This window comes from Novosphingobium sp., from assembly GCF_030696665.1.
Classification (GTDB): Bacteria; Pseudomonadota; Alphaproteobacteria; order Sphingomonadales; family Sphingomonadaceae; genus Novosphingobium.
In genome coordinates this window covers 56,481-159,112 of record NZ_JAUYRV010000014.1, presented here as the reverse complement: position 1 = coordinate 159,112, position 102,632 = coordinate 56,481, and the positions used below count along the sequence as shown (strand labels likewise).

The 102,632-nt window shown below is 62.9% G+C and carries 111 protein-coding genes (1 of these 111 only partly in view); 50 read left to right on the top strand and 61 right to left on the bottom strand.

Annotation, left to right across the window (positions count from 1 at the left end; genetic code table 11):
• The 5 genes from Q8R81_RS03720 to Q8R81_RS03700 all read right to left on the bottom strand — a co-directional run.
• A partial coding sequence (locus Q8R81_RS03720; protein WP_305616094.1) for an acyl-CoA dehydrogenase family protein occupies positions 1 to 479 on the bottom strand: 479 nt, incomplete at its 3' end.
• A complete protein-coding gene (locus tag Q8R81_RS03715; protein ID WP_305616093.1) occupies positions 476 to 1,690 on the bottom strand; it encodes an acetyl-CoA C-acetyltransferase in 1,215 nt (404 codons plus the stop codon). The genes Q8R81_RS03720 and Q8R81_RS03715, both read right to left, overlap by 4 nt.
• Positions 1,687 to 2,919, bottom strand: coding sequence for a CoA transferase (locus tag Q8R81_RS03710; protein ID WP_305616092.1), 1,233 nt, complete (start codon positions 2,917 to 2,919; stop codon positions 1,687 to 1,689). The genes Q8R81_RS03715 and Q8R81_RS03710 overlap by 4 nt, the downstream gene beginning before the upstream one ends.
• Before the next feature lie 138 nt (positions 2,920 to 3,057).
• On the bottom strand, positions 3,058 to 4,242 hold the full coding sequence (locus Q8R81_RS03705) for an acyl-CoA dehydrogenase family protein (protein WP_305616091.1): 1,185 nt from the start codon (positions 4,240 to 4,242) through the stop codon (positions 3,058 to 3,060).
• Between the two features lie 12 nt (positions 4,243 to 4,254).
• On the bottom strand, positions 4,255 to 5,172 hold the full coding sequence (locus tag Q8R81_RS03700) for an SDR family NAD(P)-dependent oxidoreductase (RefSeq protein ID WP_305616090.1): 918 nt from the start codon (positions 5,170 to 5,172) through the stop codon (positions 4,255 to 4,257).
• A 173-nt stretch (positions 5,173 to 5,345) separates the two neighbouring features.
• On the opposite strand from Q8R81_RS03700, the gene ndk reads away from it, so the two are divergent.
• The 3 genes from ndk to Q8R81_RS03685 all read left to right on the top strand — a co-directional run bounded on the left by ndk (position 5,346) and on the right by Q8R81_RS03685 (position 8,690).
• A complete protein-coding gene (gene ndk, locus Q8R81_RS03695; protein ID WP_305616089.1) occupies positions 5,346 to 5,768 on the top strand; it encodes a nucleoside-diphosphate kinase in 423 nt (140 codons plus the stop codon).
• Positions 5,769 to 6,007: 239 nt separating this feature from the next.
• A complete protein-coding gene (locus Q8R81_RS03690; RefSeq protein ID WP_305616088.1) occupies positions 6,008 to 8,347 on the top strand; it encodes a TonB-dependent receptor in 2,340 nt (779 codons plus the stop codon).
• Positions 8,348 to 8,432: 85 nt separating this feature from the next.
• Complete coding sequence (locus Q8R81_RS03685; RefSeq protein ID WP_305616087.1) at positions 8,433 to 8,690, top strand: hypothetical protein; 258 nt, start codon at positions 8,433 to 8,435, stop codon at positions 8,688 to 8,690.
• 40 nt (positions 8,691 to 8,730) lie between these two features.
• Here the strand turns inward: Q8R81_RS03685 and Q8R81_RS03680 are convergent, their stop codons facing one another.
• From Q8R81_RS03680 to purM, 3 genes are read right to left on the bottom strand one after another with little or no spacing between them, the layout of a single operon-like run.
• Positions 8,731 to 9,867 (bottom strand): MFS transporter, encoded by a 1,137-nt coding sequence (locus tag Q8R81_RS03680; RefSeq protein WP_305616086.1) that lies wholly within the window; start codon positions 9,865 to 9,867, stop codon positions 8,731 to 8,733.
• A 6-nt stretch (positions 9,868 to 9,873) separates the two neighbouring features.
• A complete protein-coding gene (gene purN, locus Q8R81_RS03675) occupies positions 9,874 to 10,815 on the bottom strand; it encodes a phosphoribosylglycinamide formyltransferase (RefSeq protein ID WP_305616085.1) in 942 nt (313 codons plus the stop codon).
• Positions 10,808 to 11,914, bottom strand: a complete 1,107-nt coding sequence (purM, locus tag Q8R81_RS03670) for a phosphoribosylformylglycinamidine cyclo-ligase (RefSeq protein WP_305616084.1) — start codon at positions 11,912 to 11,914, stop codon at positions 10,808 to 10,810. The genes purN and purM overlap by 8 nt, the downstream gene beginning before the upstream one ends.
• Before the next feature lie 133 nt (positions 11,915 to 12,047).
• Here purM and Q8R81_RS03665 point away from each other — a divergent pair, with 133 nt between their 5' ends.
• The 4 genes from Q8R81_RS03665 to Q8R81_RS03650 are packed head-to-tail and all read left to right on the top strand — an operon-like array spanning position 12,048 to position 15,080.
• Positions 12,048 to 13,316, top strand: a complete 1,269-nt coding sequence (locus Q8R81_RS03665; protein WP_305616083.1) for a heavy-metal-associated domain-containing protein — start codon at positions 12,048 to 12,050, stop codon at positions 13,314 to 13,316.
• Between the two features lie 34 nt (positions 13,317 to 13,350).
• A complete protein-coding gene (locus Q8R81_RS03660) occupies positions 13,351 to 13,965 on the top strand; it encodes a DnaA ATPase domain-containing protein (RefSeq protein WP_305616082.1) in 615 nt (204 codons plus the stop codon).
• A 27-nt stretch (positions 13,966 to 13,992) separates the two neighbouring features.
• Positions 13,993 to 14,712, top strand: a complete 720-nt coding sequence (epsC, locus tag Q8R81_RS03655; protein WP_305616081.1) for a serine O-acetyltransferase EpsC — start codon at positions 13,993 to 13,995, stop codon at positions 14,710 to 14,712.
• 32 nt (positions 14,713 to 14,744) lie between these two features.
• Positions 14,745 to 15,080 (top strand): DUF2794 domain-containing protein, encoded by a 336-nt coding sequence (locus Q8R81_RS03650; protein WP_305616104.1) that lies wholly within the window; start codon positions 14,745 to 14,747, stop codon positions 15,078 to 15,080.
• Between the two features lie 8 nt (positions 15,081 to 15,088).
• Here Q8R81_RS03650 and Q8R81_RS03645 read toward each other — a convergent pair whose 3' ends face one another.
• From Q8R81_RS03645 to pyrE, 9 genes are all read right to left on the bottom strand, one after another.
• On the bottom strand, positions 15,089 to 15,493 hold the full coding sequence (locus Q8R81_RS03645; protein ID WP_305616080.1) for a PaaI family thioesterase: 405 nt from the start codon (positions 15,491 to 15,493) through the stop codon (positions 15,089 to 15,091).
• A complete protein-coding gene (locus Q8R81_RS03640) occupies positions 15,490 to 16,026 on the bottom strand; it encodes a PaaI family thioesterase (protein WP_305616079.1) in 537 nt (178 codons plus the stop codon). The genes Q8R81_RS03645 and Q8R81_RS03640 overlap by 4 nt, the downstream gene beginning before the upstream one ends.
• 68 nt (positions 16,027 to 16,094) lie before the next feature.
• A complete protein-coding gene (ruvX, locus tag Q8R81_RS03635) occupies positions 16,095 to 16,562 on the bottom strand; it encodes a Holliday junction resolvase RuvX (RefSeq protein WP_305616078.1) in 468 nt (155 codons plus the stop codon).
• Complete coding sequence (locus Q8R81_RS03630) at positions 16,559 to 17,680, bottom strand: DUF3089 domain-containing protein (protein ID WP_305616077.1); 1,122 nt, start codon at positions 17,678 to 17,680, stop codon at positions 16,559 to 16,561. The genes ruvX and Q8R81_RS03630 overlap by 4 nt, the downstream gene beginning before the upstream one ends.
• A gap of 19 nt (positions 17,681 to 17,699) precedes the next feature.
• Positions 17,700 to 18,761, bottom strand: a complete 1,062-nt coding sequence (locus tag Q8R81_RS03625; protein WP_305616076.1) for an AI-2E family transporter — start codon at positions 18,759 to 18,761, stop codon at positions 17,700 to 17,702.
• 5 nt (positions 18,762 to 18,766) lie between these two features.
• Positions 18,767 to 19,726 carry a signal peptidase I gene (gene lepB / locus Q8R81_RS03620; RefSeq protein ID WP_371135302.1) on the bottom strand — a complete coding sequence of 320 codons (960 nt, stop codon included), beginning with the start codon at positions 19,724 to 19,726 and terminating at the stop codon, positions 18,767 to 18,769.
• On the bottom strand, positions 19,723 to 20,142 hold the full coding sequence (gene acpS, locus Q8R81_RS03615; RefSeq protein ID WP_305616075.1) for a holo-ACP synthase: 420 nt from the start codon (positions 20,140 to 20,142) through the stop codon (positions 19,723 to 19,725). Before acpS ends, lepB begins: the two co-directional genes overlap by 4 nt.
• A 10-nt stretch (positions 20,143 to 20,152) precedes the next feature.
• Positions 20,153 to 20,896 (bottom strand): pyridoxine 5'-phosphate synthase, encoded by a 744-nt coding sequence (locus Q8R81_RS03610; RefSeq protein WP_305616074.1) that lies wholly within the window; start codon positions 20,894 to 20,896, stop codon positions 20,153 to 20,155.
• Complete coding sequence (gene pyrE, locus Q8R81_RS03605; RefSeq protein WP_305616073.1) at positions 20,893 to 21,477, bottom strand: orotate phosphoribosyltransferase; 585 nt, start codon at positions 21,475 to 21,477, stop codon at positions 20,893 to 20,895. Before pyrE ends, Q8R81_RS03610 begins: the two co-directional genes overlap by 4 nt.
• Before the next feature lie 269 nt (positions 21,478 to 21,746).
• On the opposite strand from pyrE, the gene coxB reads away from it, so the two are divergent.
• From coxB to Q8R81_RS03530, 15 genes are all read left to right on the top strand, one after another.
• Positions 21,747 to 22,781, top strand: a complete 1,035-nt coding sequence (coxB, locus tag Q8R81_RS03600) for a cytochrome c oxidase subunit II (protein ID WP_305616072.1) — start codon at positions 21,747 to 21,749, stop codon at positions 22,779 to 22,781.
• 29 nt (positions 22,782 to 22,810) lie between these two features.
• Positions 22,811 to 24,502, top strand: coding sequence for a cytochrome c oxidase subunit I (gene ctaD / locus Q8R81_RS03595; protein WP_305616071.1), 1,692 nt, complete (start codon positions 22,811 to 22,813; stop codon positions 24,500 to 24,502).
• 156 nt (positions 24,503 to 24,658) lie between these two features.
• Positions 24,659 to 25,585, top strand: coding sequence for a heme o synthase (locus Q8R81_RS03590; protein ID WP_305616070.1), 927 nt, complete (start codon positions 24,659 to 24,661; stop codon positions 25,583 to 25,585).
• Positions 25,585 to 25,770: a hypothetical protein gene (locus Q8R81_RS03585; RefSeq protein ID WP_305616069.1), complete on the top strand. Its 186-nt coding sequence runs from the start codon at positions 25,585 to 25,587 to the stop codon at positions 25,768 to 25,770. Before Q8R81_RS03590 ends, Q8R81_RS03585 begins: the two co-directional genes overlap by 1 nt.
• Position 25,771: 1 nt before the next feature.
• Positions 25,772 to 26,401 (top strand): cytochrome c oxidase assembly protein, encoded by a 630-nt coding sequence (locus Q8R81_RS03580; protein WP_305616068.1) that lies wholly within the window; start codon positions 25,772 to 25,774, stop codon positions 26,399 to 26,401.
• Between the two features lie 80 nt (positions 26,402 to 26,481).
• Positions 26,482 to 27,303 (top strand): cytochrome c oxidase subunit 3, encoded by an 822-nt coding sequence (locus Q8R81_RS03575; RefSeq protein WP_305616102.1) that lies wholly within the window; start codon positions 26,482 to 26,484, stop codon positions 27,301 to 27,303.
• A complete protein-coding gene (locus tag Q8R81_RS03570) occupies positions 27,303 to 27,674 on the top strand; it encodes a DUF983 domain-containing protein (RefSeq protein ID WP_305616067.1) in 372 nt (123 codons plus the stop codon). Before Q8R81_RS03575 ends, Q8R81_RS03570 begins: the two co-directional genes overlap by 1 nt.
• Complete coding sequence (locus tag Q8R81_RS03565; RefSeq protein ID WP_305616101.1) at positions 27,674 to 28,285, top strand: SURF1 family protein; 612 nt, start codon at positions 27,674 to 27,676, stop codon at positions 28,283 to 28,285. The genes Q8R81_RS03570 and Q8R81_RS03565 overlap by 1 nt, the downstream gene beginning before the upstream one ends.
• Before the next feature lie 82 nt (positions 28,286 to 28,367).
• A complete protein-coding gene (gene thrC, locus Q8R81_RS03560) occupies positions 28,368 to 29,774 on the top strand; it encodes a threonine synthase (protein ID WP_305616066.1) in 1,407 nt (468 codons plus the stop codon).
• Positions 29,767 to 30,651 (top strand): class I SAM-dependent methyltransferase, encoded by an 885-nt coding sequence (locus Q8R81_RS03555; RefSeq protein WP_305616065.1) that lies wholly within the window; start codon positions 29,767 to 29,769, stop codon positions 30,649 to 30,651. Before thrC ends, Q8R81_RS03555 begins: the two co-directional genes overlap by 8 nt.
• Positions 30,652 to 30,704: 53 nt before the next feature.
• Entirely contained in the window at positions 30,705 to 31,091 is a 387-nt protein-coding gene (locus Q8R81_RS03550) for a dihydroneopterin aldolase (protein WP_305616100.1), read from the top strand.
• A 2-nt stretch (positions 31,092 to 31,093) separates the two neighbouring features.
• Complete coding sequence (locus tag Q8R81_RS03545; protein WP_305616064.1) at positions 31,094 to 31,849, top strand: SDR family oxidoreductase; 756 nt, start codon at positions 31,094 to 31,096, stop codon at positions 31,847 to 31,849.
• Positions 31,846 to 32,850: a GTP 3',8-cyclase MoaA gene (moaA, locus tag Q8R81_RS03540; RefSeq protein WP_305616063.1), complete on the top strand. Its 1,005-nt coding sequence runs from the start codon at positions 31,846 to 31,848 to the stop codon at positions 32,848 to 32,850. Before Q8R81_RS03545 ends, moaA begins: the two co-directional genes overlap by 4 nt.
• A 4-nt stretch (positions 32,851 to 32,854) precedes the next feature.
• Positions 32,855 to 33,091, top strand: a complete 237-nt coding sequence (locus Q8R81_RS03535) for a MoaD/ThiS family protein (protein ID WP_305616062.1) — start codon at positions 32,855 to 32,857, stop codon at positions 33,089 to 33,091.
• A 1-nt stretch (position 33,092) separates the two neighbouring features.
• A complete protein-coding gene (locus Q8R81_RS03530; protein WP_305616061.1) occupies positions 33,093 to 33,536 on the top strand; it encodes a molybdenum cofactor biosynthesis protein MoaE in 444 nt (147 codons plus the stop codon).
• On the opposite strand, the gene Q8R81_RS03525 is transcribed toward Q8R81_RS03530, so the two are convergent.
• Positions 33,533 to 34,063 carry a hypothetical protein gene (locus Q8R81_RS03525; RefSeq protein WP_305616060.1) on the bottom strand — a complete coding sequence of 177 codons (531 nt, stop codon included), beginning with the start codon at positions 34,061 to 34,063 and terminating at the stop codon, positions 33,533 to 33,535. The two genes, Q8R81_RS03530 and Q8R81_RS03525, sit on opposite strands and share 4 nt — an antisense overlap.
• A 248-nt stretch (positions 34,064 to 34,311) precedes the next feature.
• Between Q8R81_RS03525 and rplU the strand changes: the two genes are divergently transcribed.
• The 3 genes from rplU to Q8R81_RS03510 all read left to right on the top strand — a co-directional run bounded on the left by rplU (position 34,312) and on the right by Q8R81_RS03510 (position 35,711).
• Positions 34,312 to 34,608, top strand: coding sequence for a 50S ribosomal protein L21 (gene rplU / locus Q8R81_RS03520; RefSeq protein ID WP_305616059.1), 297 nt, complete (start codon positions 34,312 to 34,314; stop codon positions 34,606 to 34,608).
• Between the two features lie 28 nt (positions 34,609 to 34,636).
• Entirely contained in the window at positions 34,637 to 34,906 is a 270-nt protein-coding gene (rpmA, locus tag Q8R81_RS03515; RefSeq protein ID WP_305616058.1) for a 50S ribosomal protein L27, read from the top strand.
• A 235-nt stretch (positions 34,907 to 35,141) separates the two neighbouring features.
• Entirely contained in the window at positions 35,142 to 35,711 is a 570-nt protein-coding gene (locus Q8R81_RS03510; protein ID WP_305616057.1) for a GNAT family N-acetyltransferase, read from the top strand.
• A 38-nt stretch (positions 35,712 to 35,749) separates the two neighbouring features.
• Here the strand turns inward: Q8R81_RS03510 and Q8R81_RS03505 are convergent, their stop codons facing one another.
• Complete coding sequence (locus Q8R81_RS03505; RefSeq protein WP_305616099.1) at positions 35,750 to 36,634, bottom strand: metal-dependent hydrolase; 885 nt, start codon at positions 36,632 to 36,634, stop codon at positions 35,750 to 35,752.
• Positions 36,635 to 36,671: 37 nt separating this feature from the next.
• On the opposite strand from Q8R81_RS03505, the gene Q8R81_RS03500 reads away from it, so the two are divergent.
• Positions 36,672 to 37,259: a TetR/AcrR family transcriptional regulator gene (locus Q8R81_RS03500; RefSeq protein WP_305616056.1), complete on the top strand. Its 588-nt coding sequence runs from the start codon at positions 36,672 to 36,674 to the stop codon at positions 37,257 to 37,259.
• Here Q8R81_RS03500 and Q8R81_RS03495 read toward each other — a convergent pair.
• Positions 37,243 to 37,977 carry a folate-binding protein YgfZ gene (locus Q8R81_RS03495; protein WP_305616055.1) on the bottom strand — a complete coding sequence of 245 codons (735 nt, stop codon included), beginning with the start codon at positions 37,975 to 37,977 and terminating at the stop codon, positions 37,243 to 37,245. The two genes, Q8R81_RS03500 and Q8R81_RS03495, sit on opposite strands and share 17 nt — an antisense overlap.
• Before the next feature lie 39 nt (positions 37,978 to 38,016).
• Here Q8R81_RS03495 and pyrC point away from each other — a divergent pair, with 39 nt between their 5' ends.
• Positions 38,017 to 39,054: a dihydroorotase gene (pyrC, locus tag Q8R81_RS03490; protein ID WP_305616054.1), complete on the top strand. Its 1,038-nt coding sequence runs from the start codon at positions 38,017 to 38,019 to the stop codon at positions 39,052 to 39,054.
• Here the strand turns inward: pyrC and rarD are convergent.
• Positions 39,051 to 39,941 (bottom strand): EamA family transporter RarD, encoded by an 891-nt coding sequence (gene rarD, locus Q8R81_RS03485; RefSeq protein WP_305616053.1) that lies wholly within the window; start codon positions 39,939 to 39,941, stop codon positions 39,051 to 39,053. The genes pyrC and rarD overlap by 4 nt on opposite strands.
• Before the next feature lie 208 nt (positions 39,942 to 40,149).
• Here rarD and Q8R81_RS03480 point away from each other — a divergent pair, with 208 nt between their 5' ends.
• Positions 40,150 to 40,623 carry a glycine zipper 2TM domain-containing protein gene (locus tag Q8R81_RS03480; protein WP_305616052.1) on the top strand — a complete coding sequence of 158 codons (474 nt, stop codon included), beginning with the start codon at positions 40,150 to 40,152 and terminating at the stop codon, positions 40,621 to 40,623.
• Between the two features lie 106 nt (positions 40,624 to 40,729).
• Positions 40,730 to 40,951, top strand: coding sequence for a hypothetical protein (locus Q8R81_RS03475; RefSeq protein WP_305616051.1), 222 nt, complete (start codon positions 40,730 to 40,732; stop codon positions 40,949 to 40,951).
• Positions 40,952 to 40,955: 4 nt separating this feature from the next.
• Here the strand turns inward: Q8R81_RS03475 and astD are convergent, their stop codons facing one another.
• Together astD and Q8R81_RS03465 are read right to left on the bottom strand one after the other, a co-directional pair.
• Positions 40,956 to 42,371, bottom strand: coding sequence for a succinylglutamate-semialdehyde dehydrogenase (gene astD, locus Q8R81_RS03470; RefSeq protein ID WP_305616050.1), 1,416 nt, complete (start codon positions 42,369 to 42,371; stop codon positions 40,956 to 40,958).
• Between the two features lie 127 nt (positions 42,372 to 42,498).
• Complete coding sequence (locus Q8R81_RS03465) at positions 42,499 to 43,908, bottom strand: protein adenylyltransferase SelO (RefSeq protein ID WP_305616049.1); 1,410 nt, start codon at positions 43,906 to 43,908, stop codon at positions 42,499 to 42,501.
• 74 nt (positions 43,909 to 43,982) lie between these two features.
• Between Q8R81_RS03465 and Q8R81_RS03460 the strand changes: the two genes are divergently transcribed.
• The 5 genes from Q8R81_RS03460 to Q8R81_RS03440 all read left to right on the top strand — a co-directional run bounded on the left by Q8R81_RS03460 (position 43,983) and on the right by Q8R81_RS03440 (position 49,672).
• Positions 43,983 to 44,837 (top strand): alpha/beta fold hydrolase, encoded by an 855-nt coding sequence (locus tag Q8R81_RS03460; RefSeq protein ID WP_305616048.1) that lies wholly within the window; start codon positions 43,983 to 43,985, stop codon positions 44,835 to 44,837.
• A complete protein-coding gene (locus Q8R81_RS03455; RefSeq protein WP_305616047.1) occupies positions 44,834 to 46,006 on the top strand; it encodes a glycosyltransferase in 1,173 nt (390 codons plus the stop codon). The genes Q8R81_RS03460 and Q8R81_RS03455 overlap by 4 nt, the downstream gene beginning before the upstream one ends.
• Positions 46,007 to 46,140: 134 nt before the next feature.
• Positions 46,141 to 46,914 carry a tetratricopeptide repeat protein gene (locus Q8R81_RS03450; protein WP_305616046.1) on the top strand — a complete coding sequence of 258 codons (774 nt, stop codon included), beginning with the start codon at positions 46,141 to 46,143 and terminating at the stop codon, positions 46,912 to 46,914.
• A 22-nt stretch (positions 46,915 to 46,936) separates the two neighbouring features.
• A complete protein-coding gene (locus tag Q8R81_RS03445) occupies positions 46,937 to 48,295 on the top strand; it encodes a PQQ-like beta-propeller repeat protein (protein ID WP_305616045.1) in 1,359 nt (452 codons plus the stop codon).
• A 42-nt stretch (positions 48,296 to 48,337) separates the two neighbouring features.
• Positions 48,338 to 49,672 carry an isoprenylcysteine carboxylmethyltransferase family protein gene (locus tag Q8R81_RS03440; protein ID WP_305616044.1) on the top strand — a complete coding sequence of 445 codons (1,335 nt, stop codon included), beginning with the start codon at positions 48,338 to 48,340 and terminating at the stop codon, positions 49,670 to 49,672.
• Between the two features lie 3 nt (positions 49,673 to 49,675).
• On the opposite strand, the gene Q8R81_RS03435 is transcribed toward Q8R81_RS03440, so the two are convergent.
• The 3 genes from Q8R81_RS03435 to Q8R81_RS03425 all read right to left on the bottom strand — a co-directional run bounded on the left by Q8R81_RS03435 (position 49,676) and on the right by Q8R81_RS03425 (position 52,190).
• Positions 49,676 to 49,975, bottom strand: a complete 300-nt coding sequence (locus Q8R81_RS03435) for a putative quinol monooxygenase (protein WP_305616043.1) — start codon at positions 49,973 to 49,975, stop codon at positions 49,676 to 49,678.
• Positions 49,975 to 51,348: a glutamate--cysteine ligase gene (locus Q8R81_RS03430; protein ID WP_305616042.1), complete on the bottom strand. Its 1,374-nt coding sequence runs from the start codon at positions 51,346 to 51,348 to the stop codon at positions 49,975 to 49,977. Before Q8R81_RS03430 ends, Q8R81_RS03435 begins: the two co-directional genes overlap by 1 nt.
• Positions 51,349 to 51,440: 92 nt before the next feature.
• Positions 51,441 to 52,190 carry a 16S rRNA (uracil(1498)-N(3))-methyltransferase gene (locus Q8R81_RS03425; protein ID WP_305616041.1) on the bottom strand — a complete coding sequence of 250 codons (750 nt, stop codon included), beginning with the start codon at positions 52,188 to 52,190 and terminating at the stop codon, positions 51,441 to 51,443.
• A 47-nt stretch (positions 52,191 to 52,237) separates the two neighbouring features.
• Between Q8R81_RS03425 and ubiA the strand changes: the two genes are divergently transcribed.
• Positions 52,238 to 53,152 carry a 4-hydroxybenzoate octaprenyltransferase gene (ubiA, locus tag Q8R81_RS03420; protein WP_305616040.1) on the top strand — a complete coding sequence of 305 codons (915 nt, stop codon included), beginning with the start codon at positions 52,238 to 52,240 and terminating at the stop codon, positions 53,150 to 53,152.
• Here the strand turns inward: ubiA and Q8R81_RS03415 are convergent.
• On the bottom strand, positions 53,131 to 53,976 hold the full coding sequence (locus tag Q8R81_RS03415) for an arylamine N-acetyltransferase (RefSeq protein ID WP_305616039.1): 846 nt from the start codon (positions 53,974 to 53,976) through the stop codon (positions 53,131 to 53,133). The two genes, ubiA and Q8R81_RS03415, sit on opposite strands and share 22 nt — an antisense overlap.
• A 126-nt stretch (positions 53,977 to 54,102) precedes the next feature.
• Between Q8R81_RS03415 and soxR the strand changes: the two genes are divergently transcribed.
• A complete protein-coding gene (gene soxR / locus Q8R81_RS03410) occupies positions 54,103 to 54,543 on the top strand; it encodes a redox-sensitive transcriptional activator SoxR (protein WP_305616038.1) in 441 nt (146 codons plus the stop codon).
• Here the strand turns inward: soxR and smc are convergent.
• From smc to Q8R81_RS03390, 4 genes are all read right to left on the bottom strand, one after another.
• Positions 54,540 to 57,980: a chromosome segregation protein SMC gene (gene smc, locus Q8R81_RS03405; protein ID WP_305616037.1), complete on the bottom strand. Its 3,441-nt coding sequence runs from the start codon at positions 57,978 to 57,980 to the stop codon at positions 54,540 to 54,542. The two genes, soxR and smc, sit on opposite strands and share 4 nt — an antisense overlap.
• 28 nt (positions 57,981 to 58,008) lie before the next feature.
• Positions 58,009 to 58,758 carry a thioredoxin domain-containing protein gene (locus Q8R81_RS03400; RefSeq protein ID WP_305616036.1) on the bottom strand — a complete coding sequence of 250 codons (750 nt, stop codon included), beginning with the start codon at positions 58,756 to 58,758 and terminating at the stop codon, positions 58,009 to 58,011.
• Between the two features lie 205 nt (positions 58,759 to 58,963).
• Positions 58,964 to 59,668 (bottom strand): thioredoxin domain-containing protein, encoded by a 705-nt coding sequence (locus tag Q8R81_RS03395; protein WP_305616035.1) that lies wholly within the window; start codon positions 59,666 to 59,668, stop codon positions 58,964 to 58,966.
• Complete coding sequence (locus Q8R81_RS03390; RefSeq protein WP_305616034.1) at positions 59,665 to 60,243, bottom strand: DUF721 domain-containing protein; 579 nt, start codon at positions 60,241 to 60,243, stop codon at positions 59,665 to 59,667. Before Q8R81_RS03390 ends, Q8R81_RS03395 begins: the two co-directional genes overlap by 4 nt.
• 29 nt (positions 60,244 to 60,272) lie before the next feature.
• Here Q8R81_RS03390 and Q8R81_RS03385 point away from each other — a divergent pair, with 29 nt between their 5' ends.
• From Q8R81_RS03385 to Q8R81_RS03370, 4 genes are read left to right on the top strand one after another with little or no spacing between them, the layout of a single operon-like run.
• Positions 60,273 to 61,337 carry an A/G-specific adenine glycosylase gene (locus tag Q8R81_RS03385; protein WP_305616033.1) on the top strand — a complete coding sequence of 355 codons (1,065 nt, stop codon included), beginning with the start codon at positions 60,273 to 60,275 and terminating at the stop codon, positions 61,335 to 61,337.
• A 2-nt stretch (positions 61,338 to 61,339) separates the two neighbouring features.
• Entirely contained in the window at positions 61,340 to 62,635 is a 1,296-nt protein-coding gene (locus Q8R81_RS03380; RefSeq protein ID WP_305616032.1) for a serine hydrolase, read from the top strand.
• On the top strand, positions 62,635 to 63,516 hold the full coding sequence (gene nudC / locus Q8R81_RS03375; protein WP_305616031.1) for an NAD(+) diphosphatase: 882 nt from the start codon (positions 62,635 to 62,637) through the stop codon (positions 63,514 to 63,516). Before Q8R81_RS03380 ends, nudC begins: the two co-directional genes overlap by 1 nt.
• Complete coding sequence (locus Q8R81_RS03370) at positions 63,513 to 64,205, top strand: DsbA family oxidoreductase (protein WP_305616030.1); 693 nt, start codon at positions 63,513 to 63,515, stop codon at positions 64,203 to 64,205. The genes nudC and Q8R81_RS03370 overlap by 4 nt, the downstream gene beginning before the upstream one ends.
• Here Q8R81_RS03370 and Q8R81_RS03365 read toward each other — a convergent pair.
• Both Q8R81_RS03365 and mgtE read right to left on the bottom strand, forming a co-directional pair.
• Positions 64,202 to 64,609 (bottom strand): DUF1489 domain-containing protein, encoded by a 408-nt coding sequence (locus tag Q8R81_RS03365; protein WP_305616098.1) that lies wholly within the window; start codon positions 64,607 to 64,609, stop codon positions 64,202 to 64,204. The two genes, Q8R81_RS03370 and Q8R81_RS03365, sit on opposite strands and share 4 nt — an antisense overlap.
• Before the next feature lie 83 nt (positions 64,610 to 64,692).
• A complete protein-coding gene (gene mgtE, locus Q8R81_RS03360; RefSeq protein WP_305616029.1) occupies positions 64,693 to 66,159 on the bottom strand; it encodes a magnesium transporter in 1,467 nt (488 codons plus the stop codon).
• A gap of 111 nt (positions 66,160 to 66,270) precedes the next feature.
• Here mgtE and Q8R81_RS03355 point away from each other — a divergent pair, with 111 nt between their 5' ends.
• On the top strand, positions 66,271 to 66,726 hold the full coding sequence (locus Q8R81_RS03355; protein WP_305616028.1) for a peptidylprolyl isomerase: 456 nt from the start codon (positions 66,271 to 66,273) through the stop codon (positions 66,724 to 66,726).
• Positions 66,727 to 66,796: 70 nt separating this feature from the next.
• Positions 66,797 to 67,114 (top strand): hypothetical protein, encoded by a 318-nt coding sequence (locus tag Q8R81_RS03350; protein WP_305616027.1) that lies wholly within the window; start codon positions 66,797 to 66,799, stop codon positions 67,112 to 67,114.
• Positions 67,115 to 67,215: 101 nt separating this feature from the next.
• Here the strand turns inward: Q8R81_RS03350 and gltX are convergent, their stop codons facing one another.
• From gltX to Q8R81_RS03335, 3 genes are all read right to left on the bottom strand, one after another.
• Complete coding sequence (gene gltX, locus Q8R81_RS03345) at positions 67,216 to 68,544, bottom strand: glutamate--tRNA ligase (protein WP_305616026.1); 1,329 nt, start codon at positions 68,542 to 68,544, stop codon at positions 67,216 to 67,218.
• Between the two features lie 26 nt (positions 68,545 to 68,570).
• Positions 68,571 to 69,017 carry a hypothetical protein gene (locus tag Q8R81_RS03340; protein ID WP_305616025.1) on the bottom strand — a complete coding sequence of 149 codons (447 nt, stop codon included), beginning with the start codon at positions 69,015 to 69,017 and terminating at the stop codon, positions 68,571 to 68,573.
• A gap of 78 nt (positions 69,018 to 69,095) precedes the next feature.
• On the bottom strand, positions 69,096 to 70,763 hold the full coding sequence (locus Q8R81_RS03335) for an NAD+ synthase (protein ID WP_305616024.1): 1,668 nt from the start codon (positions 70,761 to 70,763) through the stop codon (positions 69,096 to 69,098).
• 101 nt (positions 70,764 to 70,864) lie between these two features.
• On the opposite strand from Q8R81_RS03335, the gene Q8R81_RS03330 reads away from it, so the two are divergent.
• Positions 70,865 to 71,800, top strand: coding sequence for a ribose-phosphate pyrophosphokinase (locus Q8R81_RS03330; protein ID WP_305616023.1), 936 nt, complete (start codon positions 70,865 to 70,867; stop codon positions 71,798 to 71,800).
• Here the strand turns inward: Q8R81_RS03330 and Q8R81_RS03325 are convergent.
• Both Q8R81_RS03325 and Q8R81_RS03320 read right to left on the bottom strand, forming a co-directional pair.
• Positions 71,797 to 72,144, bottom strand: coding sequence for a hypothetical protein (locus Q8R81_RS03325; RefSeq protein ID WP_305616022.1), 348 nt, complete (start codon positions 72,142 to 72,144; stop codon positions 71,797 to 71,799). The two genes, Q8R81_RS03330 and Q8R81_RS03325, sit on opposite strands and share 4 nt — an antisense overlap.
• Before the next feature lie 41 nt (positions 72,145 to 72,185).
• On the bottom strand, positions 72,186 to 73,145 hold the full coding sequence (locus Q8R81_RS03320) for a helix-turn-helix domain-containing protein (RefSeq protein WP_305616021.1): 960 nt from the start codon (positions 73,143 to 73,145) through the stop codon (positions 72,186 to 72,188).
• A gap of 166 nt (positions 73,146 to 73,311) precedes the next feature.
• Here Q8R81_RS03320 and Q8R81_RS03315 point away from each other — a divergent pair, with 166 nt between their 5' ends.
• A complete protein-coding gene (locus Q8R81_RS03315; protein ID WP_305616020.1) occupies positions 73,312 to 74,091 on the top strand; it encodes an inositol monophosphatase family protein in 780 nt (259 codons plus the stop codon).
• Between the two features lie 40 nt (positions 74,092 to 74,131).
• Here the strand turns inward: Q8R81_RS03315 and Q8R81_RS03310 are convergent, their stop codons facing one another.
• The 11 genes from Q8R81_RS03310 to Q8R81_RS03260 all read right to left on the bottom strand — a co-directional run bounded on the left by Q8R81_RS03310 (position 74,132) and on the right by Q8R81_RS03260 (position 82,599).
• Positions 74,132 to 75,013 (bottom strand): LysR substrate-binding domain-containing protein, encoded by an 882-nt coding sequence (locus Q8R81_RS03310; protein WP_305616019.1) that lies wholly within the window; start codon positions 75,011 to 75,013, stop codon positions 74,132 to 74,134.
• A 9-nt stretch (positions 75,014 to 75,022) separates the two neighbouring features.
• Positions 75,023 to 75,964, bottom strand: coding sequence for a transporter associated domain-containing protein (locus Q8R81_RS03305; protein WP_305616018.1), 942 nt, complete (start codon positions 75,962 to 75,964; stop codon positions 75,023 to 75,025).
• Positions 75,965 to 75,984: 20 nt separating this feature from the next.
• Positions 75,985 to 76,488, bottom strand: coding sequence for an rRNA maturation RNase YbeY (gene ybeY / locus Q8R81_RS03300; protein WP_305616017.1), 504 nt, complete (start codon positions 76,486 to 76,488; stop codon positions 75,985 to 75,987).
• Complete coding sequence (locus Q8R81_RS03295) at positions 76,485 to 77,546, bottom strand: PhoH family protein (protein WP_305616016.1); 1,062 nt, start codon at positions 77,544 to 77,546, stop codon at positions 76,485 to 76,487. Before Q8R81_RS03295 ends, ybeY begins: the two co-directional genes overlap by 4 nt.
• A gap of 100 nt (positions 77,547 to 77,646) precedes the next feature.
• On the bottom strand, positions 77,647 to 78,984 hold the full coding sequence (gene miaB, locus Q8R81_RS03290) for a tRNA (N6-isopentenyl adenosine(37)-C2)-methylthiotransferase MiaB (RefSeq protein WP_305616015.1): 1,338 nt from the start codon (positions 78,982 to 78,984) through the stop codon (positions 77,647 to 77,649).
• 34 nt (positions 78,985 to 79,018) lie between these two features.
• Positions 79,019 to 79,720: a 1-acyl-sn-glycerol-3-phosphate acyltransferase gene (locus Q8R81_RS03285; protein WP_305616014.1), complete on the bottom strand. Its 702-nt coding sequence runs from the start codon at positions 79,718 to 79,720 to the stop codon at positions 79,019 to 79,021.
• Between the two features lie 55 nt (positions 79,721 to 79,775).
• A complete protein-coding gene (locus Q8R81_RS03280; protein WP_305616013.1) occupies positions 79,776 to 80,198 on the bottom strand; it encodes a Fur family transcriptional regulator in 423 nt (140 codons plus the stop codon).
• Between the two features lie 98 nt (positions 80,199 to 80,296).
• Positions 80,297 to 80,740: a MucR family transcriptional regulator gene (locus tag Q8R81_RS03275; RefSeq protein ID WP_305616012.1), complete on the bottom strand. Its 444-nt coding sequence runs from the start codon at positions 80,738 to 80,740 to the stop codon at positions 80,297 to 80,299.
• Positions 80,741 to 80,905: 165 nt separating this feature from the next.
• A complete protein-coding gene (locus Q8R81_RS03270; protein ID WP_305616011.1) occupies positions 80,906 to 81,379 on the bottom strand; it encodes a GNAT family N-acetyltransferase in 474 nt (157 codons plus the stop codon).
• 20 nt (positions 81,380 to 81,399) lie between these two features.
• Complete coding sequence (tsaB, locus tag Q8R81_RS03265; protein ID WP_305616010.1) at positions 81,400 to 82,020, bottom strand: tRNA (adenosine(37)-N6)-threonylcarbamoyltransferase complex dimerization subunit type 1 TsaB; 621 nt, start codon at positions 82,018 to 82,020, stop codon at positions 81,400 to 81,402.
• Positions 82,021 to 82,599 carry a NifU family protein gene (locus Q8R81_RS03260; RefSeq protein ID WP_305616009.1) on the bottom strand — a complete coding sequence of 193 codons (579 nt, stop codon included), beginning with the start codon at positions 82,597 to 82,599 and terminating at the stop codon, positions 82,021 to 82,023.
• A 145-nt stretch (positions 82,600 to 82,744) separates the two neighbouring features.
• Here Q8R81_RS03260 and Q8R81_RS03255 point away from each other — a divergent pair, with 145 nt between their 5' ends.
• Both Q8R81_RS03255 and Q8R81_RS03250 read left to right on the top strand, forming a co-directional pair.
• A complete protein-coding gene (locus tag Q8R81_RS03255; protein ID WP_305616008.1) occupies positions 82,745 to 83,347 on the top strand; it encodes an FKBP-type peptidyl-prolyl cis-trans isomerase in 603 nt (200 codons plus the stop codon).
• Positions 83,348 to 83,395: 48 nt separating this feature from the next.
• Complete coding sequence (locus Q8R81_RS03250; RefSeq protein WP_305616007.1) at positions 83,396 to 86,290, top strand: pitrilysin family protein; 2,895 nt, start codon at positions 83,396 to 83,398, stop codon at positions 86,288 to 86,290.
• A 6-nt stretch (positions 86,291 to 86,296) separates the two neighbouring features.
• On the opposite strand, the gene Q8R81_RS03245 is transcribed toward Q8R81_RS03250, so the two are convergent.
• The 3 genes from Q8R81_RS03245 to Q8R81_RS03235 are packed head-to-tail and all read right to left on the bottom strand — an operon-like array spanning position 86,297 to position 89,489.
• The gene (locus tag Q8R81_RS03245) at positions 86,297 to 86,956 is read right to left on the bottom strand and encodes a TadE/TadG family type IV pilus assembly protein (protein ID WP_305616006.1); all 660 of its coding nucleotides are present in this window, start codon (positions 86,954 to 86,956) and stop codon (positions 86,297 to 86,299) included.
• Positions 86,953 to 87,549 (bottom strand): TadE/TadG family type IV pilus assembly protein, encoded by a 597-nt coding sequence (locus tag Q8R81_RS03240; protein ID WP_305616005.1) that lies wholly within the window; start codon positions 87,547 to 87,549, stop codon positions 86,953 to 86,955. Before Q8R81_RS03240 ends, Q8R81_RS03245 begins: the two co-directional genes overlap by 4 nt.
• Positions 87,546 to 89,489 carry a Tad domain-containing protein gene (locus Q8R81_RS03235; RefSeq protein ID WP_305616004.1) on the bottom strand — a complete coding sequence of 648 codons (1,944 nt, stop codon included), beginning with the start codon at positions 89,487 to 89,489 and terminating at the stop codon, positions 87,546 to 87,548. The genes Q8R81_RS03240 and Q8R81_RS03235 overlap by 4 nt, the downstream gene beginning before the upstream one ends.
• A 188-nt stretch (positions 89,490 to 89,677) precedes the next feature.
• Here Q8R81_RS03235 and Q8R81_RS03230 point away from each other — a divergent pair, with 188 nt between their 5' ends.
• The gene (locus Q8R81_RS03230) at positions 89,678 to 91,051 is read left to right on the top strand and encodes a class II 3-deoxy-7-phosphoheptulonate synthase (protein ID WP_305616003.1); all 1,374 of its coding nucleotides are present in this window, start codon (positions 89,678 to 89,680) and stop codon (positions 91,049 to 91,051) included.
• 120 nt (positions 91,052 to 91,171) lie between these two features.
• On the opposite strand, the gene Q8R81_RS03225 is transcribed toward Q8R81_RS03230, so the two are convergent.
• From Q8R81_RS03225 to Q8R81_RS03200, 6 genes are all read right to left on the bottom strand, one after another.
• Positions 91,172 to 91,555: a reverse transcriptase-like protein gene (locus Q8R81_RS03225; protein ID WP_305616002.1), complete on the bottom strand. Its 384-nt coding sequence runs from the start codon at positions 91,553 to 91,555 to the stop codon at positions 91,172 to 91,174.
• Positions 91,556 to 91,567: 12 nt separating this feature from the next.
• Positions 91,568 to 92,641 carry a phosphotransferase family protein gene (locus tag Q8R81_RS03220; RefSeq protein WP_305616001.1) on the bottom strand — a complete coding sequence of 358 codons (1,074 nt, stop codon included), beginning with the start codon at positions 92,639 to 92,641 and terminating at the stop codon, positions 91,568 to 91,570.
• The gene (locus tag Q8R81_RS03215; RefSeq protein ID WP_305616000.1) at positions 92,638 to 93,726 is read right to left on the bottom strand and encodes a Zn-dependent alcohol dehydrogenase; all 1,089 of its coding nucleotides are present in this window, start codon (positions 93,724 to 93,726) and stop codon (positions 92,638 to 92,640) included. Before Q8R81_RS03215 ends, Q8R81_RS03220 begins: the two co-directional genes overlap by 4 nt.
• Positions 93,727 to 93,846: 120 nt before the next feature.
• A complete protein-coding gene (locus Q8R81_RS03210) occupies positions 93,847 to 95,139 on the bottom strand; it encodes an acyl-CoA dehydrogenase family protein (protein WP_305615999.1) in 1,293 nt (430 codons plus the stop codon).
• An 83-nt stretch (positions 95,140 to 95,222) separates the two neighbouring features.
• Positions 95,223 to 96,650: an MFS transporter gene (locus Q8R81_RS03205; RefSeq protein WP_305615998.1), complete on the bottom strand. Its 1,428-nt coding sequence runs from the start codon at positions 96,648 to 96,650 to the stop codon at positions 95,223 to 95,225.
• On the bottom strand, positions 96,647 to 97,495 hold the full coding sequence (locus tag Q8R81_RS03200) for an SDR family NAD(P)-dependent oxidoreductase (RefSeq protein ID WP_305615997.1): 849 nt from the start codon (positions 97,493 to 97,495) through the stop codon (positions 96,647 to 96,649). Before Q8R81_RS03200 ends, Q8R81_RS03205 begins: the two co-directional genes overlap by 4 nt.
• 194 nt (positions 97,496 to 97,689) lie before the next feature.
• Between Q8R81_RS03200 and Q8R81_RS03195 the strand changes: the two genes are divergently transcribed.
• From Q8R81_RS03195 to Q8R81_RS03185, 3 genes are all read left to right on the top strand, one after another.
• The gene (locus Q8R81_RS03195) at positions 97,690 to 98,850 is read left to right on the top strand and encodes an acyl-CoA dehydrogenase family protein (protein ID WP_305615996.1); all 1,161 of its coding nucleotides are present in this window, start codon (positions 97,690 to 97,692) and stop codon (positions 98,848 to 98,850) included.
• Positions 98,851 to 98,853: 3 nt separating this feature from the next.
• Positions 98,854 to 99,993: an acyl-CoA dehydrogenase family protein gene (locus tag Q8R81_RS03190; protein WP_305615995.1), complete on the top strand. Its 1,140-nt coding sequence runs from the start codon at positions 98,854 to 98,856 to the stop codon at positions 99,991 to 99,993.
• A gap of 133 nt (positions 99,994 to 100,126) precedes the next feature.
• Positions 100,127 to 100,930, top strand: coding sequence for an SDR family oxidoreductase (locus Q8R81_RS03185; RefSeq protein ID WP_305615994.1), 804 nt, complete (start codon positions 100,127 to 100,129; stop codon positions 100,928 to 100,930).
• A gap of 167 nt (positions 100,931 to 101,097) precedes the next feature.
• On the opposite strand, the gene gmk is transcribed toward Q8R81_RS03185, so the two are convergent.
• The 3 genes in view from gmk to Q8R81_RS03170 are tightly spaced (at most 56 nt apart) and all read right to left on the bottom strand, a layout consistent with a single transcriptional unit that may run on beyond the window.
• Complete coding sequence (gene gmk / locus Q8R81_RS03180) at positions 101,098 to 101,763, bottom strand: guanylate kinase (RefSeq protein WP_305615993.1); 666 nt, start codon at positions 101,761 to 101,763, stop codon at positions 101,098 to 101,100.
• A gap of 56 nt (positions 101,764 to 101,819) precedes the next feature.
• The gene (locus Q8R81_RS03175) at positions 101,820 to 102,212 is read right to left on the bottom strand and encodes a hypothetical protein (protein ID WP_305615992.1); all 393 of its coding nucleotides are present in this window, start codon (positions 102,210 to 102,212) and stop codon (positions 101,820 to 101,822) included.
• A 34-nt stretch (positions 102,213 to 102,246) separates the two neighbouring features.
• Positions 102,247 to 102,632, bottom strand: the 3' portion of a protein-coding gene (locus Q8R81_RS03170; RefSeq protein WP_305616097.1) for an SspB family protein. Its footprint extends 112 nt past the window's final position; the window shows 386 of its 498 coding nt (coding positions 113-498); the start codon falls outside the window, past its right edge; its stop codon occupies positions 102,247 to 102,249.

The window sequence follows — 102,632 nt, the reverse complement described above, 5'->3', positions numbered from 1 at the left end:
CGGCTGGTCCAGATCTTCTGGCCATTGACCACGTACTCGTCGCCCTCGCGCCGGGCAAAAGTGCGAAGGCTGGTCGTGTCGGTCCCGCTGGTCGGCTCGGTCACGCCAAAGGCCTGCAACCGCAGTTCCCCGCTGGCGATCTTGGGCAGATAGGCCTGCTTTTGCTCCTCGGACCCATGTCGCAGGATCGTGCCCATCGTGTACATCTGCGCATGGCACGCGCCGCCATTGCCGCCCTCGGCCTGCACGGTCTCAAGGATCGCCGCCGCCGCGCTAAGGCCAAGGCCGGACCCGCCGTATTCATCAGGAATCAGCACCGAAAGATATCCCGCTTCGGTCAGGGCATTCACGAAGTCGGTCGGATATTCGCGGGCCGCGTCCAGCTTGCGCCAGTACTCGCCGGGAAACTGCGCGCACAATTTGCGAACGCCTTCACGGATTTCGCCGTGGTCCTCGCTGTCGTAGGGGGAGAGGATCACCGCGCCGCCTCGAACACCGCCGCAATCCCCTGACCGCCGCCAATGCACATCGTCTCCAGCCCATAGCGCCCCCCGCGCCGCTGCAATTCGCGCGTCCGGTTGGCCAGATTGCGCCCGCCGGTCGCGCCGAGGGGATGGCCCAGCGAGATGCCCGAGCCGTTGACGTTGAGCATGGCGTGGCGGCTGTCATCGTCCGACCAGCCCCAGCCTTTCAGGCAAGCCAGAACCTGCGGCGCAAAGGCTTCATTCAGTTCGATCAGGTCGATGTCAGACCACGATAAGCCATTGCGCGCAAACAGCCGCTCGGTGGCAGGCACCGGGCCATACCCCATCCGCGAAGGATCACAGCCCGCCGCCGCCCACGAATGGAACCACGCAATCGGCTCCAGCCCCAGTTCCTCCAGCTTGTCCTCCGCCACGACCAGACATGCCGCCCCTGCATCGTTCTGCTGGCTGGCATTGCCCGCCGTCACAACGCCGCCTTCCAGCGCGCGCAACTTGCCCAGCGATTCCGCCGTAGCGTCCGCGCGATACCCCTCGTCATGTGCGAAGATCACCGGATCGCCCTTCTTCTGCGGCACCGGCACTGCCACCAGTTCATCCTGGAACAGCCCGCCCGCCCAAGCCGCCGCTGCCCGCTGGTGGCTGCGCGCAGCATAAGCATCGCAAGCCTCACGGCTGATGCCGAAGTCCTTGGCCAGATTCTCCGCCGTCTCGATCATCCCGCTGATCACGCCATAGCGCTCCACCGGCTGGCTCATCACGCGCCCCCGCGTCAGCCGGTCATGCAGCGTCAGCGATCCTGCGCGCACACCCTTGCGCACGTCGGTGGTATAGTGCTCCACGTTGGACATGGACTCCACGCCGCCCGCCACCACCACGTCGGAAACCCCGGTCTGCACCATCATCGCCGCATTGACGATCGCTTGCAGCCCTGATCCGCAGCGCCGGTCCAACTGATAGCCCGGCACCGCTTCGGGCAGCCCTGCCAGCAACCATGACCAGTGCGCGATGCACGGCGCTTCGCCATTCCCATACCCTTGCGCAAACACCACATCGTCCACCCGCGCCGGATCGATCTTGGTGCGCTCCATCAGCGCTTTCAGAACCACCGCGCCCAGTTCGCCAGCGGTCAGCGAGGACAGCGCCCCGCCAAACTTGCCAACGGCAGTGCGGATAGGGGCAACGATGGCGGCTCTACGCAGGGTCATGTCTTGTCCTTGTCAGAAGTGGCAACCACGCCCCGGTCGATCAGCGCGGCAATTTGGCCTGATGAAAGCCCCAGCCGCTCCGCCAGCACTTCCTCGCTGTCCTGACCTAGGTAGGGCGCAGGCATCGGGTCACCGGCTTCACGATCTGGGATGTTGGCAAAGCTGCGTGGCGCGGGATAGGCAAAGCCGCTCGGGTTGGCGGGGGAAGGGCCGAACAGCGGATTGTTGGCCACCAGTTCAGGATCGCGCGCCATCTCGTGCATGGTGCGATAATGCTCAAACGTGGCCCCGGCCTTGGTCAGCCGCGCGGCAAGGTCGGCATAGTCAAACCGCTCTGCTGCCTGCTGGAACAGGGCGAACAGCCGGTGGCGGTGGACGAAGCGGTGGTGATCGCTGGCGAGGAAGCTGACGCCCAGCTCCGCCTCCAGTCCCGCCACCGCCTCGTCCAGCCCAAAGGCCTCAACTGTCGCCTTCCACTGCTTGGGCGTCAGCGCGGCAACCATGAAGCGCTTGCCATCACGGCTGCGGAAATCGCGCCCGAATGCGCCCCAGATGGCATTGCCGATCCGCTCCCGGTCATCCCCGCGATAGAGCATTTCCGCCGCAGCCCCGGCGTTGAACGCCGTGCCTATCGCCACATCGCCCAGCGGCACGCGCAACTCGCTGCCTTCGCCAGTTGCATCGCGGTGGCGCAGCCCGGCCAGCAGGGCAAAGGCGCAATAGGCCCCGGTGATGAAATCCCACGCAGGCAGAACCTGGTTCACCGGACGCGCATCGTTCGCATCCCACTCTTCCGGCCCGGTCATCAGCGGATAGCCTGCAGCAGCGTTGACCGTAAAGTCCATCGCCTGCCGCCCGTCATGCCAACCCATGATCCGCACCGAAACCAGATCGGGCCGCCCCGCCGCGATCCGGTCATGCGCCATGAAGCTTTCCGCCGGCAGGTTGGTGATGACCTGCCCGGTCTGCTGCGCCAACCGAACCGCCAGTTCGCGCCCCTCAGTGGTCTGCAGATCCAGCGCCACGCTCTTCTTCGCGCGGTTGAGGTTCTCCCACGAAAGCGACCGCCCCTCGCGCGTCATCATGTAGCGCCGGTAGTCCAGCCCGCCGCGCCGGTCGTCAACGCGGATCACTTCTGCGCCCATTTGTGCGCAATAGAGGCCCGCCGTGGGGGAGGCCACGAACGAGGAAACCTCGACAATCGAAAGGCCGGAGAGGAGATTATACACGGCAGTTCCTCCCCATATCGGGGAGGGGGACCGCCGGAACGGTGGTGGTGGGGGCTATCAACCCGGCACTGCGCCTGTGGAGAGCCCCCTCCACCACGCCGCTACGCGTCGCGGTCCCCCTCCCCGGTTCGGGGAGGATCACCAAACCGCCCCTTCGCTGCTGAATTCGCGCAGCAGGCTCTTGGCGATCTGCAATTGCATGATCTGGCTGGTGCCCTCGTAAATGCGCAGGATGCGCGCATCGCGGAAGAAGCGCTCCGCCGGATATTCGGCAAGGTAACCCGCCCCGCCAAACACCTGCACGCACCGATCCACCACGCGCCCGCAGGCTTCGGACGAGAACAGCTTTGCCGACGCCGCCTTGCGCTGGATATTCTCGCCCCGGTCCGCGCGGGCGCAGGCGTCGGCGATCATGCATTCGGCGGCATAGAGTTCGGCCTCGCTGTCGGCCAGCATCGCCTGGATCAGCTGGAAGTTCGCAATCGGCTCGCCAAACGCCTTGCGCTCGGTGGCATAGCGGATTGCGGTGTCGAGCGCGCGCCGCCCCATGCCCACGCCCATGCCCGCCACCGAAAGCCGCCCGTTATCAAGGCTCTGCATCGCAATCTGAAAGCCCCGGCCTTCTTCGCCCCCGACCAGCGCTGAACCCGGCACATGCACGTCGTCCATGATGACATCGGCAATGTGCGCGCCTGCTTGCCCCATCTTCTTGTCCGGCTTGCCGATAGTGATGCCCGGCGTGGTCATGTCGACGATGAAGGCGGATACATGCGCGTTCTTGGCCAGCGCTTCCTTTGATGTGCGCGCCATGATCAGCCCGATCTTCGCACTGGGGCTGTTGGTGATGTACCGTTTCGTCCCGTTCAGCCGGTATCCGTTGCCATCACGCACCGCCATCGTCTGCATCGCCGCACTGTCAGACCCTGATCCCGGCTCGGTCAGGCCAAAACACGCAATCTCGCCGCTGGCGATGCGTGGCAGCCATTCGGCCTTCTGCTCTGCCGTGCCGAAATTCTTGATCGCGGTGCCGGTCATGCCGATGTTTATAGACATGGTCGAACGGTACGCCGGTGCAGCAAAGCTCAACTGCTTCACCGTCTCGATATATTGGCTGACATTCATGCCCGCCCCGCCAAACTCCTCGGGGATGGTAATGCCGAACAGCCCCATCTCGCGCATCTCGCCCAAGATGTCGTCAGGAATGCGGTCCTGCGCGATCACGTCCTCCTCAGCCGGAATCAGCCGCTCACGCACATAGCGGCGCAGTTGTTCGATAAACTGGTCAAAGATTTCGGCGTCCATACCGGGATTGACAGTGCTCATATGGATAAATCCTCAGACCGGATCATAGGGGAAAACGTGCGCCGAAACTTCGTCCGCGCGCGCAAAAGCAGGTTTGAATGCCGGGATCAGTTCCTCGGCAATCGCGGCAGGCGTCCACCCCTCCAGCTTGACCATCGAGCGCACCGGGCGCGGCTTGCTGAAAAGCAGGATCTCGTTCTTCCGCACCGAAAACACCTGATTGGTGACCTCGCTTGAAAGATCCGACGCCAGATAGGCCACCAGCGGCGCAATCTTGTCGGCGCTCATCGTTTGCAGCCGCTCCACCCGCTGCTTCTGCTCGGGCGTTTCCGCCGGGATCGAGGCGGTCATGCGGCTCCACGCAAAGGGTGCCACGCAGTTTGACCGCACACCCCAGCGCGCCATATCCAGCGCGATGGATTGCGACATCGCCACCAGCCCCAGCTTGGCCGCCGAATAGTTCGCCTGCCCCACATTGCCGATCAGCCCGCTGGTTGACGTAAAATGGATGAAGCTGCCCGATGATTGCTCACGAAAATAGGGCGTCGCCGCCTTCGACACGTTGAACGCGCCGGTCAGGTTCACGTCGATCACCTGGGTCCAGTCTTCGTAAGACATCTTGTGCCAGATCGTATCGCGCAGGATTCCGGCGTTGTTCACCACCGCATCGATCCGGCCAAAGCGCTGGACGGCGTCTTCCACGATGGTCGCCGCGCCCAATGGATCGGCCACGCTGGCAAGGTTGGCCCAAGCCCTGCCGCCCGCCGCCACAATGTCATCCACCGTGGTCTGTGCAGGGCCAGCGTCCCCGCCATCGCCCGCTTGCGCCACGCCGGGATCGTTGACCACCACCGCTGCACCTTCACGCGCACACAGCAACGCAATCTCGCGCCCGATCCCGCGCCCTGCGCCGGTCACAGCAACGACTTTGCCTTCAAGCACGCCAGCCATCCGAATCTCCGCTTGCCTCTTTCGGCGGATGTTAAGCGCGCGATTAAAAAGCTTCAACTGCTACGACGCATTTTTCTGGAAAACGCCGATTGCTGCGCCGCACCTTGCGGTTTCCGGCAAACCGGGCTAGGGGCGCGCCCATCGAATTCGCAACGTTTCGCAAGGAAATTCTCATGGCGGTTACCCGCACTTTCTCGATCATCAAGCCTGATGCCACGCGCCGCAACCTGACCGGTGCGGTCACCAAGATGCTGGAAGAAGCTGGCCTGCGCGTCGTCGCTTCCAAGCGCATCCATATGAGCCGCGAACAGGCCGAAGGCTTCTACGCCGTTCACCGCGAACGTCCGTTCTTTGGCGAACTGGTCGAATTCATGATCTCCGGTCCGGTGGTCGTGCAGGTTCTCGAAGGTGAGAACGCGATGCAGCGCAACCGTGACATCATGGGCGCCACCAACCCTGCCAATGCTGAACCCGGCACGATCCGCAAGGAACTGGCTGAATCGATCGAAGCAAACTCGGTCCACGGTTCGGATTCGGATGAGAACGCGGCCATCGAAATCGCCTACTTCTTCAAGCCCGAAGAAATCGTCGGCTGATCCTTTCCGATCAGGTTGACCGTCAAAAGGGCCGGGGCAGCAATGCTCCGGCCCTTTTCGTGCCGGTAGGCCGTAAAGCTGTCATTTGGTAGAATGTTGCGTCATTGCAACGCTTCATTGCGAAACGGATGTTATCACCTATAGCCATAATTGTAGGTGCTACTTACAAATGTTATAGCACAGGCAGTCCCGAAATTCGGACGTATGGAACCGTGAATGTTCCACAGGGAGGATACCTGATGCTTACTCACCGCGCTTCCGCGCGCTTGCTTGCGCGCACCAGCATTGTTGCTGCCGCCGCTTTCGCCATTGCCCAGCCCGCCTTCGCGCAGGACGCCGCTCAGCAGGCCGCTGACGAAGGCGTCGGCACCGAAATCATCGTGACCGCGCAAAAGCGTGCGCAGTCGCTTTCGGACGTTTCGCTTTCGGTTTCCGCCGTCGGCACAGAAGCGCTGGCTGCCAACAACACCGTCACGCTTGAAGGCCTTCAGGCACTGGTCCCGTCGATCAGCTTCGGCAACGATTTCAACTTTGCCAAGCTGTTCATTCGCGGCATCGGCCTCTCCAGCTCGCTGCCCGGCGTCGATCCTTCGGTCGCGCTTCATGTCGATGGCGTCGTGGTCAGCCTCGCTCAGGCCCAGCTTGGCTCGATGTTCGATCTTGAACGCGTTGAAGTGCTGCGCGGCCCGCAGGGCACGCTTTATGGCCGCAATGCCACCGGCGGCGCAGTCAACCTCATCACCGCCAAGCCCAGCGATACGCTCGAAGGCTATGTCCGCCAGACGCTTGGTGGCGATGCCCTGCTGATCCAGACCGATGCTGCCATCGGCGGCCCGATTGCCGAAGGCGTGCGTGGCCGTCTGGCCGTGCAGCGCATCAAGCGCGATGGCTTCGGCGTCAACGAATTCACCGGCAACGAGATCGACAACCTGAACCAGTGGTCGGGCCGTGCGCACCTTGAATTCCTGCCTTCGGATTCGGTGAACATCCTGCTGACCGGCGAATATCACCGTGAAGACGATCGCTCGCTGGCCATCAAGTTCCGCGAAGTGTCGTTCCCCGGCGTTCTGAACGACACTGTTGCTGCCAACGACGGTCTCAGCGCGCTGGGCCAGCGCCTGAATGCGGACGGTTCACAAGCCCGCTTCGCCACCAATCCGCGCAACATCGCCACGAACTTTGATCCGATCAATGATCGTGAACAGTGGGCGCTGACCGGTGCGATCACCGTGGACGCCAGCGATGCAATCACGCTCAAGTCGCTGACCAGCTATCGCAGCTTCGACGCGATCTTCTTCCACGATTTCGATATGTCGACCTACCTCGGCTATCCGCTGGCGCAGACCAATGCCCTGCGCAGCAGCGCCAATCACTGGCAGCCGGTGTTCCAGCACCAGTTCAGCCAGGAATTGCAGGCGAACGTCGATACCGACAAGTTCCACGGCGTGTTCGGCCTGTTCTATCTGGACGAACAGATCGAGGTGGAAAACCACATCGGCCTTGATGTGCTGACCAACACCGATCCGTTCCGCGTGCAGTTCGATGGCCGCTTGGATGTGAAGACCTGGGCCGCCTTCGCCAACATGACCTATGACCTGTCCGATAAGTTCTCGGTCAAGGCTGGCGCGCGCTACAGCTGGGAAGAGCGTCGCCTGCGCAATCAGGCGGGCCTCGGTTCGGCTGCGCTAAACCGTCTGGTTCTCGATCCGCTTCAGTGGGATGCAACCAAGTCGTGGGACGATTTCTCGCCCTCACTCGGCTTTGAATTCCGCCCGAACGACGATCTGATGCTCTACGGCAACTGGTCGCGCGGCTTCAAGAGCGGCACCGCTGAAATCGGCTCCACCCGCAAGCTTTCGGCCACGCAAGCCTCGCCGTTCGTCGATCCGGAAAAGGTCGAAGCCTTCGAAGTGGGCAGCAAGTATTCCGCAGGTGCGCTCAGCGCGAACCTCGCGGTGTTCTTCCAGCGCCTGAAGAATGGTCAGTTCTCGCTGACCCGCGCGATCCCCACGCCGCCGTTCTTCACCAGCACGCTGACCAACGCGGCCGTTTCGGAAGCCTATGGTGCCGAATTTGACGTGCTGTGGCGTCCGTCGCGTGAATTCACCGTCAATGCATCGGTCGGATACCTGCATTCGGAATTCACCAAGTTCTCTGCTTCCGATCCGCTCGATCCGCGCCTGTTTGCGCCCGGTGCCGTGGAATCGCAGCTGATCAAGGACTTGTCGGGCAATGCCACGCGCATGAGCCCCAAGTGGAGCCTCAACCTCAACCCGACCTACAGCGTGGGCATGAACAACGGCGGCGAAGTGCAGTTCGGCAGCAACTTCTCCTACCGCTCCAAGCAGTTCCACACTGAATTCAACGATGATCGCATGGCGCAGGATGGCTACATCCAGCTCGATGCCAACATCCGCTACAAGCACTCGGACGGCCACTTCTCGGCCAATGCATGGGTCCGCAACATCACCAACGAACTGGTCTATGCGGGCAGCTTCGCGGTTTCCACCAGCCGTGCCATCGGTGGCACGCTGATGCCGCCGCGCACGTATGGCATTACGCTGGGCTACGATTTCTGATCCACCCCGTCTTGGGGAACTCCTACGGGCCGCCGGTTCACTCCGGCGGCCCTTTTTGTTATGGCTGGGGGCAAGGGAGATTCGGATGCAAGGAATGGGTCAGGCAGGCGGCGGGGACGATTGCCCCTTTGCGTTCAATTTCGATGCGGCCACGTTCAAGGTGGGCGATGTCGTCAGCTATCGCGTGACCGGCAATCCGATGTTCGAAGACATGCCCTTCGCAGGCGAACTGGTTGAAGTGCATGATGATTTCGTGGTGATTGCTGGCGATGCCAGTGATCCGTCGGTGCGTTATCGCGGCTCGCGCGAAAGCCGCCCGCAGGTCGATTCCAGCCAGATCTGACGATGCTTTCCGAAGTGCACCTAGATGCACCTAACTGCACCTAGGCGGCGGTTGCCTGCCTGTACCACTGCGCAAGACCCCACCAGATCGCCCCAATCGCGGCCAGTGCGAGGAGGATGGGAACGGTATAGCCGAACCCCAGGTGGAGGATCGTGGCGGCGACCAATGCGGCGGTCGAACAGCCAAGATCCCACCCGCCCTCGGTCGCCATGTTGAACCGCAGCGTACACTGGGAACGCTGCGCCATCGCGTAGAGCGGGGAGAGCATGGCGGTGGCGAGCATCGGCGCGACGAGCGCGCCGAGTGCCGTGGCAACGAGCGCGGGGAGCGGCGTTGCCCACGCCAAGGCTTTGATTCCTATGACGATTGCGCCGAGGCCATAGGCTAGCGTCAATGAGTGCGCAGCGCGTCCGCCGTCGATCAGGCGGCCGATCAGCAGGCTGCCTGCCGCCGCGCCGACTCCCGCCAGTGCCAGCGCACCGCCGAAATTTTCGAAGCTTTGCCCGAGGGTTACGAACAGGGCGAGGTTCCACACGACGTTGGCGCAGCCCGATTGCAGCCCTTCGGCGAAGTAGATGCGGCGCCCGAAGCGGACGATGTCCGGGTCTGCGCGCGATTCCGGGTTGATCGTGGGGTTAGGCGCGCCGAGCAGGGGAGTGCCTGCAAGCATCTGAAACACTGCGATAATTGCGAATCCCGCCAGCGGCCCGACCCACGACAACAAGACCCCACCGATGACGGGGGCAACGATGCCGACCGTGGCGGTCGTCGCCTGCTGGATCGAAACCTGCCGCCCCATCGCGGCATTGTCTCCGGCGGCGGAGACATAGGCGTGGTAGCCGGTCCAGTAGAGCACGCTGCCAAGGCCAGTGACGAGGATATAGGCCATCAGCATCGGCCCCAAGCCACTGACAAAAGGCAACATTATATACGAGGCGGCGCGGATCACCACGCCCAGCAGCAGGACGCTACGCAGCCCGTAGCGGTGGGCGAGGGGCAGGACGGCGGCGCGCAGGGCGAAGCGGGAGAGCAGCACGAGCGCGAAACTCGCCAGCGCGAAGGAGGGGCTAAGCCCTTGTTTCACAAGGAAGCCGACCACGAACAGCCCGCCGCTCGCCTCTACAAACGATTGCAGTCCGGCATGAGCATAGATGCGGCGGATCGTGGTGAGCGCCATGCTGCGTTAAAAGTCCATCATTGCGGAAAGGCGGCGCGGGGCGACAGCGGCCCAACTGCGGCGGAGCCAGTCTGCGGCGTGGTCCCAATCGACGTCCGGACGGTTGAGAATCAAGCCTGCCCAACCACTTGCACCGTAATAGGCGGGGCGGAACCACGTGTCCTCATCCTGTTCGATCAGCGCGGTCAGTTCGTCCTGCCCGCTGGTTTTTACCAGCAGTGCGATGTGCGGGGTGCCGTGGTGCTGATCGTTGAAATAGGCGAAATATTTGCCGCCCACCCGCCATCCAGCAGCGCCGTGGCTTTCGCGCTCCTCCACTTGCGGAAGGGCAGCGGTGAGGGCGCGGACCTTCTCGAGCAGCCAGTCAGCGCTGGATTCGCGCGCGACGAAGGCGGCGAGGGTGCGTGAATAGAGCTGGTGTTCGGCAAACAGGACGCGGGCGGCGAGGGTGTCGCCGGTATCGCCGGGGATGATTGCCACCGGCGTCTGACCGAGGACCGGGCCGTCATCGAGTTCGGCGGTGACGAGGTGGACTGTGCAGCCGCCGTGCGAATCGCCCGCCTCAATCGCGCGGTCGTGCGTGTGCAAGCCTTTGTATTTGGGCAGCAATGAGGGGTGGATGTTGAGCATCCGGCCTTCCCAACGGCCTACGAATTCTGGGCTGAGGATGCGCATGTAGCCCGCCAGCGCGATATACCGCGCGCCTGCCGAAAGGACTTCCGCTTCCATCATCGCATCATGTTCGGCGCGGGGGATGCCCTTGTGGGGCAGGGCGAAGGTGGGCACGCCCTCTGCCTCGGCCAGTTTCAGGCCTGAGGCTTCGGGGTTGTTGGAAAGGACGAGGACGATTTCGTAGGGGCAGTCTGCCGCGCGCGACGCGTAGAGCAGCGCGGCCATGTTGGTGCCGCTGCCGGAGATGAAGACGGCGACGGGGGTGCGATCAGCCAAGGTGAACGGCTTCCCATGCCTCGCGCGCGGACCATGTTTCGGCGCTGCCGGTAACGGTGCAGCCCTTTTCGCCGGTCACGATTTCACCAACGCGATAAACCGTTTCGCCTGCTGCGGTGAGGTCGGCGGCCAGCGAATCGGCTTCTGCGGCTTCGACTGCGAGGATCATGCCGATGCCGCAGTTGAAAGTGCGGGCCATTTCGGCAGGCTCGATATTGCCCTGCGCCTGGAGGAAGGACATCAACCGGCTCTGTTCCCAGCTATCGGCATCGATGCGCGCGTGGAGGCCCTGTGGCAGGACGCGGGGCACGTTTTCGAGCAAGCCGCCGCCGGTGATGTGGGCGAGCGCATTGATGCGGCCAGAGCGGATGAAGGGCAGCAGGGTCTTCACATAGATGCGAGTCGGTTCAATCAGATAGTCGATCAGCAGGCGTTCGTTGTCGAACAGCGCGGGGCGATCCAGCTTCCAGCCCTTGTCTGCAGCGAGGCGGCGGACGAGGGAGTATCCGTTGGAATGGACGCCCGAGGAGGCGAGGCCGAGCAGGACGTTGCCAGCTGCCACGCGATCACCGGTCAGTTGTTCGCCGCGTTCCACCGCGCCGACGCAGAAGCCAGCGAGGTCATAATCGCCATCGGCATACATGCCCGGCATTTCTGCGGTTTCGCCCCCGATGAGGGCGCAACCGGCGATGCGGCAGCCATCGGCGATGCCCGCGACAACGCGCTCCGCCACGCCGTTATCAAGGCGGCCTGTGGCGAAATAATCGAGGAAGAACAGGGGTTCGGCACCCTGCACGATCAGATCGTTGACGCACATGGCGACCAGATCAATGCCGATCTGGTCATGCCGGTCATGGTCGATGGCCAGCTTTACCTTGGTGCCCACGCCATCGTTGCCCGCGACCAGCAGCGGGTCTTTGTAGCCAGCTGCCTTCAGATCGAAAAAGCCGCCGAAGCCGCCAAGTTCCGCATCCGCGCCGGGGCGGGCGGTGGATTTGGCCAGCGGGCCAATGGCCTTTACCAGCGCGTTGCCCGCGGCGATGTTCACGCCGGCCTGGGCGTAGCTGTAGCTCTGCGGCTTTTTATCCTGTTCGCTCATGGGAGGCGCGCCTAGCGCTTTCTTGCTTGGATTTCCACTTGCCTTTGGGCAAAAGCGGACCCGCAAACACCGGAATTCGAATTCCGGGCACATTTTCGGCCAGTATCGCGGCCCAACGAAGTTCGGAGTTGTCTTGGTCGCCCTGCGCCTGCCTTTGGAAAATGTGAAGAACCGCAAGGTCTTGGGCCTTGGTCTTGCCGTGCTGTTGGCAGCGGGCGGGGCGATTCTGGTTGCTCAGATCGAAGGGGATCGCGGCATTCCGCCGATTGCCAGCAACGGCGATTTCGAGATTCGCGGGATCGAGGTGAACGCCACCGGCGACAATCCCGAAGACGCGCGGGCCAAGGGCTGGCGCGAGGCGCAGCGCAAGGCGTGGGAAAAGCTGTGGGAATCGAACGGCAGCGGCGGGGCCGCGCCGGGGCTGGACGATGGCACCATCGAATCGATGGTATCTGCCGTGGTGGTGGAGCGTGAGCAGGTTGGGCCGCGCCGCTACATCGCCACATTGGGCGTGATTTTTGACCGCGCGCGCATGGGTGAGCGGCTGGGGATGACCGGGGCGCGGGCGCGGTCTGCGCCGCTGCTTGTGATCCCGGTGCTCTATCAGGGCGGCGTGGCGACAGTGTTCGAGACGCGCACGCCGTGGCAAAAGGCCTGGGCGGATTATCGCACGGGTAACAGCGCGATTGATTATGTCCGCCCGATTGGCGCAGGGTCGGATTCGCTGCTGCTGACGGCTGGGCAACTGGACCGGCGCAGCCGCAACTGGTGGCGCATGATTCTGGACGAATTCGGCGCGTCTGACGTAATCATGCCGATTGCGCGGCTGGAGCGCGAGTATCCCGGTGGGCCAGTGCGGGGCACATTTACCGCGCGCTATGGCCCGGACAACCGGTTCCTCGGCAGCTTTACGCTGAACGCAAGGAACGAGGCCGAAGTGCCCAAGATGCTGGAGCAGGCGATTGGCCAGCTCGACAAGATCTTTTCGCAGGCGTTGGCAAATGGCGTGCTTAAGCCCGATCCGACCTTGAACATGGTCACGCAGATCGATCAGGCGCTGATCGACCAGACGATGCAGAAGCTGGGACCGGCCCCGGTGACGATGCAGGCTGAACCGGTGGGGGATGAACCGGGCGAGGCGACCGCCACGCCGACCGCTGCTGCAACCAGCACGTTTACGGTCCAGTTCGCAACCGAGGATGCGGCGGCGGTTGATGCCGGGATGTCTGCGATACGCAGCGTGGCGGGCGTCAAGAGCGCTGCTTCGACCTCAATCGCGATTGGCGGCACATCGGTGATGCGCGTGACCTATTCGGGCGAGATGGATGCGCTGGCAGCCGCGCTGCGGGCACAGGGCTGGCGCGTGACGGTGGGCGCGGGCGCGCTTTCGATCCGCAAGTAACGCTTATCCCTGAATTCAGCGTATAAGCGGCCAGATGTCGACGCAGATTGCCCTTCCGTTGGTGACGGCGCGCGGTTCTGAAACCGTGGTCATGGGACCAAGCCTTGTGCCGGTGATCGAGGCTTTGCAGGCGGCGGAAAGCTGGCCATTTCGCACTGCGATTCTGGCCGGGCCGCCGCGTTCGGGCAAAAGCCTGCTGGCGCGCTGGTTTGCTGAGAGCGGGGCGGGCGAGGTGGTGGACGGTGCCGATGCGCTGCCCGAAGACGAGGTGTTCCATCGCTGGAACCGCGCGCAGGCCGATGGAAAGCCGCTATTGCTGGTGGCGAATCGCGCTCCGGGAGAATGGAAGGTGGCGCTGCCCGATCTGGCATCGCGGCTGGGCGCGGCGCTGCTGATTGAAATTGCGCCGCCGGACGATGAACTGGTTGCCGGGCTGGTGGCGGAACTTTCCGCGCGGCGGGGGCTTGTGCTGGGGGAACAGGTGCTGAGCTATCTCCTGCCACGGCTGGAGCGGAGCCATGCGGAAATCGAGTTGCTGATTGAAACTCTTGACCGGCTCTCTCTTGAGCGTAAAGCACCCGTCACCATATCGCTGGTTCGTGATGCTTTGGCTGAGCGGACAGGAGAATTTCAGCCGCGCTTGCTTTAGCGCTGCTTTAGAGAGAGAATCAGGGGCATGTTCAACGGCCTGATCGCTTACATGGATTCGATCCGCTCGCGCGATCCTGCGCCGCGATCGCGTTGGGAAATCCTGCTTTACCCGGGGCTGTGGGCCGTGGGTTTCCACCGCGTGGCGCACTGGCTGTTTGAAGCGCGGCTGTTCTTCCTGGCGCGCGCGGTGAATCACCTCTCGCGCTTTCTGACGGCGATCGACATTCATCCCGGCGCGAAGATCGGCAAGCACCTGTTTATCGACCACGGCTTTACCGTGATTGGTGAGACGGCCGAAATTGGCGATAATGTGACGATTTACCAGTGCGTTACGCTGGGCGGGACCAATCCGGCCAATGGCGTTCCCGGCAAGCGCCACCCGACGTTGAGCGATAATGCCATCATCGGATCGGGCGCGCAGATCCTTGGGCCGATCACGGTGGGGCCGCGCGCGCGCGTGGGCGCCAATGCGGTGGTGACCGACGATGTGCCCGAAGGCGCGACGATGGTGGGCCTGAAAGCGCGGTCCACGCTGGTTCCGGCCGAGACGTGGCTCAAGGAATTCATCCCCTATGGCACGCCCTGCAAGGAGCCTTGCGAGCCGAACGGCGGAAGCCGGGTTGACGATCTGGAGGCCGAAGTTGCGGCTTTGAAGACTCAGGTTGCGGCATTGATCGCGGCGCAGGGTGGCGGTGAAACGCCAGCACCGACGCCGACCAGTGTTGGCGGGAGGACGCGCCGCTGAGCGGGACTGGCCCTGAGGTCGGTGCGCCCGGCATTGTAGTGCCCTTTCCGAATGTGCGCGCCGCCCAGCAGGTCGGGTTCGAACGGCTGGAACTGCTGAAAATACTCGACATCTATGGCCGCATGGTCGCCGCCGGGTTCTGGCGCGATTATGCGATGGATTTTGGCAAGGATGCGGCGGTGTTTGCCGCGTTCAAGCGCACGGCTGAGCGGCCTTCGGCGCGGATCGAGAAACGGCCTGCGTTGCGTGGCAAACAGGGCATGTGGGCTTTGTTTGGCGAGGCGGGGCAAGTGCTCAAGCGCGGGCACGATCTGGCAGGCGTGCTTTCGCCGCTGGAGCGCCGGTTGATGAAAGTGGTGGAGGATTAGCCCTCGGCTCAAACCTTTGGTTTGAGCAGGAAGTTCATCCAGCAGCTGGCGAGGGGTTTGTCACGGTCTGTCTGCCATGCTTCGGCGCGGACGTTGGCGATGCGGCGGCCTGCGCGGATGACCTGGCCGCGCGCAAAGGTTTCCACCGTGACACCGCCGCGCAGGTATTCCACCGAGATGTTGACGGGTTTGATGCGGACGCGTGAGTCCTCTTCACCGAGTTCGGCATGCAGCGCCATAATCGCGGCGATTTCGAGCAGTCCGGCGATGGCACCGCCGTGGAGATAGCCGGGGCGGCCCATCGCGCGATCCGAGAAGTCCATGACCAGCAACGGGCTGCCATCGAGCAGCCCTTCGATTCGCATGCCCATCGCGCGGGCATAGGGGGGTAGACGATCGGTTAGCTGCGTCATGCCTCCGTTCCTGATGTCGGGGACGGCCTTGATGTTGGGCTTTCTGGCGCGCGTGCCCAGCCTTCGGCCTCCACCTGAATGAAGATGCCGGCAGCGTGGGCCACAGGATCGGCAATGTCGCCATCGTGAGCGATCCCGCGCACGAAGGCCATCGACTGCTTGAGCTGGTAGCATTCGGCCCATGCGACGATGGCCTTGCCGGGAGTGGCGGCGCGCACGTAATCGACGCGCAGATCGAGCGTTACTTGCGGGCGGAAGGCGCCGCGCAGTGCCCAGACCGACATCGACGTGGCATTGTCGAGCAGGCTGATGATCGGACCGGACGCCAGCACTCCGGTTTCGGGATCGCCAACCAGATCCTCACGCCAAGGGAGGCCGAGTTCGACCCAATTGCTGCCGTGATCGCGGTAGTGCATGCCGATAAAGCCGGTGTGGCCGTGCTTCATCATGAACTTGCCAAAGCGCGAGGGATCGAACGCCATGTCTGGCGGGATCGAGGGACGCCCTCCGCTGCTTTCCGGTGTGCTGTTCATGGCCTATCCCTGCCGCAGCCTTGCTGGATTGACAAGCATCTTAAGCGAACAGTTAAGGTGCGCGGCGTCTAGAATGCACTTCCGACCAGCGCATCAATCGCGCCTTGCAGGATCAGCGCGGCAGCATGCGAATCGATGCGGGTGGCGCGTTTGGCGCGGCTGAAGTCCTGTTCGATCATCGCGCGTTCGGCGGCCTGCGTGGTCCAGCGTTCGTCCCACAGCAGGATCGGCAGGCCAAGGTCTTCAAGATTGCGGGCGATGGCGCGCGCACCCTGCGAGCGGGGGCTTTCAGACCCGTCCATGTTGATCGGCAGGCCGATGACGAGGCCTTTTACATCCCGTTCGGCGATGAGCGCGGCCAGCTTGGCCTTGTCGGCCATGAATTTGCCGCGCTGGAGTGTCTTGCCCGCCGTGGCAAAGCGCCATCCGCGATCACACAGCGCGATGCCGATGGTCTTGGTGCCGGTATCGAGGCCCATCAGCGCCCCGCCTTCCGGCAAAAGATCGCGCAGCGAAAGGGCGGACTGGGTGATCATTGACCGCCGTTTGCGTTGGCCCATGTGGCAACGCGGCGGTCCACATCGGCGCGCAGGTTGGCCCAGAACAGCGGAATGTCATAGATGTGGTAGTTGTTGCCCGGCAGCACGTGCGGCCCAAGCTCGGGCGGATCGCCGATCAGCAGGATGCCAGTGGCCGGATCGCAGCGGGCGGGCACTGCGCCGACGACCAGTTCGCCGCTCTTGAGATCTTCGCTGGGCTTCAACGTGCCGAGATTGGCACTGGCGGGGGCTGCGGGCGCGGACCCACCGTTCAGCGGATTGGTGCAGAGCACGGGGCGCGTGTCCTTGGCCTTTCCATCAAGCGCGGGGCGGGTGCGGTAGGCCTGGAGGACGAGTTCGAAATCAGCGGGTTCGGCAAAGCTCGACCAGCTCATCACGCAGCCGGTAAGGGTGGGGCCAGTGCAGGCGGGCAGGCCCATTGCGGGCAGATCGTGCTCCACCGAGATCGGCCAGCCTACCGCATAGGCGGCGACCACGCGCGCGGCGAGGGGCGTGCCTGCCACGCGGTCCTTGAGCAGATGGATCAGGTGCAAGCTGCCCTGGCTGTGCCCGCCCAAGACGATGGGGGTATCTGCCGGGATCGCAGCGACGAAGCTGTCAAACGCCTGCCGCACATCGAGATAGGCCAAATCGAGCGCCAACTGCCCTTCGGCTTTTTCGGTCAGGAAAGCGCCGAACGCGGCTTGGCGATAGCGCGGTGCCCAGACCTGCGCTTGCCCGTTGAAGGCGGTGGCCATGCCGTGCAGAAAATAGCTGGCACGGCGGTTTGTGTCGGTATCGTCAAGCGGGCCGTTCCATGCCTTGCGCGCAAGATAGCTGGTTGGGTGGATGAAGAACACGGCCGCCGGGCCGGTTCCCTTCTTCACACCTGCCGGTGCCCACTGCGAAGGGTCGGCCGCACCAATGCCGGGACGTGAGAGCCACATCTTGTTCCCGGCGTAGGCATCAACGGGCAGCGGATCGAGCCGGACATAGTCTGAACGCGGGACGAAAGCGAAACGGCTCAACTCAGTTGACCAGATACGCAGGGCAAACAGCGCCGCGATTACCAGCACGGCGAGAATGGCGATCATGTAGAGGAATTTGCGGGCCATCGGTTTCTCGTCAGGTTGGTCAAATAGAGGCGCGGTGGGCGTCGTTCTTTTCTGCCTGTCGTTCGAGCGCAATCTTGATCATCGCGACGATCGGATCAGCAAGCATCAGCCCGAGAATACCGAACAGCAGCCCGAACACCAACTGTGCGCCAAGCACCAGCGCCGGTGCAAGATCAACGGTGCGCCGCGCCACCATCGGGACGATGATATTGCCATCGACCGTTTGCACGGTGACATAGACGGCAATGCAGAACAGCCCGGTTTCGGTGCCGACGGAAAAACCGACGAGGATCATCAGCAGGCCCGAGATCGGCGCGCCGATATTGGGCAGGAAGGCCAGCAATCCGGTGAGCAGGCCAAGCAGCGCTGCCATTGGCACGCCCCACCATGCCAGCAGCGCCCATGTGGCCACGCCTTCGACGATCATGCCGAGCAGTCGCCCGAACAGCAGCATGCGCAGCGCCTTGCCCATGCGCTGGGCGGTGCCTTCCCAGCGATCGCGGCTGTCTTCGGGCAGCATCCAGCCCACGCCACGCCGGTAAAGATCGGGTTCCAGGACGAAGTAGATCGACAGGATGAAAATGAGGAATCCGGTGGTGAAGCCGCCGAAAATGCCACCCAACGCGCGCGTGACCTGACCGACGCTGCCGAGCACCTGCGAGGCGATCTGCTGCAGGTTGACGTCCTGCATGGTAATGCCGTGACGCTGTGCCAGTGCAGTAAGGCGGACGAGCTGGGCTTCGATCACGGTCGGCAATTGCGCTGCCTGCGCCGCAATCTGGCCCCCTGCGAAAATCACCAGCCAGACAAGAAACGCAAAGACCGCGACCAGCACCACGGTGATCCGCAGGCCCCTTGGCATCCACGGCGCGAATCGGCGGATGAGGCGCTGCCCGCCATCAATCATTGCGGCAAGGACGATGCCGCCAATGATCACCATGATCGGCTGTGCCAGCATCACCGCCAGCGCGAAAAGCGAAGCTATGCCGATCCACACCGTGGCCTTCTTCGCCTCGCGGCGGACCATGTCATCCTTGATGTCGGTTGGCCCGGCGGTTCTGGCCGGGGTCTGATCCTGCATCTGGTTCAGCGCTCCCCTGGTGCCATATCCGTCACCGGTGCCGGAGCAGCAGGCTGGCCGATTGCAACTGGGCGACGGATTTCAGGCCGCAGTCTGGTCCACGCACGGGCATCGCGCAAGGAGGACCACCATGTCAGCGGGTTGAGCGATTCGCTGCCGTCGAGCGAGAACGTGACGAATTCCGCACGCCCGCCGACGTTGGCGAGCGGGACTGGACCGCCAAGGCCGCGCTCTTCCACGGTCGCGCGGCTGTCTGCCGAATGATCGCGATTGTCGCCCATCAGGAAGACGTGGCCTGCCGGAACCAAGGTTTCGGGGTAATTGTCCAGCATCTGGTCCGTATGGTCGATCACCAGATAGCTTGCGCCATTGGGCAAGGTTTCGCGGAAGGCGGGCAGTTCATAAACCTCGCGCCCATTGGCCAGCCGCGTGCGGTAGCGTTCGAACATGTCGTAGCACGGAGCACCATCGCACGAGAGCAGCGGGTCGGCGGGGATCTGCACCGGCGGCTCGGCCTGCTGCGGCACGAGCTTGCCGTTGAGGATGATCTGGCCGTGGATCACTGTGATACGATCCCCGGGCAGGGCGACCACGCGCTTGATATAATCCTCGTCACGATCCGGCGGCACGGCGATGACAATGTCGCCATATTCTGGCGTGTTTGCAAAGACGCGCTTGTCCCCGCGCGGCAGCACGTGGAACGAAGCCGACACCCACGACCAGCCGTAGGGATACTTCGACACGATCAGGCGGTCGCCCACCAGCAGGTTGGGCATCATCGAAATCGATGGGATATAGAACGGCTTGGCGATCAGGCTGTGAAACACCACTACGGCCAGCAGCATGAGCGCGAGACCGCGAATTTCAGCCCACCAATCCACACCACCCTCAGGTGGCGGGGGTGGGGAGAGCGGTTCGGGCGGCAACTGTTCGGATGCCGGGTGTTCGGACGGATGGTCGGTCAAGCGGCTGGCGTTCCGGAAAGGGGGCGGGCCTCGATAACCACAAAGGCTTGCGCCCAAGGATGATCGTCGGTCAATGTCAGGTGGATTGCAGCTTCGTATCCGGCTGGCGTGATCGCGGCAAGCCGTGCGGCCGCGCCGCCGGTGAGCGCCAGTGTGGGCGCGCCGGAGCGGGCATTGACCACGCCGATGTCCTTCATGAACACACCTGCCTTGAACCCGGTGCCAACCGCCTTCGAGAAGGCTTCCTTGGCGGCGAAGCGCTTCGCCAGTGTTCCGGCCATTGTATAGGGGCGGCGCGCGGCCTTGGCCTTTTCCACATCGGTGAACACGCGGTTGAGGAAACGCTCTCCAAAGCGGTCGAGCGAGTTCTGGATGCGGTCAATATTGCAGAGGTCCGAGCCGATGGAGAGGATCACGGCGCGCGCCTCACCGCGCTTCGTCCATCAGATCGCGCATCCGCCGCACTGCGCTTTCCAGCCCGGTAAAGATCGCCTCACCGATCAGGTAGTGGCCGATGTTCAGCTCTGCGAGCTGGGGAATGGCGGCGATTGGCTGGACGTTTTCATATGTCAGGCCGTGGCCTGCGTGGGGTTCAATGCCGTTACGCGCGGCGAGCGCCGCCATATCGGCAATCCGACGCAGTTCGATGGCGCGCTGTTCTCCAGTCGCGTGGGCATATTCGCCAGTGTGCAGTTCGACCACCGGCACGCGAAGCTGCATCGCGGCCTCGATCTGCCGCGCTTCAGGGGCGATGAACAGGCTGACGCGAATGCCGGCATCGGCCAGCCGCGCGACGATGGGGGCGAGTCGGTTGTGCTGGCCAGCGGCGTCCAGACCGCCTTCGGTGGTGCGCTCCTCTCGCCGTTCGGGCACGATGCATGCGGCATGCGGCATGTGGCGCAGCGCAATTTCCAGCATCTCGTCGGTTGCGGCCATCTCGAGATTGAGCGGAAGATTGGTCGCGGCCTGGATGCGGGCGAGGTCTTCATCGCGGATATGGCGGCGGTCCTCGCGCAAGTGAGCGGTGATTCCGTCACCACCGACCGCAGCAACGATCTGCGCCGCGCGCACCGGATCGGGATGATCCCCGCCGCGTGCGTTGCGGATCGTGGCAACGTGATCGATGTTGACGCCCAAGCGCAGGCGTCCCGGCGATAGCACTGAGGTCACGGCTTTGCCCGACTGCCGGGCTTTACCGCTTCGGTTGCGGCAAGTTCGGGCGGCAGTTCATCTGGCGCATATGTCGGGAAGTTGAGCGCGATCAGCGGGAAGAACGGCACGCCGAGATCTACGCTTCCGGCTGAACGATCAACCAGTGCGGCGGCAGCGATGACTTCACCGCCTGCGGCCTCGATCGCCTTGATCGCTTCGCGGCTGGACAGGCCGGTGGTGACGACATCTTCTACCATCAGCACTTTGTCGCCGGGATTCAACGCAAAACCACGACGCAATTCGAACGTGCCGGTGGGGCGTTCGACGAACATCGCTTCTACGCCCAGCGCGCGGCCCATTTCGTGGCCGATGATCACGCCGCCCATTGCGGGCGAGATGACCTTCTGGATCTGCTGGCGCAATTCACGCGGGATTTTCTGAGCGGTGGCCGCAGCAAGGCGCGAGGCGCGCATCGGGTCCATCAATACGCGCGCGCACTGCAGGTAATGGGCGCTGTGGCGGCCGGACGAGAGCAGGAAGTGCCCTTCGAGCAAGGCCTGGCTGGCGCGGAATTCGGAAAGGATGTCGTCTTCGAGCATCGTGTCTGCCTGCAAAGGTCGGTCTATGGCCCGCAAATGGCCCTTGCCTGCGCGGTGGGCAACCCTTTTCGACGAAGTTGCAGCAGCGCGCTGCCGCATTGCCCGAATGGCCGTGGCGTAAGGGTGAAAAATATGCGCTGTGCGGCTTGAGGCTTGGGGCAACCGCGCGTATAGGCCGGGACGATCGAGGGACTTAGAGGAAGCGCGCAAGTGCTTCCTTGATGCAGCGCAGCAGGCGCGCAAACAGGGAAAAAGCGGAAACTTTGACGATGAGTCTTGCCGATACCGCCCGCACAGCGGGCAAAGCTCTCCGGACATTTGGCCGGACCCTTGGCGTTGCTTTTGCGCTGACTTTCGGGACAGCCGCAATGGCTGCTGCGCCTGCGGCACCTGTTGCTGTAGCGCCCGTGGCAGCCGATTCGACTGCCGCTGCGCAAACGGCTCCGGTCGATGCCGGCTCCTACACGCCGATGGCGCCGACGCCCGGCAAGGGCATGCCCGTCGACAAGGGCTGGACCTTTCAGGATCAGTATTCGCCCACTGGCGAAGAAGCCTTGTTCATGCATGACGTGATCCTGATGCCGGTGATCGTCGCCATTTCGGTTCTGGTGCTGATCCTGCTGGTGGTGGTTGCCGCCAAGTTCAACAAGCGCGCCAATCCGGTCGCTTCGAAGACCAGCCACAATACGCTGATCGAAGTGGTCTGGACGCTGGTGCCTGTGCTGATCCTGGTGGTCATCGCGGTGCCTTCGATCCGCCTGCTGGCCCACCAGTATGACCCCGCGCCCAAGGGTGCGGTTACGGTCAAGGTGACCGGGTATCAGTGGTACTGGGGTTACACCTATCCGGACAATGGCGGGTTCGAAGTGATCTCGAACATGCTGCCCGATGAAGAAGCGCTCAAGCGTGGTGAACCGGCGCAGCTGGCCGTGGACAACCGCATGGTCGTTCCTGCTGGTGAGCCGATCCGTATTCAGACCATCGGCTCCGATGTGATCCACGCGTTTGCCGTGCCTTCGCTGTGGTTCAAGCTTGACGCTGTGCCGGGCCGCATCAACGAGAAGGTGCTGATGATCAAGGAGCCGGGCGTTTACTACGGCCAGTGCTCCGAACTGTGCGGCGCGCGCCACGGCTACATGCCGATCGCGGTTGAAGCTCTGCCGCGCGACAAATTCGAGGCGTGGGTGAAGACCCAGCCGGGTGGCACTGTGGGGCCGGCTGAAGCAGCCGCTCCTGCCGTGGTGCCCGCCGCCGCTCCCGCCGAAGCCCCGGCTGCTGACGCTTCCACAGCGCCTGCTGCCTGACGCGAAATTATCGACAAGGTTTGACCGAGATGGCCACCATTCCCGCAAACGAAGGCTTCGATGCGCATGATCATGCGCACGACCACGATCATGACCACAAGCCGGCGTTCTTCGCCCGCTGGTTCATGTCCACCAACCACAAGGACATCGGTACGCTGTATCTGATCTTTGCGATTTTCGCAGGGATCATCGGCGGTGCCGTTTCCGGCATGATGCGTGCCGAACTGGCGCACCCGGGCATCCAGTATCTCGGCTATTTCGCCGAACTGCTGGGCACGGCGACGCCGACCTTCGACCAGCAACTCCACCTGTGGAACGTGCTGATCACCGCACACGGCCTGATCATGGTGTTCTTCATGGTCATGCCAGCGATCATCGGCGGCTTTGGCAACTGGTTCGTTCCGCTCATGATCGGCGCGCCTGACATGGCCTTCCCGCGCATGAACAACGTGTCGTTCTGGCTGACCTTTGTCGGCTTCCTGTCGCTGATGTTCTCGGCATTCATGCCGGGTGGCACGGGGCAGGGCGCAGGCACTGGCTGGACGGTCTATGCACCGCTTTCCACGTCCGGTTCGGTTGGTCCTGCGGTCGATTTCGCGATCTTCTCGCTGCACCTTTCGGGCGCGGGTACGATCCTGGGTGCGATCAACTTCATCACCACCATCCTGAACATGCGCGCGCCGGGGATGACCCTGCACAAGATGCCGCTGTTCGTGTGGTCGGTGCTGGTCACAGCCTTCCTTCTGCTGCTGGCGCTGCCGGTTCTGGCTGCTGCCATCACCATGCTGCTGACCGATCGCAACTTCGGCACGACCTTCTTCGATCCGGCTGGCGGCGGTGATCCCGTTCTTTACCAGCACCTGTTCTGGTTCTTCGGTCACCCCGAAGTGTACATCATGATTCTGCCGGGCTTCGGCATCATCAGCCAGATCATCTCGACCTTCTCGAAGAAGCCGGTATTCGGCTACCTCGGCATGGCCTACGCGATGGTCGCCATCGGCGTGGTCGGGTTCATCGTGTGGGCGCACCACATGTACACCACCGGTCTCGACGTGAACACGAAGATGTATTTCACCGCCGCAACCATGGTGATCGCCGTGCCGACCGGCATCAAGATCTTCTCGTGGATCGCGACGATGTGGGGTGGCAGCATCGAGTTCAAGTCGCCGATGATCTGGGCGATCGGTTTCATCTTCCTGTTTACCGTGGGCGGCGTCACCGGCGTGGTGCTGGCGAATGGCGGCGTGGACGACAACCTGCACGACACCTACTACGTCGTTGCTCACTTCCACTACGTGCTGTCGCTTGGCGCGGTGACTTCGCTCTTCGCAGGGTTCTTCTATTGGTTCCCGAAGATGAGCGGCCGGATGCATTCCGAGTTCCTCAGCCACCTGCAGTTCGTGATTTTCTTCATCGGCGTGAACCTGATCTTCTTCCCGATGCATTTCCTGGGCGTTCAAGGCATGCCGCGCCGCTATCCTGATTACGCGGTGGCATATTCGTACTGGAACGAGATCGCTTCTTACGGCTACGTCGTCATGGCAGGCTCAATGGTGATCTTCTTCGTCAACATCGCCTACGCATTCCTTGCCGGTAAGAAGGCCGAAGGCAACTATTGGGGCGAAGGTGCGACGACGCTGGAGTGGACGCTGTCCTCGCCGCCGCCGTTCCACCAGTTCGAAACGCTTCCGGTGATCGACGACGCGGCTCACGCACACTGAGCCAATTGTCGGCCAAAGGACGGAAAATTGAAAAGGCCTCCGGAGCAATCCGGGGGCCTTTTCCGTGGGCCGAGGACTAGCACCTTTGGTCATGACAACACCTCGTCCCGTTTCGCTTTCCTTGGACGTCACCTGCGCGTATAGGCCCGGCCAACCATGAAATCTGCAACGCCCGCCACCCCGACCGTCGCCCTGCCAGCTGAGTGGCGCGATTTCTTTGCGCTGACCAAGCCGCGCGTGATGACGCTGGTGATTTTCAGCGGCTTGTGCGGCCTGTTGGCGGCGCCTGCCACGATTCATCCGGTGATTGCCTTTACTGCGATCCTGTGCATTGCCGTGGGTGCGGGAGGGGCGGCGGCGCTCAACATGTGGTGGGAAGCCGACCTCGACGCCGGAATGAAGCGCACGGCGACGCGGCCGCTGCCATCTGGCCGCATGGACCCCACATCGGCGCGTGACTTCGGCATTGCGCTTTCGGCAGGTTCCGTCGGTGTGATGGGCCTTGGCGTGAACTGGCTCGCCGCTGGGATCCTCGCGTTCTCGATCTTCTACTACGCATGGATCTACACCGTCTGGCTCAAGCCACGCACGCCTCAGAACATCGTGATCGGCGGCGGAGCTGGCGCATTTCCGCCGCTGATCGGCTGGGTGGCGGTGACGGGTGACATCACGCTGATGCCGGTCCTGTTGTTCGCGATCATCTTTATGTGGACACCCCCGCACTTCTGGGCACTCGCCCTGTTTGTGCAGACTGATTACGCAAAAGTGGGCATTCCGATGATGCCGGTGATTGCAGGTGAAAAGTCTACGCGGCGGCAGATTCTGATTTACGCGGTCCTGCTGCTGCCGGTCACACTTGCACCTTGGTTCATTGGCGGAACTGGCTGGGTCTACGGCCTTTCGGCGCTACTGCTCGGTTTGGTCTTCGTAGCGCTCTCGGCGAAAGTCGGGCTGCGCGACACCGGGCCGGATGACAAAATGCTGCCTGAAAAGCGGCTGTTTGGATATTCGATCCTCTATCTTTTCGTGCTTTTCGGCATGCTGGCGTTTGACCGGCTCGCCACGGTGCAAGGCTGGCAATGATGAACGATCCCCATAAATTCCAGACACCGCAGCCAGAGCATCTCTCAAAGGAGCAGTCCGACCTTTATCGCGCGCGCCAGCGTGGACGGAACAAGGTGCTCGGGCTGGTGCTGGGATCACTGGCGGTGCTGTTTTTCGCAATTTCGATCGTCAAGATCGCAGCGCAGGTGAACGGAGCGAACTGACATGGCCGCGAGCGTTGTTCCCAATGTCCAAAAGAACCGCAAGGTCGGCATGCTTGCCGCTGGTGGCGCGTTGGCGATGCTTGGGCTTGGGTATGCCTCAGTCCCTCTTTATCAGTTGTTCTGTCAGGTAACCGGCTATGGCGGCACCACGCAACGCGCCGATGCCGCTGCTGCGGCAGGGGTCAAGGTTGCGGGTAAATCCGTAACGATCCGTTTCGATGCAAATGTGGCCCGAGACATGCCTTGGCAATTCAAGCCGATGCAGGTCAAACAGGACGTGCGCGTCGGCCAGCGTCAGATGGCGCGGTACGAGGCACGAAACCTCTCGGACCAGACGGTGACAGGCACGGCGATCTTCAATGTTTCGCCCGAGCAGGCAGGCAAGTATTTCAACAAGATCCAGTGCTTCTGCTTCACGGAACAGACGCTGCAGCCTGGGCAGCAGATCCCGATGCCGGTGATCTACTATGTCGATCCGGCGATTCTTGATGATCCTTCGGCGAAGAACATCGAAGAGATCACGTTGAGCTATACCTTCAACGAAACACACGAGAGCGTGGCCGCGCGCCAACGCAAGCCTGTTTCGCAACCGATGGAAAAGCCTCTGGACCCGGCGCAAACCCGGCGATAAAGGCCAAGATGAACTGTGTGCCGGGCGTGATGCCGGGCATGGCATAGATGACCAGACCTGACTGGGGGATTTCGACGATCATGGCCGGCGCTAAGAACCACGATTATCACATTCTGCCGCCCGACATCTGGCCGTTCGTCGGTGCGATGTCTGCGCTGACAATGGCCGTTGGCGGCGTCTTCTGGATGCACGAAATGGCAGGCGGCACTGCGGTGTTTTCGCTTGGCCTGCTGGGCGTGATCATCACGTTCTTCTCGTGGTTCGGCAAGGTTATCAAGGAAGCCCATGCGGGTGACCACACCCCGGTGGTGCAGCTTCACCAGCGGTACGGCATGATTCTGTTCATCGCTTCGGAAGTGATGTTCTTCGTCGGCTGGTTCTGGGCATTCTTTGACTTTTCGCTGTTCCCTTCGGAACTGGCTGAGGTCGTGGCCGGTCAGTGGCCGCCAAAGGCAATCGAAGCGGTCATGGACCCGTTCGACCTGCCGCTGCTCAACACGCTGATCCTGCTGTGCTCGGGCACCACGCTCACCTGGGCGCACCATGCGCTGATCCACGGTGACCGTGACGGCCTGAAGAAGGGCCTGTGGGCAACGATCCTGCTTGGCGCAGTGTTCTCGGCCATTCAGGCCTATGAATATGCCGCTGCGCCGTTTGCGTTCGGCACCAACACCTTCGGTTCGTCGTTCTACATGGCAACCGGTTTCCACGGGTTCCACGTGATCATCGGCACGATCTTCCTGATCGTGTGCCTGATCCGCACCTACAAGGGCCATTTCACCCCGCGCCAGCACTTCGGCTTCGAAGCGGCGGCTTGGTACTGGCACTTCGTTGACGTGGTGTGGCTGTTCCTGTTCATCGCCATCTACGTTTGGGGAAGCTGGGGCTATCCCACTCACTGATGCGGAACGGCGATAGCCAAGATACGAAAGGGCAGTCCGGGCTTACCGCGACTGCCCTTTTCGGTTTGTGCCCTCGCTGCGGGGCCAAAGGCGCATGGGCTGGACTGGGCGCGTTTGCGGAACGGTGCGGGGCGTGCAGGCTTGAGCTTGCACGGCACGAGCCACGCGGCCGGGGGATGTATCTGGTGGTCCTGCCAGTAACGGTGCTGCTGGTGCTGGCGGCGTTGAAGCTGGACGAGGTGGTGCAACTGCCGGTCTGGGCGTTGATTGCACTTTGGGGTGCGGTGGTGCCGTCGGTAGTGACCGTGGCATTGCGCTTTGCCAAGGCGGCAGCGCTGATGGCGCGACTCGATAAGGAAGGCCTGATTTGATGCGCCGCGTGCCGATTGTTTCGACCGTTGTTGTGTTAGCTGCTGTGGCGACGATGATCGCGCTGGGTGTTTGGCAATTGCAGCGGATGGATGAGAAGCAGACGATGCTGTCGCGTTATGCAGTGGCGATGGCAGACGGCTCGGCTGTGGCGTTTCCGGGCGCTGACACAGCGGCAGTCGAACGGGCGCTGTTTCACCGGTCTGAAGTGGATTGCCAGTCGATCTCCGGTCCGTGGAATTCCATCGCCGGGCGCAATGCGGCGGATGAGACTGGATATGTTCACCTTGCCAATTGCCAGATCGATGGTGGGCGCATGGCGCCAGTGCAGGTTGGATGGACCAAGGGGCCGGATCATCCACAATGGGCAGGAGGCCGGGTTTCCGGGCTGATTGCTCCCTATACCGACGGTGCCGCTCGGTTGATTGCCGATCCGCCTGTGGCGGGCTTTGCCGCCAGCGCGCGGCCCGATCCGGCTGACGTGCCCAACAACCATCTCGCCTATGCGGTGCAGTGGTTCTTCTTCGCACTGGTGGCGCTGGTGATTTATGGGCTGGCGCTGCGCAAGCGGTGGCGGGAGCGGGCAGACCCAGACCAACCCCGCTCACCCTGAGCGGGTGCGAGGGCGAGACGCATGAACACAGCCACCCAGAATCCTTGCCACAATCGCCCATCGTCGCTAACCGCGCAAACCCATGAAGTACGTCAGCACACGGGGGCAGGCACCCTCGCTCGATTTTCAGGGCGTCACGCTCGCAGGCCTTGCCTCGGACGGGGGGCTTTATGTGCCCGAGACGTGGCCGCAGTTCAGCGCCGACGAGATCGCGGCGATGGCTGGGCTGCCCTATGCCAAGCTGGCGCAGACGATCATGCAGCCTTTCGTGGGCACTTGCCTGACGCCGGAACGGCTTCTGGAGCTGTGCGAGCAGGCCTATGGCCGCTTTGCTCACGCCGGGGTCACTCCGCTGAAGCAATTGGATGAGACGCAGTGGGTGCTGGAGCTGTTTCACGGCCCTACGCTGGCTTTCAAGGACGTAGCGTTGCAACTGCTCGGGCTGCTGTTCGAGGAGTTTCTGGCGAAAGGTGACGATCACCTGACCATCGTCGGTGCGACGTCGGGCGATACCGGATCGGCCGCTATCGATGCCGTGGCAGGCCGGGCCAAGGTCGACATTTTCATGATCCACCCGCATGGGCGCGTGTCCGATGTGCAGCGCCGGCAGATGACGACAGTGATCGCGCCCAACGTCCACAACATCGCCATCGATGGCAGCTTTGACGATGCGCAGGCGATGGTGAAGCGCATGTTCAACGATGCGGCGATGACCGGCCGTTTCGGTATTGCGGCGGTCAATTCGATCAACTGGGCGCGCCTGATGGCGCAGGTGGTCTATTACTTCTACGCCGCGCTGCAACTGGGCGCGCCGCAGCGCAAGGTGGCGTTCGCTGTGCCGACTGGGAACTTCGGTGACGTGTTCGCGGGCTATGTCGCGGCGAAGATGGGCTTGCCGATCGAGCGGCTGATCGTGGCGACCAACGTCAACGACATCCTGCATCGTGCGCTGTCGACCGGTGACTATTCGGCGAGCACTGTCACGGCAACGGCTGCGCCCTCGATGGACATTCAGGTGTCTTCGAACTTCGAGCGACTGCTGTTCGACGGCTGCGGGCGTGATGGAACGGCGCTGTCCCAGCAGATGAAGCACTTCGAAGCGACCAAGGCGATGCAGCTGACCAATGCGCAGCGCGAATCGGCAGCCGCGCTGTTCAGTTCTGCGCGCGCCGATGCGGGCGATATGGCCAATGCCATGCGCTGGGCCTTTGAGGAATGCGGCGAAGTGCTCGATCCGCACACGGCCATTGGCCTTCACGCCGCGCGCGTGGCGCAGGGCATTCCGGCGGGCGTGCCGATTGTGACGCTGGCGACCGCGCATCCGGCCAAGTTCGTCGATGCGGTGGAGCGGGCGACGGGTCTGCGTCCCGGCCTGCCTGCGCGCGTGGGCGATCTGTTCGAACGCGAAGAGCGCTGCGACCGCTTGCCGGGCGAGTACGATGCCGTTGCTGCCTACGTGGCCGAGCGCGCGACTCCTAAACATGGCTGAGCTGGACCTCCAGCCCAAGCTGATGGTGGGCGAGGGCTGGGCGGACTTCGCGCTGCTCGATTCCGGCCACGGTCGGAAGCTGGAGCAATATGGCCGTCACCGCTTTGTCCGCCCGGAGCCGCAGGCGATGTGGACGCCCCGGCTGACGGACTGGCGCGCAGACGCCGAGTTCGTGCCGGGGTCTGATGAGGACGGCGGCGGGCGCTGGATGTTCGATGCCCCCGTGCCGCGCGATGGCTGGGAACTGGGCTGGAACGATGTGCGCTTTACGGCCTCTTGCACGCCGTTCCGCCACCTGGGGTTCTTCCCCGACATGGCCCCGGTGTGGGACTGGATGGGGGAGCGCCTCGACGGGAAAGCAGAAGCGCAGACGCTGAACCTGTTCGGCTACACCGGCGTCGGCACGCTGGCGCTTTCGCAGTACGGCCCTGTAACCCACGTCGATGCTTCGAAGAAGTCGGTCGCGCAGGCCCGGTCCAATGCCCAGCTTTCGGGCATGACCGAGCGCCCGGTGCGCTGGATGGTGGATGACGCGGCGAAATTCACTGCCCGCGAAGTGCGGCGGAGCAAGCGCTACGACGGTATAATCCTCGATCCGCCCAAGTTCGGGCGCGGGCCGGATGGCGAGGTTTGGCGGCTTGAGGAAAGCCTGCCGGGGCTGGTGGCCGATTGCGCGAAGTTGCTTGATGCAGACAGCCGCTTCCTGTTCCTCACGGTCTATGCGGTGCGCATGTCTTCACTCGCCATCGCGGGGCTTCTGGCCGAGGCGCTGAAGGACTTGGGCGGCACCATTGAGCATGGCGATCTGGCGATTCGCGAACAGGGTGAGGGCGGTCGCCTGCTCCCCACCGCGATCTTCGCACGCTGGAAAAACTGAAACCCCAAGGCTGCGATGGACTCGCCCACGCGCCGATGCCAAAGATCCTGCCCATGACCGACAGCCTGATCCTCGAAGTCGCCAATCTCGAAACGCTTGTGCTCACCGGGATCTACTCGGAAGAGACCGGTCGGCCGCAGCCGTTGCGCATTACCATGCGTGTGGGGCTGAAGCAGCAGGCGCGCTACACTGCCGATTGCCCGCTTTCCGCCAGCAAGAACTACATGGACCTCAAATTTGCGGCGACCGACGGTTTGCCCAAGGGGGTGCATTTCAAGCTGATCGAAGCCGTGGCAGATCACATCATCGAAACGCTGATGTTGCAGGATGATCGGATCAAGTGGGTGGAAGTGAAGATCGTGAAGCTGGCGATCAGCGAGAATGGCGAGGAAATCGGCATCACCCTGAAGCGCGAACGGCCGAGCGGGGCCTTGGTTTGACAGTGCGCCCGCTTGCGCTGGTAACCGGCGGCTGGCGGCGTATTGGCGGGGCGATTGCGCGCAAGCTGGCCAGTGCAGGCTGGGATCTGGCATTGCACGCGCATCGTCCCGAGACATTCGATGGGGAGTTCAAGGCCCAACTGGAATGGCTGGGCGCGGCAGTTTCTCCACTGTCCGGCGATCTTGAAGATCCGGCCTATCCGCCGCAACTACTGGCAGATGTAACCGCAGCAGCGGGGCGTTCACCCGACCTTCTGGTCAACTGTGCGTCGCTGTTTCACGATGATCGGGTCGATACAATCACGTCGGCCGAGTTGGAGCAGCATTTCCGCGTTAACGTGTTTGCGCCGCTGCTGTTGACCCGCGCCTTTGCCGAGGCATTGGGGGAACGTGAAGGTTCTGTCGTCAATATCCTCGATCAGCGCGTCATAAACCCGGTGCCGGACCAGATCAGCTACACGATATCCAAACAGGCGTTGCATGCGGCGGTCCGCACCTTGTCGCGTGCGATGGCTCCCAGGGTTCGCGTAAACGGTGTTGCACCCGGCCTGATCCTGCCGACCGCCGATTATGACGCTGAACAATGGCGGCGGCTGGAGGGCATGATGCCTTTGCAGCGACTGCCCGGCGCGGACGAAATCGCCGATGCCGTGCATTATCTGGCAACGGCGCGTTCGGTGACCGGCCAGACTTTATTCGTCGATGCAGGCGCAAGCCTTGAATCTTACCCGCGAGACTTCGTATATATGGGCAAGTGAACGCTTCTGCGCCCCTGATTGACAGATTCGCCCGCCGAATCACGTACCTTCGTTTGTCGGTGACGGATCGCTGCGATCTGCGCTGTGCCTATTGCATGCCCGAGCGCATGGAGTTTCTGCCCAAGGCCGAAGTCCTGACGCTGGAGGAAATGCACCGCCTGTCGCTGCATTTCATCGCGCGCGGTGTGCGCAAAATCCGCCTTACCGGTGGCGAGCCGCTGGTGCGGCGTGACATGATCGAGCTGGTGCGTGCGCTTGGCCGCAAGCTGGGGGATGGGCTGGACGAGTTGACGCTGACCACCAACGGCACGCGCCTTTCCGAATTTGCCGATGATCTGGCCGCAGCGGGCGTGAAGCGCATCAACGTATCGCTCGACACGCTGGATCGCGCAGGCTTTGCCAAGCTTTCGCGCCGGGACATGCTGCCGCAAGTGCTGGAAGGCATTGCAGCGGCGAAGGCTGCCGGGCTGAAGGTCAAGATCAATGCCGTGGCGCTCAAGGACATCAACGAGGCGGAATTGCCTTCGCTGATCGCATGGGCGCACGCGGCCGGGCACGACATGACGCTGATCGAGGTCATGCCCTTGGGCGAGGTTGAGGGTGACCGGTTTGACCATTATCTGCCGCTTGATGCCGTGCGCCGCGATCTGGAGCAGCGCTGGACGCTGACGACCAGCAACGCAACTTCTGGTGGGCCGGCGCGCTATGTCGACATCGCCGAAACCGGTGGGCGGCTGGGCTTTATCACCCCATTGACTGGCAACTTCTGTGAAGGCTGCAACCGCGTTCGGGTGACCGCCACGGGCCAGCTATACATGTGCCTTGGCGGTGAAGGCCGCGTGGATTTGCGCGCGGCGCTGCGCTCTGAAGATCCCGACGGTGCGCTGTCTGAATGCTTTGCCCGCGCGATGGGCGAAAAGCAGGAACGCCACAGCTTCGTGATCGACAAGCCGGGCGGTGCGCCTGCCGTTTCGCGCCATATGTCTACCACGGGCGGCTGATCTGATGGCAAAGCTGGTGTTCATGGGGCGGCTGGAAGATGCGGCCGGGACAGGCGAGATGTCTGTTGCGCCAGGACCGATTGAAATGATTCTCGCCGCGCTTGATCCAGCCTTGGCAGTGCAATTGCTGGGCGAGAAAGTGCGCATGGCGCTCAACGGCGCACTGCTGACCGATATGGGCGGTGTGGTGCTGGCCGAGGGCGATGAACTGGCGTTCCTGCCACCTGTCAGTGGAGGCTAGGGTGCCAGACGTCAGGTTGGCGCTGGAGGCTTTTGATCCCGCAGCGGAAATTGCCGCATTCACTGCGCGCTATCCCAATGCGGGCGGTATCGTCACGTTTCTTGGCCAGGTGCGCGATTCGGGTGGCGTGGAAGCGCTGGAATTGCAGCACTATGCACCGATGACGCTACCCGGCATGGAAGAGCTTGCGCGGGTCACACAGGTGCGCTGGCCGGTGGAGGGTCTGCTGATCCTGCACCGCAGCGGTGTGATGGTTCCGGGCGATGCCATTGTGCTGGTCTGTGCTGCTGCGCGCCATCGCCGCGATGCTTTTGCGGCGGCGGACTTTGCGATGGACCATCTCAAGAGCGAATCGTGGTTCTGGAAGCGTGAGAAGACTGCCAAGGGCTGGCGCTGGATTGAGCCGCGCCCTGAGGACCGCGAAGATCTATCGCGCTGGGGCTAGGCCCCGAGCCGACCACGCAGCGAATCGATTATCAGCGTTTCGCCCTGTACCAGAGCGTCCACCTTTGTGCGCGCGGCCACTACAGCCTTTAGGTCTGCATCCGAGCCATCGACGGCGCGGTTGCTGGCGTCGGCTTCAAGCCGGTCAAGATCGGCCAGCGGCATGGCAGCCAGCGACCGGGCAGTTTCCAGTCCTGCCAGCGCCACCGATGCGACCGACCAGCTTTCGGTGCCCTTGGCTGATCCTGCTGCGGCATTGATCGTACGCGTGGCGGCGGCTCGCCGCGATTCAAACGTTGCGTGGGCGGCGTCAGCGCTGGCGAGCAAGGCGGCAAGCCGCTCGGGCAGGCCGTCGCTTATGACTGCTGGCGGCGGCGGTGCCGGGCGGGAGGCTTGCGCGGCACGGTAGGCATCCTCGGCAGGGCGGCGTGCGAGCGAGGGGAAATCGCTGCGCTCGGCACAACCGGCAACCAATAAAGCGGGGGCCAGCGTGGCCATTGCAACGATGCGGGAATTGCGCTTGATCATGCCCGCGCCATAGCATGCCCGGCACCAGTCGCCAGCGTTTGCATGCTCAAGTGCAGTGATACGCCTGATTTCAGGCAAGATCGCATTGACAGACCCGGCGTGTTTGACTATCCGCGCCCTTCTTTCCGGGGCCCTGCATACAGCGGGGAAACGGCATTTTGCCCGTTGTCAGCGATTCGCAGGCGTTGGGTGCCTCATTTGGAATCGCCTCGGGCAACCGCAGGCTTTTGGAACGGATACACAGAACGATGTTCGCAATCGTGCGCACGGGCGGCAAACAGTATCGGGTCGCCGCCGGAGACAAGATCGCAGTCGAAAAGCTGGCTGGCGAAGCTGGCGACACGATCACGCTGGGTGAAGTCCTGCTCGCCGGCGAGGGTGATTCGCTTGCTGATGCTGCTTCGATCACTGTTTCGGCAGAAATCATCGCCCAGGCGAAGTCGGAAAAGGTGATCGTTTTCAAGAAGCGTCGCCGTCACAACTATCGCCGCAAGAACGGTCACCGCCAGCAGCTTACCCTGCTGCGCATCGTGTCGGTCGCCTGAGCGCAAACGGAATTCGGAGTAATCTGATATGGCACATAAGAAAGCAGGCGGCTCTTCGCGCAACGGTCGCGACTCAGCAGGCCGCCGCCTTGGCGTAAAGAAGTTCGGCGGTCAGGAAGTGATCGGCGGCAACATCATCATCCGTCAGCGCGGAACCCGCGTGTACCCGGGCGCCAATGTCGGCATGGGCAAGGATCACACCCTGTTCGCGCTGACCGAAGGCCGCGTCCGTTTTCACGGCGGAAAGCTCGATCGCAAGTATGTGTCGGTCGACATTATGGCTGAAGCAGCAGAATAACCGGATGGTCGTTCAAAGGGCCATCCTGATGGGGTGGCCCCGCCAGCTTCTTGGAGCTGGCCGATAGGGGGAGAGGGCCACGCTCATCTCCCTCTTTTCACGTCTCCCTCGGACGCAAACCGCGCTTCCTCGCAATCGGACGTATTCACTGTCCGATCCAGCGCAGGGCGCAATACCTTTGTCACGGCAAGTGTTTAGCTGCGCGTGACAGAGGCGCCGAGAACGGAGACTTTGTATGTTCATTCGCAGCGAACGGCTGTTCCTGCGGCCCGGCTGGCCGGAGGATTGGGCTGAACTTCACGCCCTGATCGATGACGAGGCGGTCGTGCGCAATCTTGCGCACGCGCCGTGGCCCTATGGACCGGACGACGCGAAGAGCTTTGCCGCGTTACCGCAGGCAGGCCGCTACCCGCATTTCTTTGTCACGCTGCCCGGTGCGCACGGTTCGCGCCTGATCGGCTGCGTTGGTCTGGCGCAGTATGGTCAGGAAACCGAACTCGGCTACTGGCTGGGGCAGCGGTACTGGGGACTGGGCTACGCAACCGAGGCTGCCCGCGCCGTACTCAGCTTAGCGCGTTCGCTCGGCCACAGCCGTGTGACCGCGACACCGTTTGCCGACAATGCGGGTTCTGCGCGCGTACTTGCCAAGGCCGGGTTTCGGCTCACCGGGGAAGTCCGCAAAATCCGCAGTCCCGCGCGCAGCGAACCTGTGGCCGCGCCAGTCCATGCCGTCGATCTGGCAGCGCCGCTTGATTGTGATGGACCAGAAGACGGCGGCTTTGCGTCCATGCGACGCGCGGCTTGAACCACAAAAAAGGGCTCCCGGCGGGGAGCCCTTTGTTTTTACCGCGGCATCACTGCATCTGGAAATTCGCTGTCAGCCTTGGCGATCAACGCCCGGTCATCATGCTGCCACGGATGAAAGCCGGGCATGAAGTAGCTGAGCCACGCCGGAAGGATCCGGCGGATCACGCCGGGCTTCCATAGCAAGTAGGCGGCCAGCTTCCATTTCCACTTCGCGCCGGTCAGGCCATCCTGTTCCAACAGATCAAGCGTATCTTCCACGCGGTGCGTGAGGAAGTTCTTGGTCACAATGACCATCATCAGGCTCTTGACCTTCCAGCGTTTCCACCGGCTCCAGTTGCGCGTGGCGTGAACCCACGTGTCATAGGCGACGCCCTTGTGCTCGATCTCCTCGATCGCGTGCCACCGCCACATATCCGCCGGTTCCTGCTCCGCACCTGCAAAATGGGCCGGATTGGCAAGGAATTCGTGCGCCATCATCGCGGTGTAGTGTTCCAGCGCCATCGTGGCAGCAAGGTTCAGGATCACCGGGCGATCCTTGGTCAGCGCCAGCATTTCCTCAACGCGCTTGTCGATGCGGGCGATGTCGTAACCTGCATTCTCTGCCGCGCGGTTGAAAGCAACATGCTCGCGCGTGTGGTTGATTTCCTGCCGGATGAAGGCGCGGATTTCAGCCTCAAGCTTGGGGGGCACGCCTTCACGGTGCGCCTTCACTGCTTCGATGAAGAAGGCCTCCCCGCGCGGGAAAGTGGCGGACAGCGCGTTGTGCCACGCGGTTGCGATGGGATCATTGTTCAGCCACCAGCGCCCCGCCGGTTCGTTGCGGCCAAAGCGACGGTCGCGTATCGTGATCGTCAGATCGTCGGGGGTGGGCGCAGCCTTGCCGGTTGAGGCGCTGCGCTCTAGTGCGATGGTTGGGGTCATGGCAGTCATGAGCCGGAATTTAGGCATGCTTACACCAATGTCAATAAGAAAGCGTCTCCCGCCCGAGGAAAGCCGCATGGCGGCGCTTGAGGCCGCGCGCGGATTGCTGGTCGAAACAGGTCCGCAGGCCGTGACGCTCAAGGCCGTGGCCGGACGAATCGGGCGCACCCATGCCAATTTGCTGCACCACTTCGGCTCGGCAGCGGGCCTGCAAAAGGCGCTGGCAAAACATCTGGCCGAAACAATCTGCGCCACTATCCGCGAGGCGGTGATCGCCAGCCGCTCGGGCATCGGCTCACCACGCGATGTCGTGGACCTGACGTTCGACGCGTTCGACAAGGAAGGCGCCGGTGCGCTGGCCTCGTGGATGCTGCTGTCGGGGAACGAGGATGCGCTCGATCCTATCGTTGATACGATCCACGATCTGGTGATTGATCTGGACGAATATCACTCGGATACGCAGCGCAGCACCACCTTGGCGCTGACCTTGATGGCGCTGGGCGATGCGCTGATGGGCGGACCGCTGACGCAAGCGCTTGAACTGCCACGTGATGCGGCGCGTGATCGGGCCGAACAGATGCTGGTCGAAGGGATCGTGCAGGCGCAGGTCAATCAGCAGCCGTAAGCGACATCCATGACGGGGCGAGGGCAGGTGCAATGTCTTCGATCCGGCGGTGGTCCACGGCGAGGTCAAGGTCAGGGTAAGTGGCGCGCTGCCGCGCCGGGTCTGATGCGGCCAGCGGCACCACCACCAGCCTGCGGTTCACCTTCTGCCGCCAGTTCATCCGCGCGGTGTTTTCCTGCCCCACGTAGCAGCCCTTGGTGAAGCTTACGCCGTTCAGGTCAACCGCGTTGCACTCCAGCCAGAGCACTTCGCTATTGCCAAGTTCGGCCTGCCCCTCGGTCACGCCAAGCGATAGGCGGTGCGCGCGCCACGCATCGTCCACTGGCGAATCGCTTTGTGAGATGGGCGCAATCCAGCGCTGGCCGAGTGCAGCAAGGCGGGGATCGTTTGCGCCGCCGTCACCGGGGTGATCCTGCCAGAACACGCCCAACGCTTCGACGCGTTCAATCCCGATCTTCCGGCGCAAGCGATAGAGCGTGAGCCGCTTTGCCAGAGCATCGGCCTGCGCGGCTTCACAATCGAGTAGTAGCCCGTCGGTGCCATCCGGCCAGACGAGGAAATCGAACATCACCTTGCCCTGAGCGGTGAGCAGCGCGGTCCAAACCGGTAGCGCGCCCTTCACGTCATTGGTGACGAGGCCTTGGAGAAAGCCGGCGACGTCCTCGGCCGGCTCCAGCGGGGCGAGGCGAACAAGGGCGCGTTCAAATAGACGGGTCATGACTGGTAGATAGGCACCACCATCGCTAAGGGGAAGGCCATGACGATCAAGACTCTGACCATTCGCCGCCCCGATGACTGGCACACCCATCTGCGCGACCGTGATGTGCTGGCAGGCGTTGTGCCGTATACCGCGCGGCAGTTTGGGCGCGCCATCGTCATGCCCAATCTTGCTCCGCCGATGACCGATGTGGCAGGCGTCGCCGCTTATCGCGACCGCATTTTGGCCGCCCTCCCGCAGGGCAGCGATTTTACCCCGCTGATGACGCTCTATCTAACCGATTCCACCGACATCGCCGAAGTCGAGCGTGGCTTTGCCGAAGGCGTGTTCGTTGCGGCAAAGCTCTATCCCGCGCACGCCACCACCGGATCGGCCCACGGCGTGACCGACATCCGCACGATCTATCCGGTGCTTGAAGCGATGCAGCGCATCGGAATGCCGCTGCTGATCCACGGCGAAGTGACCGACAGCCATGTCGACATCTTCGACCGTGAGGCCGTGTTCATCGAGCGTACTCTGACAAGGCTGGTGGCTGACATGCCCGACCTTCGGATCGTGTTCGAACACATCACCACCGAGGAAGCCGCGCAGTTTGTTGAAAGCGCCGGGCCGAACATTGCGGCCACGGTCACGCCGCAGCACCTCCACATCAATCGCAACGCCATGCTGGTTGGCGGCATCCGCCCCCACGCGTTCTGCCTGCCGGTGGCCAAGCGTGAGAAGCACCGCCTTGCCTTGCGCAAGCTGGCGACGTCAGGCTGCACTCGCGTGTTCCTTGGCACCGACACCGCGCCGCATGCCAAGCATCTGAAGGAAACCGCCTGCGGCTGTGCCGGAATCTTCAACGCGCCCTTTGCGCTGGAAAGTTACGTCACGGTGTTCGATGAAGAGGGCGCGCTCGACCGGTTCGAAGCCTTCGCCTCGCTCAACGGTCCGGCGTTCTATCGCATGCCGGTGAACGAAGGCACGATCACGCTGGAAAAGGCCCCGGTGCACGTGCCCGAGGTGCTGGACTGCAACGGTACGATGATCGTGCCGTTCCACGCTGGCGAAACGCTCGTCTGGCGGCTGACCTAACGCGCGGCGCTCGCCTGCTTGCCCATATCCCAGCTGTAGAGCGCAATCGCCGCCCATATTACGGCAAACGAGGCGAGCCGCGTGGTATCCAGCGATTCGCCAAACACCGTCAGCCCCAGCGTGAAGCTGATTGTCGGCGCGATGAACTGGACGAAGCCCAGCGTCGACAGCGGCAGGCTGCGCGCCGCAACGGCAAACAGCAGCAACGGCACCGCCGTGGCCAGCCCGGACGCGATGATCAGCGGCGTGGTCCACCCGCCAAGCGCAAGGCTGCTCCCGCCCGGCGAACCGGCTGCCAGCGTTACGATGGCGATTGCGGGCAGCAACAGGACAGTCGTTTCGATGGTCAGGCCCGGCACCGCGCCGACCGGCGCCTGTTTGCGCACAAAGCCGTAGAAAGCGAACGTGAACGCCAGGCTCAACGCCACCGCCAGTGTGTCGACCGCGCCTGCCAGCAGCAGTGCGATGCCCACCCCGGCGAGCATGACCGCACCCCACTGCACCCGGCTCAGCCGTTCACCGAGGAAAACCGTGCCAAGCAGCACGTTGATCAGCGGGTTGATGTAATAGCCAAGGCTTGTCGCCAGCACATGGCCACTGTTGATCGCAATGACATAAATCAGCCAGTTGGACCCGATCAGCAGCGCGCTGAGTGCCATCAGGCCAAGCGCTTGCCGATTAGCAAACGCTGCACGAAGTTCGGGAAACTGGCCGCGAGACATCACGATTGCGATACACACCGGCAACGTGAACACCACCCGCCAGCCCACCAGTTCCAATGGCGGCACCGCATGCAGCGCCTTGAAATAAAGTGGCAGCAGGCCCCAGCAGATATAGGCGCATACCGCCGCAACAAGGCCGCGCCGGAAAGTCTCACGTGAAGTCATGTCCGCTGCCCTGCCAGCAATGGCAGCCCGGGCCAAGTGCCTATTCACGCTGCATTTCATCGCCGAATTTCATCGCTTTGTCGCAAACCGCAAATCTGACACGCTGGTTGCGTTCCGTTCAGGTTCGGGAGCGTAAACCTGAACCATCAAGAAGAACGGGACCAGCCAGAGACTGACGGCTGCTCTCCAAGAACTGGAGGAGAAGACCATGTTCAATATCAAGAACACCGCACTGGGTCTTGTTGCAGCCATGACCGCCGCCTCAACCCTTGCCATCGCGGTTCCGGCATCGGCAGCGGCCCTGCCGCAGACACGCATCGAAACGTCGGCCAATGTCGATCTGGGCACGCAGTGGAACGGCTGGGATAACCGCCGCCGCGACGACCGCCGTGGCTGGAACGATCGCCGTGGCTGGAATGATCGCGGCTGGGACAATCGCCGCTACAACCAGCGCAGCAATTGGAACGGCAACCGCAGTTCATGGCGTGGCAATGATGGCCGCTACTATTGCCGTCGCAATGATGGCACCACCGGTCTCGTAATCGGCGGCGTGGCAGGCGCACTGGTCGGCCGCGAAGTGGCTGGCCGTGGCGGTGACCGCACGCTTGGCGCAGTGCTTGGCGCTGCCGGGGGCGCACTGCTTGGCCGCGAAGTTGATCGTGGCGGTGGCCGCTGCCGCTAACGGAGTACGCCCACCCTTCGGGTCGCACTGAAAGGTCGGGTTGGGGAGCGCTCCGCACATGCGGGGCGCTCCCTTTTTCTTAACCCGGCGGCGCTAAACCGCCGGAATGCGCATCGCTGCCACTCTCGCTCTGTGTCTCGTCCTTGCCGCCTGTGGTTCGCCGCAGGTGGAGCAAGACGGCGCACCGCTCGATCCAGTGATGGCAGAGGCGTTGCAAGGGCAGTTGATGGTCGACCCGGACCTCAGCCAGCAGAACATGCGCAATCTGGCAATCACGCCGGGCGGGCCGATCGACCCGGCGCTACCGCTGCCTGATCCGGCGAATTAACAGCTTAATCGCTGCGCAGCCCCACGCCGATGCTCGCACGCGGTTGGTCCATCTCGCTCGACGCGACGGGATAAGCGCAGTAGTCCGCAGCATAATAGGCGCTGGGCCGGTGATTGCCTGAAAGCCCCACTCCGCCGAATGGCGCGGCTGAGGATGCCCCGTTGGTTGGCCGGTTCCAGTTGACCACGCCTGCGCGGATATTCGCCCAGAACCGGTTGTAATCCTGCGGATCTCCGCCGATCAGTGAAGCCGACAGGCCAAAGCGGGTGGCGTTGGCCTCGGCAATTGCTTCATCGAAGTCATTCACCCTCACCACTTGCAGCAGCGGGCCAAACAGTTCCACGTCCGGCCGCTCGGCCACGGCGGTCACATCGATGATCGCGGGCGAAAGGAACGGCAGATCGTCCTTCAGCCGCACCATGTGCTTGATCGGACGGCCGCCCGATGACAGCAGGTAGACGAAGCTTTCGGTCAGGCCATCGGCGGTGCGGTTGTCGATAACAGGCCCCATGAAGGGCGACGGTTCATCGAACGGTGCGCCCACGATGATGCGGTCGGCCAGCCGTTTCACTTCGCCGATGATCTCGTCATACATCGAAGCCTTGACGATCAGCCGCCGCGCCGCAGTGCAACGCTGCCCCGCGCTGGTGAAGGCCGATTGCACGATCAGCGTTGCCGCGTCCTGAATCTTGGGCGTATCCCACACTACGATAGGATTGTTGCCGCCCATCTCCAGCGCAACCATCTTGCCCGGGTTCGATGCCAACTTGCGGTTGATCGCAATGCCGGCATGTGCCGATCCGGTGAACAGCACGCCATCGATGCCATCGTGCGCTACCAGCGCCTGCCCCTCAGCCGGGCCGCCGATCAGAACCTGCACGATTGCGGCGGAAATGCCCGCGCGGTGGAAGCACTGCGCCAGCATCTCGCCCGTGGCAGGCGTTTTTTCCGAAGGCTTGAAGATCACCACGTTCCCGGCGATCAGCGCGGGCACGATGTGGCCATTGGGCAGGTGTGCGGGGAAGTTGTACGGCCCCAGCACGGCCATCACGCCATGCGGCTTGTGCCGCAGCGCCGCCGTGCCCTGCAGCGCCGAATCCAGTTTCCGCTGCGATGTGCGGTCAGCATAGGCGCGGACCGAAATCTCGACCTTGCCGACCACGCTTTCAACTTCGGCGCGCGCTTCCCACAGGGGCTTGCCCGTTTCGCGTGCGATCATCGTGGCAAGCTTGTCGGCATCCTTGCGCACTTCGTTGGCAAAGCGGCGCACCAGTTCGATGCGCGTGGCCAGCGGTTGCGCTGCCCACGCCGGCCAAGCGCGTCGTGCGCGGGCGACCACGTCTTCGACATCGCCCACCTTGCCGCGCCACACTTCGGCGCCGGTGGCAGGTTCATAGGATACGATTTCGGCAGTTGCCACGAATAATGCCTGCTCTTCCAAAGTGTTCTAGCGAACAGTGGGTTCCGGTTCCCGGTCCGTACCGTAACGCCCCAGACGTTACTGATTAAACAATATTCATGCTCGGAACCACCCTTGGTGGATGATTTCAGCGGATCGCGTGGCCCATCGGTGTCGGTCGCCGCCCCATTGCCTCACCCATGCGCCGCAAGGCTGCCACTTTGGCATTGAGCGCAGACCAGTCATCGCGCTCGGCAATGGGTTGCCAGATGGCCTCGACTTCATCGATCAGCATGGACTGCGGCGCTGCGTCGGACCAGTAGGGATGGCTACTGTCCAGCGCCGTGTACGGGGCCAAGGCATCCCGCAATTCAGCACTTTCCGCCGTATCGGCAAATGGTCCGCGCCCGCCGCGATGGGCAAAGAAAAACGCATCCGGCCCGGTCCCTTGTGCCACCATTACGTTCTCGCAAGCACCGATCAGCGCCGTGTCCTCATCCAGGCCGCGTGGCTCCACACCCAGCCGCCACAGCCATCGCCGCGTCATCGCTTGGCTGTAAAGCTCGGGATAGCGGTTGAGCGCTTCAATCAGCGGTGCGGCTTCCACCAAAGACCGCAGCGCCACCGCCAATTGCCCGCAGTTCCAATGGATCGCCTCTGGCTGGCGGCCATAGGCGTAAAGGCCGGAATGGTCGAAGTAGGCAGCGGTAAAGCCCGGCTCCCACTTCGGCAGCCAGCGCCACGGGCCATAGTCGAAGCTTTCGCCGGTCACGTTCATGTTGTCGGAATTCAGCACGCCGTGGACAAAGCCCGCCACCATATAGCTGGCGGCCATATCGGCCATGCGCTCCACCACCTGGTTGAAGAACCGGACGGCAGGGTGCGGCGCATCAGCAAATGCTGCGCCGGGGAAGTTGGCCAAGCAATAGGCGACCAGTTGCGCCATCTCGTCTTCAAGCTGCAAAGCGCCAAGCCGCTGGAACGTGCCGATGCGAATGTGTCCGTGGCTCAGCCTCACCAGCACGGCAGAGCGCGTCGGCGAAGGTTCATCCCCGCGATAGAGTGATTCGCCCGTCTCGATGACCGAAAGCGTGCGGCTGGTGTTCACCCCCAGCGCCTCAAGCATCTCGGTTGCCAATATCTCACGCATCGCGCCTTTCAACGTCAGCCGCCCGTCGCCCGCGCGGCTCCACGGTGTCTGCCCGGAACCCTTCGTGCCAAGGTCCATCAGCCGATCGTTCGCATCCAGCATCTGCGCAAAGGTAAACCCGCGCCCGTCGCCAAGATCCGGGTTGTAGGTGCGGAACTGGTGTCCGTGATAGCGCAGCGCCATCGGTCCCGGCATATTGTCCGGCAGCGGTTCAAAGCGTCCGAAGTGGCGCAGCCAATCCTCGTCGCTCAAACTGGCCAGCCCGATGTCGTGCGCGGCACGATCATTGCGCCAGCGCAGCCGGGTTTCGGGGAAGTCCGCTGCCTGCACGGGATCGCCGATCCAGTCGGCCAGCGCCATGATGCGGGGGGAGGGGCGATAGATCGCGTCTTGCGGGAGCGCTGGCATCCGGCAATAGTGGGCATGCAATGGCCTGCCCGCAAGCAGGCTCCACCCGATTTCATGCGGAATATCGATTGATCATGGCAGATTACGAAGATCGCTACTGGACCAGCAGCGACGGATTGCGCCTGCATTTCCGCTATTACGATGGTGATTCCGCCCGCCCGCCGGTGCTCTGTCTGCCGGGTTTGACCCGCAACGCCCGCGATTTTGAGGATCTGGCAGCGTCGCTGGCCGGTCAATGGCGCGTGCTTTGCCCTGAAATGCGCGGCCGTGGCGATAGCGATTATGCCAAAGACCCGATGACCTACACCCCGCTGCAATATCTGCAGGATGTAGAAGCGCTGCTGGCGCAGGAAGGGATCGACCGTTTCGTATCCATCGGCACATCGCTTGGCGGATTGCTGACGATGCTGCTGGCAGTTTCCAACCCGCAGCGGATCGCCGCCGCCGTGCTCAACGATATCGGTCCCGAAGTCTCGGCAGCCGGGCTTGAACGTATTCGGGGCTATGTCGGGCAGGGGCGCAATTTTGAAACATGGATGCACGCTGCCCGCGCGCTTCAGGAAAGCAGTGGCGACGTCTACCCCGATTGGGACATCACGCAGTGGTTGCATTATGCCAAGCGCATCATGGTGCTTGGCACCGGCGGGCGCATCGCCTTCGATTATGACATGAAGATCGCCGAACCGTTCGAAGCTCCTGAAGGCGCAACGCCACAAGTCGATATGTGGCCGCTGTTCGATGCGCTTGCCACCCGCCCGCTGCTGGTCCTGCGCGGCGAAACGTCCGATATCCTGACCCCGGAAGCCGCAGCCAAGATGGCCACCCGTCCCGGCGTGGAACTGGTTACCCTGCCGCGCATCGGCCATGCCCCCACGCTTGACGAACCCGAAAGCATCGCGGCGATCGGACGCTTGCTCAGCCGGGTATGAACGCTGCAACAAAGCGCCCGCTGAAACTCCTTCACCTGCATTCCACGTTTGATGCAGGGGGCAAGGAGCGCCGCGTCGTCGCGCTGATGAACCGCTGGGCCAAAGCGCCCTTTGGCAAAAACCTCGAACACCATGTGGTTTCTGCCGTGCCCTCGGCGATGGGCGCGCAAAGCCTGATCGACAAGCGCGTAAAGGCATTCTTCCCGTTCGGGTTTCCGCCGCTCGCGGGCAAGCTGCGCATCGGAAGGCTCCAGCGCCTGGCCCGCGCGATGCAGGGCTTTGATCTGATCCTGACATACAATTGGGGTGCGATGGATGCGGCGATGGCCCACGCCGTATTCGCGCCATCGATGGGGCTGCCGCCACTGGTCCACCACGAAGACGGCTTCAACGCTGATGAAGCAGGCGGCCTGAAGCGCCATCGCAACTGGTATCGCATGATTGCCCTGTCGCGGGCGAGTGGCCTGATGGTGCCCTCGCGCCAGCTTGAGGACATTGCGCTGAACGTCTGGCGGCAACCGCGCGGGCGGGTGCAGCGCATCGCCAATGGCATCGATACCGCGCTCTATGGGAAGAAGCCACGGCCCGATGTGTTGCCGCGTCTGGTCAAGCGTCCGGGTGAAAAGTGGCTCGGCACACTGGCGGGCCTGCGCGCGGTCAAGAACCTGCCCCGCATGGTCCGCGCGGTGCGGGATCTACCGCCGGAATGGCACCTCGTCATCCTTGGCGAGGGCCCTGAACGTGAGGCGATTCTAGCAGAAGCAATGCGGCTGGACCTAGCTCACCGGGTTCACCTGCCCGGCCATGTTGCCGATCCATCCGCAGTCATCGGCCTGTTCGACCTCTTCGCGCTGTCCTCCGACAGCGAACAGGCCCCGCTTTCGGTGATAGAGGCGATGGCTTCCGGCCTTGCCGTCGCCAGCCCTGCCGTGGGCGATGTGGCAGAGATGGTCGCAGAGGAAAACCGCCCGTTTATAAGCGCTCCGGGAGATGAGCAGGCTTTCGCCAGCGCCATCGCCAGCCTTGCCGCAGCCGATGCGCTGCGCCAGCGCATCGGCAAGGCCAACCGCACCCGCGCAGCCGCCGAATTTGACGAAGCGGTAATGGCAAAGCGATATGTCGAAGCCTATGCAACGGCACTCGGGCGCAGCAGTTTCGACCAGGGCTAGGTGTCGTGCGCTTCAGCAAGCGTTCACGCGCCGGGCATAAACTAGCAATTCGGTTGAAAAGGCGGTCCCATCCGCTAAACACCCCGCCAGACAAACGCTAGCAATGTTCCACTATATTCCCTGAAAGCGCTGCCTTGGCTCTCCGTCCTGACCGTAACCAAACCCGTTCCGAACAACTGGCTGAGCGTTCTGGCGCTCAGGGCGATGCATTCCTGCGCGAAGTGGACGATGCTCTGCGTGAGGATCAAGTCCTCACGGCTTTCCAGCGTTATGGCAAGCCGGTTGGTGCCGCGATCATCGCCGGGCTGCTCGGGCTGGGTGGCTGGCTCTGGTATGAAAACCACCAGAACACCGTCGCCGGTGAACAAGGCGAAGTGCTGACGCAAGCGCTTGATAAGCTGGAAGTCCGCAATCTCAAGGCAGCCAGCGAAGACGTCGCCCCCATCGCCAGCGAAGGCACCGATGGTTTCCGCGCCTCAGCCATGATGCTGCAGGCCGGCGTGCTGTCGGAACAGGGCAAGGCGGATGAAGCCGCCAAGGCGTTTGCCGCCATCGCTGCCGATGCGCAGATGCCGCAGGCCTACCGCGATCTCGCCACGATCCGCGAAGTGTCGCTCACATTTGACAAGATTGGCGCAGACAAGGTCGTCGAACGGCTGAAGCCGCTGGCCGTGCCGGGCAACGCATGGTTTGGCAGTGCAGGCGAACTCGTCGGCATTGCCTACATGAAGCAGGGCAAGAACGATCTGGCGGGCACCATGTTCGCGCAGATCGCCAAGGATGAAACCGTGCCCGACAGCCTGCGCCGCCGCACACGCCAGATGGCGGGCCTGCTGGGCGTCGATGCGGTCGAGGATCCGGGTGCCGCCAAGGTAATCCAGCGCGCGTCTGTGCCTGCGGCCAACTGATATTTTTGAGGATGCATTGCCAATGAAGCCCGAAACTACCTTCCGCCCCAGCTTCCGGCGCGCATCGCTTTCCAGCGTGCTGGTCCTTGCGCTTGCGCTGGGCGGATGCGGCATCTTTGGCGGCAAGGACAAGGCCAAGACTACGCCGACCGTGGGCCAGCGCGAACCGATTCTGTCGAAGATCGAAGCTGGGACCAAGGTCGATGAATCCATCGGGCTGCTCACCGTCGTTCTCCCCGCGCCCGCTGTGAACACCGAATTTGCGCAGGGCGGCGGCAATGCCAGCAAGTCCTATGGTCACGCCGCGATTGCCGAAGCTCCGGCAAAGGCCTGGTCGGTCAGCATTCGCGGATCGTCCGCCACGCAGCGCCTCGCCGCTTCGCCGGTGATCGGCGGGGGCAAGCTTTATGCGATGGACACCGATGGCATGGTCCACGCGTTTGATGCCATTAGCGGCGCACGCGCTTGGCAAACTTCGGTCCGCGCCGACAAGGGTAGCACAAGCTCCACCTTCGGCGGCGGCGCGTCATTCGATGATGGCGTGCTCTATGTCACCAACGGCGTGGGCGAAGTCGCCTCGCTTGATGCCGCCACCGGCGCCATCAAGTGGCGCGTAAAGCCCGCTGGTCCCTTGCGCGGTTCACCCACCGTCGCCTTCGGGCAGGTCATGGTGATGACGCAGGACAACCAGATCGTCACGCTGAACGCGTCTGACGGGGCGGTCCTGTGGAACGCCAACGCATCGGTGGGGCAGACCAACGTGTTCGGCGTGGCTTCTCCGGCAGCGGGACAAGGCACTATCGTTGCAGGATATTCCTCGGGCGAACTGGTTGCTTATCGCTATGAAAACGGACGCGAACTGTGGGCCGATGCCCTTGCGCGCACCAGCATTGCCACTTCGGTTTCCACGCTGACTGACATCGACGCCGATCCGATCATCGAAAACGGCCGCGTCTATGCACTCGGGCAGGGCGGACGCATGGCCGCCTATGAACTGGTCACCGGTCAGCGCATCTGGGAACTGAACCTTGCCGGCATTTCTACCCCCGCCATCGCGGGCGACTGGATCTTTGCACTGACCGACGAAGCCAAATTGCTGTGCATTGCCAAGTCCAACGGCAAAGTCCGCTGGATGACGCAGCTTCAACGCTTCAAGAACGAGAAAAAGAAGAAGAATCCGATCCTGTGGACCGGTCCGATCCTTGCGGGCAACCGCCTCTGGGTCGCCAATTCGCGCGGCGAAGTGATGACAGCCTCGGTCACCGATGGCACGGCCAGCAGGTTCACCGAACTCGGTTCGGGTGTCACGCTCGCTCCCGTGGTCGCCAACCAGACGCTGTATATTCTGGATGACGGCGGAAAGATCACCGCGTTCCGTTGATCGCAAACGCTTTCCTAACTGTTGACGCATAAGGGTACGCGCATGACCGCGCGTCCCTCACTTCCGCAATCTGACGTCTCCGCAGGCGTCGGCCTCGCGGGCCTTGCAGGCCTGTTCTTCTGGATCATGGTCTGTCGCTCTTGGCCGCAGATCGTCGATGCGTTCGGTCTCAACGCCCCGCATGAAGTGATGGACGGCCCCGGCGCAGCGATGATGGCGCTGGTCTTTTCCGGCACCGGCATGGTCGGCTGGTCCCTGCTGGTAGACAAGGTCCACTTGCGCGCCAGCACCGGGATCGATTGGAGCGCCCCGCGCCCGATCCGCGAAATTCTCGATATCTCGATCACCAAGATCGCAGGCCTGTGGGCCACATGGGCGGTCATCGGCTTCGCCTATTGCCTCGGTCGCTGGTACTGGCGCGGGCAATATGTCTTCGCGATGGACGTGCTGGAAACCATCGTCCCAGTGCTGTTCCTCGGCGCGATACCCTATGTCCTGTGGCTCGATCGCGTGCTGGTAAACCCGCGCGATGCCTCATGGCACTTCGGCGCGATGCTCATTGGCCGCGAGTCGTGGGACGCAGCCGAAGTGAAGCGCCACGCCCTGTCATGGCTCGTCAAAGGCTTCTTCTGCGCCTTCATGATCTCGATAGTCCCCGGCGGCTTCGGCGCAGTCGTGCGGTTTGACTGGAGCCACGCTTTCCACGATCCGGTAGAGTTCGCCACGCTGCTGATCGAGACCATGTTCATGATCGACGTGCAGATCGCGATGGTCGGCTATCTTGTCACCATGAAGCCGCTCGACGCGCAGATCCGCACCGCCAACCCGCACCTTGCGGCATGGGTCGCAGCGCTGATCTGCTACCCTCCGTTCATCCTGATGGGCGGCGGCGGCGTGCTGGACTACCACCACAACGGCGCGGAATGGCCGGTCTGGTTGGCCGGGCAAGACGTGTTGCTGTGGATATGGGCCATCGCGCTGGTGTTCCTGACGGCCTGCTATGCATGGGCCACGGTCGCCTTCGGCCTGCGGTTCTCGAACCTCACCTATCGCGGCGTGCTGACCAACGGCCCCTACCGCTTCACGCGCCACCCGGCCTACCTGTCGAAGAACGCCTATTGGTGGCTGGCGGGCCTGCCGTTCCTCACCACCAGTGGCTCGTGGGTCGATGCCATCCGCAACACCGCGCTCCTCGCCATCGTCAGCGGCGTCTACTACTGGCGCGCCCGCACGGAAGAAAAGCATCTCCTCGCCGAAGATGCCAAGTACCGCGAATATCACGCCTGGATGGCAGAGCATGGCCCGATCACGCGCACCTTGCGCAAACTCACCCGCGCGCTCACGCCAAAATCACCGGCGGTCCAACCCGCCGAGTAGGCGTCAGACCTCGACGCCCTCGTCGCTCTCGAACACGCGAATTTGGCGGTCGAACAACCCAAGCCCGGCGCGCTCCTCTGCCCACACTTTCATGTGCGCAGCCTTGAAATGCGCCTCAAGCGCTGCCTTGTCGCGCCACTTTTCGGCAACGTGGATAAGTTCCGGGTCAAGCACATCCTGCCCATAGGCATATTCGATGCACCCATACTCGGCCACGGTTGCCGCGATCACCTTTGCCATCATTGGCCGGATCGCCTCGATGTTCTCAACCGGAACGCGGAACGTGCCCATCACAATGATCATCAGAAGCTCTTCTCGCCGTAAATCTGCGAAAGATCGCCGCCCCACGCACCGTGATAGAGGTCAAGCAGCCGCTCGGCAGGCGTTTTCCCCGTCGCCACGATTTCGTCCAACGGCTGGAGATAGCCCGTCTCGTTGTCGCCCGCCTCGTTCAGCATGGCCCGCGCGGAAAGCCCGCTGCGCGAAATCGCCAGCACTTCGGCGGCTACATCGCGCAGCTTTCCGCCGCCCGGCAGCGATGCATCCAGCCCCAGCTTGGGCACTTCGGCGCGCAGCTTCTCGCGCCCGTCCATGTCCCAGTCCTTGACCAGATCCCACGCCGCATCCAGCGCCGTCTGATCATAGAGCAGGCCCACCCACAGCGCAGGCAGCGCACAAATCCTGTTCCACGGCCCACCATCGGCCCCGCGCATTTCAAGGAAAGACTTCAGCCGCACTTCCGGGAACGCGGTCGAAAGGTGGTCCACCCAGTCCGAAGCCGTCGGCTTCTCACCCGGCAGCACCGACAGCTTGCCATCAAGGAAATCGCGGAACGAAAGCCCCGAGGCGTCGATATACTTGCCATCGCGGAACACGAAATACATCGGCACGTCGAGCATGTAGTCGACATAGCGCTCGTACCCGAACCCTTCGTCGAACACGAACGACAGCATCCCCGTGCGCGCCGGATCTGTGTCGGTCCAGATGTGGCTGCGATACGAAAGGAACCCGTTGGGCTTGCCTTCCAGAAACGGAGAATTGGCAAACAGCGCGGTCGCCAGCGGCTGCAAGGCCAGACTGGTGCGGAACTTCTTCACCATGTCGGCCTCGCTCGAATAGTCGAGGTTGACCTGAATGGTGCAGGTCCGCAGCATCATGTCCAGGCCCATCGATCCCACGCGCGGCATGTGCCGCAACATGATCTCGTACCGGCCCTTGGGCATGATCGGCAGCTCTGCGCGCGTCTTGTCGGGCCAGAGGCCCAGCCCAAGGTAGGCCAGCCCCTGCTTGTCACCGATGGACTTTACTTGCGCCAGATGCCGCCCGGTTTCCGCACAAGTCTGGTGCAGGTTCACCAACGGCGCGCCCGAAAGCTCCAGTTGCCCCGCAGGCTCAAGGCTCACCGCGCCGTCCGGCCCGGACATGGCGATTACCTTGCCGCCTTCCAGAACAGGCTCCCAGCCGTATTCGGTCAGCGCCATCAGCAGGTCACGAATGCCGCCCGGCTCTTCATACGAAGGCGCGCGGCGGTCATCGGTCCGATACACGAACTTCTCGTGCTCGGTGCCGATCCGCCAGGCGGACTTGGGCTTTTCGCCCTTCTGCATGGGGGCCACGAGCATGTCGCGGCTTTCGATGATAGGATCGTTGCGATCTGAAACTTGCCGCGTGCTCATGCGCGCCGAGTTAATGTGCCAGACAGCTTTATACTAGTGTTATTCGTGAGAACCTTTGTTGCAAACGCGACAAGAATCCGCGCCATCAAGGTTCAGGCCTGCCAATCGCCGTTCAGGCCCATCCACAGCGCCATTCCGGCAATCGCCGCAGTCTCCCCACGGAGGATACGCGGCCCCAACGCAATCGCCACCGCCGCCGGATGCGCCCGGACTGCCGCCCGCTCCGTCTCGTCAAAGCCGCCCTCCGGCCCCACCAGCAGCGCCGCCGGACCCTTGTGCGCGGCAAAGGCCTCAGCCACCGGCGAGCCGCCGTTCTCGTCAGCGAAGAACAGCACGCGGCCTTCCGGCCAGTCGCGCAACAAGGCGTCTAGCTTTGCGGTCTCGCCCAACACCGGCAGCGCTGTGCGCGCGCATTGCTCGGCCGCTTCGACCGTGATCGTGCGCGCTCGCTCGGGGTTCAGCTTGTCTGCCACACAACGTCGCGTCACCAGCGGCACAACTTGGGCAACGCCGAGTTCGGTGGCCTTCTCCAGCACCAGATCAAAGTTCGGCTTTTTCAGCAACGCCGCGCAAAGCCAGAAATCCGGCACGTCCTCACGCGCCCGCAACTGCCGCTCCACCTCCACCGTCACCGCGCGCTTGCCCGCCTCGGCCACCCGCGCCAGCCATTCACCGGTCACATCGTCGCAAAGAATCACTGCATCGCCGGGGGCCACGCGCATGACCTTGCCCAGATAATGCGCCTGCCCACCCTCAATCGTCACCTGCTGCCCATCAGACAGCGGCGCTTCAACAAACAGGCGAGGGGCCGATTTGGGCGGCCAAGCGGGAGTAGCAGGCATGATTTCGCCCCTAGCGCAATTTGCGCAGGCCGGTAAGGCTTGCCGCTATGACCGAGGCTGCAAACAGCGCAATCGTCCCTGACAGCGAGCATAAAGGCCTCGTTGCCCGCCTGCCGCAACCGTGGCGCAACTATGCATTGCTCGCGCGTTTTGATCGGCCCATCGGCTCATGGCTGTTGTTCTGGCCCTGCGCATGGGGCCTTTTCCTTGGCGGTGCCACCGGCGCATGGGGTATCCTAGCGTGGATGCTGCTCGGCGCCATCGCCATGCGCGGCGCAGGCTGCGTCTATAACGACATCGTAGACGCAGACCTCGACGCCCGCGTCGCCCGCACCGCCTTGCGACCCATCGCCAGCGGCGCGGTGACAAAGCGTGCAGCATGGATGTGGCTGCTCAGCTTGTGCGCCGTAGGTCTCGTCGTCCTCCTGCAACTACGCTGGGAGGCGCAACTCGTCGCCCTCGGCAGCCTCGCCCTTGTCGCCGCCTATCCTTTCATGAAGCGCATCACCGGCTGGCCGCAGGCATGGCTCGGCCTCGTCTTCACATGGGGCGCACCGGTTGGCTGGGTTCAGGCCACCGGCTTTGATCGCCTCATCCCGCTGGCCGCGCTCTACGCCGGATGCTGGGCATGGTGCATGGCCTATGACACGATCTACGCCCTGCAAGACCGCGAAGACGATGCGCTGGTCGGCATTGGCTCGTCAGCATTGTCGTTCGGCCAGCACGTCAAAACAGGCGTCGCTGGGCTTTACGCGATGGCGCTCGCAGGCTGGGCTGGAGCGGTCTGGCTGACGCGCCCCGATTCGCTGGCGCTGCTGGCGTTGCTCCCAGTCGCGCTGCACCTGAGCTGGCAAGTCCTGACCCTCAAGGAAGACGGCACTGATCCGCTTACCAAGTTCCGTTCCAACCGCACCGCAGGCCTGCTGATGGCCGCCGCCTGCTACGTCGTCGGGGCCGCCTGAGCGCCAAACAGCGCTTCATGCCGCGCACATATTGCCGGAAAGAGTGCGGCCGCTTCCGGCACATCGAGCAGGAACACGTTGCGCAAAACCTCCACAAGTTCGCCCTCTGAGGCCAGCTCCCGCCGCACTTCGCCCGTCGCGCTTACGTCCGACAGCACCTTGCCCCGCAGCATCAGATAGCGTTCGCCGTCACGCCGCTGTACAGTCAGGTTCTGCACAAAAACAGAAGCCGGATCGCTGCATTGCCAGTCACATAGCGCCGAAAGCTGATCTTCGTTCGCAGGTTCCGCACGGAAGTCATAAGACATGGCGGTGTGGCCCAGCGTCACCGACAGACGCCACAATCCATCACCTGTCGTGCCAACACTCACTGGCAAGGGCGGCTGCGTCCACGTTCCATGCTCCAGCGGCACCGGCGCGCCCAGCCAACTGCCGAACCCGGCGTCGACCAGCCACGCACCTTCGCATTGCACCAACAGGCACAAGTGCGATCCCATGCTTTCGTCGCCCCGAAATTGCCGCATCACCCCTGCGCTCATCCGCGACACGTCAAAGCCAATTGCTGCCAGTGCCGCGCCCAGCACGCCGTTATGTTCATAACACCAGCCCCCGCGCCGTTCCTCGACCAGTTTGGCAAAGGCGGCGCTGGCATCGGTGGTCAGCGCTCGCCCCAACTGCACGTCGATATTCTCGAACGCGATGGCCTGCACATGCGCGCCGACAATGGACCGAAGCGTGGCAAGGTCGGGCAGCGGCTCTCCGTCAAACCCGATCCGCGCCAGATAGGCGTCAAGCTGCTGCCGGTTCAGCGGTTCAATTGTCATGTGCGAGCTACCGGCATCAATCGAATCCCTTTCGGGCGTAGTCTGCAATCGATGCTTGTCATTCTGCAACCTCAAGTTAGCTTCAGATCAAGCCGTTTTGATCCGCAGTCGCCAAAGAGAGTGCGCATGCACCGCAACGATCTTATCCCCATCGGCACATTGTCGCGCCGCACTGGCCTCGCGATCTCGGCCATCCGCTATTACGAAGATCGCGGCCTTGTCACCTCGGTCCGCACCGGCGGCAACCAGCGCCGCTTCCTGCGCTCCGACATCCGGCGGCTGGGCTTTGTGCAGATCGCCCAGAAGCTGGGTTTGGGGCTGGCCGAGATCGAGCGGGAATTAACCGCCCTGCCGCAGGGCCGCACGCCCAACATCATGGACTGGCAAAAAATCAGCCGCTCGCTCCGCAAGGAAATCGACAGCCGCATCCAGCTCCTCACCCGCACCCGCAACAAACTCGACGAATGCATCGGCTGCGGCTGCCTCAGCCTCGACCGCTGCGCACTGTACAACAAGGAAGACCGCGCAAGTGCTGCGGGGCCGGGGCCAAGGTTCGTTCTGGATTAACCCGCTGCCTCAAGCAGTTCCACTGCGCCGCCCAAGTCGACGCTGACCAACCGTGAGACGCCACGTTCCACCATCGTCACGCCGAACAGGCGGTGCATGCGGCTCATCGTCACCGCGTTGTGGGTGACGATCAGGTAGCGGGTGCTGGTTTGGGCGACCATCGCGTCGAGTAGGTCGCAGAAGCGTTCGATGTTGGCGTCGTCCAGCGGCGCGTCGACTTCGTCGAGGACGCAGATCGGGGCGGGGTTGGTGAGGAAGAGGGCGAAGATCAGCGCTACTGCTGTCAGCGCCTGTTCGCCACCGGACAGAAGAGTCAAGGATTGCAGGCGCTTGCCGGGCGGTTGTGCGAAGATTTCGAGGCCTGCTTCCAGTGGATCATCGCTGTCGATCAGCGCGAGGTGCGCCTCGCCGCCGCCGAACAGGCGGGAGAATAGGTTGCGGAAGTGGCCGTCTACCGCTTCGAAGGCGGCGCGCAGGCGTTCGCGGCCTTCGCGGTTGAGGTTGCCGATGGAACCTCTAAGTCTATGAACTGCCTCGGTTAGTTCAGCTTGTTCGGCCACGCTGGTGCCGTGGCGCTCCTCTGCTTCGGCGAGTTCGTCGGCGGCGACGAGGTTGACCGGGCCGATGCGTTCACGCTCGGCGGTGAGGCGATCCATCGCGGCGGATTCCTCGCCCGCGCTGGCGACTTCGGCGCTGGCGAAACCGAAGCGTTCGGGCAGGAGTGGGGGTGGGCACTGGAACCTTTCTCCTGAGATTCCAGCCATTTCCTGCCGTCGCGCGTCCTCGTTCTCGGCGCGGGCGACGGCGCCGGCGCGGGATTCGCGGGCGGTGGCGAGGGCCTCGTTGGCTGAGGAGAGGGCGCTATCTGCTTGTTTTGACGCAGTTTCTGCTGTGGCCAGGGCGGTTTCGGCGGCTGTGAGATCGGTCGCGAGGCGTGTGCGGATGCTCTCACCTTGCTCGATCTCCGCGATCAAACCCTTTGGTTTTGCGGCAGAAATTGCGCGTTCGGCTTCCAGTTCTTCGCGCCGTCCGGTCATTTCGGCGAGACGTTTGGCGGCGTCTCCGGCGCGGGCCTGCCATGCACGGATATCGCCGCGTATTCCTGCAAGTCGTTCTTTTCCAACGGCAATGTTCTGATCGAGCGAGGCTGCTGCCGCCGTGGTTGCTTGCAAGGATGTGCGCGCTGCATCGTTGCGGGCGCGGGCCGCTTCGAGCGCGGCGCGGCCTGCTTCGGGGTCTGGCAGGGTGTTGCGCTTGTCTTCGGCGGCGGAAAGTTCGCCCTGCGCAGCTTGACGTTGGTCAGAAAGGTCTGCCTGAGCCCTTGAAATCTCGGCCTTTCTTTGCTCCAAGCGCGCCCGCGCTGCCTCTGCCGCATCCAAGGCCCGCAACGCCGCACGCTCTGAATCCGCTGCTTCCGTGATGGATTTCTGAACTGCACCTAGATGCACAGAGATGACACCTAGACGCTCCTGCACGCCTTCAAGTGCTGTTTGCGCGGCGCTGACAGCCGCTCTGCGCGCGGGCAAAATTGCCTCAAGTTCGGTCAGCCGATTTTCGGCTTCGAGCGCCGCCGCTTCCGCCGCACCTTCACCCCGCGCGACAAATCCATCCCACCTTCTGAGCCGTCCAACTTTCGTGACCAACCACTCGCCCGGCTGAAGGACTTGTCCATCATCGCTATCACTCACGCGGACCAGCGCGAGTCTGGCGGTGAGTTCGGGTGGGCATTGCGGGACGTGGTGGGCGAGGGAATCTGGCAGTGGTGAGAGCGCTCCCGCTCCGGTCCAGAAGCGGCCTTCGGCATCGGCGGGCGCGGGGCCTACTGGCGCGCTGGCATCTCGGCCGAGGACGGCGGCGAGGGCGCGTTCATAACCGGGTGCCGCGCGTGTGCCGGCGATGGCAGATTGGCCCAAGCCTTTGGCGAAACGTGCCTTTTCCCGCGCTGCCTTGTCGCGCGCCAAGGCGTCTGCCTCTCGCTCTACGCCGGAAAGGTCGGCGCGGGCTTGAGCGAGCGCATTGCTTGCGGTGTCGCGCTCGATGGAAAGTGCCTCCCGCTGTGCGGATAGGTCAGTGCGCTCAGCTTCAGCTTTGGCAATGGCGGCGGCTGCGTCGGCCCTTTTTGCTTCTGCTTCAGCGATTTGCGCGGCGGGATCGGCCTCCCGCGCCAAAGCGTCAGCCTGCTGCGCGATCCGCGAAGCATCGGCATCGAGCCGCACCAGACGTTGGCGGGCGGCGGCGACAGCCGCTTCGGCCACGCGCCATTCGGCGTCGATCCCGGCCTGCTCTGCCACGCGCTGTGCGAGGGCGATTTCGGCTGCGCGCGCGGCGCGATCTGCGTCGTCGGCCGCGGCGACGAGGGTGGGGCGGCGAGCGGTGTCTTCGGCAAGGGCTGCTTCGGCGGCGGTGAGGTCTTGATCGAGCTTTGCCATTGCGGCGGCCGCGTCTTCGGTCAGCTTGTCGGCGCTGGCGCGGTCCTGTTCGATCCGCGTGAGCTGGCGATCGATGTCAGCCACGCGCTGTTCGGCGGCTTCCAACTGTGCAGAGAGCGAGGCCATGCGTTGGCCGTGGGCAGCGGCATCCTGCCTGCGATCAAACAGTTCGTCGCGCGCTTCGGACAGGGCGGCGGCGGCTTTGTGCTGGGCGGCTTGGGCCTGATTGGCGACGAGGGCTGCGGCTTTTACCGCTTCTTCGGCTGCCGTGGCCTGTTTGCGCGCGGCTTCGGCAGCGGCGGCGGCATCGCGCCAGCGGGCGAAGACGAGGCGGGCTTCGGAGAGGCGGATTTTCTCGCTGACAGCCTTGTAGCGTTCGGCGGCGCGGGCCTGGCGGCGTAGGGTGTTGATCTGGCCTTCAAGGCCGGAGAGCAGGTCTTCGAGCCTTGCGACGTTGACTTCGGTGGCGCGCAGCTTTTGCTCTGCGTCGCGGCGGCGGACGTGGAGACCGGCGATTCCGGCGGCCTCTTCGAGCATCATGCGGCGTTCGGTGGGTTTGGCGGCGATGACGGCGGCGATGCGGCCCTGGCTGACCAGCGCCGGGCTGTGCGCGCCGGTGGCGGCGTCGGCAAAGACCAGCGCGACGTCTTTGGCGCGCACGTCCTTGCCATTGACGCGGTAGGCGCTGCCTGCGCCGCGTTCGATGCGGCGGACGACTTCGAGTTCCGCGCCGAACGGTCCGTCAGGATCGGTTTCGGCGGTGAGCAGGACTTCGGCAAAGGCGCGGGCAGGGCGCGTGGCGGTGCCTGCGAAGATCACGTCTTCCATGCCGCCGCCGCGCATCGACTTGGCCGAGCTTTCGCCCATGACCCAGCGGATCGCTTCGAGCAGGTTCGATTTGCCGCAGCCGTTGGGGCCGACAACGCCGGTGAGGCCGGGTTCGATGCGCAGTTCGGCAGGCTCTACGAAGCTCTTGAAACCGGACAGTTTCAAGCGCTTGAACAGCATGCCTCAGGCCCCCGGCTGCCGCTCTGCCCTAGCGCGCGCCAGCCTTCTGGATCATCGGTTCCAGCGATGCCCAATCGGCAACGCCGGTCTTGTTGCCGTTGATGAAGAACGTGGGGGTGCCGGTGATGTCGAACTCCTTGCTCCACTTTTCGTTCAGTTCGGCAAGTTTTGTGGCCTTTGCCGTATCGGCGAGGCAGGCGGAACCTTGCGCCGCCGCAACGCCACGCGAGGCGAAAAATTCGCTCATCCCCGAAACTTGCGCGATGCCGCCAAAGCGCTTTTCAGGCGGGAGTGCGGAAACTTGCTGCAGTGCGGCTTCGTTCGCTTGCAGGTTGGTGAACATCTGCGGCTGCCAGCCCCAGAATTGTTCGGACAGCGGGATCACCGCTTCGGGCGTGCCGCACGTGGCGAGCAGGACCGAAGGCATATCGAGCATATTGAGCAGGAACAGGCGCAGTTCATAGGACACGCGGCCCGATGCGATGTATTCATCGCGCAGCTTGGGGAAGCCCTTTTCCGAGAATTCCGCACAGTGCGAGCAGGACAGCGCGCCGAATTCCATGACCTTTATCGGAGCATCGGGGTTACCGATCAGATAGCCACCATCGGCCGTTGCCGAGAACGTTTCAGTCCACGATTTGCCTGCAGGTGCGGGAATTTTGGCGATGGGTTCGCTGCTGGCGACATCGCCCGTGGCGGCGGCGTCCTTCTTGTCACAGGCGGAAAGGCCAAGCGTGAGGGGCAGGGCGGCAAGCAGGAGGGCGCGGGCGAGCTTCATCGTGTGGATATTCCCGTGTCTGGCGGTTTGGACGGACGCTAGCCGATTGTGGCCGGGTGGTGAAGGGGGGCGGGGTTTGGGTTGTGGATGGTCCTTCGACAGGCTCAGGATGCGGTTTTGGAACATGCCCTCCCCCGACCCCTCCCGCCTGCGGGAGGGGAGCAAGAAGGGTGCCCCTCCCGCAGGTGGAGGGGAGATTGCTACGCTACTTTGTCCGCGCGAGGATCTGCGGGCGCAGGGCGTCCCAGCTGTGGGTGCCGGCAAGCAGGACACCGTCGATCATGAAGCTGGGGGTGCCTGTGACGCCGAGTTTTTCGACCGCTTCGTTGGTCTGTTGTGCCAGCTTGTTGGCCAGCGGTTCATTGGCGAGGCAGCGGTCCATTGCGGGGCGATCAAGGCCGCGGGCGGCCATGAACTGATAGAACTTGAAGTCCGAGGCGATAGCGCGGGTGCGTGCGGCAAAGGGACCGGTGGTCCAGCGCTGGCGCTGCGCAGCGGTGGAATTTGAAAGCGGGCCGATCCATTGCGGCTGCGCGCGCATGAAGGCGGTATGGACGCTGAAAAAGCGGTTGGCAGGCACGCAGTTGGTGATGAGCGCGACGGTGACGTCTACCGGATCTCGCACGAAATTGCGCACTTCGACCGCACCCTTGCCGGGGCCGACCATGCCGACTTTCAACTGACCTTCGGATTCTACTTCGAATGCGGAGCAGTGCGGGCAGGTATAGCTGACGTACTGAACCAGCCGCAGGGGCGCCTTGGGATTGCCGAGGACGTGATGGCCTTCGGGTGTGGCCGTGGACGTAGCGGCCCAGTTGGTGCCGCCTGCGGGGCGTGCCGGTTTGGTCGCGCCTATCAGAGCCAGTGCGGCGAGGGTTGCGAAAGCGGCAGTTGCGAGTTTGCGGGTCATCCGTTCCTGTTTCCCCCAGAAGCACTATCGAGACTGCGCGCCAGCGATTCGAGCACGGTGCGCAGTTCAGGATCGCCGATATCGCGCAACGAATCCCCCAATTCCATCGGAATCGGCTTAAGCGAAGGAGGCGCGGCGCGCGGTTGCTCCTTGGCCTTTGGTGCCTGAACCGCACCTTGCCGGATCTTCACCTTGGCGACCGCGCGATAGCCGAAGAAGCGGTTCACCCGCTCCATGATTTCGGGGATCACATGCTGGATCATTGGCGCGTGGGCAGGGCTGACGACGAGTTGGAGGATGCCGTCGGACTTTTCACCCGGCGGGAAGCGGATGGATTCGGGCATGCAGTTGCGGGCGTTGCGTTCGCCCACAATCTCGGGCCAGCGGGTGACGACGCTGGATTGCACGAAGCCGAAGCGGCGGAAAGCAGTCCGACCGATGGCGGGCATAAGGTCTGCAATCTGGCGCGCTTCGCCGCCGCGCGGGCGTTCATAGGGTTTGAGCGCGGGCTTTGGCGCAGGCTTGCTGGCTTTTGCCGTCTTGGGTTTGTCCGCGTCAGAAGGGGTGGTTTTCATATCGCCTTGGGCCATGCCATAGGTGCGCGATGCAAGCCAGAGAGGAAGCTGAAATCACCTTCGATCCCGAGGCAGTCGCGCCTGCATTGCTCGGCTGGTATGATGTTCATGCAAGGCGGTTGCCGTGGCGCAAATTGCCGGGGGAGGCGCGGCAGGAGCCATACAAGGTGTGGCTTTCCGAAGTCATGCTTCAGCAGACCACCGTGGCGGCGGTGGGACCGTATTTTGCGAAATTTACTGCGCGCTGGCCGACTGTCGGCGATCTGGCAGCGGCGGATGATGCCGATGTGATGGCCGCTTGGGCAGGGTTGGGATATTATGCTCGCGCGCGCAATCTGCTGGCCTGTGCGCGGGCGGTGGCGGCGATGGGGGAGGTGTTTCCCGATACCGAAGAGGGGTTGCGCGCATTGCCGGGGCTGGGCGAATATACGGCGGCGGCGGTGGCGGCGATTGCCTTTGGGCGGCGGGCAGTGGTGGTCGATGCCAATGTCGAGCGGGTGGTGGCGCGGTTGTTTGCGATCGACGAGCCATTGCCCGGGGGCAGGGCAGCAATCCGCTTTGCGGCGGGGCAGGTGACGCCGGACGAGCGCGCCGGGGATTTTGCGCAGGCGATGATGGATCTGGGGGCGACGATCTGCACCGCGCGATCACCCCGGTGCATGTTGTGTCCGCTGTCTGTGCAGTGCCGGGGGCGGGCCGAGGGAGCGCCGGAGCGGCTGCCGGTGAAGGCAGCGAAGAAGGCCAAGCCCTTGCGGCAGGGGCGGGCTTACTGGATCGAGCGCGATGGCAAGGTTTTGCTGGTGACACGGGCCGGGCGCGGGATGCTGGGCGGGATGCGCGCGCTGCCCGATGATGGCTGGTCGGCCAAGGGGGATGGCGCGGCGGTGCTGGACGGGGAGTGGCGGCAAGGTGGTGTGGTGCGGCATTCGTTCACGCATTTCGATCTTGAACTGCAATTGATGCTTTGCGTTCAGCCGGGAGCCGTTAGTCATGGCGACGGAGAGTGGTGGCCGGTCGAACAGATCGAGGCCGCTGGGCTGCCCACCGTCTTTGCCAAGGCGGCGCGGCTGGCGATTGCGGAGAGGAATGGCTGAAAATGCAGCGGATGGCGGTTTCGCGCAGAGGTCTGTTGGGATCGTTCGGGGCGCTTGGCGGCGTGGCGTTCCTGCCGCGCATGGCGTGGGGTTCTGCAGCGGCAGAGGCGAAGTTTCCCACTGTGGCGCGGATGCTCGATGGCTATGTGTCCACCGGCAAGCTGCCGGGGATGATCGCGGCGATGGGCTGGGGCGCTGCTGATGCGCCGATGGACATTGCGCGCGGGACTGTGGCCAGGGGGCTTGATCAGGCGGTGGACATGGACAGCCTGTTCCGCATCTATTCGATGACCAAGCCGATCACCGGCATGGCCGCGATGATGCTGGTGGACGAAGGCAAGCTGCGGCTCGACCAGCCCATCGCCGATCTGCTGCCCGCGTTCGGCAAGATGATGGTGCAGGCCACGCCCGATGGCTCGATCACCGATCTGCGGCCTGCAAAAACGCCGATTACCGTGCGACATCTGATGACGCATACGGCGGGGCTGGGCTATTCGATCATCCAGAACGGGCCGATCAAGGATGCTTTCATCAAGGCAGGCGTCGTGCCGGGGCAGGCCAGCCGCTTGCCCATGCCGGGGATGGACGGGTTCAAGCCTTTGAGCAGCCTTGCTGAATTCGCCGATGTGCTGGCGACCTTGCCTTTGGTCTACGAGCCGGGGAGCGTGTGGAGCTATTCGGTGGGGCTGGATCTGCTGGGCCGCGTGATCGAAGTGGCTTCGGGCAAGGCATTCGATGCCTTTCTGGCCGAGCGGGTGTTTGGCCCTTGCGGCATGACATCCACGTGGTTCCGCGTGCCCCAGAGCGAGGCGGGGCGGCTTACCACGAATTATGCGGCGGTGAGCGGGATGCTGCTGCCGGTAGATCCGGGCAAGACCTCGATCTATCTGGATCAGCCGCCCTATCCGTTTGGCGGGGCGGGGTTGGTCTCATCGCCGCGCGACTATGACCGGTTTCAGCGGATGCTACTGGGCTTTGGCAAGATCGACGGGCGTCAGGTGATGAGCGAGGCTGCGGTGCGGCTGGGGACGAGCAATCTATTGCCGGTGGGGACCGACCTTTCCAAGGCTTTCATCAAGGGCAACGGCTTTGGCGCGGGCGGCTCTGTCGGGCTGGGCGAGGATGCCGGGACGTATGGCTGGGCGGGAGCGGCGGGGACCGTTGGCTTCGTCAACTTCCGCGTGGGGCTGCGCGCGGGGTGCTATACGCAGTACATGCCATCGGAAGCCTATCCGGTGCATAGGGAATTCGCGCAGGCCGTCTTGGCCGACGTGACGGGGAAGAAGGCCGCAGCGTGATGGACACGACAATCGCATTTGCAGGCGGCGGGCTGGACCGTGCCGACCACATCCGGGGCGATGCCGAGCGGCTGGGCGACCTGATGAACTGGCGCGCGCGGCTGCTGAAGCTTGAGGGGATCGACCCGGTGATCGCGCCCGATGGTGGCCTGGACTGGGGCACGCTGGCGGATGCCGACCCGGCGGCTGAACTGGTGTTTCTGGGGCTGAGCGAGGACGGGCGCGGGTGCTTTGCGCAAGTGACACCCGCGATTGTGGGCAGCGTGGCACCGCCCAATCCCCGGCTGTGGGGCGCGATGGGAGCGCTCTCGCCCGGCGATCTTTCGATTTATGGCGGGGCGCGCAGTCTGGTGGATTGGCATGCGCGGCACCGGTTCTGCGCGCGGTGCGGATCGGCCACGGTGCTGCGCAAGGGCGGCTGGCAGCGGACATGTACCAACGATGCTTGCGGGGCCGAGCACTTTCCTCGCGTCGATCCGGTGACGATCATGACGGTGGAATGCGATGGCGAACTGCTGCTGGGCCGCCAGCCGCGATTCCCACCGCGCCGGTATTCCGCGCTGGCAGGCTTTGTGGAGCCGGGCGAAGGGCTGGAGGATGCGGTGCGGCGCGAGGTGTTGGAAGAGGCGGGCGTTAAGGTGGACGCGGTGCACTATGTGGCGAGCCAGCCGTGGCCGTTCCCGTCCTCGCTGATGATCGCGTGCCACGCGTTCACGACCCAGCGCGAAATCACCATCGACGAAACCGAACTCGACGATGCGCGCTGGTTCACGCGCGAGGAAGTGCAATATGCGATGAGCGGCGCGGAAGATGGCGCGTTCATCGCGCCGCCGCCGTTTGCCGTGGCGCATCACTTGCTGAAATGGTGGCTTGCGCAATGAGTACGCCCGCAAAAGTCACGCTCGATATCTGGTCCGACGTCATGTGCCCGTGGTGCGTGATCGGGCTGAACCAGCTGGACAAGGCACTGGCCGGGTTGGCGGGCGAAGTGGACGCGACGGTGCGGTTCCATCCGTTCGAGCTGAATCCGGATATGGGCGAAGAGGGCGAGGAACAGGCGGCGCACATCCAGCGCAAGTATGGGCGCTCGGCGGGACAGTCTGCGGGGGTGCGCGATACGCTGAAGCAGGCGGGGGCACGCGCGGGCTATTCGTTCGACTACACCGGTGCAGGTGAAGCGCCGCCACCGATGATGTGGAACACGCGGCTGGCGCACCGGTTGCTGACGTGGACCTTGCGCGATTTCGGGCCTGAGAATCAGGTGGAACTGAAGCGTGCGCTGTTCGACGCGCACTTTCAGGCGCGGCGGAATGTAGCTGACCCGGAAGTGCTGGCAGATGTGGCGGAAAGCGTCGGTCTGCCGCGAATTGGCGCTTTAGAGGCGATGATCGATGCGGAGATCGACGCATCGGTGATTGCGGGTGAGCGTCAGGCTTGGGACTTGAACGTATCTGGCGTGCCCGCCGTGCTGATCAACGGAAAGCTGATCGTGCCGGGGGCGCAGGAGCCTGAGGTTTACGCTGACTTGATCAGGAAGGTTCTGGTGCGCGAGGCAGCGGTTCAGCTTTAAACCAAACCCAGCTTCGCCAGATCCGACGCGATCTGCGCGGGCAGCACTTCGCCCGTCTCGCCATCACCAAGGTCCGCTGGCGCGTCGGCGTCTTCCAGATAGCGCCAGCCTTGGTGCGCGCGCTTGGGTTTGGGGTGGACGTCGATCAGTTTGGTGCTGACCACGATGTTGGTGCGGCCGCCTTCGGCTTCTTCGAAGCCGACGATTTCGGAGCGGGCGACGAGTTGGTGCTTGTGGATCCAGTAGAGCGAGCCGCCGATCATTTCCTCGGCGCGTTTGGGGCGGTTGCGGGTGGTTAGGTAGGCCAGTTTTGCCCCGCCACGACGGCCCGTTTCGGAAAACCATTCGTGGATTTCCGCGAGGGACTGGGCTCCGTAGGCGACTTTGGTCATGTTGAGGGGAATGGTTGGGTACTTTCTGTTTGTTCTTAAACATGCCCTCCCCCGGCCCCTCCCGCTTGCGGGAGGGGAGAAGAAGCAGCAGCCGTTTAACCCGCCAGCCCGCTCAACACTGCAAGGCCGAGGAACGAGAAGAAGCCCATGACATCGGTGGCCATCGTCACGAATACGGCAGAAGAGACAGCCGGGTCCACTTTCAGCCGATCAAGCGTGACCGGGACCATGATTCCGGCAAGCCCTGCGACCAGATTGTTGATGACCATGGCCGAGCCGATCACCGCGCCCAGCAGGGGGTTGGAGAACAGGAGTGCGGTGGCGCTGCCGACCAAGAGGCCGAGCGCGGTGCCGTTGGTGGCGGCAATGCGCAGTTCGCGCAGGATCATGCGCACCGTGTTGGAGCTGGTCAGCTGGTTGGTGGCCAGCGCGCGGACGACCACGGCCAGCGTTTGCGTGCCCGCGTTGCCGCCCATGCCGGAGACTATCGGCATCAGCACGGCCAGCAGCGCAAACCGCGAAATCGCGCCCTGGAACATGCCGACGACCGAGGCGGCGAGCATGGCCGTGCCGAGGTTCACCACCAGCCATGTAAGGCGCGTGCGCACGGTGAGCAGGATCGGCTCGTTGATGTCGCCATCGCCTGCACCCGACAGGCGCAGGATGTCTTCGCTCGCTTCTTCCTGAATGATGTGGACGATATCGTCGACAGTGATCTGGCCGACCAGACGGCCGTTTTCGTCCACCACCGCGGCCGAGATCAGCGCGTACTTCTGGAAGCGCAGTGCGACTTCTTCCTGATCCATCGTCACCGGGATCAGCGTCTGGTCGCGCTTCATCACGTCGGCCAGCGGAATGCTCCGTGGCGCGCGGAGAATCCATGAAAGGCTGCAGGTTCCGATGGGGTGATGCTTGGGATCGACGATGAACACTTCCCAGAATTCGGTGGGAAGATCATCGTCACGCCGCATGTAATCGATCAGGTCGCCCACGGTCATCGCCTCGGGCACAGCGATCAGATCGCGGCTCATCAGGCGGCCGGCGGTTTCTTCCGGGTAGGACAGCGCGGATTCGATGGCCGCGCGGTCTTCCGGCTCCATCTCGGCGAGGACAGCCTGCTGGTCCTCCTCGTCCATATCCTCGATCAGGGCGACGGCGTCATCCGTCTCCATCTGCTCGGCGAGTTCGGCAACCTCTTCTGGTTCCAGTTCCTCGACAAGGTATTCGCGCACGTAATCGTTGAGTTCGGCGATCACTTCGCCGCCGAGAAGATCCGAGATCGCGCGGGCCAGCGTGACGCGGTCCTGCTTGTCGATCAGTTCGAAAAGGTCGGCAATATCAGCCGGGTGGAGCGGTTCGACGAGGTTGTAGACTTTCTCGTCGTCACCCGCTTCAAGCGCATCGACCACCTTGCGCACGAAGCCGGGGCGCAGCGTGTTGTCTTCTTCGTCGAGGCTTTCGGCGTTTCTGGCGGGTTCATTTGGCCGCGCGGGTTCAACCGGCGGGGCGCTTTCGTCCGCGTCGGGGAGCAGGGTGTCGATGATGTCGTCGTCGCGCTGCATAGCGGCGGGGTTACCCACTAGGCCGTCAATTGCAACCGCCTAGCAGACCTATGCGTGACTTTCTTTCGTGAGCCACTATATCCGCCCGCAAGACAACAAGGACTGCGACCAATGGCTGACGAAAATCTCGTTCTTTCCCTCGATTCCGGCGACGTTGTAATCAAGCTGCGCCCTGACCTTGCCCCCGGCCACGTGGAGCGGATCAAGGAACTGGTCGGCGAAGGCTTCTACGACGGTGTGAAGTTCCACCGCGTGATCCCCGGCTTCATGGCGCAGGGCGGTTGCCCCGACGGCACCGGCATGGGCGGTTCCAGCAAGCCGGACCTGAAGGCCGAATTCAACGCTGAACCGCATGTGCGCGGCGTATGCTCGATGGCGCGCACCAGCGCGCCGAACTCGGCCAACAGCCAGTTCTTCATCTGCTTTGACGATGCACGCTTCCTCGACAAGCAGTACACCGTGTGGGGTGTGGTCGAGAGCGGCATGGAACACGTTGACGCGCTGCCCAAGGGTGAGCCGCCGAAGACGCCGGGCGTGATCAAGGAAGCGAAGATCGTCGCTGCCTGATTGCATTTGAAGGTTTAGGATTGAGGGGCGGGGCCGATGGGCTGCCGCCCCTTTTTCTGTTGGAGGCGGGATGAACCTGATTGAACATGCGCTGGTTGCACTGGTGATTCAGGCGATTGTCGGGCTGACAACGCGCAACTGGTGGGCGGGTGCGGCGCTGGCCTGCGGGTACTTCATCGGCCGTGAGGTTTCGCAGGCGGAGTATCGCTGGATCGAACAGTTCGGGCAGGGGCTGCGTGCGAACATGCCGTGGTGGGGCGTGTTTGATGCGCGGGTGTGGGATAACGCTGATCGGTGGGCGGACTGGATTGGGCCGATTCTGGTGACAGTGCCGGTGGCGTTGTGGATGGGGCGGCGTCCTTCGACAGGCTCAGGACGAGCGGATTAGCGCTTGAACAACGGAACCTCAAATCCGCTCATGCTGAGCGTGTCGAAGCATCATGCGCGGTGCCAGCGTCCTTTGATAGGCTCAGGACGAGCAGAGGGAGCCTAAGGCGCAAGTCGGCGCACTGCTTCTTCCTGCGCGATCAAGGGCAGGAGTGCGGCCATTTCCGGGCCGTGGTCGTGGCCGGTGAGGGCCTGACGCAGGGGGAGGAACAGCGCTTTGCCCTTGCGCCCGGTGCTGTCCTTGAGCGCGGTGGTGAGGGTGCGCCAAGGGTCGGCTTGCCAGTCAAGCGTGGCGGCGATTTTGGCGGCCTCGGTCAGGAAGGTGCGGGTTTCATCGTCAAACATGAGCGCGGTGATGGGGCCAGTCAGCACCTGCCACCAGCCTTGCGCTTCGTCGATGTGGGCGAGGTTGGGGCGGATGGCTTCCCATGCGGCTTCGCCCATGCCCTGCGGCAGCAGGTTTGCGACCCGGGCGTAGGGCAGGCGGTGGACGATCTGGGCGTTGACGCGGTGCAGGTCTGCCTCGTCAAAGCGGGCAGGTGCGCGGCCGAAGCGCGAGAGGTCGAAGCTGGCGGCAAGCGCTGCGGAATCGAGCGACGGGTCAACCGGATCGGACGTGCCGAGGCGAGCGAGCAGCGTGACGATGGCCTCTGGTTCGATGCCCTGTTCGCGGAAATCGGCCATGCCGAGTGCGCCGAGGCGTTTGGAGAGTTTGCCTTCGCTTCCGGTCAGCAGCGCTTCGTGGGCAAAGCGCGGGGGTGTGGCGCCCAGCGCGGTGAACATCTGGAGCTGCGTTGCGGTGTTCGACACATGGTCTTCACCGCGCAGCACATCGGTGACGCCCATGTCGATATCGTCGATGGCAGAGGGCAACATGTAGAGCCACGAGCCATCGGCGCGGCGGATCACCGGGTCTGACATCTGGCGCGCGTCGAAGTTCTGCACCCCACGAATCCCATCGTCCCACGTGATCGGCTGGGTGTGATCGAGCAGGAAACGCCAGTGCGGCTTTTCGCCCGCAGCGGCCTTGGCGGCGTGGTCGGCGTCGGTCAGGTTGAGCGCGGCGCGGTCATAGATCGGGGGCAGGCCCCGGCCCAACAGCACCTTGCGCTTCAGGTCCAGTTCCTGCGATGTTTCATAGGCGCGGTAGATGCGGCCCGCTGCGACGAGGCGCTGGAATGCGCGTTCATAGAGGTCTGTGCGCAGCGACTGGCGCTCTTCACCGTCGTACGTGAGGCCCAGCCATGCAAGGTCGGCACGGATGGAGTCGACGTGCTCTTCGCGGCTGCGTTCGGCATCGGTATCGTCGATGCGTAGCAGGAACTTGCCGCCGGTCTTCTTGGCCAGCAGCCAGTTGTGCAGGGCGGTGCGCACGTTGCCGACGTGAAGCTTGCCGGTGGGCGAAGGCGCGAAGCGGGTTACCGTAGTCATGCGCAGCGCCCTACCGCGCCTTCGGTTCAAGGGGAAGGGATGAGAGCGACCGCGTGGATCGTGGCGTTGTACAGCGCATCGTGACGGTCGGCGCGGACGAAGCCTGTGATTGCATCGGTGAAGGCGGCGCGGTGGGCGGACAGGGCCGCGCGGCCCAAGGAGGCGAGCGTGACTTCGTCCGGCGTCATCGCAAGGCAGCAGGGGCGGTTGACCATGAACGGTTCGGGCCAGACCTGCTTTACCGTCTGGACGAGGCCGTGGACGGCACAGGCGGCTTCGATGCTGCGGTAGCGCTGCGCCAGATCGGGCACCGGATCACGCCCTGCTGCGTCGAACAGGGCGCACAGGCGCATCGCCATGACCATGTGCAGGCTTTTCAGCGAGAGGCCGCGCACGTCATGCGGGCGGGCCATGCTTTCGACCAAGGCGGAGAAGCGGGTGGAAGATTCGCCGAGCGGCTGGTGAGCGGGCATTGCACATCCTTTGTTGCGAACGATTCGCAAACTAGGTGTAGTGCCTTGCTCCGTCAATGAGAATCGTTCGCAAAAATGTCAGCCCGTGCGAAAGCTGTGGGTGATCGGGTAGCGGCGGTCGCGGCCATAGTTGCGTGCGCCGAGCTTCACGCCCGGAGGGGCCTGGCGGCGCTTGTATTCCGCAAGGTGCAGCAGGCGTTCCACGCGCACCACGGTGGCGCGATCATGCCCTTCGGCGACGACCTGATCGACGCTCTTCTCGTTCTCTACCAGCCCGAGCAGGATCGCATCGAGCACATCGTAAGGCGGGAGCGAATCCGAATCCTTCTGGTCCGGGCGCAGTTCGGCGCTGGGGGGCTTGGTGATGATCCGCTGCGGCATGACCGGGCCGAGGGGGCCGAGGCCGATCTTGGGTCGGTTGTGGTTGCGCCATTCGGAAATGGCAAAAACCGTGGTCTTGTAGGCGTCCTTCAGCGGGTTGTAGCCGCCGTTCATGTCGCCATAGATGGTGGCGTAACCGACGCTCATCTCGCTCTTGTTGCCCGTGGTGACCAGCATCGGGCCGAACTTGTTCGATAGCGCCATCAGCGTGACGCCACGGATGCGCGACTGGATGTTTTCTTCCGCAAGATCGGGTTGCTTGCCGGTGAACGCGGGGGCCAGCATTTCCCCGAAGGCATCGACGGCGGGCGAGATCGGCACGGTGTCGAGCCGCACGCCCAGCATGTTGGCGCAGCCTTCGGCGTCTTCCAGACTTTCCTCGCTGGTGTAGCGGCTGGGCATCATCACGCACCACACGCGATCCGCGCCCAACGCATCGACGGCAATGGCCGCGCAGATGGCCGAATCGATACCGCCAGACAGGCCAAGGACCACGCCGGGGAAGCGGTTTTTGTTCACATAATCGCTCAGGGCCATGACCATCGCGCAGTAGATGTCCTCGGGATGCTCGGCGAGATCGTGGACTTCGCCAGCCTCGCACCGCCAGCGCGAGCCGGAACCGAGCGCGGTCTGGGTCCAGACGGTGGTGACGATGGATTCTTCCCAATCCGGCATCTGCACCCAAAGCGCGCCTTCCGGGCCGACGACGAAGCTGGCGCCATCGAACACCAGTTCGTCCTGTCCGCCCACGCGGTTGAGGTAGGCGAGCGGAATGCCGGTATCGATCGCGCGGCGCTTGGCCACGCCATCGATACGCAGCACGTCCTTGTCGATCTCGTAAGGGCTACCGTTGATGCAGATGAAGATTTCCGCGCCGAGTTCCGCTAGGTGGCGGCAGACATCGGGGTGCCAGATGTCTTCGCAGATCGGCAGGCCGAGCATCGCGCCTTTGAACAGCACCGGCTCTGGCAGAGGGCCGGGCATGAAATAGCGCTTCTCGTCAAACGTGCCGTAGTTGGGCAGTTCGTACTTGAAGCGGGTGGCGGCGATGCGCCCGCCTTCGAGCAGGGCGACGCCATTATGCAGCGCGCCATCGCGCACGAACACCGAGCCGACCAGCATGGCGGGGCCGCCATCGGCGGTGACTTTGGCGAGTTTTTCCAGTTCCACCGCAGCGCGCGCCACCAGCGCGGGCTTCATGATCAGGTCTTCCGGTGGATAACCGATCAATTGCAGTTCGGGATAGACGATCAGGTCTGCATCACGCGCCTTTTCGCGCACGGCGAGCATTGCGGCGGCATTGGCGGCAAGATCGCCAACCGACTGGTTGAGCTGGGCGAGGGTGATGCGGAGTGTTTCGGCCATAAGTGTTCACTAGGCGGCAAAGCAGGTGGCCTGCAAGAGTTGCAAACCTGTCATCATGGGCTAAGGGCCGCTTGGGGATCGAATCCGAGGGAATCGCACGCATGAAGATCATGGCCGGCAATTCAAACTTGCCACTCGCTCGCGCCATTTCGGCTTATCTCGAAGTGCCGCTGACCGACGCCAGCGTGCGCCGCTTTGCCGACGAGGAAGTTTTCGTGGAAATCCACGAGAACGTGCGCGGCGAAGACGTGTTCGTGGTGCAATCCACCAGCTATCCGGCGAACGACAACCTGATGGAACTGCTGATCTGCATTGATGCGCTGCGCCGCGCATCGGCCAAGCGGATTACGGCAGTGGTTCCCTATTTCGGCTATGCCCGGCAGGACCGCAAGCCGGGACCACGCACCCCGATTTCGGCCAAGCTGGTGTGCAACCTGATCACCGAAGCCGGCGCAGACCGCGTGCTTGCGGTGGATCTCCATGCCGGGCAGATCCAGGGCTTCTTCGATATTCCGACCGACAACCTGTTTGCAGCGCCGGTCATGGCCGCAGACATTCAGGCCCGCTACGGCGCGCAGGAACTGATGGTCGTATCGCCCGACGTGGGCGGCGTGGTGCGCGCGCGCGCGCTGGCCAAGCGGCTCAACAATGCTCCGCTGGCCATCGTCGACAAGCGGCGTGACCGTCCCGGCCAGTCCGAAGTCATGAACATCATCGGTGATGTGAAGGGCCGCATGTGCATCCTGATCGACGACATCATCGATTCGGGCGGCACGCTGTGCAACGCGGCGCAGGCCCTGATGGATGCCGGTGCGGCGGGCGTTTCGGCCTATATCACCCACGGCGTGCTTTCGGGCGGGGCAGTGGCGCGGGTGAACAATTCGGCGTTGAAAGAACTGGTCATCACCGACACGATCATGCCGACCGAAGCCACTGCCGCTTCGGACCGCATCCGGGTTATGACCATTGCGCCGCTGATCGGTGAAGCGGTGCGCCGTATTGCCGACGAAAGCTCGGTTTCCAGCCTGTTCGACTAAGCTGTACTGGCTGATTTCAACCGTTCCAGCCATGCGCGGGCCTGTTTCGGCTCGCCCACGGCATTGGCGGGTGGCTTTCCGCGCGCGGCCATGAATTCGTCGTGGAGCGCGAACGGCTCCATGAAAAGTTGTTCGCGCGCTTCGGCGATTTCGTCTGCCAGTTCGGTCAGGCTTTCGATCACCGGAGCAGTTGCTGCGCGCATGATCTTGTCGGCATTGTGATCGAACAGGCCCCACTTGCCCGCTGCCGTCACTTCCAGCGCGGCGATCAGTGCTTCTGTATAGTCCGCTTCCAGTTCGGAGCGGCGCTTGTCGAGACGTTCGAGACGATCAGCTCTTGCCATGCATGCGGACTAGGGTGCGCACGGCTAACAGGCAACTGCGATCATTCCCACGGCTTCACTTCACCTGGCTCCAGCCGCCGGATTGTTTCCAATCGGCGGGTCTGGCGGGTTTCAAGGCCAAGTGTCATCAGCGGTTGCGGGCGTTCGACAAACTGGCGCGGAGCCATGCCGAACAGTTCGGTGAATTCGCGGATCAGGTGGCTTTGATCGTAATAGCGCAGCGCGATGGCCTCAGCCTCGGCGTGATCGGCCACGCCGCGCAAGTGGCTGGCCATATCGAGCGCGCGGGCACGGCGCAGCACCTGCTTGGGCGGCATACCGAAATCGCGGCTGACGATGCGTTCAAGCCTGCGCTGCTCTACGCCGATTTCCTCGGCAAGGCGGGCGATGCTTACCGTGGGATCGGTGAAGGCCGCAGCTTCAAACCGGGCCGAAATCGGATCAGGCTCCCGAACCGCGCGCTCAGCAATCAGGCTGCGCATTTCGTATTCCATCGCCCGGACCCAATCTTCGGGCGAATCGTCGGGGTGGCACAAGTCCAGCCAGCGCTGTTCGGGAAGGCCGAGATCTGTAAACGTCTCAAGCCGGTCAACCAGATCAGCCAGCTTTGGCCCGTTCAGCGCGTGGCACACACCGGGACGCAGGAAAATGCCGACGCTGATGAAGCTGCCAGTCACGCTGATCGGCATGCGGCGAGACTGCGGGCCAAACATCATCGCGGCATTGTCTGCGGATTTCAGGCCAGCGGCGGTTTCTGCCTGCCAATTGCCGCGCAATTGCATGCGGATGCAGGCAAAATCGCTGAGCAGCCCGCAATCAAGGCGGTGTTCGGGCGGGGCGTTGACGATGGTCACGTAAAAGCGGCCAACCCAGCGTTCAAGATCCGCCGCAGGTGCGCGACTGTACGATATCGGCTGGCCATCGCGCGTGGCGTTTGGCGATGCTATTGCGCGGTCAACACCGGGTGATCTTTCCGTCCCCGGCCGGTTGTTGCGTGTCATTCAACTGCGCCCCCAAGGCAATCTGTATTGGCGTTCTAATCCCTTTGCACCAAAACGCCTGTGCGTCCTGTCACGCTGCAGCGAATGATACAACGAGACGTTTTGCCGCAGGGCAATTCGTGCCTGTGGGTTGACCCGATGACGCAGAGGCATAAACACCCAACACATGAAACTTGATCAGGACATTGCCCTCGCCATCCGTCTTGCCGATGCAGCCGCTGCGGCAATTCGTCCTTATTTCCGGACAGTTGCGGCCGAACGCAAGGATGATGCAACTCCGGTTACGCTGGCTGACCGCGCAGCGGAAGAAGCGATGCGCCGCATCCTTACGGCAGAAGTGCCGCGAGATACGGTGATTGGCGAGGAGTTTGGATCGACCGCCGGAAGCTCCGGGCGCAGCTGGGTGCTGGATCCGATTGACGGGACGGCAGGTTTCCTTGCCGGGCGTCCTATTTTCGGCACGTTGATCGCGCTGATGGTTGAGGGATTTCCGGTGTTGGGGGTGATCGATCAGCCGATTACCGGCGAACGCTGGATAGGCGCTTTGGGAATGCCGACCACATTGAACGGCAAGCCCGTGCGTACCCGCCTGTGTCGCGAACTGTCAGAAGCGACTTTGGCAACGACCGGGCCGCACTATTTTGATGATCACGATGGCGGTCACTTCATGGGCCTTGCCGCCAAGACCGATCACAAACGCATGGTCATGGGCGGCGATTGCTATAACTACGCGATGCTGGCCACCGGGCAGCTTGATGTGGTGTGCGAAGCAGGGCTGAAGATCCACGACTGGGCAGCGCTGGTGCCGGTGGTTGAGGGTGCAGGTGGGGCGATGGCTGACTGGAATGGCGACCCGCTTCACGCCGGGTCAGATGGCCACGTGATTGCTGTGGGCGACCCTGCAAGGCTGGACGACGTGGTTGAAGCGCTGGCCTGCGGACATTGATGGCGGCAAGGTGCGGCGAAAACTGCGCGCCTTTCAGAGACTACAGCCCCGCGCGCAGCATCCAGTCATGGAACAGCCGCACCGGGCGTGATTGCAGCGCGCGCGGGCGGCACACGAACCAGTAGGAATAGGGGCTGTCGACGTCGATGTCGTAAAGCCGTGCCAGGCGCGAATCGTGGCTGCGGTGGTAGTGATCATCATGCATGATCGCGATGCCGAGGCCTTGGGCCGCGGCTTCAAGGATCAACTGGCCAGAATCGAAATGGTCGATTGCGGCCGGTTCCATCTTTTCCAGATGCAGCGCCTTCTTCCACGCTTCGAAACTGGCGGGCAGGTCGTTGTGGACAAGGAAGGTCTGCTTCGAAAGCTTGGCAACATCGGGCCGGTCACCCAGTTCCTCGGCCAACGCAACTGATGTGATGGCGTGAACGCGGTTATGATCGAGTCGCACCGAATGGAGCGAGGCATCCGGCCCTTCTGACAGGACGATGGCGGCATCAATGGTGTCGCCCAGTTTGGTTTCGGCCGAATGGCCCGAATCGATGTCGATATGGAGTTGCGGGTGCAGCTTGCGCAGTTCTCCCAGACGCGGGAACAGGCGCTGGCTCCCGAACAGGGGCAACACGCCAAGCCGTAGGCGCATGACTTTGCCTGTATCGATCAGGCGGTCCACCCGATCAGCCATCTCGTCAATCAGCGGGGCGACTGCATCATAAAGCTGCTGGCCTTCCTCGGTCAGCTTCAGCGCCTGATGCTTCCGCTCGAACATCGGCTTGCCGACGAAGTCTTCAAGCGCGCCGAGGCGCCGTGACAATGCCGACGGGCTGAGCGCCAGCTCCGCCGCCGCCGTCTTGGCCGAGCCTGCACGCACGACGCGAATGAACGCCTCAAGCGAGCGCAGGGGAGGAAGGCGGCGGATCATCTGGTTACCCTATTCTTCAACGGTGGTTTCAGTGCGGGGTGCATGGAGCCGCAGGCGCGTGAGGCGGCGTTCATCGCCCCCTGTCACTTCCAGCCGCCAACCGCTGGCGTGTTCCAGCACACGCCCGACAGGCGGCACTTCGCCCGCAAGTACTACGGCAAGCCCGCCGATCGTATCCACGTCTTCCTCCACTTCGGCAAGACGTGGATCGACGGTTTCGGCAACGTCATCCAATTCTGCGCGCGCATCGGCATCCCAGGTGTCTGGGTCAATGCGGCGGAGCAGTTCCTGCGGAGCATCGTCGTGTTCATCCTCGATCTCGCCGATGATCTCTTCGACAAGGTCTTCGATGGTGATGATACCATCGGTTCCGGAATATTCATCGATGACCACGGCAAGGTGGGTACGCTTGCTGCGCATGTCCGCCAATACGTCAAGCGCGCCCCGTGCCTGAGGCACGAACAGCGGTTGGCGCATCAAGGAGGTCCAATCCTTTGGCGCTGGCTTGTTTGACAGGAGCATACCGGCCACGATCGTGAAGACATCCTTCACGTGAATCATGCCGATGATTTCGTCGAGCGATTCGCCAAAAACCGGCATGCGGCTGTGGCCGTTCTCTGCAAAGGAGGCTACCATCTCCTCGAAACTGGCTGACGCGGGCACGGCAATGATTTCGCCGCGCGGGATCGCTACGTCGTCGGCGTCGTGTTCGCTGAAATGGAGCAGGTTGCGCAGCATCTGGCGCTCAAGCGGGACAAGGTCACCGTTGTTGGCGCTAGAGTGAGGTTGTTCGCCCTCGTGCTCGTCGATCGCTTCCTCAATTTGCGCGCGTAGCGACTGATCGTGGTCCGGCCCCTTGAAAAAGGCCCTGATCGCGCGCCACAGCGCACGGCTACTACTGTCTGCGTCTCCTGATCGGCTCTCGCCGGTGGAGTCATCGCCCTCGGGCACTGCTCAATTCCCCTGTGTGGTCAGTCTTCGACCGCATATGGGTCGGCAATGCCCATCAGTGCAAGCGACTTCCGTTCCAGTTCCTCCATTTCTTCGGCCTGCGTTTCGCCCAGTTCGTGATCGTACCCGGCAAGGTGGAGCAAGCCGTGGACGATCAGGTGCGTGGCGTGAATTTCGACCGAGACACCCTTTTCCGCAGCTTCGCGCACGCACACGCCGTGGGCAAGGATCATGTCGCCGAGCATGCCGGGCGCGTTGGCATTGCGCGCAGCGTTGAGCACTTCCTCGCGCGAAAGCATCGGGAAAGACAGGACGTTGGTCGGCTTGTCCTTGGCCCGCCACTGTTTGTTCAGTGCATGCACCTCTTCGTCATCGGCCATAACCAGGCTGATGAGGAGGTTTTCGTGCGCAAGTTCCGGCACGATCCGCGCCGTGGCTTCGGCAGCGCGGTTGGCCAGTGCTTCCCAGTCGGTCTCATCGCCCCAGATCGGGTCGATGTCGATTTCAAGGACGGGCGCGCTCACTCGTCTTTACCATCGTTCTTGCCTTCATAGGCCTCGACAATTCGGCCCACAATCGGGTGGCGGACAACGTCTGCGGTGCTGAAGCGCACCGTGGCGATGCCTTCCACGCCTTCGAGACGCTTGACTGCATCGTTGAGGCCGCTTGCGCTGACACCGCCAGGCAAATCGACCTGTTTGGGGTCCCCACAGATCACCATGCGGCTGTTCTGGCCGAAGCGGGTGAGGAACATCTTCATCTGCGCTGGTGTGGTGTTCTGCGCTTCGTCAAGAATCACAAAGGCATCGGCCAGCGTGCGACCGCGCATGAAGGCAATGGGCGCAACCTCGATTTCGGCGCTGGCAAGACGGCGCTCCACCTGTTCGGGTGGCATGCAATCATAGAGCGCGTCGTATAGCGGGCGGAGATAGGGATCGACCTTTTCCTTCATGTCGCCCGGCAGGAAGCCGAGCCGTTCGCCCGCTTCCACCGCTGGGCGTGACAGGATCAGGCGTTGGACCGATCCGGAGATGAGCTGTGCCACGGCCTGTGCGACCGCAAGGTAGGTCTTGCCGGTGCCTGCCGGGCCGAGCGCAAAGATCACGTCATGGCTGACCAGCGCGCGCATATAATCAATCTGCGTGGCAGAGCGCGGAACGATGGTTTTCTTGCGCGTGCGGATCATGATGGGCGGTGCGCCGCCGGGCGCGCCGGTGATGATGCCTTCCAAGGTCGGCTCCACACTCATCGCGATCAGCGAATCGACCGCGCCAGAATCCACCTCTTGCCCCGACAGCAGACGCTGGTGCATGCCTTTGAGAACATCGCGGGCACGGGCGACCGGATCGTCCGGTCCTTCGATCACCACGCGGTTGCCCCGCGCGGAGATATAAACTCCCAGCCGGTTCTCCAGAAGCACGAGATTGGTGTCAAACTGGCCAAACAGCGCGCCAAGCACGGTCTGTTCGTCAAATTCAACCTCCACCCTTGCGCGCCCCATATGGCCAGCACGCGGCTGTCCAAGGCGGTGTTGTTCGGGCCGGTGATGCGCTTCATCAGCGCGGGGGAGTTTTCGGGCCATGCGCTCCTTTTGCGTTGGGCCTTGATAGTGAAGGCCTGAATCAGAGCATAAGAACGGATGTTGCGCAGACAAGACGCTGCGCGACTATTCCACAGGCGTATTAGACGAGACGCCCGGAAAGGGAGTTTGGCCCGGCATCGACCAGTTCGACCGTGACCATCGATCCGATGTCTGCATCTGCCATGAAGTGGACGGATTGCAGCCACGGAGACTTGCCGAGCCACTGCCCGGGAAGCTTGCCCTTCCGTTCAACCAGAACGTCGCAAGTCTTGCCCACGCTGGCCTTGTTGAAGGCATGTTGGTGGCGGTTAAGTGCGGCTTGCAGGCGCTGAAGCCGTTCGTCCATCACGCTTGCAGGCACCTGATCCGCCATCGTTGCGGCAGGCGTGCCGGGGCGGGGGGAGTACTTGAAGCTGAACGCCTGCGCATAGCCGACCGCATCGACCAGCCGCAGCGTATCTTGGAACTCTGACTCGGTCTCACCGGGAAAGCCGACGATGAAATCGCCAGAAAGCGCAATGTCGGGGCGGACGGCGCGGATTCGTTCGAGCAGGCGCAGATAGCTGTCCGTCGTGTGGCTGCGGTTCATGGCCTTCAGCACGCGATCATTGCCCGCTTGCACCGGCAGGTGAAGGAACGGCATCAGCTTATCCAACTCGCCATGCGCGGCGATCAACCCGTCTGTCATGTCGTTGGGATGGCTGGTGGTGTAGCGGATGCGCTTGAGGTCAGGCTCTGCTGCCAGCGCGCGGGCAAGGCCGTCGAGGCCGACTACTCGGCCCTTTTCGTCTTCACCTGACCATGCATTCACGTTCTGGCCAAGCAGCGTGATCTCGCGCGCGCCCCCTGCGACCAGAAGTTTTGCCTCTTCAACCAGATCGGCGAATGGACGGCTTATCTCCGCGCCGCGCGTATAGGGCACGACGCAATAAGTGCAGAACTTGTCGCAACCTTCCTGGACCGTCAGAAACGCAGAGGGGCCAGATTTGCGGCGCTTGGGCAGTGCGGCAAACTTGGCTTCGGCGGGCATGTCGGTTTCGGTTGACCGCTTCCCGGCGGCGGCATCGGCGACCATTGCTGGCAGGCGATGGTAGGACTGCGGGCCGACCACGACCTTCACACTGGGCGCGCGAGCCATGATTTCCTCGCCCTCGGCCTGAGCAACGCATCCGGCAACCGCGATCATCGGGGCAGAGCCGTCCGCGCGGCGCGAATCCTTGCCGATGCGGCCGATATCGGAATAGACTTTTTCGGTAGCTCTTTCCCGGATGTGGCAGGTGTTGAGGACGATCAGATCGGCGTCTTCACCGTCTGCCGCCGCAGTCATCCCCTCGGCACCGAGCAGTTCGGCCATACGCTCGCCATCATAGACGTTCATCTGGCAGCCGAAGCTTTTGACGCGGAAGGTTTTCGGGGCAGGGGTCAGGGAAGTTGCCATAGGCCGGGCCGATAGGGGATTTTGCGCGCTTTGGCTACCGGTGCAGCGCCATCTGCGCCACGATGCGATTACGCGCGGCTGCAGCCATCGCCTTGCGATTGGTGGTTTCGTCCGGCCTAAGCGGATCAAGGAAGTGCACCGTCACCGCAATGGCGTGGCGGCGGGCAAGCAGTTTCAGGAAATTGTCGAGACCATGCTCGTCACCCACCCAGGCGATGGCGGCAGAGTCAGGGCCGTAGTCTACCCACAGCGGCTGGATGGCGATGTCCGGCGGGGGCGGATCGAGCGCGGAGAGCAGCGAGGACTTGAATGGCAGCAGCCCGGTGCCATCGCTCGTCGTGCCTTCGGGAAACACGGTCAGCGCGCCTGTGTCAGTTAGCGCGGCTCGCACACTGGCAACTTGCTCGTGCACAGAACGGCGATTGTGGCGTTCGACGAATACCGTGTCGTTCATCCGGCACAGCCATCTTAGCAGGCCGATCTCGGCAAGGCCCGAATGCGCCACGAATGCGCTGCCGCTGGCTCCGGCGATCACGGGAATATCCAGCCAGCTGACGTGGTTGGAAAGCAGGAATGCCCCGCCGCGTGCCCTGGTGCCGGTTATGCTGACGCGCGCTCCGGCGATGCGGGCGATGCCGCCAAGGAACAGGCGAGGCCACGGATTGCGCATGCCGGCGATGCGCCACAAGTAGTAGAGCGGAACGCAGGCGATCAGCAGGAGCAGCATACCGGCCATGCGCGAACCAATGCGCAATCGCCCGACGAACGGTATCGCCGGACGCGGCCCTGTCTCAGCCTTCGCGTTCAAGCCTGACGCCGTAAAGCTCCATCCGGTGATCGACGAGCCGGTAACCGAGCTTTTCGGCGATCTGGCGCTGGAGCTGTTCGAGTTCGGGATCGACGAATTCGATGACCTTGCCGGTCTCAACGTCGATCAGGTGATCGTGGTGCGCCTCTGGCGTCGCCTCATAACGGGCGCGTCCATCGCCAAAGTCGTGGCGATCAAGAATCCCCGCCTCTTCGAACAGGCGCACGGTGCGATAGACCGTGGCGATCGAAATGCGGGAATCGATCGCAGACGCGCGCTCGTGCAGCTTTTCAACGTCCGGGTGATCGTCGCTTTCCGAAAGCACGCGCGCAATGGTGCGGCGCTGGTCGGTAATGCGCAGGCCACGTTCGGCGCAGAGGGCTTCAATGTCGATCGCCTGGTGCAATGGGATCTCGCTAAAAAAAGGATCGGCCCGCCCGTCTATAGACAGGCGGGCCAAATCTTCAACCGCGCGCAATCGTATTGCGTGAACGGCGGTCTAAATCAGACGACAGCGGCAGGCTTGCGGCCACGCTTGGGCGCAGGCTTGCGACCAAGGCCGATCTTCTTGGCCAGTTCGCGGCGCTTTTCAGCATAGGCCGGAGCGACCATCGGATAGTCGGCGGGCAGGTTCCAGCGTGCGCGGTACTGATCCGGGGTCATGTTGTAGCGCGTGGCGAGGTGGCGCTTCAGCATCTTCAGCTTCTTGCCGTCTTCAAGGCAAACGATGTGATCGTTCTTCACCGAAGAGCGGATCGAAACGGCCGGTTCCGGCGCAGGTTCTTCGACCGGAGCTGGCTTTTCGAGACCGGCAAGCGCGGTATAGACGTTGGTGATCAGCGTAGGCAGGTCACTGACCGCGACACTGTTGTTGCTGACATGGGCAGCAACAATGTCGGAAGTGAGCGTGATCAGCGTCTCCCGCATATCATTTTGAATTTCAGTCATTGCGAACCGGCTTTCTTTGCTGGTGAGATCGTGGATCAACTGCCATCAACTATGATTGGTGATCCAAGTCACGCTGTATAGTCCTCCTAACGAAAGATACAACCATTCGACCCAGATTTTTTTGAATCCGTAGTCACCCTCTGCCAGATGACCCCAAGTATCGGATCAGTCTTGGAAAGTTAGCTCTTGGCTGATTGCATCAATGCGGTTGCCACCTGGTGTCCTGTAATAGGACGGCCTTACCCCGATCTCGTGGAAACCATGAGATGCATACAGAAAAGCGGCCGGGTTTCCGCGTCGCATTTCAAGGAAGATGCGGGACATACCATTGTCTTTTGCCGAAGATATAAAGCGGGTGAGCAGGATATGACCCAACCCCTGTCGGCGGTATTCGGGTGCAATGGCAAAAAGCAGCAGTTCTTCTTCATCAAGAATGCCGCGACTCATAAAAAATCCTGCCGCGTCTGACGTCTGCGGCAATTGTTCTGCGCCATCCGCACCGATCAGGCCATAACGACAACTACCTACGACCAGCGCGTCACTGACCTGACGCCTGTTCCACGCCTCACCATATTCGGGGGGGAAGGCTCGCTCCATGACCGACATGATCCGGTCAATATCGTCGGAAGGAGCGAGCATGGCGCGGGTCGTGCCTCTGCTCAGGCAGCGGCCAACGGCAGCCGCGCGTCGGGCGCGCGTCCGTAGCTCGGCCTCGGGTCGGCAATGAGGCGGCCGGTGCGGAGCAGCGCAAACGTGCGGGCATCGGGCCGCATGTCTAGCGCGCGCGCGCTACCGCGCAGTTCTGTCAGAGCTTGCGCCTGGCTGCCCGCGACCAGTGCAGCACCGCTTTGCGTAGCGGCGGCATTGGGAGATAGGGATATGACCGGCGCGAGCGGTTCTCCATCGGCAGCAAAAGGCTGGAAGAACCATTCGCCGTGGCCACCGGTCATACACACATCGATGGCCGTATCGGGGTGCTGATCGCGCGCCATCGCAGCGACAAGGCCAAGGCTTTCGTAACCTGCAACCCGCGCGTTCCACGCAAGGCCCAGCGCGCGGGCAGCGGCAAGGCCAACGCGGATCCCGGTGAAACTGCCCGGGCCGATGTCGACCGCGATCACGTCGGCGCGACCCTTTTCGGGCAATGCGGCGATCATTGGGACAAGCCGTTCAGCATGGCCGCGCCCGAGCGTCAGGCACTCGCCCGCAATCAGTTCATCGTTTTCGAACAAGGCGACCGAGCAGGCTTCCGTCGCGCTGTCGATCACCAGTCTGCGCATTCAGGCGGCGCGCACTTCGCTGACTTCGGGAACGTAATGCTTGAGCAGGCTTTCGATGCCGTTCTTGAGCGTGGCCGACGATGAAGGGCAGCCCGAGCACGCACCCTGCATTTGCAGATAGACCACGCCTTCGCGGAAGCCACGATAGATGATGTCGCCGCCATCGTTGGCAACGGCAGGGCGGACGCGGGTTTCGATCAAGTCCTTGATCTGTTCGATCACGTCGGCATCGGCTGGGTCATCGGAGAACGCATCGTCCGCTTCGGCAGGAACCGCGATGCCGCCTGCGCTGCCCGGCACGAACAGCGGGGCCTGCGCCACGAAATGATCGAGCAGGAGCGAGAGCACCTGCGGTTTGAGCGACGACCATTCAACGCCCGGTGCGGCTGTGACCGAAACGAAATCGCGGCCGAAGAACACGCCGGTAACATCGCCCAGATCGAACAACGCCTGCGCCAGTGGCGATACCTCCGCCGCTTCGGGCGACGTGAACTCGCGCGTGCCGGTGGGCATGACCTGCTCACCAGGGAGGAATTTGAGCGTCGCCGGGTTGGGCGTGGTTTCGGTCTCTATGAACATGATTCGCATGTAGGACGGTGACGCAGGGGGTCAAGTGGCTGGAGCCTTTGAAAACGCCACTCTGGCGGGGCTGGATGACGAATTATCCGCACGCAGGGGCAAAGCGTGCATGGCGCGGGCAGCGAGGCCTCGCTATGGCGCTGTCATGAGCCTGACCTTTCGCGCGCTGCGCCGCTTCGCCCCTGCCGTTTTCCTTGCCGCCGCATCGCCTGCGCTGGCCGCTCCGGCCAAACCTGCGCCCAAAGCCCCCGCGCCTTCCACAGCGATCATTCCCGTGCCGCTGAACCCGATCGTTCCGGCCACGCAACGGTTGTGCAGTGCGGCGACGGCAAGCGGCTTGGGCACGCTGATGCTCAAGCCTGCCGAAGGTGCGAAGCCTGCCAAGGGCGATTATGTGCTGGTCGGTTATGTCGGCTATCTCGCGGCAAACGGTGAAGTGTTTGACCAGAACAAGCAGACGGCATTCCCGGTAGAAGGCGTGATCCCGGGCTTTTCCGAGGGCCTGCAGATGATGACCAAGGGCAGCGTGTGGCGCTTCTGCGTGCCCGCTACGCTGGGTTATGGAGCGCAGGAATCTGGCCCGATTCCGGCCAATTCGGATCTGGTGTTTCAGGTTGAGCTGGTCGACTTCAAGACAGTCGCTGAAGTTGAGGCGATGCGTGGTGGGCAGGCCGATTCGGCGCAGCAGGCCAGCGAAGCAGCTGAGGCGGCCGCTGCGGCGGCAGAAGCAGCAGCAGCGGCGCAATAACAGGTCTATTCACTGGTCCTTCATCCGAAGGCTTCCTATAGTCCGGTGATGCAATCAAATAACACGCGCGCCCGGCGCCTTGGCCTGTTCCTTTCCCTCCTGCTGGTTTCGACCGCGCCGATCGTTGCGCAGACCCCGGCAAAAGCGCCTGCAACCGCCACAAAATCGGCGGTTCCTTGGCTCTATCAGGGTTCTGACGTGCCGCAGGACAAGGCGTGGACCTTTGGCGTCCTGTCCAATGGCGTGCGCTATGCCGTGCGCCACAATGGCGTGCCGCCCGAACAGGTTTCCATCCGCGTGCTGGTGGATGCAGGTTCGATGTACGAGACCGAGGAGCAGCGCGGCTATGCCCACCTTCTGGAGCACCTGACCTTCCGCGAATCGAAGTACCTGAAGGAAGGCGAGACCATCCCCACATGGCAGCGCCTTGGTGCGACCTTCGGCAGCGATACCAATGCGGAAACCAGCCCGACGCAGACCACCTACAAGCTGGACATTCCGCAGGCCGATCCGGCCAAGCTGGACGAGACGTTCCGCCTGCTTTCGGGCATGATCATCGCGCCGATCTTCACCGATCGCGGTGTGAAGACCGAAGTGCCGATCGTGCTTGCCGAAATGCGTGAACGCACCAGTGCGCAATCGCGCGTTCTGGATGAAACGCGCAACCTGTTCTTCAACGGGCAGCTTCTCGCCGCGCGCAATCCGATTGGCACAGTGCCGACGCTCGAAGCTGCCACGGGCGCGAAAGTAAAAGCCTTTCACGACAAGTGGTATCGCCCCGACAACACCGTGATCGTGGTGGCAGGTGACGCTGATCCGGCAACGCTGGTTGCGCGGATCGAACAGTGGTTCGGCGGCTGGAAGGTGGCGGGCAAAAAGTCTCCGCAGCCCGATTTCGGCAAGCCCGTCGCACCAGCAGGGCTTGATCCACAGAACCCGGTGGGCGAGGCCAAAGTCATCGTCGAGCCTGACCTGCCGCGCATCGTCAACTGGGCGATCCTGCGGCCGTGGAAGAAAGTCAACGATACCATCGCCTACAATCAGGCGCTGATGATCGACAGGGTAGCGCTGGCGCTGATCAACCGCCGTCTGGAAGGGCGCGCACGGGCAGGGGGCAGCTACCTTGCCGCTTCGGTTGACGAGATGAAGCAGGAGCTTTCGCGCTCTGCCGATGCGACCATCGTTACCGTCACCCCGCTTAGCGAGGACTGGAAAGGCGCGGTTTCCGATGTGCGCGGGGTTATTGCCGATGCGCTCGCCACGCCGCCTTCGCAGGAAGAGATCGACCGTGAGGTCGCCGAGTTCGAAGTGGCGTTCAAGGTTGCAGTCGAAACGCAATCGACCATCGCCGGATCGCGCGCAGCGGACGACATCGTCAACGCGGTGGACATTCGCGAGACGGTGGCCAATCCCGATACCGTCTATCAAATCTTCAAAAGCTCGATCCCGCTGTTCAAACCCGATGCGGTGCTGAAAAGTACGCGCGCGCTGTTTCAGGGCACGGTTATCCGCCCGATGATGATTACGCCAAAGGTGGGGGAGGCTGACGAGGCATCGCTTCGCGCCGCGCTCACCGCTTCGGTCGAAGCCGCGTCGGGCAGCCGTGTGGCCGCCAATTCGCTTAAGTTTGAAGATCTGCCTCCTGTCGGAACACCCGGCACAGTGGCAAGCGCTCGGCCGATCGGCCTGCTGGGCATCGAACAGATCGAACTGTCCAACGGCGTGAAAGTCCTGCTTTGGCCCAACGATGCTGAACCCGGCCGGATCATCCTGAAGGCGCGTTTCGGCGGCGGCTATTCGGCGATCAGCCCGCAGAACGCGGTCTATGGGCCGATGGGGCAAATGGCGCTGATGGACAGCGGCATCGGCACCTTGGGCCGTGATGATCTTGACCGGCTGGCCACAGGCCGCAAGCTGAGCCTTGATTTCAACATCGACGATACGGCCTTCGTGCTGTCTGCCGATACCCGGCCCGCCGATCTGGCAGACCAGCTTTATCTCATGGCCGCCAAGCTGGCCACGCCACGCTGGGAACCGAACCCGGTGCTGCGCGCCAAGGCTGCGGCCAAGCTGCAGTACGAAAGCTTCAATTCCGCGCCGATGGCGGTGCTCAACCGCGATCTCAATTGGTTGCTGCGCGATGGCGACCCGCGCTATGCCACGCCCAATCCGGCAGAGCTTGAGAAGGTTACCCCCGAAGGCTTCCGCGCCACGTGGGAGCCGTTGCTGGCGCAAGGCCCAATCGAGATCGATATGTTCGGCGATTTCACCCGCGAACAGGCAATTGCGGCACTGGAAAAGACCTTTGGCGCGCTGCCTGCCCGTCCGGCGACCGAACAGCCCGCGCTTGCGCCCAACATCCCCGCGCATAATGCCGAACCGCTGGTGTTGACCCATCGTGGTGACCCCGGACAGGCGGCGGCACTGGTCGCATGGCCCACCGGTGGCGGACAGCAAGGCGTGCGCGAAAGCCGACAACTCGAAATTCTTGCGCAGATATTCAACAATCGCCTGTTCGATGCGATGCGCGAAAAGGTGGGCGCGAGTTACGCCCCGCAAGTCGGTTCAAGCTGGCCGCTCGATCTGCCTTCGGGCGGCTACATTTCGGCGATGGTGCAGTTGCGCCCCGGCGATTTCGACACGTTCTTTGCTGCCGCTGACAAGATCGCTGCCGATCTGGCAGCAACCCCGCCGACGGCGGACGAGATCGGCCGCGTGACAGAGCCGCTCAAGCAACTGATCACCCGCGCCAGCACAGGCAACGGTTTTTACATGTTCCAGCTGGAAGGGGCGGCCAATGACCCGCGCAAGATCGCCGCGATCCGCACCATCCTCAACGACTATAGCCAGACCACGCCCGAGCGGATGCAGCTGCTTGCCCAGCGCTATCTGTTGAAGGACAAGAGCTGGCGGCTGGAAGTGGTGCCTGAAAAGAAGCCGTAAACGCGGTTAACACGCGTTCTTCTTGTCGTTTCCGGTAAGGCCGGCGCTGGCGCTGCGGTCGTCACGCGCGATGACCGCGGCTTCTTCGTGAATGACGATGTTGTCGACGAACAGCGTACCGAACAGGCCTTTGTATTCGTACCAGACTTCGGCCACCATCACGGCACCGCCTGCAGGTGCCTTGATGGTCTTTCCGCCCATCGTCAGGCCGTTGACCACTGAAGTCAGCAGTCCGCCGGTTGGGTCGGCCTTGCCGCGCTTGGACTGCTGCTTGCCTTTGCCCATGCACTGCTGCCAGTGAATGTATTGCTTGCCGTTCACCGGATTGCCTTCAAGGCTGGAAAGGATGACGCGGCCGTTGTCCGCAAGGGCAACCGTATCGCCTTCTTCCAATGCGCCGGTCAGGACGGATGCGACATCATCACTGCTGATCGTTGGCGTTACGCCGCTATTGTCGGTCTGGCCAATGCGGGATGCATTGTCGGCCATTGAGATGGCCACCTGACTCACTTCCAGCGCCGTGGCATTTAGCCATGCGATTTCTGCGCCATACATCCCCAAGGTCATGAACAGTGGCAGGACGAGGGCAAACTCGATGATCGAAACTGCAGTCGTATCTTTTGCCAGAGCGCGCAGCAGGCGGGGATTGGGGCTGTGGACGGTCATGCGCAATTCCCTGCGGAAGACCCGTAACTTGTCTGGTTGCCGAAAGGCTGGCTCTTGGTCACGGCTGTCGCGCTCAAAGTTCGCGTTCCCCAGCGTTGGGGCAGAAATGGAACCTTGAACATCGGCGAGAACGAGGCCGTGACCTTGTACACGACGACATCATTGGCATCACCGATGCTGTCCTTTTTGCCGACGTCTTCGTCCCACGTCCCGCTCCGGTTCTCGTCGGTATAGGTTTCGTTGTTGTCGCAGCGGGAATTGCCGTTGGCGTCATTCCACTTTTCGGGCCTGCCGACGTCGGCGAAATCGTAATAGCTGGTGCGGCTGGTTGCGATTGTAACGCCCGGCAAGATCGGCGCGATTGCGTTGCGCACGCTCGCGTCAGCCTCAGACGTATTGCGTGTCTCCAGCGCGGTATTGCGCGCAGCACGATGAACGGCACCGGTCAGAACCGCCTTGCCGTAAACCATCTGGCCAATGTCGAGAATGCCAACGACGAGCACCAGGAACATCGGCGTTGCAATGGCAAACTCTACAAGGGTTGCGCCTTCGCAGTCAGAAGCGAGGCGTTTGAAGCATGAAAGCCGGCTCATTGCACCACCCGCAGTTCGCCCACCTGCTTGGCGATTGATTGGAACGCTGCGTCAAGCTGGGTGGCGTTTGAAGCGGTGAACGCGCTGTCGGTTGATGCGCAAGCGGCCAGTTCGGTGGTCATGCCCTGAGCAAACGCGATTACCCACAGCCTGATGCCTTTTGCTCTCACAGCGTCGCACAGGGCCAGAAAGCGTGCGTTGTGGCGCTCCTTGTCTCGGGAGATGCCATCGTCGGTCACGCGCCGGTCATGATACTCGATGCCCCACGAAGACTGCACCGAGTAGGACGGCGACATTTCACCATCGGTCATGAAGATCATGTGGCGTGATATCTCACTGCCGTTGCCGGCGGGGTCAAGCACGTTGTCCGACCATATCCCGTCAGGCGAAAACAGGCGCGCGCCCCAGACCATGCCGATGTCATGATAAGTGCCACCTTCGGCCACCAGCCCATCGGCGTAAGCGAAGTAGGCGCTGCGATCCATCGTGGACAGCAGTTGCGCGGGCGATGGGCAGAACGAGGGCGCCTGTTGCCCCGTGGGTGATGGCAACGCATTGTTCATATACACGTTGCCACCGAATATCTGGGTCCGGATATAGGCGACTTCAGGCCACATCGGCGCCCATTTCGAGCTGCTGGAGCTGTCCGGCGGGGTATCGATATCAAGGTCAAGCGCGCCTGATGGAGAAACACCACCCAACGCCGACCAACTGAACGCGTCTTCCGAAACGGTCGCGCGTTCTTCGATGCAGCCGCGCCAGGTTGATGAAGCCGTCGTTCCGTTTTCGCCTGTGTTGGTGCTCACCGCTTCGAAGTTCTTGTAGTTCTGCGTGCTGTAAGTGACTGGCCGATACTCCCACCGGTCAAACACCTGCGACGAGGTGTATATCGGATTGGCGGCGGACGAGATCGTGGTCGTCACGGTGCGCGATCCGGTGCGTTTCTGGACTTTGAACGACAGGAACTGCCAGTTGCATTCGTAGTCGGTCATGTTCTGCAGTTGTGTGGTGGTGATAGTGGTCACCTGCTGCCCGGAACCGTTGATCGTAGTGGTGGTCACAGACGTTGCCGCACCGCTGTTGGTCCATGCCGTGTCGGCCGGGCGATTTGCCGCGCAAGTACTGGAAAAGATGTACGTGCTCGCAGAATGATCGGTCCAGCCGGTATAGCTGGCACCAGATGTGTTGGTTGTGCCGGGAGCGGGTGCTGGCGTGCCATAACCGCTCACCACTTGCACTGTGCGGTAGATGGCCTGGCGCGACTGTATGGTCCAGCTGTCGACCAAGTAGTCCGGATCCTTTGCGCGGATCAGCCGCCCGACGTTTACCGAGGAACTGTAAGGCACAAAGCCGAAGCGGATGCGCGCGTTCGTTCCAGAGGTTGCACTGGCCAGGTTGTCGTAGAAGCTCTTCATCGATGCCCGCAGCGCTTCGATGCGGGTCTGGGTGCTTCCGTTAAGCTGCCACGCCATCGAACCGGTAGTATCGAGCACCATCATGATGTCGTTGTTGCCCGCGCCCATCGCTGCGGTGCAGTCGGAACGCAGTTCAAAACCGGCAAAGCCGAACAGCTGCATCATCAGGGGCGGCAGCTCCGCCGTTGCCACGGCGTCGATGGTGCCGCCTTTGTCTACAGAGGTCGCCACGAAAGCCGTATTGTCGGCATCCAGCCGGGCGGTATTGAAGTTGGCGTAGAAATAGTTTTGCGCCTGCGCCTGCGCATTTGCATCAAAGCCGTTGGATGACACGGCGCGCCGCCCTGCCAACGCGCCGGCATCGCAGGCCGCCTGCAGTCTGGTCTGCACCCGCCAGGCACGGCTCATATCCACCGCACCACCGATCAGCGCCGCGATCGCGAAGATCGCCATAGCCGCCAGCGGCAGTATGTTGCCCGCGTGACACTTCGCAAGCGCGGCAAAAAGGCGAGGTAGGGCGGGCATGATACGAAGCGGACAGCCTGTTGATGGACAATCAGGGTTAACCGCCGATCCACCAAGACATGCTCACACAGGCGATAGGGAAAACCCCGTAATGGCTGTTCGACTGGGTCGATTACGGTGACAGCAACGCTGCCTTTGCAATTCATCTCTTCGCGGCGTAAAGGCCACCGCCTTGAAAGGAAGCACTTGTGGCACAGAACTGGACTGCGGATTCGTGGCGGGGATTTGAGGGGCGGCATCTGCCGACCTATCCGAACGCTGAAAAGCTGAACGGGGTGGAGCAGACCCTTACGAGCTTTCCGCCGCTGGTCTTTGCGGGCGAGGCACGCGCGCTGAAGGCCGATCTGGCGCAAGTGGCTGCGGGCAAGGGCTTTCTGCTGCAGGGCGGCGATTGCGCCGAAAGCTTTGCCGAGTTCCATCCGAACAACATCCGCGACACGTTCCGCGTGCTGCTGCAGATGGCCGTCGTGCTGACATTTGCCAGCAAGCAGCCGGTGGTGAAGGTGGGCCGCATGGCCGGCCAGTTCGCCAAGCCGCGCTCTTCGCCTGTGGAAACGATTGATGGCGTCGAACTGCCAAGCTACCTTGGTGACAACATCAACGGCATCGACTTCACGCCCGAATCGCGCATCCCCGATCCCGAACGCATGCTGCGCGCCTACAGCCAGGCTGCGGCCACGCTGAACCTGCTGCGCGCGTTCTCCACCGGCGGCTATGCCAATCTGCGGCAGGTCCACCAGTGGACGCTGGACCACATCGGCAAAAGCCCGTGGGCAACCAAGTTCAGCGAGATGGCCGACAAGATCGGCGAATCGCTCGACTTCATGGAGGCCTGCGGCGTTGATCCGCGCACCGTCCCGCAGCTTCAGGGCACCAGTTTCTACACCAGCCACGAAGCGCTGCTGTTGCAGTACGAAGAGGCGATGACGCGTCAGGATTCGCTGACGGGTGATTGGTACGATACCAGCGCGCATATGCTGTGGATCGGCGATCGCACCCGCTTTGAAGGTTCGGCCCACGTCGAATACTTGCGCGGCGTGAACAACCCCATCGGCATGAAGTGCGGACCATCGCTGACGCCGGACGCCCTGCTCAAGATGCTCGATACGCTGAACCCGGCGCGCGAGGCGGGCCGGATGACGCTGATCAGCCGCTTCGGCGATGACAAGGTGGTGGCTGGCCTTGCCCCGCTGGTGCGCGCGGTAAAGCGTGAAGGCCATCCGGTCGTATGGTCGTGCGATCCGATGCACGGAAATGTGATCAAGGCCAACAGCGGCTACAAGACACGGCCATTCGACCGCATTCTCAATGAGGTGAAGGGCTTCTTCGCAGTCCATCGCGCCGAAGGCACGCATGCCGGTGGCATCCACATCGAGATGACCGGCCAGGACGTGACCGAATGTGTCGGCGGCGCCGTTGCGATCACCCACGAAGGCCTTGCCGACCGCTACCACACCCACTGCGACCCGCGCCTCAACGCTGCGCAGTCAATCGAACTGGCGTTTTTGCTGGCCGAAGCACTGAATGCGGAGCGGGCAGGAACCAAGGCTGAAGCGGCCTGATTTGACCTCAAACTTCGTCATTCCCGCGCAGGCGGGAATCCAGTTCCAACCGTTGCGCGCTGGATTCCCGCCTGCGCGGGAATGACGAAATCAGACGGTGAGCGGGGTTGTTGGGGGTTGCTACCTTGGATGCCGCGCGTTCAGTGCAATCCCGGCAAGGTTCTGCTCCCGCTTGATCCAGCGGATGCGCTCTGGCGGGTGCCCAGCCGTGAGAGTCTGAAACCGCGCCAGATGAGTCCGATCCGCCTCTGACCGCGCCTTCGCCCGCCCGTTGGCCTGCTCGATCACCGACCGGCTGTCTCCGAGCAGGTCAAAAGTCACCGCACCGCTTGCCTGCGCACATTCCAGCGCATGGATCAGCGCCAGCCACTCGGCATCGCCGTTGGTGCCTTCGCCCAGATCATCGCGCACATGGGCTACGCCCCGCAGCACGGCGGCCACCTCAATCCGGCCCGGGTTGGGGCGGCAACCCCCGTCGAAATAGACTTTCAGCCTGCGCTCCATCTGCGCGCGTTATCAGGCCCCCGCCTTCACCGCAAAGCTCAACGCCAGTTCGGCCAGCGGCTTCACGCGTTCGGACATTGCCTTGGCATGCGCACTTGATGCCGTGCCATCGATCACGCGCTTCTTGATGCCCTGGATGATCCCGGCCAGACGGAAGAAGTTGTAGGCGATGTACCAGTCCAGACTTTCCAGCCCATCACGCCCGGTCTGTGCGCAATAGCGTGCAACCACCTCGTCCAGTTCGGGAATGCCCAATGCCTTGCGGTCAAGATCCTGCACGCCAGAGCGCCCGGCATTGTCCTGCACCCACGCCGTGCAGAAATAGGTGAAGTCCGCCAGCGGATCACCCAGCGTCGAAAGCTCCCAGTCCAGCACCGCCACGACGCGGGCCTCGGTCGGGTGAAAGATCATGTTGTCGATGCGGTAATCGCCGTGGACCACGCTGGTGCGGGTCTGTTCGGGCAGCGTTGCGGGCAGCCATTCAATCAGCCGCTCCATTTCGGGCATCGTTTCCGTCTCGGACAAGCGATACTGCTTGGTCCAGCGGTCCACCTGCCGCCCGAAGTAGTTGCCCGGCTTGCCATAATCGGAAAGGCCGGCTGCCTCGACATCCACTGAATGCAGCGCCGCCAGCGTATCGACCATCGCGTCATAGGTCGCACGCCTGAATTCAGGCGTTGCCTCCGGCATCGCCCCATCCCAGATCGTGCGGCCATCGACGCAGCCCATCACATAAAACCACGATCCGATCACACTCTCGTCGGTGCATAGCCCATATTGCCGCGCCACGGGGAAGCCCGTGCCGAACAGTCCGGCCTGCACCTTGTATTCGCGGTCCACGGCATGGGCAGAGGGCAGCAATTTGCCGAAGGGCTTGCGCCGCAACACGTACGGCCCGGACGGGCTATCCACCTTATAGGTCGGGTTCGATTGCCCACCCTTGAACTTCGAAACGCTCAGCGGACCTTGAAAACCTTCAACATGCTCTTCAAACCACCGGCTGAGGGCGGCCTCATCCAGCTTGTCCGCACCTTCTGGAACTACCGTCCCTGTAAAGGCAGTCTGCGCGTCCATCGCTTCGCTCATTGGTCGAACACGATCACCGAGCGGGCGGAATGGCCCTGCTTCATTTTCTCGAACCCGTCATTGATGCCCGAAAGCGGAATGCGCTCGGCGATGATCGTGTCCAGATCAAGCAACCCGCGCATGTAGAATTCCACCAGTCGCGGCAGGTCCACCGGGAAGTGGTTGCGCCCCATGATCGCGCCTTGCAGTTTCTTGTCCGAAAGCAGGTCTATCGCCGAAAGGCCTACCTTGTGGTTCAACGGCATCATGCCAAGGATCGTGGCTGTGCCACCGCGCCGCAGCGTGGCCACCGCCAGATCGCCCGAAGCCGGACGGCCCACCGCTTCGATGGCGTGATGCACGCCGCCCTTGGTCATCTCCACGATCTGCGCGGCAGAATCAGGCCCAGCGTCCAGCGCATCGGTCGCCCCCAGCTTCATCGCCAGCGCGCGCTTTTCGGGCATGGGGTCAACGGCGATGATCCGGCCCGCGCCCGCAATCTTGGCCGCATTGACCGTGGCCAGGCCCACGCCACCGCAGCCGACCACGCAGACCGTTTCGCCCGGCACCAGCTTGGCCGCATTGAACACCGCGCCTGCACCCGTCGTCACTGCGCAGCCGATCACAGCCGCCCGGTCCAGCGGCATGTCCGGGTTGATCGCCACGCAGGCGTGCTCATGCACCAGCATCTGCTCGGCAAAGGCCGAAAGGTTGAGCATCTGGTTGACCGTACTGCCATCGTCGGTCCGCGACAGGCGCGGTGCGTCCTTCGGGCTGCGCCGCGTATCCCCGCCAAGGCACAGCGACATATGCCCGGTAACGCAAAACTCGCAGTGCCCGCAGAACGCCGAAAGGCAGGTGACGACCGCATCGCCCACTTTCACCGTGCGCACTTCGCTGCCAATTGCCTCGACAATCCCCGCCGCTTCGTGCCCCGGCACGGCGGGCAGCGGGTGCGGGTAGGCACCATCGATGAAGTGCAGGTCCGAATGGCACAGCCCGCAGGCAGCCGTGCGGATCAGGACTTCATGCGGGCCGGGCTTGGACACCGAAAGATCATGGATTTCCAGCGGCTTGCCCGGTTGAACGAGGACGGCAGCTTTCATGGGACAACATTCCTACAGCTTGCTGCGCCCCCGCGAAGGCGGGGGCCTCAGTCGGTTTAAGCAATCGTTTCGTAACAACACCGAGGCCCCCGCCTTCGCGGGGGCGCTAAGTGCTGTGCGTTACCTGGCCACGCCAAGATCACCGGAGCTGAACCCCCGATCCCCACTCGGCATGTCCGCATGGCGCGCAAATTCGATCCGCGCGATGGAGCGGGCGTGCACTTCATCCGGCCCATCGGCCAACCGCAACGTGCGCTGGTGAGCATAAGCTTCGGCAAGGCCAAAGTCCTCCGAAACACCACCACCGCCATGCGCCTGTATGGCATCGTCGATGATGCGCAGCGCCATTTGCGGGGCCTGCACCTTGATCATGGCGATTTCCAGCGCGGCGGCCTTGTTGCCCACCGTGTCCATCATGTCTGCCGCTTTCAGGCACAGCAGGCGTGTCATCTCGATATCGATGCGGGCCTGCGCAATGCGCCATTCCCACACCGATTGCTCGGATACGCGCTTGCCGAATGCCACGCGCGATTGCAGCCGCTTGGCCATCTTGGCCAGCGCCTCTTCGGCCACGCCGATCGTGCGCATGCAGTGGTGGATGCGGCCCGGCCCAAGGCGGCCTTGCGCGATTTCGAACCCGCGCCCTTCGCCCAGCAGGATGTTGGAAGCAGGCACCCGCACATCGTGCATCACCACTTCCATGTGGCCATGCGGTGCATCGTCATAGCCGAACACCGGCAAGTGGCGGACGATCTCGACGCCCGGCGCATCCAGCGGCATCAGCACCATCGACTGCTGCTGGTGGCGTTTGGCCTCGAAATCGGTCTTGCCCATGACAATGGCAATCTTGCAGCGCGGATCGCCCACGCCCGATGACCACCACTTGCGTCCACTGATGACGTATTCGTCGCCCTCACGCCGGATCGAAGTTTCGATATTCGTCGCGTCGGACGAGGCCACTTGTGGCTCGGTCATCAGGAAGGCGGAACGAATCTCACCGTTCATCAGCGGGCGCAGCCACTGCTCCTTGTGCTCCAGCGTGCCGTAGCGGTGAAACACTTCCATGTTGCCGGTATCGGGCGCGGAGCAATTGAACACCTCGCTTGCCCAGCCCATGCGGCCCATTTCTTCGGCGCAGAGCGCGTATTCAAGGTTGGTCAGGCCGGGGCCTTCGAACTCGAAAGTTTCTTCCACATGATGGTGCCCGCCATTGCGCGGGGGCATGAACAGGTTCCAGATGCCCGCAGCCTTGGCCTTGGCCTTTTCCTGTTCGACCGTTTGCAGAACCTTCCAGCGATCACCGGTCGCCTGTTCCGCCTTGTAGTCCTTGTGGCGGGGGCGGACGTTGTCTTCGATGAATTGGCGGACGCGGTCACGCCAATATCTCTGGCGGTCGGTCGGTTCGAAATCCATGTGGCCTCTCCTTGTTGCCCGGCAGTGTTCAACGGGCAGGCGGTGAATTCAAGCGGAAAATTAAGCGTTCGGTTAATCAGGCGCTATGGATGCAATCCCGCCGCATCCGGATCGGCTTTCGCCACCTGATCCAATCGGGCGAGCCGAGCGGCGTGGGCTGCACGGTCTATCGGAAACCGGCGTACAATTGCCGCCGTCAGCACTGCCAGCACGGCAATGCTCGCCACATAGGCAAGGCTCAGGCGATAAGTCACCTCGGGCAGAACCTGATCCGGCGGCGTGTTCGCTTCCAGCCCGGCAAAGCTCAGCAACAGCCCGGTGATAAACACACCCAGCCCGCCTGCGCACTTGCTGGCAAGGAATGCCCCTGCAGAAAGCGTGCCTTCAGACCTTCGCCCGGTCTGTTCCTCGGAAGCCTCGACCACATCGGCTACCATCGACCACAGCGTCATCGTGCCGGTCACAGTGAACGTGTTGGACAGCAGTGTGCAGGCAAACATGCCCACGATGGCTCCGGTCGATCCGTCTTCGGCCCACAACCCCTGCCAGCGTAGCAGCAGCGGTCCGGCCCAGAACACCATGCCCAACGGTGCCATGCGCATTACCGTCCCCGCTTTGCCCCAGCGTTTCTGTGCGGGGCCAACCAGCAACGATGCACCGATCACGCTGGCAAACAGCAGGAACGGAAATGCTTGCAGCGCCGTCGGGGTGAACTTCCAGATATAGAGATAGAGGTAGTTCGACAGCGCAAACGTGATGCCCTGCGCGGTCAGCGCTGCGGCGATCCCGCCCATCACGATCAGGCAGGCGGGGTGCGAAAAGCTCTCACGGATGTCCCCCAGCGAGGCGAGGGCGCTCTTTCCGCCGACCGCACGCTCCGGCGGCCAGCCCTTTACCCATCGGTGCTGCCCCACGGCGGAGACCAGCACGCACACTGCCATCAGGCCAGCGCCGAACAGCCCGAAATTGCGATAGCCCTCACGCGCCAGCATGGCATCGGGCAGGAACACGCCATAGGCCAGCAGCAGCATCAGCAGCCCGCCGCCCCACGAAAACAGAAAGCGGAACCGCGTCAGACGCGTGCGCTCGTCATAATCGCGCGTGATTTCGGGGATCAGCGCTGCCGATGGCACTTCGCACATCGCCACCAGTGCGCGCACCATTATGGCAGAGACCAGCAGCACCCAGAAGTTCGGCTCGCCAATCGGGGACCACAGAAACGCCCAGGCCAGCCCCAGCGGGATCGGCGCGAGATAAAGGAACGGCAGCCGCCGCCCCCATCCCGTCCGCGTGCGGTCGCTGAAATGGCCCACCACCGGATCGATCAGCCCGTCGAACACCAGCGCAATCAGCAGCGCAAGGCTCACCAGCCGCGCGTCCATGCCCAGCACCTGATTGTAGAACAGCAGCAGGAACGTGGCAAAGCCGTTGTCCTTTACGCCATAGGCCACGCTGCCCAGCCCGTTGAACAGGGCGAGGCGAGTAGGCACCTTGCCCTCAACCGGGATCATGCGCTCTTCGCGCCGTCAGCCATCTGTTGCAGCGCATCGAACAGGCCCGGCATGTTGGGATCCCAGCTGTGCCGTGGCCCGATGGTGATACCGCCATCCACGATCAGCGATGTGCCGGTAACGAAACTCGCCCCCTCGCTCGCCAGAAACAACACCGCCTGCGCAATGTCATCGGCCTGTCCGCCCCGCGCCACCGGCTGCGCGCTTTGTGACATCGCGGCGATCGCGCCCTTGGCCTGCACTTCCAGCGCCTCGGGCATGTCCAGCGAACTGGTGAAGATGTTGGTGTTGATAAAGCCCGGCTGCACCGCGTTCACGCGGATCTGGTGCTTGGCCAGATCCGCCGCCGCCACCTTGGTCAGATGCAGCACGCCCGCCTTGGCCACGGCATAGGCAGTGGGCGAATAGCCCGGACCCACGGCAGCCACGCTCGATGTGTTGACGAACGCTGCGCCCTTGCGCCCGATCATGTGCGGCACGGCATAGCGGATGCCGAACGCAACGGACCGCAGCAGCAGGTCCATCGTCCGGTCCCAGCCCTCCGGCTCGATCTCGTCAATCGGGGCGCGATCCCCGCCAGCGCCAGCATTGTTGAACACGCAATCGATGCCGCCGGTCTCAGCTGCCGCGCGATCCATCAACGCCTTGATGTCCTCGCACCGCGTCACATCGCACCGCGCGGTCACAACCTTGCCGTTGGACGCAGAGGCGGTCTGCGCCAGCCCCGATTCGTCGATATCTGCAGCGTAAACCGTGGCCCCTTCCGCCGCAAAGGCGATGGCGGTAGCCCGCCCAATTCCCGATGCTGCGCCGGTCACGACGACCGTCTTCCCAGTGAACCGCATCCCACTCTCCAGCGAAATTCTTGTTGTTTTACGTTTACGTCAGCTTAGGCGCGAAAGGCCCTGCGTCAATGCTTGTGCAGTTTACGCTACGGCATGCGGCACTTGCCCCAAAGCCCAGTCTATCGCCCGAAAATCCGCGCTTGCCAGCGACCCGCGACTCACCTTAACCTTGCGATTAACAGAGGAGCACAATCATGTCAGACCTTGATGCTTTCCGCGCCGAAATCCGCGCGTGGCTTGAAGCGAACTGCCCCGCCGAAATGCGCGAACCCGTCCGCGATGAGGGCGACGTGTGCTGGGGCGGCCGCGATGCCCAGTTCAAGAACGAAGCCCAGAAAACCTGGATGGATCGCTGCGCAGCCAAGGGCTACACCGTGCCCGATTGGCCCGAGGCTTATGGCGGTGCAGGCATGTCTCCGGCGCAAGCCAAGATCTGGCGCGAGGAATGCGCCCACATTGGCGCGCGCCCGCCGCTGTCCAGCTTCGGCATCTGGATGCTTGGCCCCGCACTGCTGAAGTTCGGCACCGAGGAGCAGAAGGTCCACTACCTCGGCCAGATTGCCCGCGGCGAAATCCGCTGGTGTCAGGGATATTCGGAACCCGGCTCCGGTTCCGACCTCGTCTCGTTGCAGACCTTCGGTGAAGACAAGGGCGATCACTGGGTCGTCAACGGCCAGAAGATCTGGACGTCCTATGCCGATAAGGCCGATTGGATTTTCTGCCTTGTCCGTACCGACAAGGCGAACAAGTATCAGGGCATCAGCTTCCTGCTGTTCGATATGGCCACGCCCGGCGTCACGACCAAGCCGATCAAGCTGATCAGCGGCAATTCACCGTTCTGCGAAACCTTCTTCGACGATGTGGTCGTGCCCAAGACGCAGATCGTGGGCGAACTCAATCGCGGGTGGGACGTTGCAAAGTACCTGCTCGGGCACGAGCGCGAGATGATCTCGGGCGCTGGCGGCGGGGACCGGCTCAACGCCATCGGCGCGGTCGTCGCCCGAAACGGCCTCGAAGACCCGATCCTGCGTGCCGAACTGGCGCAGTTCGATGTCGATGCGCTGGCCTATGCCTGCATGGGTGAAAAGTTCCTCGATGAAGCCAAAGTCGGCAAGGCGCATCCCGCACAGCCCAACATGATGAAGTATGTCGGCACCGAACTGAACAAGCGCCGCCACGAACTGCTGATGGCCGCAGGCGGGGCCACTGCACTCGAATGGGATAGCGAGCGCACCAGCGGTGGCACGCCATCGCGGTCATGGCTTCGCACAAAGGCCAACTCGATCGAAGGTGGCACCAGCGAAGTGATGCTCAACGTCGTTGCCAAACGCATTCTCGAACTGCCGGGAGCCTGATCGATGCCCCTTTACCACACCGAAGATCAGGCCATGCTGGCCGATACCGTCACTGGCTTCATGGCCGATGAAGGTGCGATCAAGCAGCAGTTGCGCCACTTCCGCGACATTAATTGTCAGGATGGCTTCGGCCACGCCCTGTGGAAGCAGTTTGCCGAAATGGGCCTCACCGGTATGCTGGCGGCCGAGGCTGACGGCGGCCTTGCGATGGGCCATGTCGAAGCCGGGATCGTGCTGCGCGAAATCGGCCGCAATCTCACCCCGTCGCCGTTCCTGACGACCTCGGTCATGGGCGTCACCGCGCTTTCGGGCGGTTCGGAAGACCTGCGTGGCCGCTGGCTCCCCGGCGTGCTCGCAGGCGATAGCGTGCTTGCGCTGGCGATTGACGAAGGCCCCAAGCATCGCCCCGAACGGATCGCGTGCAAGGCCGAAAAGGCCGGAAACGGCTTCCGTTTGCAGGGCCGCAAGGCGTTCGTCGTGCAGGGGGCGTCGGCAGACGCGATCATCGTCGCCGCGCGCACTTCGGGCAGCGACAATGATGCAGACGGCATTACGCTGTTCGCCGTGCCCAAGGACGCATCAGGAGTCTCCCACGAAAACCTGCGCCTGGTTGACAGTGCAATGGCCAGCAATATCACGTTCGACAATGTCGAACTCGATGGCGATTGCGTGATCGGCGAAGTCGACGGCGGGCGCGCACTGCTGAACAAGGTCATCAACGCAGGCCGCATCGGTGCTGCGGCTGAACTGACCGGTGTGGGGCAGGGCGCTTTCGACATCACCACCGCCTACCTGAAAACGCGCAAGCAGTTCGGCCAGCTGATCGGTGAATTCCAGGCCCTCCAGCACCGCGCTGCGCACCTTTATTCCGAACTCGAAATCGCTGAAGCCGCCGTGATCAAGGCGCAGCAGCTGCTCGATGGCAATTCGGAGAAGGCCGACCTGATGGTCTCGGTCGCCAAGGCCAAGGCCGCCAAGGCCTGCAACCTGTCGGTCCGCGAAGGTGTCCAGATGCACGGCGGCGTCGGCATGACCGACGAATACGACATCGGCCTCTACATGAAGCGCGACCGCTCGCTGTCTGAATTCATGGGCGACCAATACTACCACGCCGAACGCGTGGCCCAGCTCAGCGGCTATTGATCTGGCGTAGCGCGTGATGCTTCGACAGGCTCAGCATGAGCGGACTTTGGTTTTACTCCAGATCCGCTCGTCCTGAGCCTGTCGAAGGACGCACGCACAACGGCCGGAAAACAAGGCCGGAAGGGAACAGCACATGGATTTCAGCAAACTCTTCAGCCTTGAAGGCCGCGTCGCGGTCGTCACCGGCGGATCGCGCGGCATTGGCGAGATGATCGCCGAGGGCTTTATCGCGGCCGGCTGCGCCCGCGTCTATATCACTGCGCGCAAGGTGTCCGTGGTCGAGGAAACCGCTGCACGTCTGGGCGAACGCTGCATCGCCATCGCCGGTGACATTTCGAACGTCGCCGGGATCGAACAGCTCGCCGCCGATTTGGCCACGCGTGAGGACAAGATCGACATTCTCGTCAACAATGCAGGCGTGGCGTGGGGCGCAAATTTTGAGGACTTTCCCGAAGTCGGCTGGGACAAGGTCATGGACCTGAACGTCAAGACTCCGTTTTTCCTCACGCAAAAGCTGCACGGCCTGCTGATGGCCGCCGCGGCCAGCGGGCAGCCCGCCAAGGTCATCAACATCGCCTCGGTTGATGGCATGCGCCTCAATCCGTGGGAAACCTACAGCTATCAGGCGTCAAAGGCAGCGGTCATCCAGTTGACCAAGCGCATGGCTGCGCGCCTGATCCGCGACAACATCGTCGTCAGTTGCATCTGCCCCGGCGCTTTCCCTTCGGAAATGAACAAGGCTGCGGCAAAGAATCCTGAAGGTTCGGCGAAGGGCATTCCGTCAAAACGGATCGGCACCATCGAAGACATGGCCGGCGGCGCAATCTTCCTCGCCAGCCGCGCGGGCGATTATGTGGTGGGCACACCGCTCCCCATCGATGGCGGCATCGTCAACGGCTGGATTCCTGACAACGCGATTGATCCCAGCGGGCATTGATGGCGCTTTGCGCCATGCCCACCCCCGACCCCTCCCGCTTGCGAGAGGGGGGATTACAAGAACTATCCTGCTCCCCCGCGAAGGCGGGGGCCTCAGGCGGTTGACGGAAGGTCAGCGTAAAAGGCCTGAGGTCCCCGCCTGCGCGGGGACGCATAGTTCCTCAACCACTACCCCCGCATCAAACCACGCACGAAATCGATCAACCCCGTCTGCCGCGTGCGCTTCATCCGCTCCGCCGCCAGAATCTCGCGCACATTGTCAAAGCAGCCTTCAACGTCGTCATTGATCACAACGTAGTCGTATCCATCCCAGTGGCTGATTTCCGCCTGTGCGCGGGCCATGCGGGCAGCGATCACTTCGGCGCTGTCAGTGCCACGCCCGGTCAGGCGGCGGTGCAATTCTTCAAGGCTGGGCGGCAGAATGAACACGCGCACCACATCGGCCTGCGCCTTTTGATACAGTTGCTGTGTGCCCTGCCAGTCGATGTCGAACAGCACATCGCCGCCCGATTTCAGCCGGTCACGAATGCGGGCCTTGGGCGTGCCATAGCAATTGCCGAACACGACCGCCCATTCATAGAACTCGCCCTCATCAACCATGCGGTCGAACTCGGCCTTGTCGACGAAGTAATAGTCCCGGCCATCAACTTCACCTTCGCGGATGGGCCGCGTGGTGACCGATACCGATGCGGCAATCTCGCTGTCTTCTTCCAGCAGCTTGCGGGCAATGGTCGTCTTGCCCGCGCCCGATGGCGAAGACAGAATCAGCATGAGGCCCCGGCGGTGCAGGGTGTCGTCTTCGTGGGATTCGCTGTGCGCAGATGCAGGTGCCATGCGCGCTAGTGCCGCAAGGGTTCCCGCCCGGTCAAGTGTGGATCACTCCAACCTGATCAGTCGGCTTCGCCGCGCTCGGCCTGATCCTCGATGGCGGCTGCGCCCACGGCCTTGGCCTTGCGCTTCTGGTTGCGGTCATAAAGCGATTTGGCCACCAGCCCGCCGCCCACCACAATGGCGCCCGGCACGGAGCGCGTTGCTACTCTGGCGAGCGCCGTGCCAACCAGCGTCTGCATCATCGAGCGGCCCTTGATAATCCGCCCGGCCTTTGTTGCACCCATTGCACCGCCGACAAGCCCTTTTTCCACACCACGCCGCAACAGCGCGCCACCGGCACGCAGGGCGATATCGGCCAGAATCAGGTTGGTCATCGGGTTGGGGCTGGGGGCAGGCACCTTGCTGGCGACGGTCTTGGCCGCTGCAATTACCTTCTTGCCACTCTTCGTCATGCCCAAGCCTTTTGCCAGCGGGCCAGTGCGGCCCTTACTTCTTCTTGCCGAAATCCACGGTGACAACATTCGATCCGTCATCGGCACGTTCAACGGCGGGTTTGTCGGCTTGTTCCGGCGAATCGTTTTCAGCCTGCTCCACCGGCTCGGCCTCATCATCCACAACAGCCTGGAACTGCAGACCGAAATCCACCGCCGGATCAACAAACGCGGTGATGGCAGAGAATGGAATCACCAGCGTCGAAGGGATCTGGTTGAACGAAAGGCCCACACTGAAGTGGTCCACGTCCACTTTCAAATCCCAGAACTTGTTCTGCAGGACGATGGTCATTTCATCGGGGAACCGCTCCCGCAAACGCTGCGGAATGTCCACACCGGGGGCGCCGGTCTTGAAGGTAATATAGAAATGATGCGTGCCGG

Excerpts from the sequence above, each read along its gene's own strand:
- Q8R81_RS03640 (WP_305616079.1), bottom strand. The coding sequence starts at position 16,026 with ATGAACAGCACACCGGAAAGCAGCGGAGGGCGTCCCTCGATCCCGCCA.
- Q8R81_RS03205 (WP_305615998.1), bottom strand. The coding sequence starts at position 96,650 with ATGATCCCGGTTGAGGGCAAGGTGCCTACTCGCCTCGCCCTGTTCAAC.
- Q8R81_RS03175 (WP_305615992.1), bottom strand. The coding sequence starts at position 102,212 with ATGACGAAGAGTGGCAAGAAGGTAATTGCAGCGGCCAAGACCGTCGCC.
- Q8R81_RS03400 (WP_305616036.1), bottom strand. The coding sequence starts at position 58,758 with ATGAAGCTCGCCCGCGCCCTCCTGCTTGCCGCCCTGCCCCTCACGCTT.
- Q8R81_RS03385 (WP_305616033.1), top strand. The coding sequence starts at position 60,273 with ATGCAAGCCAGAGAGGAAGCTGAAATCACCTTCGATCCCGAGGCAGTC.
- Q8R81_RS03235 (WP_305616004.1), bottom strand. The coding sequence starts at position 89,489 with ATGCCCGCCCTACCTCGCCTTTTTGCCGCGCTTGCGAAGTGTCACGCG.
- Q8R81_RS03225 (WP_305616002.1), bottom strand. The coding sequence starts at position 91,555 with ATGGAGCGCAGGCTGAAAGTCTATTTCGACGGGGGTTGCCGCCCCAAC.
- mgtE (WP_305616029.1), bottom strand. The coding sequence starts at position 66,159 with ATGCAGCGCGACGACGACATCATCGACACCCTGCTCCCCGACGCGGAC.
- Q8R81_RS03335 (WP_305616024.1), bottom strand. The coding sequence starts at position 70,763 with ATGGCCGAAACACTCCGCATCACCCTCGCCCAGCTCAACCAGTCGGTT.
- Q8R81_RS03295 (WP_305616016.1), bottom strand. The coding sequence starts at position 77,546 with ATGGCCCGAAAACTCCCCCGCGCTGATGAAGCGCATCACCGGCCCGAA.
- Q8R81_RS03190 (WP_305615995.1), top strand. The coding sequence starts at position 98,854 with ATGCCCCTTTACCACACCGAAGATCAGGCCATGCTGGCCGATACCGTC.
- ubiA (WP_305616040.1), top strand. The coding sequence starts at position 52,238 with ATGACCGAGGCTGCAAACAGCGCAATCGTCCCTGACAGCGAGCATAAA.
- Q8R81_RS03220 (WP_305616001.1), bottom strand. The coding sequence starts at position 92,641 with ATGAGCGAAGCGATGGACGCGCAGACTGCCTTTACAGGGACGGTAGTT.
- Q8R81_RS03580 (WP_305616068.1), top strand. The coding sequence starts at position 25,772 with ATGGCCGCGAGCGTTGTTCCCAATGTCCAAAAGAACCGCAAGGTCGGC.
- ndk (WP_305616089.1), top strand. The coding sequence starts at position 5,346 with ATGGCGGTTACCCGCACTTTCTCGATCATCAAGCCTGATGCCACGCGC.
- Q8R81_RS03645 (WP_305616080.1), bottom strand. The coding sequence starts at position 15,493 with ATGACGCAGCTAACCGATCGTCTACCCCCCTATGCCCGCGCGATGGGC.
- Q8R81_RS03715 (WP_305616093.1), bottom strand. The coding sequence starts at position 1,690 with ATGACCCTGCGTAGAGCCGCCATCGTTGCCCCTATCCGCACTGCCGTT.
- rarD (WP_305616053.1), bottom strand. The coding sequence starts at position 39,941 with ATGACTTCACGTGAGACTTTCCGGCGCGGCCTTGTTGCGGCGGTATGC.
- Q8R81_RS03555 (WP_305616065.1), top strand. The coding sequence starts at position 29,767 with ATGGCTGAGCTGGACCTCCAGCCCAAGCTGATGGTGGGCGAGGGCTGG.
- Q8R81_RS03465 (WP_305616049.1), bottom strand. The coding sequence starts at position 43,908 with ATGCCAGCGCTCCCGCAAGACGCGATCTATCGCCCCTCCCCCCGCATC.
- Q8R81_RS03315 (WP_305616020.1), top strand. The coding sequence starts at position 73,312 with ATGAAACTTGATCAGGACATTGCCCTCGCCATCCGTCTTGCCGATGCA.
- Q8R81_RS03480 (WP_305616052.1), top strand. The coding sequence starts at position 40,150 with ATGTTCAATATCAAGAACACCGCACTGGGTCTTGTTGCAGCCATGACC.
- Q8R81_RS03200 (WP_305615997.1), bottom strand. The coding sequence starts at position 97,495 with ATGCGGTTCACTGGGAAGACGGTCGTCGTGACCGGCGCAGCATCGGGA.
- Q8R81_RS03320 (WP_305616021.1), bottom strand. The coding sequence starts at position 73,145 with ATGACACGCAACAACCGGCCGGGGACGGAAAGATCACCCGGTGTTGAC.
- Q8R81_RS03350 (WP_305616027.1), top strand. The coding sequence starts at position 66,797 with ATGAACCTGATTGAACATGCGCTGGTTGCACTGGTGATTCAGGCGATT.
- Q8R81_RS03500 (WP_305616056.1), top strand. The coding sequence starts at position 36,672 with ATGTCAATAAGAAAGCGTCTCCCGCCCGAGGAAAGCCGCATGGCGGCG.
- Q8R81_RS03185 (WP_305615994.1), top strand. The coding sequence starts at position 100,127 with ATGGATTTCAGCAAACTCTTCAGCCTTGAAGGCCGCGTCGCGGTCGTC.
- Q8R81_RS03680 (WP_305616086.1), bottom strand. The coding sequence starts at position 9,867 with ATGGCGCTCACCACGATCCGCCGCATCTATGCTCATGCCGGACTGCAA.
- Q8R81_RS03570 (WP_305616067.1), top strand. The coding sequence starts at position 27,303 with ATGCGGAACGGCGATAGCCAAGATACGAAAGGGCAGTCCGGGCTTACC.
- Q8R81_RS03195 (WP_305615996.1), top strand. The coding sequence starts at position 97,690 with ATGTCAGACCTTGATGCTTTCCGCGCCGAAATCCGCGCGTGGCTTGAA.
- Q8R81_RS03535 (WP_305616062.1), top strand. The coding sequence starts at position 32,855 with ATGGCAAAGCTGGTGTTCATGGGGCGGCTGGAAGATGCGGCCGGGACA.
- Q8R81_RS03585 (WP_305616069.1), top strand. The coding sequence starts at position 25,585 with ATGAACGATCCCCATAAATTCCAGACACCGCAGCCAGAGCATCTCTCA.
- Q8R81_RS03340 (WP_305616025.1), bottom strand. The coding sequence starts at position 69,017 with ATGCCCGCTCACCAGCCGCTCGGCGAATCTTCCACCCGCTTCTCCGCC.
- pyrE (WP_305616073.1), bottom strand. The coding sequence starts at position 21,477 with ATGCTCGAAGACGACATCCTTTCCGAATTCCGCGCCAGCCAGGCCTTG.
- Q8R81_RS03355 (WP_305616028.1), top strand. The coding sequence starts at position 66,271 with ATGGCTGACGAAAATCTCGTTCTTTCCCTCGATTCCGGCGACGTTGTA.
- Q8R81_RS03250 (WP_305616007.1), top strand. The coding sequence starts at position 83,396 with ATGCAATCAAATAACACGCGCGCCCGGCGCCTTGGCCTGTTCCTTTCC.
- rplU (WP_305616059.1), top strand. The coding sequence starts at position 34,312 with ATGTTCGCAATCGTGCGCACGGGCGGCAAACAGTATCGGGTCGCCGCC.
- Q8R81_RS03210 (WP_305615999.1), bottom strand. The coding sequence starts at position 95,139 with ATGGATTTCGAACCGACCGACCGCCAGAGATATTGGCGTGACCGCGTC.
- Q8R81_RS03575 (WP_305616102.1), top strand. The coding sequence starts at position 26,482 with ATGGCCGGCGCTAAGAACCACGATTATCACATTCTGCCGCCCGACATC.
- Q8R81_RS03275 (WP_305616012.1), bottom strand. The coding sequence starts at position 80,740 with ATGACTGAAATTCAAAATGATATGCGGGAGACGCTGATCACGCTCACT.
- pyrC (WP_305616054.1), top strand. The coding sequence starts at position 38,017 with ATGACGATCAAGACTCTGACCATTCGCCGCCCCGATGACTGGCACACC.
- Q8R81_RS03590 (WP_305616070.1), top strand. The coding sequence starts at position 24,659 with ATGAAATCTGCAACGCCCGCCACCCCGACCGTCGCCCTGCCAGCTGAG.
- rpmA (WP_305616058.1), top strand. The coding sequence starts at position 34,637 with ATGGCACATAAGAAAGCAGGCGGCTCTTCGCGCAACGGTCGCGACTCA.
- Q8R81_RS03240 (WP_305616005.1), bottom strand. The coding sequence starts at position 87,549 with ATGAGCCGGCTTTCATGCTTCAAACGCCTCGCTTCTGACTGCGAAGGC.
- tsaB (WP_305616010.1), bottom strand. The coding sequence starts at position 82,020 with ATGCGCAGACTGGTGATCGACAGCGCGACGGAAGCCTGCTCGGTCGCC.
- Q8R81_RS03550 (WP_305616100.1), top strand. The coding sequence starts at position 30,705 with ATGACCGACAGCCTGATCCTCGAAGTCGCCAATCTCGAAACGCTTGTG.
- miaB (WP_305616015.1), bottom strand. The coding sequence starts at position 78,984 with ATGGCAACTTCCCTGACCCCTGCCCCGAAAACCTTCCGCGTCAAAAGC.
- Q8R81_RS03285 (WP_305616014.1), bottom strand. The coding sequence starts at position 79,720 with ATGGCCGGTATGCTGCTCCTGCTGATCGCCTGCGTTCCGCTCTACTAC.
- Q8R81_RS03705 (WP_305616091.1), bottom strand. The coding sequence starts at position 4,242 with ATGAGCACTGTCAATCCCGGTATGGACGCCGAAATCTTTGACCAGTTT.
- Q8R81_RS03460 (WP_305616048.1), top strand. The coding sequence starts at position 43,983 with ATGGCAGATTACGAAGATCGCTACTGGACCAGCAGCGACGGATTGCGC.
- Q8R81_RS03330 (WP_305616023.1), top strand. The coding sequence starts at position 70,865 with ATGAAGATCATGGCCGGCAATTCAAACTTGCCACTCGCTCGCGCCATT.
- soxR (WP_305616038.1), top strand. The coding sequence starts at position 54,103 with ATGCACCGCAACGATCTTATCCCCATCGGCACATTGTCGCGCCGCACT.
- ruvX (WP_305616078.1), bottom strand. The coding sequence starts at position 16,562 with ATGATCACCCAGTCCGCCCTTTCGCTGCGCGATCTTTTGCCGGAAGGC.
- nudC (WP_305616031.1), top strand. The coding sequence starts at position 62,635 with ATGGACACGACAATCGCATTTGCAGGCGGCGGGCTGGACCGTGCCGAC.
- smc (WP_305616037.1), bottom strand. The coding sequence starts at position 57,980 with ATGCTGTTCAAGCGCTTGAAACTGTCCGGTTTCAAGAGCTTCGTAGAG.
- Q8R81_RS03380 (WP_305616032.1), top strand. The coding sequence starts at position 61,340 with ATGCAGCGGATGGCGGTTTCGCGCAGAGGTCTGTTGGGATCGTTCGGG.
- purM (WP_305616084.1), bottom strand. The coding sequence starts at position 11,914 with ATGAGCGAACAGGATAAAAAGCCGCAGAGCTACAGCTACGCCCAGGCC.
- ctaD (WP_305616071.1), top strand. The coding sequence starts at position 22,811 with ATGGCCACCATTCCCGCAAACGAAGGCTTCGATGCGCATGATCATGCG.
- Q8R81_RS03510 (WP_305616057.1), top strand. The coding sequence starts at position 35,142 with ATGTTCATTCGCAGCGAACGGCTGTTCCTGCGGCCCGGCTGGCCGGAG.
- Q8R81_RS03255 (WP_305616008.1), top strand. The coding sequence starts at position 82,745 with ATGAGCCTGACCTTTCGCGCGCTGCGCCGCTTCGCCCCTGCCGTTTTC.
- thrC (WP_305616066.1), top strand. The coding sequence starts at position 28,368 with ATGAAGTACGTCAGCACACGGGGGCAGGCACCCTCGCTCGATTTTCAG.
- Q8R81_RS03630 (WP_305616077.1), bottom strand. The coding sequence starts at position 17,680 with ATGGCCCGCAAATTCCTCTACATGATCGCCATTCTCGCCGTGCTGGTA.
- Q8R81_RS03325 (WP_305616022.1), bottom strand. The coding sequence starts at position 72,144 with ATGGCAAGAGCTGATCGTCTCGAACGTCTCGACAAGCGCCGCTCCGAA.
- Q8R81_RS03370 (WP_305616030.1), top strand. The coding sequence starts at position 63,513 with ATGAGTACGCCCGCAAAAGTCACGCTCGATATCTGGTCCGACGTCATG.
- Q8R81_RS03525 (WP_305616060.1), bottom strand. The coding sequence starts at position 34,063 with ATGATCAAGCGCAATTCCCGCATCGTTGCAATGGCCACGCTGGCCCCC.
- Q8R81_RS03455 (WP_305616047.1), top strand. The coding sequence starts at position 44,834 with ATGAACGCTGCAACAAAGCGCCCGCTGAAACTCCTTCACCTGCATTCC.
- gmk (WP_305615993.1), bottom strand. The coding sequence starts at position 101,763 with ATGGCACCTGCATCTGCGCACAGCGAATCCCACGAAGACGACACCCTG.
- Q8R81_RS03475 (WP_305616051.1), top strand. The coding sequence starts at position 40,730 with ATGCGCATCGCTGCCACTCTCGCTCTGTGTCTCGTCCTTGCCGCCTGT.
- epsC (WP_305616081.1), top strand. The coding sequence starts at position 13,993 with ATGTTCAACGGCCTGATCGCTTACATGGATTCGATCCGCTCGCGCGAT.
- Q8R81_RS03390 (WP_305616034.1), bottom strand. The coding sequence starts at position 60,243 with ATGAAAACCACCCCTTCTGACGCGGACAAACCCAAGACGGCAAAAGCC.
- Q8R81_RS03260 (WP_305616009.1), bottom strand. The coding sequence starts at position 82,599 with ATGTTCATAGAGACCGAAACCACGCCCAACCCGGCGACGCTCAAATTC.
- Q8R81_RS03505 (WP_305616099.1), bottom strand. The coding sequence starts at position 36,634 with ATGACCCCAACCATCGCACTAGAGCGCAGCGCCTCAACCGGCAAGGCT.
- Q8R81_RS03430 (WP_305616042.1), bottom strand. The coding sequence starts at position 51,348 with ATGAGCACGCGGCAAGTTTCAGATCGCAACGATCCTATCATCGAAAGC.
- Q8R81_RS03445 (WP_305616045.1), top strand. The coding sequence starts at position 46,937 with ATGAAGCCCGAAACTACCTTCCGCCCCAGCTTCCGGCGCGCATCGCTT.
- Q8R81_RS03660 (WP_305616082.1), top strand. The coding sequence starts at position 13,351 with ATGTCGACGCAGATTGCCCTTCCGTTGGTGACGGCGCGCGGTTCTGAA.
- Q8R81_RS03495 (WP_305616055.1), bottom strand. The coding sequence starts at position 37,977 with ATGACCCGTCTATTTGAACGCGCCCTTGTTCGCCTCGCCCCGCTGGAG.
- Q8R81_RS03310 (WP_305616019.1), bottom strand. The coding sequence starts at position 75,013 with ATGATCCGCCGCCTTCCTCCCCTGCGCTCGCTTGAGGCGTTCATTCGC.
- Q8R81_RS03395 (WP_305616035.1), bottom strand. The coding sequence starts at position 59,668 with ATGACCCGCAAACTCGCAACTGCCGCTTTCGCAACCCTCGCCGCACTG.
- Q8R81_RS03565 (WP_305616101.1), top strand. The coding sequence starts at position 27,674 with ATGCGCCGCGTGCCGATTGTTTCGACCGTTGTTGTGTTAGCTGCTGTG.
- coxB (WP_305616072.1), top strand. The coding sequence starts at position 21,747 with ATGAGTCTTGCCGATACCGCCCGCACAGCGGGCAAAGCTCTCCGGACA.
- Q8R81_RS03415 (WP_305616039.1), bottom strand. The coding sequence starts at position 53,976 with ATGACAATTGAACCGCTGAACCGGCAGCAGCTTGACGCCTATCTGGCG.
- Q8R81_RS03435 (WP_305616043.1), bottom strand. The coding sequence starts at position 49,975 with ATGATCATTGTGATGGGCACGTTCCGCGTTCCGGTTGAGAACATCGAG.
- Q8R81_RS03625 (WP_305616076.1), bottom strand. The coding sequence starts at position 18,761 with ATGCAGGATCAGACCCCGGCCAGAACCGCCGGGCCAACCGACATCAAG.
- Q8R81_RS03270 (WP_305616011.1), bottom strand. The coding sequence starts at position 81,379 with ATGCTCGCTCCTTCCGACGATATTGACCGGATCATGTCGGTCATGGAG.
- Q8R81_RS03425 (WP_305616041.1), bottom strand. The coding sequence starts at position 52,190 with ATGCCTGCTACTCCCGCTTGGCCGCCCAAATCGGCCCCTCGCCTGTTT.
- Q8R81_RS03685 (WP_305616087.1), top strand. The coding sequence starts at position 8,433 with ATGCAAGGAATGGGTCAGGCAGGCGGCGGGGACGATTGCCCCTTTGCG.
- Q8R81_RS03245 (WP_305616006.1), bottom strand. The coding sequence starts at position 86,956 with ATGACCGTCCACAGCCCCAATCCCCGCCTGCTGCGCGCTCTGGCAAAA.
- Q8R81_RS03700 (WP_305616090.1), bottom strand. The coding sequence starts at position 5,172 with ATGGCTGGCGTGCTTGAAGGCAAAGTCGTTGCTGTGACCGGCGCAGGG.
- Q8R81_RS03440 (WP_305616044.1), top strand. The coding sequence starts at position 48,338 with ATGACCGCGCGTCCCTCACTTCCGCAATCTGACGTCTCCGCAGGCGTC.
- gltX (WP_305616026.1), bottom strand. The coding sequence starts at position 68,544 with ATGACTACGGTAACCCGCTTCGCGCCTTCGCCCACCGGCAAGCTTCAC.
- Q8R81_RS03690 (WP_305616088.1), top strand. The coding sequence starts at position 6,008 with ATGCTTACTCACCGCGCTTCCGCGCGCTTGCTTGCGCGCACCAGCATT.
- Q8R81_RS03215 (WP_305616000.1), bottom strand. The coding sequence starts at position 93,726 with ATGAAAGCTGCCGTCCTCGTTCAACCGGGCAAGCCGCTGGAAATCCAT.